Source organism: Streptomyces sp. NPDC002888 (assembly GCF_042888465.1).
Classification (GTDB): Bacteria; Actinomycetota; Actinomycetes; order Streptomycetales; family Streptomycetaceae; genus Streptomyces.
The window spans coordinates 1-115343 of the sequence record NZ_JBIAPU010000016.1 but is presented as its reverse complement, the minus strand read 5'-3'; the positions used below and the strand labels follow the sequence as shown (position 1 = coordinate 115343).

Below are 115343 nucleotides of genomic sequence, written 5' to 3'. Positions count from 1 at the left end.
CCGCGCCGGAGCTGACCCACGCCGAGGTGACCAACCTGATCTCCGTGCACATCGCCGCACGGCACCGCAGCGCGCTGGTCACCCAGCTCGATCCCCGTATCTACGTTCTCCTGCCCCAGCTGCCCCGCAGCATCGACACCGACACGCTGCGCGGCTGGGGCCAGGAGATCACCGATGCCGCCCGCCGCCACCTGGGCCTCCGGCTGCGCGGCTCGGTGGGCTGCGTGGTCTCCGGGCTCGGGCACGCCCCCGAGTCGCGCCGGGAGGCCGATCGCATCCTCGACGCCATGATGGGCGCCGGTCTTTCCACCGCGGTCGCCGCGCTGCCGGACATCCAGGCGGAGGTACTGGTCAGCGAGATGCTGACGCTGCTCTCGGCCCACCCCGAGATCCGGGATCCACGACTGACCACGCTGGTGGCGCACGACAGCCGGCACCAGGGCCGACTGGCCGAGTCCCTGCTGGCCTATCTGAATTCCTTCGGTGACGTTCGGGTGGCCGCCGCCCAGCTGCATGTGCACCCCAACACGCTGCGCTACCGCATTCGCCGGGCCGAGGAACTGACCGGTCTCGATCTGAGCCGTCCTGACCAGCGTCTGCTGGCCATGCTCCAGCTGCGACTGCCGCCGCCCACCACCTGACCCGACTCCACATTGGCCGGTCGGACAGGCATTGAGGGTGAGTTTGTCGCCCTTCACAAACACGTCGCCCCCCGGCCCCCCATACGCTGGCGCAAATCCATTTCCGCAAGTGACACGGCTCACCTCCCACCAGGAGGCGGAGCGAGGCACGGACCTGCGGTGACAACCACGTCACCAGCACCGCATCCGGACATCCGCTCCACGCCGTGAACGCTTTTCCCGGGCGCCCGCTCCCCACAAGGCCCCCCAACCACCCCATGGATGTCGACATGACTGCACGTCCCCTCGATTCCGCGCCCCCCGACGCCACGCCGCCCGCAGGTGGTCAGCCCCCGGAGCAGGCAGGTCTGCGGGCCGGTCTCAAGAACCGCCATCTGTCGATGATCGCCATCGGCGGGGTGATCGGCGCCGGTCTCTTCGTGGGCTCCGCCTCCGGTATCACCGCCGCCGGACCCGGCATCCTCGTGTCGTACGTACTGGTCGGCGCCCTTGTCGTCTTCGTCATGCGCATGCTCGGCGAGATGGCTGCGGCCAACCCGTCCTCCGGCTCCTTCTCCGCCTACGCGGACCGGGCGCTCGGTCGCTGGGCCGGGTTCTCGATCGGCTGGCTGTACTGGTTCTTCTGGGTCGTGGTGCTCGCCGTGGAGGCGACCGCGGGTGCCGTGATTCTGGAAGGGTGGGTGCCGGCCGTACCGCAGTGGGCCTGGGCGCTGATCGTGATGGTGGTGCTCACCGCCACGAACCTGGCCTCGGTCGGTTCCTTCGGCGAGTTCGAGTTCTGGTTCGCGGGCATCAAGGTCGTCGCCATCACGGGCTTCATCGTCCTCGGCGGCCTCGCGATCTTCGGTGTGCTGCCCGGCTCCGACCACACCGCCACGGGCTTCGGAAATCTCACCGAGCACGGCGGCTTCCTGCCCCACGGACCCGGCGCGATCCTCACCGGCATCCTGCTGGTCGTCTTCTCCTTCATGGGCAGCGAGATCGTCACCCTCGCCGCCGGTGAGTCCCCGGATGCGCGGCGGGCGGTCGCCAAGGCGACCAGGAGCGTGATCTGGAGGGTCGGGATCTTCTACGTCGGCTCGATCCTCGTCGTGCTCACGCTGCTGCCGTGGAACGACCCCTCGATCGCCAAGCACGGCTCGTACGTAGCGGCCCTCGACTCCATCGGCATCCCGCACGCCGGGCAGATCATGAACTTCATCGTGCTGACCGCCGTGCTCTCCTGTCTCAACTCCGGCCTCTACACCGCCTCCCGGATGGCCTTCTCCCTCGGGCAGCGCGGCGACGCCCCGCGCTCCTTCGTACGCACGAACTCCCGCGGTGTCCCGCAGCCCGCGATCCTGGCCTCGGTGGCCTTCGGCTTCGTCGCGGTCGCCTTCAACTACCTGTGGCCCGACACGGTCTTCCAGTTCCTGCTGAACTCCTCGGGCGCGGTCGCGCTCTTCGTGTGGCTGGTCATCTGCTTCTCGCAACTGCGGATGCGGGGGATCATCCTGCGCGAGAACCCGGAGAAGCTCGTCGTCCGGATGTGGCTGTTCCCGTATCTGACGTGGGCGACGATCGCGATGATCTCCTTCGTGCTCGTCTACATGCTCACCGACGACAGCGAGGGCGGTGGCCGCAGCCAGGTCCTGCTCTCCGTGCTCGTCGCCGCGCTGGTGATCGCGATCTCGCTGGTCCGGGAACGGGTCCGCCGCAACGACGCCAAGGAGGTCGCCGCGGTCCGGTAACCGCCGCGACCCGCCGTACCGCGTCTCTGGCTCCCCGCCGCTTTCGGCGGGGAGCCGTTCGCCGTCCTGGTGCGCGGCGAGGTATCGCGTGGAGCCCCACGGCAGGAGATCACTGGAAGCGCGGGCCCTAGAGTGGGGTCAAGTGGACAGTAGTCCGGTACTGGGAAACGTGGCCCCGAGGAGGGTGAGTGGAGCCGAAGAGCGATGCGCCTCAGCGCTCGGACGCGCAGCGCAACCGTGAGCGCATCCTGGAAGTGGCGCTGGCCGAGCTGACGCGTGCGCAGGACGTTCCGCTGAGCGCGATCGCCAAGAAGGCGGGGGTCGGGCAGGGCACGTTCTACCGCAACTTCCCGAGCCGCGAGGCGCTCGTCCTGGAGGTCCACCGCCACGAAGTGCGGCAACTCACCGACAGTGCGGCCGAGTTGCTGGAGACACGGGATCCTGCCCAGGCCCTGCGCGAGTGGATGGACCGCCTCGCCCGGTTCGCCATGGCCAAGACCGGTCTTGCCGACGCTCTGCGCCAGGCCACCAGCGCGACGGGGAACCCCGCGAGGCCCGGCTGCTCAATGGTGGTCGGCGCCATCGAACTCCTTCTCGACGCCAACCACGAAGCCGGCACCATCCGCCCGGGTGTGCACGCCGACGACTTCATCCTCGCCATCGCCGGCATCTGGCAGATCGACCCGAACGGCGACTGGCGGCCCCAGGTCACCCGTCTCCTGGACATCGTCATGGATGGCCTGCGCGCGGGTGCTCCCGGGCAGGTGTAGGGGCGCCCGCCGCCTCGGGCCCGGGGCCAGGTCGTGAGGTGTGCCTTGCTGACCGGACAGCTGTCCGCTACGTTTCAGGCGTAGTGGACAGGTGTCCGATTAGGTCTGTCGTCGAGGTGTGATGCGGCCTGCAACCTGCCTCCATCCCCTCCCCGCGCGGAAGGTCACCCCTGCCATGAAACTGCTCATCCTGGGCGCCACCGGTCCCACCGGCCGCCATGTAGTCGACCTGGCGCTGCGGTCCGGCGACTCGGTCACGGCCTTCGTGCGCAACCCGGCGGCCCTCGGGGACCTGGCGGACCGGGTTGCACCGGTCACCGGGGACGCCACTTCGACACGCGACGTCTCCGCCGCGGCGGTCGGGCAGGACGCCGTCATCTCAGCCCTCGGTGCGGGCACTTCGCTGCGCGCGAACGGTCTCTTCACGCGCGCCTCGGCGGCCGTGATCGGTGCCACCGCGGAAGCGGGGGTGTCCCGCCTGGTGTGGCTGTCGTCGTTCGGTGTCGGCCACACCTTCGACTGGTCGAGCGGCCGCCAGAAGCTGATCTACCGCACCTTGCTGCGGTCGCTCTACGCGGACAAGGTGATCGCTGACGAGCGCATCCGCTCCAGCGGGCTGGACTGGACCGTCGTCTACCCGACCCGCCTGACCCACGGCCCCGCCCGGGGCGCGTTCCGAGCGGACGACCGTCTGCCGATGAAGGGCAACCCGACGATCAGCCGTGCGGACGTGGCCGCCTTCATGCATCAGGCGGCTCACGGCGGCGAGTGGATCCACCGCAGCCCCGTGATCACCGACTGACGCGGCACGGTGCGGGCGCGTGCCGGGTCAGTCGGTGTCGGTCCGCGACCCGGCCACGTGCCTCGATTCGGGCGACGGCCGCGGCCCGGCGTTCTTCGTCGCGTCAGGCGGCTGCCTTCAGCGCGGCCGCCTTGCCCTTGGTGGCGGCGTCCTCGTGCGCCTTGGCCTTGGAGGCCTCGGCGAGCGGGATCAGCTCGGTCATGGCGGGGTTGGAGTGGGCCATGGTGAGTTCGGGGACGATGAAGTCGACCTCCATGCCGAGCATGTCGCCCAGGATCGCCTGGAGGTAGTTCTGCACGTACTCGTAACCCTCGCGGGGAGTGCCGGGGGCGTAAGAACCGCCACGACTGGCCACGACGTAGGCCGGGGTGCCCTTGATCGGTGACTCCTCGGCCATGGCGGTGCGGCCCATGAGGATCACCTGGTCGAGCCAGGTCTTCAGCGTGGACGGAACCGTGAAGTTGAGCATCGGGGCACCGATGAGCACGGCGTCCGCGCTCTCCAGCTGCTCGATCAGCTTCAGCCGCGGCGCGAAGGCCGCCGTCTGCTCGGGGGTGCGACTGGCCGGGTCGGCGAACCCGGCGGACGCGGTGAGGGCGTCCAGGTGCGGTACCGGGTCGGCGTCGAGGTCCCGGTAGATCACGGTGCCGTCAGGATGCTGTTCCTCCCAGGCCTTGCGGAAGGCGGCCGTGACCGACCGGGAGGCAGAGGCGGACTCGGGGAAGAGGGACGAGTCGAGGTGCAGCAGCGTTGCCATGGGAAATCTCCAAAAGGGCTGGGAACGGCACGGGTGATACGCGACAGAAGCGCTGCCGTTCCGTGTGTACCTATTGATAGCACAGCTACTTACTTTTTTTCATCAACGATGGTGGTTGCAGTACACTCCAGGTATGGCGGAAGAGGTCACTGAACCCTGCAAGAGGGTGGACGGCGCGATCGCGCGCGTCTTCGCGCTGCTGGGAAAGCGCTGGTCCGGCCTGATCGTGGCCGTGCTGATGGAGCGCCCCGTGCACTTCTCCGACCTGCGCCGCGCCATCCCGGGCATCAGCGAACGCATGCTGTCGGACCGGCTGACCGAACTGGGCGCGGCGGGCCTCGTCGTGCGTGAGGTGGACGAGGGCCCGCCACTGCGTGTCTCGTACCGGCTGACCGACGCCGGCGCAGCCCTGGAGCCGGCGCTGAAAGAGCTGCGGGGCTGGGCCGACGAGCATCTTCCGGAGGCGTGGGGCATCTCGCTGCCATGCCCCGGTGGGGCGACCGACGGGTCCGGGAGTTGAGCCCACCTTCTCAGGGTCAACCGGTGGAGGCCGCTCCTTGTGCGTCCGGGAACAAGGCGCGGGTGCGGTCGGGGCCGGGGGAGACGAAGACACCCTCCGCTGTGACCGCGGCGACCGACGGGTCCTCCTCCGCGCTGATCGAGCCGTCCACGAAGATCTTGCGGCCCTCGGTGCCCGTGACGCGGGCGAACACCCGCAGTGGCGTGTCCACGGGGACGGGCCGGTGGTACCGCACCTGAAGAGAGACCGTCATGCCGGGTGTCCCGGCCTCGGCGCAGGCCCAGCCCATCAGTTCGTCCAGCAACATGGCGCTCATGCCGCCGTGACCGTAGCCGGGCGGACCTTCGTGGGCGATGCCGAGGGTGCAGCGGCCGACGACGCCACCACCGTCCGGGGCCACCCGCATGGGCGGGGCGAGGGGGCTGCCGGCACCGGTGACGGGACTGTACATCCGTACGCCTCCGGGAAACTCGTCCACGGCCGGGATCTCCGCTCGTGCGCGCCGTCGGCCGGTCAACTGCCCGGTGAGCCGACGGACGCCGTCCGTCACACGGTGCAGGACGTCGGTCGGGGCCGCGGTGCGTACGGTGGCGTCCACCAGGGCCCTCAGTTCGTGGCCGAGTGCGGCGATCGCCACCCGCTGGTGGTCGAGCTGCTGCGCTGTCTGTCGTGCGGGATCGGTGTGCGTCATCAGGGTTTCGGTCCGTGGTGCGTTCATCGGGTTTCTCGGTCGGGGCGTGGTGAGCCGTGGACGGGACGCGGTCAGCCGTCGGCGCGGACGAAGACGGGCTTGAGGTGCTTCTCGGGGAGTGCGTTGGGGAGTTGCTCCCAGTCGAGGACGTGGGAGACGACCCGGGCGGGGTCGACGGCGCCGGAGCGGGCGAGGTCGAGGGCGTCGGGAATGTGGTCGCGGACGTTGTCCCGGGCGATGCGCAGGGTGACGCCGGTGAGGTACATGTCGAGCAGCGGCAGCTCGCCGGGGCGGAAGTGGTTGCCCGCGGACTCGCAGACACCTTCCGGTGCCAGGGACCTGACCGCGAGGGCGAGTTGGTCGACGCGCCCGGTGGCCTCGACGGCGATGTCGAAGCCGTGCCGGACGGGCTCGAGCGTCTCGGCGGTGGCGGCGCCGTAGCCACGGGCGATCTCCCGGTGTGCGGGGTCCGGATCGACGTACAGCACCTCGGAGGCGCCCAGTGCGCGGGCGATGTCGCAGACGTAGAGGCCGATGCTGCCGCGGGCGACGACCAGGACGCGGGCTCCGGGCCTGTTCTTCAGATGGGGGGCGACCAGCCGCCACGACAGGGACCAGTTGTCGGACGCCGAGGCCATGGCGACCGGGTCGAGGTCGGCGGGCAGGGGGACGAGCATGGCGTCGGCCCACGGCACGCGGACCAGGTCGGAGAAGAGGCCGCCCCAACTGCCGCCGATCGGCGCGCCGTACATGGCCATGTGCGGTACGGCCGTGCAGTGCGCGGTCAGTCCGGCGCGGCAGTGGTCGCAGGTGCCGCAGTTGACGGACCAGGGCACGACCACCAGGTCACCGGGGGTCACGGTGGTGACGGCGTCGCCGGTCTCGACGACCCGGGCCACGCATTCGTGACCGAGGGCGAACGGCGGGTCCACGCTGTGTTTGATGTGCGGCTGCCGCCGCGTGGCGTGCCCGGCGAGGATCGCCGAGTCGACGTCGCAGGAGGTGGCGGCGACCGGGGCGACGATCGCCTCCTGGTCGGACCGGAGCTCGGGGTCGGGCGCCTCGCGCCATTCGACGGTGTGCCGGGCGACGTAGGTCAGTTCACGCATCGGCCTGCTGCCCCTTCGCCGCGGCCACCAGGTCGGCGTAGCGGATGACCGATCCACCCGCGCCCCAGGTGCCGTCGGCCTGCTCGTGCACCAGCACCCACACCCGCAGGGCGTCGGCCCGGGAGAGCCCGGCGGCGTCGAGGACCGTCCTGGTCGCATCCTCGACCAGGCCGGCCTTGCGCCGCTCGGACAGCGCACCCTGAGGGACCGTCACCTCCACGAGGAAGCGGGGCACTTCGTCCTCGGCGGTGGTCTGCGCCCCCGCGGGCAGTTCGACGAGGTAACTCCATGCCTGGGCGCGGAAGAACGCGGTGTCGGGTGCGCCTTCCCAGCGAAGCAGCACGGTGGCCAGCTCGCGCTGGACGGTCCCCCGGCCTTCCTCGGTCAGCGCGTCGTGCGGGACGGTGAGCCGGATCATCGGCATGACGGGGTCTCCCTTCGGCTGCGCGCACAGCGGCCGTGCAGGACATGCACGGCGGCCGCTCGCGGACTATGGCAGTCGTTATAACGCCAGCTCACGCTAGACTATGACGAGCGTTATAGCCAGAGGGGGGTGGTGCGGGACGGCGAGAAGACGTGCGACGACAGGGCCGGCGGCAGCGGCGGCCCGCGCCTGATGCGGCGCTCCCGTTGGGGTGCCGTCGCAAGGCCCTACTGGACCAGTTCCCAGTCCTGTGAGCCGTCCGATACCGCGTTCTGCAGGGTCAGTTGGGCGCCGGCGGACGCACCGGTCAGGTACAGGTTCGTGTTCTTGACGGACTGCAGCTTGTAGAACCCGTCGCTGGTCTTGACGAGGTTCCAGCTGCCCGTCGTGCTGTTGTCCACCCACTGGCCGATCTTCTGGCCGACGGTCGCGTTCCCCGTCCAGATGGCCGCCGCGCGTCCCCCCGACTTGTTCAGCAGCGTCACGCCGCCGCCCGGCTCGGTCACCACGTGCCAGAACTGCGTGTCCGCGTTCGCCGCCGAGCCCGGGGCCTCCAGCCGGACGTCGGGAACGTCGCCGTTGCCGAGGTTCGCGTCGTTGGTCTTGTTCCCGGTGCCGATCACCTGATCCGTCTTACGGTTCACGAGCTGGTAGTAGGGGCCGTCGGAGTGGCCGAGATCGACCTCGGCGAAGGCGAGCGTCGACGTGCCCTGGTTGTTGAGTATCGCGATCCGGCCGGTGCCCTCGACGTACTGCAGGTTGCGGCTGTAGCCGGCCTGCGAGGTCGTCTGGTACTCCTTCCACACGCCGTCGCTGCGCCCGCTCTCGTTGACCCAGACGTTGCCGCTGCCGGCGGCGTTGTAGACCAGGCGCCCGCCGGGAAGCCTGATGAGCACCGGGCTGCCGTTGGCCGAGAGAACGTGTGAACCGGTGTCGACCGGCAGCGAGTTGACCCCCGTGCCGGTGGGTGAGCCGGTGTAGAACTTCAGCGGGTCGTCGGCGATCCGGTATCTGGTGTTGGCTCCGCCGCCCCAGTACTCGTAGGTGAGGAGCCACTTGCCGTCCGTCGTGCGGACGACGTTCGCCATACCTGGCCGCCCGCCTCCGATCTCCGACTTGCCGCCACCCATGTCCTCGGTCAGGCCGGCGATGTCGACGACCGGTGCGCTCCACTGCGCACTCCGGCCGTCCCAGGTCTTGTGCACGAGGATCTGGCCGAGCGAATCCCTGGCGGTGTCGTTCGCCGGGTCCAGGGTCGGCACGCCGGTGGCCGGATCAAAGCCGGTGTAGTCGTTCTCGTCGGAGTAGTAGCAGACGAGCCTGCCCTTGTAGACCATCAGGTACGGCTCCCAGAGGGGGTCCGCCTGCTTGTTCGTGTTCGCGCCCGCGATGTTCTGGCCGAGTGCGCCCGCGCTGCCGCCCTGCCAGCCGCCGGTCGCGACGACGTTGAGAATCTTCCACGTCGCACCTTCGTCGGTGCTGGAGTACAGCGCGATCGCCAGGTCCTTGCGGTCTCCGTCGTTGGACGGCGTCCAGTTCGGGTCGGCCGCCTTGTGCTCCTTGTAGTAGTAGTCGTCGCCCGAGACGACACTCGCGAGAAGCAGCGTGCCCTGCTTGAGGTTGCCGACGTCCTGCGGAAGCACGTAGAGATACGGGTTGGTCCAGTTGCTCGTGTACTTCGCGTACTGCGGGTCGCTGGAAATGTGCGCCGGAGCCTTCACCTCGGACAGCGGCTGCCACGTCGTTCCGCGGTCGTCGCTCTTGTAGACCGGGAGAGTCTGCTTGTCGGCACTCCCTGTCTCCGGCACCACAGTGGACTTCTCGAACGACGCCACCAGACGACCGCTGGGCAACTGCGCCGACTTCGGGTAGATCGCACAGTTGCCACGCCCCTTCAGGCACGGATCGCTACCGAGTTGGTAGAGAATCCCGCCCGTCGGGTTGTACGCCCGTGCCGTGGACGCGGGGATCGCCAGCATCGCGGACGCCGCGACGAAGGTTCCCATTGCTCGTCCGAGTCTTCTTCTCTGCATGGTCTCTCCCAGAGACGTGGCCTGCCTGCATGACTGCGCAGTCATGACAGCGCAGTCATGTCTACGCAGGCATGCGGGCCTCGTCAAGAGTTCGGAACGCATCCGTGACAGCGAATGCGAGGACGTCCTGGAGACCGAGGCGTCGCGGCCGTTGCGCAGCACACTCGTCACGCCCGGGCAGCCGCTGAGACAGCGCACCTCGCGTGGGCGCCCGAGGTTCCCGGGCGGCGTCGGACGGCGGGCGCCCTACGGTTCAGGGAACGTTCCGCCAGGACGCGTCGTCGAAGTCGGCCGCCAGGCCGCCGCCGGTCAGGTCCCAGGCCCACAGTCCGACGAACGCTCCGGTGAAGCCGAGGGCCCGGATCTGGCCGTCCTCGAACTCCTCGGCGTGCTCGTCGGACAGCACCGTGGCATCGAGGGCCTGGCCGATGGGATGCCAGTCGTGACCGGTGGCGGTGGCGGTGGTGGCGTAGCGGAAGCGCAGGACGGGTCCCCGGAGGTCCAGGCCGAGGCGGAGGCGGCGGGTGGCGCCGAGGGGGATCCCGTCGGCTTCCTCCACGGTCAGCGCGCCGCGGTCGCAGCGTGCCACTCGGAGGACCGCCTGCCCCTCGTCGTCCGCGGTGACGTGCAGGAAATACCAGTTGCGCGTGTTGTAGTACGCGGTGATCCCGGCCAGGTGCTGGAAGGATCGTGGGCTGTACTCGATCGTCGCCTCGAACGCGCCGTCGTGGGACGTCACCCGGCGGGCGACCAGGCTGGGGGCGATCAGGCTCTGCGGGGAGTGGCCACCGTGCAGCCGGAGGTGGGACGGGCGGGCCGTGAGGGTGACCCAGTCGGGTGTGGCGGGGCGGCGCAGTGTGGACCACTGCGGCCCGAGGGCCGGGTGGTCGAATCCGTCGACCTCGTCGATGTCGGCCAAGGACCTGTCGGATTCGTCGGCGGGCAGGTCGGGAGCAGGAACTTCCAGCCCGGGCAGACCAGTGGGGACACACGGCCACCCGTCGGGAGTCCAGGTGACCGGCGCCAGCGCGGTCTCGCGGCCGAGCACGCACGGGCCTTGGCGGCCCTGGGGCCGGGCCACGAGATAGGCGAGGTACCACTCGCCCTTCCCGGTCTCGACCAGGCTGCCGTGTCCGGCCTTCTGGAGAGGCAGGTCCTGGTGGTGGCGGGCGGTGATCAGCGGGCCGTGCGGGTTCCGTTCGTAGGGGCCGGTGAGGGTGCGGGAGCGGGCGACGGTGACCTGGTGGTCGTAGCCCGTGCCGCCGTCCGCGGTCAGCAGGTAGTACCAGTCGCCACGGCGGTAGAGGTTCGGGCCCTCGATCCAGCCGGCCTGCGGCGGCAGCGCGATCCGCACCGGGTCGCCGACCAGGCGGCACGCGCCGCGGTCGTAGCGGGTCGCCTCCAGGCCGGCCGAGCCACCGTGGCCCGGCCGCCAGTCGTGGACCAGGTTCAGCAGCCAGCTGTCGGGGCCGTCGTGGAAGAGGGACGCGTCGAAGCCCCGCGCGTGCAGGGGCACCGGGTCGGACCAGGGGCCATGGATCGAGGGGGCCGTCGTGAGGCGGTTGGGGCTGTCGGTGAAGCCGCCCGCGTACGTGGAGACGTTGCTGTGGACCAGGTGGAACAGGCCGTCCACGTGGGTGAGGTTGGGGGCCCACACGCCGCCCGAGTCGGGGCAGCCGGTGAGGTCCAGGAGACGTGTGGTGTCCAGGGCCCCACCGAGCGGTCGCCAGTTCACGAGGTCCCGGGAGTGGTGCAGTCGTACGCCGGGGTGCCACTCGAACGTCGAGGTCGCCAGGTAGAAGTCGTCGCCGACCCGCAGCACGGACGGGTCCGGGTGCGAACCGGCCAGGACCGGATTGTGAATGACCCGGTTGCTTCGCTGCCGCATACGCCTCGTCCGCCTCTCGAACCCCGAAGGCCCTGGCCGCGATGGCTCTACCAGCAAAGACCCTTGATCGCAGAGGACCGTACTGTCGAACACGTTCGCACGCAATGTGCAGGGTGCATCGCCGCGAGTCGCGCGGCGTCGACCGTCCGCGTACCACCCTTGGCCGGCCATTCATCTGTGCGCGAAGCATTGACAGCACCTGCCCGGCGGCAGAGGATCGCGCCTGCAAGCACGCGATTGAAACGATTCAATCATGGAAGGCCCCCCGATGCAGCACATCTCCCGGCGGTCCGCCCTGTGTTCCGCCATATGCGTGGCCCTCGTCCCACCCTGGGTTCTCTCGTCCTCCCCGGGCTGGCTTCCACGGCGTCCGTCGCGGTGCCTGGAGCGCGAAGTGGATCCGGGCTCCGTCCAGTACGTCGAACCAGTGGGTGGCGTTCCGTAGATCGTTCGCCCTGGCGTCGGCGCCGTCGAAGGCCGTGACGCGGATCGCGGCGGACTCCAAGTACTGGCTGTGGGTGAACGGCACGCTGGTCGTCTTCGACGGCCAGCTCAAGCGCGGTCCCAACCGCACGGACACCTACTACGACGAAGTCGACCTCGGCCCGTACCTCACCAGCGGCAACAACACGGTCGCGCTGCTGGTGTGGTACTTCGGCAAGCAGGGTTTCTCGCACAACGGCAGCGGCAAGGGCGGCCTGCTGTTCCAGTCGGACATCACCACAGGCTCGAACACCGCCCGGCTGGTCAGCGACACCAGTTGGAAGCACACCGTCCACCCGGGCTACTCCAACAACACCAGCGGTACGCAGGTCAACTCCCGGCTTCCCGAGTCCAACGTCTACTACGACGCCCGCAACGCCACCGCGATGACCGGCTGGGAGTCCTTAAGGCTTCGACGACAGCGCCTGGAGCGCGCCCACCGACTTCGGCGCCGTGGGCGTCGCGCCCTGGAACGCTCTGGTGGAGCGGCCGATCCCGCAGTTCCGCTACTCCGGCCTGAAGTCCTACACCAACGCCTCGTCGCTGCCGTCCACCGGCCGGGGCTCCACCGCCATCTCGGCAACCCTGCCGTCCAACATCCAGGTCACTCCGTACCTGAAGGTCGACGCTCCGGCCGGTGCGGTGACTTCGACCGTGTCCTGTGGAACGCCTCGAAGAACGAGTACCGCTCGCCCGGCTACACCAAGGACACCGACGACCGGGCCAACGCCCTCGCCGTGGTCGCGGGCCTGGCTCCCGCCTCCCGCCACCGGGCGGTGACCGAGGTGCTGCGCACGCACCTCAACGCCAGCCCCTACATGGAGTTCTACGTCCTGGAGGCGCTGTACCTCATGGGCGCGGCCACCGTCGCCGAGGAGCGGATGCGCAACCGCTTCGCCGCCCAGGTCGCCGACCCCACCTGCTACACGCTGTGGGAGCTGTGGGGCAAGGCCGCCGGCACCGACAACCACGCCTGGAACGGCGGCCCGCTGTACGCACTGTCCGCCTACGTCGCCGGTGTCCGCCCGACCAAGCCCGGCTGGACGACGTACGACGTCATCCCGCAGACGGGCACCCTCACGAAGGTCAACACCGTCACACCCACCGTCAGGGGCGACATCCGTTTCGGCATCGACCGGGCCGCCGACAAGGTGACCCTGACCCTCACCTCGCCGAGCGGCACGACGGCCCGCGTCGGCGTGCCCACCTACGGCGGATCCCAGCCCGTCATCCAGGTGAACGGCACCACCGTCTACACGGGCGGCTCTGCCACCGGAAACGTCAGCGGACTGACGTATGCGAGCAAGGACACCTCCTACGTCTACTTCACGCTCCAGCCGGGCACGTGGACTTTCACCGTCACCGGCGCGGGCCGTCTCGACAACCTGGCCCTGGGCAGGTCCGTCTCCAGCAACAACAGCCTGGAGAACAGCAACTGGGGCAGAAGCCGGCTCACCGACGGCAAGCTCACCAGCGTGACCGGTGCCAACCCAACGGCACCGCCCAGACCTACACCCTCACCTCGGCCACCGGCCGCCATCTGCGCCTGAAGGCCACCCGACTCGGCGCCCCCGCCTCCGACGAATCCACCCGCTACCGCCTGCAGTTGGCCGAGATCCGCATCCAGTGACGTGCTTGCCGTGGGCTCCTGATCCACACTTCAGGTGGATCAGGACGGCAACTGCACACAGAAGGCAGTCCTCCCCGCCAAGTCGGCGCCTTCGGCCACTCGAACACCGCGACCTGGTGAGTAGCCGACCGCGCCACCCATCGTCGAAGGGCATCAGCACACGGCATCGCCCGGGCCCACGGCACCTGGCAACACAATGCGGTGCTGTCCAGCCGTCCGAATGTCCGGGGCCGGGGCCGGTTCCGCGTCGGCCCGGCGGTCAGGAGGCGGCCGGAGCGTCGTCGTCGGGAACGGGTGACGTACCGGTGAGATTCGCCTCGATCCGGGCGAGCAGGTGCATCGCCTGGTCGTACTCCTCGCCGGTGAGGCCGAGTGCGGTGACCTGCTCCAGGTCGCGCCATGCCTGCAGCACCCGGTCGCGCAGGGCCTGACCCGCCCGCGTGGTGTTCACCACGACGGCCCGGCGATCGCGCGAGGAGGGTCTGCGGGTGACGAAGCCGGACTGTTCCAGGCGCTGAAGCATCTTGGTGACGGTGGACGGATCCAGGCCCAGGGTCTTGATCAGGTCCGCCTGGCGCTGTTCGCCGCGCTCCCACAGCTGCATCATGAGCAGCTCCTGGCCCGGATACAGCCCGGTCTCGCGCAGGAGGGTGCCGGCCATGATCCGGTGGACGCGAGCGGCGCGGAAGATGGCCTCGCTCATCGGGGCGTCGGCGACGGTGGGAACCACGTCTTCCTTGCCCTGCACCGGTTCGGATGTCGGCGGCATGTTCGGCTGTTCCTCCCGCGTTGCGTGGTGTCGTGTCACGCACGATCATCTCACCCTTCTTCCATTGGTCGGCCAATGGCTAAACCGGATCGTGCGGGCGTTGGCCTTGGTGCACCCGCCGGTCCCGCGCCCTGGCCGTCGGTGGACGAGGCGGCGTGACGAGACCGCCGGCGTCGTCGGCCGTACCGGAGGATGAACGCACACGGCGCGACTCGGGGTGAGTCGGGCCGCTGGGTGCGGGGGAGGAGGGCCGCTTACTGGGGAGGGACGGTCCACTCGCGCCTGGCCCAGGACTCCAGGGTGGTCAGCTCTGGGTGCTGGGCCCGCAGGGCGGGGAGGTCGGCCCGGAATCCCTGGTCGTTGAACCAGCCGAACATGAGGCCCATCTCCTCGCTGAACTGCTTCACCTGTTCGATGGGCAGCTCCTGGAAGCGGGTGGGCAGGCCCGAGACCTTCTCGAACACCTCGGCCATCTGCGGGCCGGTCAGTTCGTCCGCGGCCAGTTCCACCTGGCGGCCCACGTACTGCCGCGGATTCTCGAAGGCGTCCGCGGCGAACAGGCCGATGTCCTCGGCGGCGAACATCTGCAAGGTGACGTCGGGCTTGAGGCCCAGGGCGAGGACCAGCCCGTCGCCGACGCGCTGTGGGCCGGTGAAGGCGAAGTTGTTGATGAAGAAGACCGGGCGCAACACCGTGGCGGGCAGCTTGAGTTCGGCGAAGTACTGCTCGAGCCGGCCCTTGCTCTCGAAGTGGGGGACGCCGCTGCCGCGTTCGGCGCCGCCCACCGAGCCGTAGACGAAGTGCTCGACCCCGGCGCGCAGCGCCGCGTCCGCGACCGCCCGGCCCTGGCGCTCCTCGCTCTCGATGCCGCCCGGGCCCATGATCGTCTGGACGCTGTACACGCCGTGGACCCCGCTCAGCGCGGCGTCGAGCGACTGCGGGGCGTCGAGGTCTCCCGCCACCACCTCCGCGCCGGCTGTGGCCAGCGCCCGGGCCTTCGCCGACTGCGGATCACGCGTCAGCGCGCGCACGGGCCGGCCCCGGCGGAGCAGTTCCCGCGCCACCGAACCGCCCTGGTTGCCTGTCGCACCCAGCACGAGGATGGTCCCCCCGGAGTTGTCGGTGGGCATGGCACACGTCCTCTCGGTCGCTCCTGGTCACTCTTGGTCGGCCAATTAAATGCTACCATGCAGACGCCGAAGAGGGGCGGATCAGCTGAGGGGCGCGCCCCTGATCAGCACTCGTGGTCGGCCTCTGAGGTCGCGATCCGCTCCAGAAGGCCGCGCAGGCTGACGCGGTCATGCGCGGACAGCGCGGCGAACAGCCGGTCCTCGACCTCGCTCAGGGCGGTGTCCAGTGCGCCGAGCGTGATCGTGCCCTGAGCGGTGATCTGCACGATGTGGCGGCGCCGGTCGGCGGGGTCACGCCTGCGCTGGACCAGATCCGCGCCTTCCAGGTCCTTCAGGATGGCCACGAGCACGCTGGGGTCGACCTCGAGTTTGTCGATGAGTGCCTGTTGGCTCACCGGGCCGGAGCCGAGGTGCATCAGCGTCATCGCAGCGTCGAGGCGCGCGCCGAGGCGAGGAACACTGGGCCCAGCACTTCAAGGACAAGGCCGTCGGCCTTTCCCGCCCGGCTCTCGACTGCGCCCCCAACCTGCAGACGGAGCTGATCCACAATGGCTACCCCGGAGGGCCGATCGCCTATGCCCAGGTCTGCCGCGAGTGGCTTCAGGGGGGCGGGTTCGAGCGCGACCTGGTCATCGAGGGCGTGGCCCGAGCGACAGCGTGAACCGGGCCGACCACGTGGGTGCCCAGTTCAGTCGGACCGAGCCGTAGCGCGCACGAGGCTGTCCTCGATACGGGTCAGGACCTCGACGGCCTCGGCCTGCTGCTCGGGCGAGAGGCCACCGGCGACGCTGTTCTCCAGGTCGAGACAGATCCCTTCGACCTCCTGGCGCAGCGCGTTGCTGGCGGCCGTCGGCTCGACGAGGGTGGCCCGCTTGTCGGTGGGGGACTTGAGGCGTCGGACGAAGCCCGCGTTCTCCAGGCGCTGGATGGTCCGGGTCATGGTGGCGGCGTCGGAGCCCAGCAGACGGACGAGGTCGGTCTGGCGCTGGGGCCCGCGCTCCCACAGCTGCATCATGACCAGCTCCTGGCCGGGGTGGAGGCCGACCCGGCGCAGCAGGTGTCCGGCCAGCATCCGGTGCAGGCGGGCCACCCGCAGGATCGCGTGGCTGACCGGGCCCGCCATGACAGAGGCCGGAAGGGGCTCGCTCGCCGTCGCCGGCACGTCCCCTGTGGTCGGCCGGGCGTTGCCCTCGGCCTCCGGCCGGCTCATACGGTCCTCGCCACCCCTGAGTCGATTGAAGAGGTGAACCCTATCGCGCGCGTACCAGTCCGAGCAGCGACCGGCCGCGGCAGGGCCGAGCTCCTGCATCGTCGCACTCAGGCCGTCAGCACCGGCGTGACGTCTGTTCACCATGTATCAACGCATGGAGCACACAGGTGGCTCGGGGCGGCGAACCCTAGCGACGGCGTCTTCGCGCTGACCTCCACCCCGGACGGAGGGCCGCGCATCGACCCGCTGCCCTCCTCCGGCGGCGCCACCGAAATCCACCTCGGGCCATCCCGGCGCGGAGCCCTGCCGGCTCTACGACGCTCTCAGGCCGCCACCCTCGACAGCTGGGAGGACGCCTCCCGCCGGCTCCTCCGTTTCGCCGGGCGATGCACACACGGCAGCGGCCTCTGGAAGGCCATCCATGGCGCCCCACAGCACGCACCACTGCGCCTGCGCCGGCCCAAGGTCGTGGAGTGGACCCGGGAGGTCCGGGATGCCGCAGCCGGATGGTAGGTGACCGTCTCGGTGATCCTGCTGACCGTGAAGTGCGCACTCATCCACGTGGCAAGCGCGTCAGCCATGAGGTGGGCGGACCACCGCACTGCGACTCCACCATGTCCAAGCAGCGAAAACACCCCCGCGCCCACGCCGACGATCAGCGACGTCTCATCACCCCGACCGAAACGGCCGGGTTAGGCCTGTCCGGCGGATCATGCCGCAGACGCGGGGCTGGCACCCCATCTGCGGCGTTGTCGTCACTCGCCGACTCCCCCACGCTCGACTTCGCTCGCGCGGGGGACCCCCATCGCGTCGACTCCCTCCTCCGCCTTGCAGCTGGACGCACCAGGCCCCGCTCGCCGGCGCAGATGAGACCCCGTCGCTTTCCTGCGACCTGATCCGCCGGACAGGGCCCTAGTCCGCGTCGGCGGGCCGGCCTTCGCCGACCATGAACCTCCAGACCAGCCCGTGGCCCAGGACGACCAGCAGGATCAGCAGAATCGCCTCGGCCTGAATCGGCTTCAGGTCGACGACGTCGGCGAGTTCGGGCTCCGCGCCCACCACCGCGATCAAGGCGTAGAACAGGGCCGCCACTGCCTGCGCCAGGGTCAGGAACAAGGGCGAGCCGTCCCCGCGGCTGCGCCCGGTCAGGCGCAGCGTCGACACACAGCCGATCACGGCGAGCACCACGAAGCTGAACCGCCAGATCTCCGGGGTCTCGGTGCCGCCAACCTGTGCAAAAAGGCCCATGAGCGCGGGGAGCAGGAACGAGAGATAGATACCACCGACGATCCGGCGCAGCGCCGGATCGCGCAGCCAGTCCCGGTGCCGCTGCACCACGTTCCACCAGAGGCCGACCAGCGTGAAGCAGGTGGCCGAGAAGAGTGCGTAGAACGTGCTGACATCCACCGGGCCTCCCACGTCAGGATTCGCACGGCGCGTCCCCCGGGACCGCGTTGAACGGTCATGGTCCCGGCGGCGTGGACCCGTGCGGAGTGGTGCGAGCGTCCCACGACAATGCCGCTGCCCTGGTGGACCGACACCCGTCACGCAACCCGAACGGACGCCGCCGACTCGCTGTTCGTGTCCGCTGGCGCACGTATTGACCGAGCGATTGTCGAAGCGGCATCTTCCGCCGACCTCAAAGCTGCCCTCACCTTCTGACCCCGATCCACGGTCTGACCACAATCACACGAACGAGCGGGCCGGGTTCTTCGCGGCCCCGGGCCGCCGAGGCCACGATCAACCAGCTGCCGTCCGCGCCGGGAAACCAGCCGCCGGGGGTCGAGCGTGGCTCACCGCTCTTGCGGCCGACGGTCGTCAGGACCTGGCTCGGGTGGAGCCCGCCTCGTGCGGCAATCGGCGCGCTGCGGCGCCCGCGAGGCCGGTGGCCGGTGCGGGCGCCGCAGTGTGGCTACGTGCTGTGGCTCGTCAGTCGAGGGTGGGGTAGTCGGTGTAGCCGCGGTGGTCGCCGCCGAAGGAAGTGGCGCGGTCGGGGGTGTTGAAGGGGCCGTTCTGCTGCAGGCGGGTGGGGAGGTCGGGGTTGGCGAGGAAGAGGCCGCCGTAGGCGATGAGGTCGGCGATACCGTCCTCGATCAGCTTCAGCTCCTCGGGGCCGGTGGGCTCCGTGCCGGTGAAGGGATTGAGGATGAACGTGGTGGGCCAGGCTTTGCGCAGCCGGAGGGTGAGGTCGCGGACCTCGGGGGCCTCCATCTGGTGCAGGTAGGCCAGGTTCAGCGGGGCGAGCGCGTTGACGAGGGCGGTGTAGGTGGCCTCGACGTCGGTGCGGTCGCTCTCGTCGATGTCGTTGTAGGGGTTGGCGGGGGAGATGCGGAAGCCGACCTTGTCGGCCCCGATGGCCTGGGCGACGGCGTCGGCGGTCTCGACGGCGAAGCGGATGCGGTTTTCGGGGATGCCGCCCCAGGCGTCGGTGCGCTGGTTGGCGTTGGGGGCGAGGAACTGGTGGATGAGGTAGCCGTTGGCGCCGTGCAGTTCCACGCCGTCGAAGCCGGCCTCGATGGCGTTGCGGGCGGCCGTGGCGTAGTCGGCGATCGTCTGCTGGATCTCGTCCTCGGTCAGTTCCTTCGGCGTGACGAAGTCCTGCGGGCCCTGTTGGGTGTAGACCTGCCCCTGGGCGGCGACCGCGGAGGGGCCGGCCGGGGTCAGTCCCATCAGAGTGGGGTGACCGACCCGGCCGGTGTGCATCAGCTGAAGGTAGATCACACCGCCCTGGGCGTGCACGGCGTCGGTGACCGTGCGCCAGGCCGCGATCTGCTCCACTGAGTGGATGCCCGGGGTGTTCGGGTAGCCCTGGCCGATCACCGACGGCTGCGTGCCCTCCGTCACGATCAGGCCCGCACTCGCCCGCTGCGCGTAGTACTCGGCCATCAGCTCCGTGGCGGACTGCCCGGGGCCGTAGGCGCGGCTGCGGGTCATCGGAGCCATCACGATCCGGTTCGACAGGCTCGTGCCGGAGAGGTCGTAGGACTCAAAGGCCGTCGACATGATCACAATCCTTGCTTCACAGAGGAAGACCGCCGCACACGCAGCGGCCCAGACGGATCGGCACCTCTGGCGCCGTTTACTGTCCGAACAAGTAAATACGAAAATCGCGGCTGGTGTGAATGCGGTGGACCGACGTGTGGGATATGTAGCGCCTTTAGCTGCAGTGATGGCGGCACGCCGGGGCGGTGACCCTCCCTGAGGGGGTCGACCTTATCAAACAACTTGGTCGACCACTTGGAGCCTCGTGAGGCTCCGAGTGGCATGCAGGGGTAACCGAATCCCGGGTTCAGCCGGGCGGGGCGGTCGTTCCCCGGACGACGAGGCGGGGGGCGACGACGTGTTCCCCGGCCGGGGTCTTGTCGTCCTCCAGACGTGCGACGGCCCGGCCGACGGCGAGCCCGGCGAGGCGGGGGGATGTCCTGTCCGACGGTGGTGAGATCGATGTGGGCCAGGCGTGCCAGATGGCTGTCGTCGAAGCCGCCGACGGAGATGTCGCCGGGGACCGCGATGCCGGAGAGCAGGAAGACGCCGAGAACGCCGGTCGCGCAGCGGTCGTCGAAGGCCAGTACGGCTACGTCCCCGAGTTCAGCCGGGAGGTGACTTCGTCAGCCGAACTCCTCAGCCGAACTCCTCAGCCGAAGCCCTCAGCCGAACTCCTCGACGTACTCCTCCGGCGGCCCCAGCTCCGGGCGATCCCGCAACTCCAGGAATCCGCCGAGCCGTTCCAGTTCGAGGACCGTCACGGTGTTCTCACCGACGCGCAGCAGCGGTGCCGGGCAGTAGAGCGTGACCTGCGGCCCGATCTCCCCGTAGCGGCCCAGCAGGAACCCGTTGACCCAGACGAGACCACGGCTCGATCCCGGCAGCGCGAGGAAGGTGTCCGCGGGCGTGCCGACGTCGAACGTCGCGACGGCGAACCCGGTGTGCGTGGTCGCGGGACCGGCGCCGACCGCGCCGGTGAGCTCCGCAAAGGACCATTCCTGGAGCGCGACCGGGGTGCTGTCCCAGCCCTGCACGATGCGCCGGTCGACGAGGACGGGACCGAGCAGGCCCTTGTGCCGGCCGATGCCGGGTCCGTAGTTCACCCGGCCGAGGTTCTCGACCAGGACCTCCAGCCGTACGACGTCGCCGGTTCCGCGTAAAGGGAGTTCCGGGGAACCGGGATCGGCGGCGCCGAGGAGGGTGCCGTCGGCGAAGACCAGGGCCCGGTCGCGTACGTCGGTGAGGACCAGCCGGTGCTCGCCCGCCGGAATGCGCGGGTGGGCGGTGTGCAGGACCATGCCCGCATCCAGCCCGAGACGCTCGAACGAGGCGGGGCGCGGGGCGGTCGAGACGGGGGCCGGCACGGCTCGGAGGCCGGGGAGCAGGTCGGCGCGGTGGGCGAACGGGACGCGGGCCGGCGGGAGCGTCGGCATCCGGGCGGGCGACCGGAGCGGCCCACGGGCGCCGAGTGCCTCGCGCACGGCGAAGAACTTGGCGGTGAGGCTGCCGTCCTCGGCGATCGGCGCGTCGGAGTCGTAGCTCGTCACGACGGGCCGCAGCCGGCCCTCGTGCTCGTTGGCGCCCGCCCACAGCCCGAAGTTGGTGCCGCCGTGCGCCATGTAGATGCTGACGCTGCCGCCGTCGGCGACGATGCTGCGGAGCGTGCGGACCGCGCTGTCCACCCCGCGGACGTGGTGCCGCCCGCCCCAGTGGTCGAACCAGCCGTTCCAGAACTCGGCGACCAGGAACGGTTCGTCCGGTCGGCGTGCCGCGAGGAGCCGGCGGGCGGCCTCGGGATCGGAGCCCAGGGTGACGGCCGTCAGGGTCCCGGGCAGGGTGCCGCCGTCCAGCATGAGCTCGGTGGGCCCGTCGGCGGTGAACAGCAGCTCCCGGATACCACGTTCGGTCAGAGCACGTCGATTCCAGCGCAGGTAGGCCTGGTCGTCGCCGAAGCTGCCGAACTCGTTCTCCACCTGTACCGCCACGACCGGTCCGCCCTCGGACGCCTGGAGCGCGGCGACGCGTGGGACCAGCTCGTCGAACCAGCGGCCGACGGCGGAGGTGAACGCCGGATCCGAGCTGCGAACGCCGACGTCCTGGCCGGTGAGCCAGCTCGGCAGGCCGCCGTTGGACCACTCCGCGCAGATGTACGGGCCGGGCCGGACGATGACGTCGAGGCCCTCCTCGCCCACCGTGCGGATGAACCGCTCGACGTCCCGCCAGCCGTCGAAGCGTGGCGTCTCGTCCTCGCGGGGCTGGTGATAGTTCCAGGGCACATAGGTGTCGACCGTGTTGAGTCCGAGGTCGGCGAGACGACGGATCCGGTCCCGCCAGAGGTCGGGGTGGACCCGGAAGTAGTGCAGTGCCCCGGACAGGATGCGATGGGGGGCGCCGTGCCGGTACAGACGCCCCGCGCGCCAGGTGAGCGCGTGTGTCGTGCTCAGCTCAGTCACGGCATGAGCGTATGTTATCGATGCCATCCCTAACAAGAACGCTAGGATCTTTGGGAACACGGAATGGAGCGTCATGACCGAGGGCACCGCCAGGCCGAGGCAACCGAGCATGGCCGACGTGGCTCGGACCGCCGGGGTCTCCGCGCAGACCGTCTCGCGTGCGCTGCGCGGCTCGCCGAACGTCAACCCCGAGACCCGCAGGCTCGTGCTCGCCGCCGTGGAACAGATCGGCTACCGGTTCAACAGCGCCGCCAGGGCGCTCTCCTCCGGGCGCAGCCACACCATCGGACTCGTACTGCTGGCGTCCGGCGGGTACTACTCGCGCTCGGCGGTGACCGCCGGTGTCGAGGCGGCCGCCGGTGCGGCCGGGTACGCGGTGAGCATCGCGACCATCGCCGGACTCGACACCGCCCTGATGGAGCGATCCCTGTCCAAGCTCGCCGACCAGGGCGTCGACGGCCTCGTCATCGCCGTGCCGCTCATCTCCGTGACGCGAAAGATGGAGGACATCACCCGCGACATCCCCACCGTCACCCTCGACGGCTCGCGGACCGCGGGCGCCCGGGTGCTCGGGATCGACCAGCGCGAGGCGGGCCGGGTCGCCACACAGCACCTGCTCGACCTGGGACACCGTCAGGTCTGGCACGTCTCAGGACCGGACGAGTGGATCGAGGCACGCCAACGCCGGCAGGGCTGGCAGGAGTGCCTGGCCGAGGCCGGCATCGAGGCGCCGCCGCCCCTCGAAGGCGACTGGTCGCCCGACTCGGGACACCGGCAAGGACAGATCATCGCGATGATCCCGGAGGTCACCGCGGTCTTCGTCGCCGGCGACGAGATGGCCTTCGGGGTGATCCGCGCGCTGCGCGAGCGGGGCCGGTCGGTGCCCGACGACGTGTCCCTCGTGAGCGTCGACGACATCGCCCTCGCGGCCTACTGCTCTCCGCCGCTGACCACCGTCCGGCAGGACTTCTACCGCTACGGCGCGGCGGCCGTCCACCTGCTGCTCAAGGGCGACGACGCCGCCGTCGACGCATCCGTCGCCACCGCGCCCCTGTCGGTACGCGCCTCGACGGCTCCGCCGCGCCCCCTCTGAGGATCGCGGCGCCCGCGCACGGAAAAGCCTCGTGTGGGCCCCTTGCGCCCTCCTGTGGATCAGTGCCACCGTAAGCCTTCATGTTATCGGTGCCACCGTAGCAACGGCGGGGCCTGCCCTCTCGCGCTCTGACATCGATGTCCCGCCACAGACCTCGGTTCATCTCGCCCGGCTGCACCGCCCCCGCGGCATCAGCGGAAGGAAACCGACATGAAGGTATCGCCGTGCACGGCGCCGGCCGCGGTCCGGCCGAGCGACCGCCAACTCGCCTGGCAGGAAATGGAGTTCTACGGGTTCGTCCACTTCGGCATGAACACCATGACGGACCGGGAGTGGGGCGAGGGACACGACGACCCGGCCGCCTTCGACCCGGCCGGGCTCGACGCCGACCAGTGGGTCGTGGCACTCAAGAGCGCCGGGATGACCGGCGTGATCCTCACCTGCAAACATCACGACGGCTTCTGTCTGTGGCCCAGCGACGTCACGACCTACTCGGTCGCCGCGTCGCCGTGGCGAGGCGGCCGGGGCGACGTGGTCGCGGAGGTCGCCGACGCGGCCCGGCGCCACGGCCTGCGGTTCGGGATCTACCTCTCCCCGTGGGACCGCCACGACGTGTCCTACGGATCCGGGACCGCGTACGACGACTTCTACGTCGCCCAGCTCACCGAACTGCTCACCCGATACGGACCGGTGTTCTCCGTGTGGCTGGACGGCGCGAACGGCGAGGGCTCGAACGGCAGGCGCCAAGTCTACGACTGGGAGCGGTACTTCGCGGTGGTCCGCGAGCTGCAGCCGGACGCGGTCATCAGCGTGTGCGGGCCCGACGTCCGCTGGTGCGGCAACGAGGCCGGGGACACCCGCCCCGACGAGTGGAGCGTCGTACCACGCACCCTGCAGGATGCCGAGCGGACCGCGGACCGCTCACAGAAGGCGGACGACGGCACCTTCGCCCGGCTCGTGCGCAGCGACGATCGCGACCTCGGCAGCCGCGCCGCGCTGTCCGGGCACGAGGCCGACCTGGTCTGGTACCCGGCCGAGGTCAACACCTCGATCCGTCCCGGGTGGTTCCACCACCCGGCCGAGGACACCGCGGTCCGCTCCGTGGACGAGCTGTTCACCGTCTACCTGCGCGCTGTCGGCGGCAACTCCTGCTTCCTGCTCAACGTCCCGCCGGCCAGGGACGGACGCGTCAGCGGCACCGACGTGGCGGTCCTCGAGCGGCTCGGGCAGCGCATCAAGGACTTCCGGGCGCGCCGGATCGAGGCGACCGTGGCGGTCTCGTCCGGTACCCCGGGCGACATCGCGACCGCGTGGCCCGGCAGGGGACGTACGCCGTGGCGACCGGACGACTCGGACGACCTGCCCCGCGTGACACTCGCGTTCGCACGGCCGCGCCGGGTCGAGGCATTCGTCCTGGGCGAGGACATCAGGCAGGGCCAGCGCATCGAGCACATCGTCGTCCGGGGCCACCGGGAGGGCCGGTGGACGACGCTCGCCGAGGCGAACGCGGTGGGCCACCAGCGCATCCTGACGTTCCCGCCGACGGAGGTCGACGCCGTACGGGCCGAGCTGACCGAAACCAGGGACACGCCCGTCGTCGCCCGGGTGGCCGCGATCGGGGCGGCCTCATGAAGGGCACCTTGCCCAGACAGGGCACCTCACGCAAGCCGGGCACGGCGCGTAGGCCGAGCACCTCGCGCAAGCCGGGTGTCCCGCGCAAGGCGGCCACCGCACGCCGGCCACGTACGTCCCGCGGGCCGTCGCGCCGGGCCGTCGTCCTGTTCACCGGCGTGTGCCTCGCCCTCGCCGCGCTGGTGGTCACCGGGGTGACGATGCTCAGCCACCGCACCAACCCGGCCGAGGTCGCCTCCCTCGACGGGCACTCCGTGACCCGCGACGAACTGCTCTTCCACATGCGGCGACTCGCGCCGACCGTGCAGAACGAGCTGCGCAACACGTACCACCTGCGGGGCACGTTCGACTGGAAGGCGAAGGCCGGCGGAAAAACCGCGCTCCAGCGGCTCGAGACCCGGGCGCTCGACGAGATCCGGCGGGACAAGACCACGCTCGTCCTCGCGAAGGAACAGGGACTCGTCGACTCCGTGGACCACACGGACTTCCTCGCCGACCTGAGCAAGGAGAACCAGTCCCGTGCCGATGCCATCGCCGAGGGCCGGACGGTCTACGGCGTCGCGCACTTCTCCCCCGAGGAGTACTACACCCACCGGCTCACCGAGCTCACCACGAGCCTGAAGAAGCGGCTCGGCGCGAACGCCGACGGCCCGCTCCGGGTCACCGAAGCCGACGTCCGGCACGCGTTCGACGCCGACCGGGACGCCTGGAGCGCCAACGCGACCACGTACCGGTACACGCAGCTCGTCGTACCGTCGCCCGCCGACGCCGCCGGTCTTCAGCACCGGGTGACCGCCGCCGGGAGCCTCACGGCCGTCGCCGCCGAAGAACCCGGTGCCAAGCTCACGACCGGCACCTACCACGGCACCGGATCCAACGGGCTGAGTGCCCACGACCAGGACCTCGTCACGGTGCTCGGCGACCTCGCACCGGGCCGGATCTCCGCCCCGGTCCCGGGCACCGGCCAGATCACCTTCTACCAGCTCCAGAGCAGGACTGTCGACGAGGACAAGGCATTCGCTGACTACTCCCAGCGGATCCGGCAGTCCCTCGTCGAGAAGAAGTTCGACCAGTTGATCCAGCGCCGGGCCGACGACAGCGACCTCGATGTCGACACCTCGGCGTTGGACGCCATCAACGCAGAGGATGTGCAGCAATGAGACCCGTCGACACCGGACCACCCCTCACACGGACGCTGTACGTGGGCTTCGTCGCCCTGCTGGCCGCGCTGCTCGTCGGATCGTTCGTGCCCGCCGCGCACGCCGCCGCAGTCCCGGACCGCGCTCCCGCCCCCGCCGCCGCCCAGCCGTCCTGGCCGGGCAACTCGCCGAACAGGACCGGCGGCAAGGACTACTTCATCGACGCCACGCACGGTCGCGACAACGCGGCCGGCACCTCGTCGAAGACCGCCTGGCGCACCCTGGCCAAGGCGAACGCGACGACGTTCGCACCGGGCGACCGCATCCTGCTCAAGGCCGGTGAGCAGTGGCAGGACGAGCAGCTGTGGCCCAAGGGCTCGGGCAGCGCGGGCAGGCCGATCACCATCTCGGCGTACGGCGCCCCGAGCGCCGGCCGGCCGTACATCGCGACGAACGGCAAGGTGCCCAGCCCGTTCAACGCGGACGGCACGAAGAACCCCGCCACCGTCGGCCGGACCGGCGCCATCGTGCTGCGCAACCAGCAGTACTGGGAGATCAACAACGTCGAGCTGTCCAACGACGACGACTTCGCGACCAACATCACCAAAGGGACCTACGTCCGCGACGGAATCATGGTGTCGATCAACGCCGACCTCCTGCCGGGCGGCGCGGACAGCGTCATGGACCACTTCCGCATATCGGACGTGTTCGTCCACAACATCGACGGCCCGAGCTACTGGCAGAAGATCCACTACGGCGCCGTCGACTTCCAGGTCTTCGGCAGCCGCAGCTACAAGGACTACGGCACCGGCGGCTACCACTTCAAGGACGTCCGGATCGAGAACAACACCTTCGAGAACGTCGAACTGCACGCCGTCCAGTTCGCTTTCAACTGGTTCGCGGCCGACGGCGCGGACGCCGGCCAGTACGACGAGAACGGAAAGTGGCACGAGGGCTGGGAACAGCTGTGGGTGCGCACCCGCGACCTGTACAGCCGTGATGTCTACATCGGCCACAACTACGCCGAGAGCATCGGGCAGGGCGCGATCCAACTCGCCAACACCAAGAACATGACGGTCGAGTACAACGAGGTGAACGGGTATCTGAAGCGCTACGACGCGGTGTCCTGCGCCCTCTACCTGTGGGCCGGCGCCGACTCGGTCATGCAGTACAACGAGGTCTACGGCGGTCCCGACAACGAGTACGACGGCACTCCTTGGGACCTCGAATACACGAACTTCAACGTCACGTACCAGTTCAACTACTCGCACGACAACGCGGCGGGCTGGATGGCCTACATGGGCAACAGCTCCAACTCGGTGGCCCGTTACAACCTGAGCGTCAACGACAACGGCGTGCTCGTGAAGAACATGCTGTCGACGAACTACTCGCCGACCTATTTCACGAACAACACCTTCGTCTACGACGGCGCGGATCTCGACTACGTCCACGACGAGACGTTCCTGAGCCGCGTCTACTTCCTGAACAACATCTTCTACAACACCTCGAAGACGACCGAGACACCCTGGTACCGCCGGACCGGCGCGCTACGGCAGGCCGTGTTCTCCAACAACGACTACTACGAGGCGAGCGGCACCCACTCCACCCAGGAACCGGCCGACCCGAGGGGCTCCCGGGCCGACCCACGGTTCGTCGGCGACCCCGCCGACTACGTGACCGGGGCGGGCGTGAAGCAGATCCGGAAGGCCGCGGCGCACTTCGCGCTGCGCAAGGACTCGCCGCTCGTCGACGCCGGCCGGTACAACCCGCACCTGGGCACCCAGGACTTCCTCGGCACGCACCTCTACTACGGCGACGCACCGGACATCGGCATCGCCGAGTCGCGGATCGGCCCGCAGGTCACGGACCCGGTCGACGACGATCCCATCGAGGACGAGGTGGACAACCGGGTCGACCTCGCGCGCGGCAGACCGGTCACCGCGAGTTCGACCCACTCGGGGGCGAACGGGACGCTCACCGCGGACAAACTGACCGACGGCGACCTCACGACCCGCTGGGCCGCGGCCGACGACGCGACCTACCCGATCACGCTCGACATCGACTTCGGCGCGGACACCACCCTCGACGAGGTCTACCTGGACGAGTACACCGATTCGGGCACCAACCCGCGGGTGCAGTCCTTCGAGCTGCAGCGGTGGGACGCCGGAACCGGCCGGTGGGTGACCTTCGCGAGCCGCGACACCGGCATCGGGCACGACCTCACCGTGACCGGCTTCGGCAGCGTCACGACCTCCCGGCTCCGGGTGGCGCTCACCCAGCAGATCGCGACGGAGCAGTACACCCCGACACTGACCGAGATCGCCGTCTACCGCAGCGCCGAGTAGGGCCTGTCCTGGGCCGGCCCTAACCACGCGACGGCCACGGGTGGGCGGACGCCACGGCGTCCGCCCACCCGTGGCCGTGTGGGCGTCAGCCCTCGGGCTGGGTGATGACGCCCTTGCACCGGGCGACGTTGTCGGCGGTGCCGGGGGAGGCGGCGGCCTTCGCGGTGAAGTTGGCGACGTAGGCGTCGTGGGCGGCGGAGTCGTCGACCTTGAGCAGCGCCTCGTCGTTCTCCCACAGGGCCGGGCCGGTGTAGTTGTTCTGGTTGATGGACTTGCCCAACTCCGGTCGGCCCAGGCAGGGCTTGCCGACGGGGGCACAGGTCCACGAACTGCTGATGGCCCCTTCTTACGTCAGGCCGTCGCGGGTGGTCGGCGCCGTCGGCGCCGCGCTGCTGTGCGCGCCGGCCACGGCCTGCGGCCCAGACCTCGTATCCGGATGTGCTCCGGGTGCGCCGTCACCGCTGCGGGCGCAGACTGGCCAGGTGAGCCGTACGCACACGCAACGGAACGAGCGCTCGCTCGGTGCAGGACGCGCGGCCTCCCAGCCGCTGGCGCTCGCGGCGATGATGTTCGCGGTGGCGATGACGTTCATCGACCAGACGATCGTGTCGATCGCGGCGCCCGACATCGTCTCCGAGTTGGGACTGTCCACGTCGGGCATGCAGTGGGTGGTCAACGCCTACCTGCTGGCCCTGGCCGCGTTCTTCGCCGTCGGCGGGCGCCTGGCGGACCTGTGGGGACCACGCCGCGTCGTCGTGGCAGGCACCCTGATCTTCGTCATCTCCTCGGTACTTTGCGGCTGCGTACCCGCCGGGGACTATGCACTGACGTGGCTCGTCGTCTTCCGGGCGACCCAGGGACTCGGGGCCGCGTTGCTCTTCCCCGCCGCGCTCGCGGTCGTCGTGGCGGTGTTCCCGGTCGAGCGGCGGGGACGCGCCCTGGCCCTGTTCTTCGGCATCACCGGCGCCCTCACCGCCCTGGGACCGCTGCTGGGCGGCTGGTTGACCACCTGGACCTGGCGGGCGATCTTCTGGGTGAACGTTCCCGTCGCGATCGTGGCACTGATCCTCACCGCGCTCGCCCGCATCTCCGACCGGCGGCGCGACGAGCCGCTGGACGTCACGGGCGCGCTGCTGATCGCCGTCGGCATGGGCACGAGCGTGCTCGGCTTCCAGCAGGCGTCGGTCTGGGGGTGGGACAGCGCGGCGACCTGGGCCTGCATCGTCGGCGGCCTCGCGGTGCTGTACGTCTTCTGCCGCTACGAACTGCGCACGCACCACCCGCTGATCAACCTGTCGGTCTTCCGCGACCGTGCCTTCACGGTGGACGCGCTGGTGCTCTTCTTCGCCATGCTGGCGTTCGTCCCCGTGTTCTTCTTCGCCTCGGTCTACGCCCAGGTCTCCCTCAGCGCCTCGCCCAACCAGGCCGCCCTGTACCTGCTGTACTTCTTCGCGGGATTCGCCATCGCCTCCCAGTGGGGCGGCCGTATCCTCGACAAGCAGGGCGCCCGTCCGGCGCTGAAGCTCGGCTGCGTGGTCGGCGCCGTCGGGTTCGCGCTGTGGGCCGGCAAGTTGACCGACCTGTCCATGCACGACCAGTGGCCGTACGTCGCGCTCGCCGGCGCGGGCATCGGTTTCATCCTCGCCCCGGCCTCGACGGACGCCGTCAATCGCGCGATCGACGCGTCCTACGGCGAAGTCACCGGCATCACCCAGACCGTCCGCAACTACGCGGCGAGCGTGGGCCTGGCCGTCTTCGGCACCATGCTGACGCACACGATGACCGACCGCGTCGAGGACACCCTGCAGACGCGTGGGATTCCGCCGGACACAGCCCACTCCGTGGCGGGAGACGTGACCCAGGAGATCACGGGCCAGGCGGACGCCCGCACCCCCACCGGCGACGGACCGGTCTCGACGGCCATGCGCGATGCGATGTCCTCGATCCGCATGGATTTCGCGGAGGCCAACCAGTGGGTGTTCTACGGCATGGCCGTCGCCCTCGGCATCGGCTTCCTGTGCGCCCTGCGCCACCCGTCCGGCCGGGAACCGACCCGGGCCGACGAGAAGACCGCAACTCTGGAGAAGCACCGCGGAGATCTCTCTTCCTAGCGTGTGAGGCACGAGGGACGGCCTCGCAACGGAAAAGGAAGAGGACGACATGTCTGACGAGCGAGCTGCGACGGTGGACGGTACGGCCCTGCGGGTGGCCCTGTGGCGGGCCCTGCACGTCCGGGTCGACCCGCCGCCGCATGTGCTCGAGGACGAGATCGGGCTGGAGTTGGCGGCGCCGGACGACGGCTGGCTCCGTCGTCCGGACATGGACCAGGAGGCCACGAGCCGCATGCGGGCGTCCATCGTGGCCCGAGCTCGCTTCATCGAGGATCTGGTCGTGGAGCAGGCCCGCAGGGGCGTCAACCAGTACGTCGCCCTCGGGGCCGGTCTGGACACCTTCGCCCAGCGCAGGCCCGAGATCGCCTCCGGGCTGCGGGTGTTCGAGGTCGACCAGCCCGGCCCGCAGGCCTGGAAGCGGCAGCGCCTGATCGAGCTCGGCTTCGGCGTCCCCGAGTGGCTGCGGCTCGTGCCGGTCGACTTCGAAGAGGGCTGGTCCTGGTGGGAGCGGCTGATGGCGGCCGGCTTCGACGCGGACCGGCCGGCGGTCGTGGCCTCCACCGGCGTCACCATGTACCTCACCAAAGACGCGACCGCGGCCACACTGCGCCAGGTCGCCAAGCTCGCCCCCGGCTCCACGCTGGCCACGACGTTCATGGTGCCGCTCGACCTCGTCGCGGCGGAGGAGCGCCCACTGCTCCAGGCGACGGAGAAGTCCGCCCGAGCAGCCGGGACGCCCTTCGTCAGTTTCTTCTCCCCACCGGAGATGCTGGCACTGGCCCGCGAGTCCGGTTTCCGGCAGGCCCGGCACATCTCGGCGACGAGTCTCGCCCGGCGCTACTTCGCCGACAGGACGGACGGCCTGCGGCCGTCCAGCGCGGAGGAACTGTTGGTGGCCACGACCTAGGAGTCGCAGGATCCCGGGTAGTAGCTGTACTCGTCGAGGTGGAGGAGGTTGACGCCGATGACCCGTGGGTCACCACATCGCCCCCGGTGCACAGCCGCCCGCAAGAACGGATGAGGGAAGGCGGCACCGGGCATGGCGCCGGTGGGGTTCTCTTCAGCGAGCGGGTGGGTCGCGCTGCCTGCACGCCATCACGCGCGGACACCTGCAGGAGGTTCTTGCACCCCGGCGCTTTCACCCGACCGAGTGGCTCCGTGCAGGAGGTACAGGCATGCGCCGGCGCTGCGTGATGACGGACGAAAGAGGGCATCGATGATGGCCAAATGATGTATTCGAGGGCTTCAGTAACTCCCTGGCGTGGACCTAGCGTTGCGAGCACGGAAGCAGGGTGATGTGTTTGACGGCTTCGGATCCTCTCCGACACACACCGTGCGCTGCCGGTGCGGGAGGCCGCCGCGGCGGCGTACCGGACCGCCGCGGCGCTGCTGAAGTAAAGGCCGCAGGCCAACTGACCCTCACCAGCACCGGAGACATCACGAACATGCCACCTCAGCGAGTACTGGGCGTTGCCGTCGTCGGCACCGGCAAGATGGGCGCGGACCATGTGCGCAGACTGCATGACGTCGTCAGCGGGGCCCGGGTGACCGCCGTCGTCGACATCGACGCGGACCGCGCCAGGACACTCGCGGACGCCATCGAGGGCTGCAGGGCGTACACCGAACCCGCGGCGGCCATGGCGGCGCACGACGTGGACGCCGTCCTCATCGCCTCCCCGGGGCCCGCCCACGAGGCGGCCCTGCTCGAAGCCCTCGGCCGCGACCTGCCGGTGCTGTGCGAGAAGCCGCTCACCCCCGACGCGGCTTCCGCCCTCCGCGTCCTGGAGGCGGAGCAGCGGCTCGGGCACCGGCGTGTCCAGGTGGGCTTCATGCGGCGGTACGACACCGAGTACATGAAGCTGAAGCGGCTCCTCGACGGCGGTGAGCTGGGCAGGGCACTGATGCTGCACCACCGGCACCGCAACCTCGCCATGCCGCCGTGGTTCACCAACGAGATGCTCATCAACGACTCGGTGGTCCACGAGATGGACGTGACCCGCTGGCTCCTCGACCAGGAGATCACAGCGGTCACCGTGCACCAGCCGACCCCGTCGTCCCATGCGCCGGCCGGAATGAACGACCCTCAGTTCGTCCTCCTCGAAACCGAGTCGGGCGCGCTCGTCGACGTCGAGATCTTCGGCCACTGCGGCTACGGCTACCAGGTGCAGGCCGAAGCGGTCTGCGAGCGGGGCACCGTACGCATCGGTGACGAGCACGGGCCGCGGCTGAGCACCGACGGCCGCTGGGGCGGACGCATCACACCGGACTACGTCGAGCGCTTCGAGGACGCCTACGACCAAGAGGTCCAGGGCTGGGTGGACGCCACGCGACGCGGCGGGACCACCGGCCCGAGCGCCTGGGACGGCTACGCGGCCGCGGCCGTGTGCGAGGCGGGCGTGCTGTCCCAGCGGGAGGGGCGGCGTGTCGAGGTCGACCTGATCGGGCGGCCCGCTTTCTACCGGTAGGCCGCACGCACACGGCGGGAGAGGGCGGTACCGATCCGGTACCGCCCTCTCCCTTCGCTTCTCAGCCGACCCAGTCCACTGCCGGGAGCACCGTACGCGGCCGGACCGGGAACCCGGCCGCCCGGTAGCAGTCGTCGATGAGCCGCATGGTGGTCAGCGCGTCGAGCGGCATGGGAATCCTGTTTCTTTCAGCCCGGGGGCGGCTCAGTCCTGGCCGCCGAAGACGGTCTGGTCCCAGTCGATGACCGAGCCGGTCACCACGCCGCTGCGGTCGGAGAGCAGGAAGACGACGAAGTCGGCGATCTCGTCGACCTGCCCGAGCTTGCCCATGGGCTGTGCCTTGGCGGCCTCCTCCCGCCAGTCGTCGCCCGCGCCGTGGAAGGCGCGCTGCGTGGCGTCCTCGCCCTCGGTGTCCGTCCACCCGATGTTGAGGCCGTTGATCCGGATACGGTCCCAGCGGTGGGCGTGGGCGGCGTTGCGTGTCAGGCCGGCCAGACCGGCCTTGGCCGCGGAGTACGGCGCCAGGTGGGGCGGCCCGCCGTGGGCGCAGTTGGAGATGATGTTGACGATGGTGCCCGGCGCCTTGCGGGCCGTCATGTCGGCCACGGCCGCCTGCATCGCGAAGAACGGCGCGCGCAGATTGATCGCCATGTGCTGGTCGAACAGCTCCGGCGTGGTGTCAAGGAGCGAGCCGCGCGACGTCAGCCCGGCCGCGTTGACCAGGCAGTCGACGCGCCCATGAGCATTCACGGCCTGTACGGCGCTGTCGCGCGCCTGCGCCGGATCGGAGAGGTCCGCCCGCACGAAGCGCGCGCCCGTGTCCGCGGCGAGCTTCTCGCCCACCTCGGCCCGGCGCCCGGTGAAGACGACGGTCGCGCCTTCCCGTACGGCGGCCCGCACGACGCCCGCGCCGACGCCCTGGCTGCCGCCGTTGACGAGGACGACCAGGTCTTCAAGTAGCGGGGTCTCAAGCAGTCCCATGAGTGCTGTGTCCCTTTCGGCTTCAGCTCCGGCGGCGCTTGGCGCCCGCCTGCAGTTCCTGGCGCAGCCGTTCCGGGCTCCAGCCCTCGGTGACGGCCTGCCAGACGGTGTCCGCCTGGGAGGGCGGGGCGAGACCGTCGACCGGTGGGTCGAGGTCGAGGTTGGTGGGGAAGGGATAGCCCTCGGCGCCGGCGGCGATCACACGGCGTAGCCAGTCTTCCGGGGCGCCTTCGGACTTGCGCCGGAGCAGGACCGGGTAGAGGGCGTTGGTCATGGCCTGGCGGTCGACGCTTTCCATGGCGCGACCGAAGGCGGAGGAGATCTGCAGCAGGTTCGCCATGCGTCGGATGCCGGCCGAGCGGTTGTGTCCGGCGGCGTGGAAGAGCGCCGGGTTGAAGAAGACGGCGTCGCCCTTGTCCAGGGGGAGCTGGACGTGGTGGGCGTCGAAGTATGCGACGAACTGCGGCAGGCGCCAGGCCAGATACCCGGGTTCGTACTTCTGTGAGTGCGGCAGGTACAGCGTCGGGCCGGACTCGGTGGGCATGTCGCAGTGGGCCACCGCGCCCTGGAGGGTCAGCACGGGGGAGAGGCGGTGGACGTGCGCGGGGTAGGAGGCGGCGCGCTGTTGGGAGAGGAAGCCGAGGTGGTAGTCGCGGTGCACGCTCTGCGCGGCGCCGCCGGGGTTGACGACGTTGACCTGTGAGGTGACCTGGTGGGCGGGGCCGAGCCAGGCCTCGCAGACCAGCTCCAGCATGTCGTTGGCGTAGTAGTCGGCGAACACCTCCGGTGCCCGTACGGCGACCTTGTCCAGCGCGTTCCAGACCCGGTCGTTGGCGCCCGGCTTGGCGAAGTGGTCACCGCGGGCCGCACCGGAAGCACGCTCCTCCTCGATCAGGGCGAAAAAGGCCTCCGACATGCCGTCCACCACACCGGCGTCGGCGAAGGCACGCTTCAGCACGACGATGCCGGGCCCGTCCAGCAGTGTGCGGACCAACTCCTCCTGCACGGCTCGCCGGCCCTCGCCGGTGGCCGCCAGGGAGCGGAGCCGCTCGCTGTCGTAGAGCGGAACGTTCTGCTCCACCCGCTCCGCCGAAGGATGATCGGCGGGGTCGGTGCGCTGCTCCACGAGTGAGCGGAACGCATCGAGGTCGCAGTCCGCCTCGGTCAGCCAAGTACGCGCTCCCGCACCGGTGGGGGACATCGCAGGTCCTTTCGCAGTCCGTGCGTTTCTGCCAGTGTTGAGAACCCGAACCCATCATTCAATGCTTGGCGGTACATCAAAACTCCATCATCAGCGTGGGGGATCAGTCATGCGTCACCCCTACCCGATCAGGGAAATCGCCCGTCAGGCCGGACTGAGCACGGCCACGGTCGACCGCGTCCTCCACCAGCGGGGCAATGTGCGGGAGAGCACCATCAGAGAGGTGCGGGAAGCCATCAAGGACCTGGACCGCCAGCAGACCCAGGTCCGCATCGCCGGCCGCACCTTCATGATCGACATCGTGATGCAGGCCCCGGAGCGCTTCTCGACCGCGGTACGGGACGCGCTGGAGGCCGAACTGCCCTCCCTGCATCCGGCTCTCGTGCGGTCGCGCTTCCACTTCCGTGAGACCTGCCCTCCCGACGAGCTGGTGGGCACCCTGGACAAGATCGCCAAGCGTGGTTCTCAGGGCGTGATCCTCAAGGCCCCCGACGAGCCGGAGATCGCAGCCGCCGTCGGGCGACTGATCGCGGCCGGCGTCCCCGTCGTCACCCTGGTGACCGACGTGCCGCACAGCGCGCGTCTGGCGTACGTCGGCATCGACAACCGCGCGGCGGGCGCCACCGCCGCCTACCTGCTCGGACAGTGGCTCGGCAGCCGGCCCGGCAACGTGCTCACCACCATCAGCCGCGGCTCCTTCCGCGGCGAGGAGGAGCGTGAGATGGGCTTCCGCAGCGCGATGCGCCTCGCGGACCCGAAGCGTTCCCTGGTGGAGGTCACCGACAGCGACGGTCTGGACGCCACCCAGCACGATCTCGTGCTCGAGGCGCTCAAGCGCGACGAGGACATCATCGCCGTCTACTCCGTGGGCGGGGGCAACCTGGCGACCCTCGACGCCTTCGACGCGCTCGAGCGGGAGTGCGCGGTGTTCATCGCCCACGACCTCGACCACGACAACACCCGTCTCCTGCGCGAGCGCCGCCTGTCCGCGGTCCTCCATCACGACCTGCGCCAGGACATGCGCCGCGCCTGCCAGGTCATCATGCGCGCGCGCCAGGCACTGCCCGACGACGGCCCCTCACTGCCCTCGGTGATTCAGGTGGTCACGCCGTTCAACATGCCGCCGGGTGTCCCGTCCGTGCCGCTCGTCGGCTGAACCCGCGGCTCACCTGCGCTTGCGCAGTCGGTCGAGCAGGCGTTGCGCCTGAGCACGGCGGCGCGGGTCCGCTGCGGCTCGCCGTGCCGTGTCGATCGTGCGGCGTCCTTGCGGGCTCTTGGCGAACTGCTTGATGCGCTGGATGACTGTGGACATGAGTCCCCCCTTCCCTGGACTTCCAGGTAGTGATCACTTGCTTGTTCGTCTACCCCGGGCGCAGCCGTTTCAGGCCGCACATTGCAGCTGTTCTGCGAAGACGCGCGTGTGCGCACCGGCGGGGAGTTCGGGTGTTTTACGGTGGGCTGATGCGACTTGTGCCTAGGTGGGCGTTGCTCTCGTCGGGGTGTGCGCCCGTCCTGTGGGCCGGAGGCTGGACGATCGCGGGATTGCTCGAGGGTTCCGGATACGACCCTGTCACTCAGACGATCAGCGTGTTGGCGGCCTACGGCGCTCCGGGGTTCTGGGTGATGACGGGAGCGCTGGTCGCCCTCGGCGCCTGTCACCTGCTGACCGCTTGGGGGCTGCGCCCGGCAGCGCTCGCCGGACGCGTGGCGCTGGGGGCCGGGGGAGTGGCGGCGTTGGTGGTGGCGCTGCTCCCGGCACCGAGCAGCGGGGGCTCCCTGCGCCACGGTTCGGTCACGGTGACCGGGTTCACTCTTCTGGCGGTGTGGCCGGTCCTGGCCGCCGACCGCAGGGCAGCCACACCGTGGGGGCTGCGACCCGCACCCTCCCTCGTGGTGACCGCGCTGATGGGCGTGGGCGCAGCATGGTTCTGGGTCGAAATGCAGGGGCACGGTGCCGTCGGTGTCGCCGAACGCATCGTGACGTCCGTTCAGTCCCTGTGGCCCTTCGTGGTCGTGGCCTCCTGTGCCCGCCACCGAGATCACGAGGAACTCCCGACCTGACTGCGACCGACGTCCGCACCGGCGAGATGGACACCGCGCTAGGCTGTATACAGCGAAGTGTGCGGCGGGACGGTGAGGAGATCCATGGCTCGGGCGACTGGTAAGAGCGAAGCGGTCTACGAGCGGCTGAAGGGCGACATCGAGTCGCTGCGGCTGCGCCCGGGCGCCAAGCTCAGCGAGGTCCAGCTGGGCGAGGAGCTGGGCGCTTCGCGCACGCCCGTGCGGGAGGCCATTCGGCGGTTGGCCAGGGACGGTCTGGTCGACTTCGTGCCGGGCGAGGTGGCCCGGGTGGCCCCCATCTCGCTGGGCGGGGTGCGGGCCCTGTTCGAGTTCCGGATGCTGCTGGAGCCCCGTGCGGCCGCGTCGGTCGCGACGGCGGGCGCGGCCGACGAGCGGGTGCTGGTGCCGTTCCGTGAACTGCTGGAGCGGCTGGAGGAGTTCGACGCGTCCTTCCGTGCGCTGGACGCCGCCGCGCAGGTCCGCTCGTACCAGAAGTTCTACGACATCAGTGAGGGCTTCGATCAGGCGGTCATCGCCGCGTGCCGCAACCCGTACCTGGCCCGCACGATCCGCGACCTGCGCGGTCAGACCGTACGCCTGCGCCATCTCTCGCACAGTGGGCCGCGCCGCATGCTGACGTCGCTGGAGGAGCACCGCGCGATGCTGAAGGCGATCGCGCTGGGAGACGCTCAGGCGGCGGAGGCGGCCTGCCGGCACCACCTCGCGCAGACCCTCCAGGCGCTCATCGACAGCCTGACCAGCCAGGATCTGACACTTGGGGCGGACGTCCAGGTGGACGTCGCGGGCTGAGTCGCAGCGCGAGGGTTCCCCGGGGACCGTCCGTCCACGTCCGCTCAGGTCTGTGGTTTCCGTGGCTCGATTGCTGTATACAGGTCTGGATACAGAATGCAGGCACGAGTGGATGCACGAGTGAATGCATTCCCGTTCGATGCGAGGGGCCGTCCTATGCCGCACGCTCAACGCCGGTGAGCCTCACGCTATCGAGTGCAACAGCTGTCGCGCCATCGCTGGATCGAGCGATTCAGCGCAACAGTCCGGTGAGGACTAACTCTCGGGCACGGGACGGTCGTTGATGACGTTCTTTATGACAAGGGCGGAGTTCAGACGCTGGACTACCCCGGCAGTCGGGCGAGCTGCTGGTCGTACAGCTCCTGGAATGCGACCAGGTCGGTGGTCGCGACCCGCAGGAGGTAGTCGGGCTCGCTGACAGCCGCCGCTTCGTCCGCGGGCTGGACGCGACGGTGGCCGTGGCCTCTTCGAAGGCCGTGACGGTATCGGGGGTCTCCCAGCGCAGAGTGGCAAAGACGAGTGCCTCGAAGTTCAGGCCGACTGCGGCCGGGTCGACGACAGCGCGGTAGCAAGGAACTCCGCTCCGGCCCTGTCGTGGGAGTCCGTGCTGTGAGGGGTACTGACAGGGACCCCCACTGATCGCTTCGTTTTCCTACGCTGGGATCCATGGACAACCGGGCCGAGGTCAGCGCATTCCTCAAGTCCCGCCGCGCCAAGATCACGCCGGAGCAGGCGGGCATGCCGGTGTACGGGCAGCGGCGTGTGCCCGGGCTGCGCCGCGGTGAGGTCGCGATGCTCGCCGGGATGAGCGTCGAGTACTACACGCGCCTGGAGCGGGGCAACCTCTCCGGGGTCTCCGACAGCGTCCTGGACGCCCTCGCCCAGGCGCTGCGCCTGGACGACACCGAGCGGGATCACCTCTACGCCCTGGCCCGGGCGGCCAACACCAGTGCGGCCCGGCTCCGGCGCCGCCCGAAGAAGGCCATCGTGCGGCCCAGTGTGCTGCGCATCGTCGAGGCCCTGCACGACCAGCCGGCGTACGTGCGCAACAACCGCATGGACCTCCTGGCGGCCAATCCGCTCGCCCGCGCTCTGCTCAGCGAGGTCTTCGAGGTGGAGCCGGCCAACACCTGCCGGTTCGTCTTCCTCGACCCCCGCGCCACCCGGCTGTTCCCCGACTGGGAACGCGTGGCCCGCGACGGAGTCGGGGTGCTGCGTGTCGAGGCAGCCAACAACCCCTACGACCGGGAGCTGTCGAACCTGATCGGTGAGCTGTCCACCCGCAGCGACGCCTTCCGCACCATGTGGGGCGCGCACGACGTGCACGTCTTCACCGAGGGAACCAAGCGGTTCCACCACCCGGCGGTAGGCGAGATGGAGCTGGTTCACGAAAGTCTGGACCTGCCCGGTGAACAGGGGCTGTCCATCACCGTGTACAGCGCCGACCCCGGCACCCCGGCCGCGGACGCCCTGAAGCTGCTGGCCAGCTTGGCAGCGAGCCGGAACCGGGACGCGGCCTCCTCTCAGGCCCACACCGAGCGCTGACGCCAGCTGGCCCCTGCGGGACTCCCCGCCCCAGCACCGCCCTCAGGCCGTTCGGCCCGCTGCATCTCACGCCCGCCGCACCCGGCGTCACGTCAGCTCCGGCCATCGAGACCGCCCACCTCCCGTGCCGCGGCCGTTTACCCCGATTCGCCGTGTACACGCTCACCTTCTCGTCATGAGGGGGTCCCTGCTGTTACCCCTCACAAGCGTGACTGTCTGCCGGGCTCGGCTGCTGGTTTCGTGGATTGCGGCGGGCCTGAATTGCTCCGCTCGCACCACCTACGGCGCGCATGCCGATTTACCGGAACGCCTCCGGATGACCGGGGCCCGCGCCAGCTCTCTTGAAAGGATCGTCAGTGAGTTCCCCCTCTTCCACGAAGCCGGACACCTCGGCAGCCGCACCCCTCACGGGTGACGGCGGCACGGCAGCGCCTGCCGGGAAAGTCAAGCTGCCGCCGGTGGTGTGGCTGCTGGGTGCCATCGCCTTCATCATGGGCACCAGCGAGTTCGTCGTCTCCGGCCTGCTGCCGCAGATTTCCGGCACCCTCGGTGTCAGCATCTCCAGCGCCGGGATGCTGATCACCGCCTTCGCCGTCGGCATGATGATCGGCGCGCCCGTGATGTCCATAGCGACCCAGCGCCTGCCGCGTCGCTCGGCCCTGGTCGCCGCGCTGCTGGTCTTCGCCGCGGGTCACGTCGTCAGCGCGCTCAGCTCCAACCTGGGGCTCGCTCTCGTCGGCCGGGTCGCTGCCGCGCTGGGCAACGGAACCTTCTGGGCCGTGGGCGCGGTGGTGGCGACCGCCGCCGCGGGACCGGCCGCCAGCACCCGCGCCACGGGCGTCATGGTCGGCGGCATCACCCTCGCCAACATCGTCGGCGTCCCGCTCGGTACGGCAGCCGGCCAGCTGGGCGGCTGGCAGACCCCCTTCTGGATGCTCGCCGCTTTCGCCGTGGCTGCCGCCGTGGTGGTGGCCCGCAGGGTGCCCGCCGACACCACACGTGCCGACAGCTCCCTGCGCGCCGAGACGGCCGCGCTCAAGCATCCGCGCCTGTGGCTGGTCTACCTGGCCACCGCACTCATCCAGGCCGGCATCATGGGTGCCTACAGCTACGTCGCCCCGCTGCTGACCGAGCGGGCCCACCTCGCGACGGCCGTGGTGCCGCTGGCGATGCTCGGCTTCGGCATCGGCGCGCTGGCCGGCACCACGGTCGGCGGGCGCCTCGGCGACCGCCGCCCCTACACCACGCTGATCCCGGCCACCGCAGTCACGGCCGTGATCCTGGGCGCCATCACCCTGTGGGCGACCAACAGCGTCGTGGCCGTCGTCCTGGTCGTGCTGCTCGGCGCAGCCGGCTTCGCCAACAACCCCATCGTGGTCGGCGAGGTCGTCCACATCGCCGGAGCCGGCCGGTCCCTGCCCATGGCCCTGGCCACGTCCGCGTTCCAGGTCGGCATCGCCACGGGTTCCTGGATCGGCGGCATCGCCCTGACCTCCAGCCTGGGCCTCAAGGGCCCGTCGCTGGTCGGCTTCGCCTTCGCCCTCGCGGCCCTGCTGCCGCTGGGCCTACTGGCCGCCTCTCACCGCAAGACGGAATCAGCGCGGAGCTGACACCGCTTGGGGAGGCCGGGCCCTCCCTGTCCGGCGACCATCCCGCGGTCGTCTCGGTCCTCATCGGCCCGCGCACGCTCCAGCATCTGGAGACTCCGCTGCCCGCGGCCGACGTGGTCCTGGACTCCGTGGTCTTGGATTGCATCGCCGCCCCCGTCGCCCTGGCACGGTCATCACCCCGGCCGACAGCAGCTTCGCCAACCCCGCCCTGGAACCGGCGGCCCGCCGACGCTGACCAGGGGACTTGCACCGAACACCGAACCAGCAAGGAGCATCCATGCGGTACCGCACACTCGGCAGCTCGGACCTCCAGGTTTCGGAGATCTCCCTCGGCTCGTGGCTGACCTACGCCGGCGGCATCGAGGCCGACGCGACCCGTGCCTGCGTCGAAGCGGCCTTCGACGCCGGCATCAACTTCTTCGACACCGCCAACGTCTACGGGCGAGGAGCCGCCGAGACGGCATGGGGCGAGATCCTCTCCGCCCACCCCCGCGACTCCTACATCCTGGCCACCAAGGTCTGGGGCCCGATGTCCGACGACCCGGCCGACAAGGGCCTGTCTCCCGCCCAGATCGCCCAGCAGATCGACGCCTCCCTCACGCGCCTGAAGACCGACTACGTCGACCTGTACCAGGCGCACCGCTTCGACCCGTCCGTGCCGATCGAGGACACCATCGAGGCGTTCCAGAAGGTCGTCGAGCAGGGCAAGGTCCGCTACCTCGGCTTCAGCGAGTGGACCCCCGAGCAGGTCCAGGCCGCGATCGACATCGCCGGCCCTGACCTGTTCGTCTCCTCCCAGCCGCAGTACTCCATGCTCTGGCAGGCCCCCGAGGCCGAGGTGTTCGGCCTGTGCGCCGCGAACGGCATCTCCCAGATCGTCTGGTCCCCCCTCGCCCAGGGCGTCCTGACCGGCAAGTACAAGCCCGGCCAGCCCGTCCCCGAAGGGAGCCGGTTCGCCACCGAGACGATGGCGGTCTCCCAGGACCTCGTCTACAGCGACGCCATCCTGGAGGCGGTCCAGCGCCTCGCGCCCATCGCCGAGCAGGCCGGGATGAGCATGCCCACCCTGGCGCTGGCCTGGGTCCTGCGCCGCAGCGAAGTCGCCTCCGCCATCACCGGCGCCTCCCGCCCCGAACAGGTCCACGCCAACGCCGCCGCCTCCGGCGCGAAGCTGTCGGACGCCCTGCTGGCGACCGTCGACCAGGCCCTCGGCGACGTCCCCGTCACCGAACCCACCCTCGCCACTTCCGCCCAGGCCGGAGTCAAGCACCGCTGAGCAGACGGCTGCTGCCCGGCCGACGCCCCCCACAGCCAGAAAGCGAAGGTCTCAGCCATGACCAGCAAGATCCCCCACATTTCCCTCAACAACGGCGTGCAGATGCCGATTCTCGGCTTCGGCGTCTTCCAGATCCCCGAAGACCAGACCCAGCAGGCGGTGGAAGCCGCGCTCGAAGCCGGCTACCGCCTGCTCGACACCGCCTCGGCGTATGAGAACGAGCGCGCCGTGGGCCGGGCCATCGCCGCCAGCGGCATCCCCCGCGACGAACTGTTCATCACCACCAAGCTGTGGATCCAGGACTACGGCCAGGACAGCGCCATGCACGCCTTCGACCGCTCGCTCGACCGCCTCGGTCTCGACTACCTCGACCTCTACCTGACCCACCAGCCCTTCGGCGACTACTACGGCGCCTGGCGGGCCATGGAGGACCTCAACCGGGCCGGCCGCACCCGGGCGATCGGCGTCAGTAACTTCTACCCCGACCGGCTTGCCGACCTCATCACCCACAACGAGATCGTCCCCGCCGTCAACCAGATCGAGACGCACGTGTTCTTCCAGCGCACGGGCGACCAGAACCTGATGCGTCAGCACGGCGTCCGGCACGAGTCCTGGGGACCGCTCGCCGAAGGCGGCCAGGGCTTCTTCGACAACCCCGTGCTCGTCGACATCGCCCGCGCCCACGACAAGTCCGTCGCTCAGATCGCCCTTCGCTGGCTTGTCCAGCGCGAGATCGTCGTGATCCCGAAGTCGGTGCGGCCCGAACGCATGGCAGAGAACCTCGACGTCTTCGACTTCCAGCTCACCGACGACGAGATGGCACGCATCGCCGGCCTGGACACCGGCCGCAGCCACATCTTCGACCACCACGACCCCGAAAAGGTCACGTGGCTCGGCGGAGTGCGGTTCGACACCTGATGCCGCGCCGCGCCTCACTCCCGCAGTCACCCACCCCCAGTTACCTTCCCCGGCCACCAGGTGGTCGGCCGGGCACCGCCCGGCCCGGAGACGCAGGACACCGCTCCGTCGTCCTCCAGCCGCTTTCACAGGAAGCAACACCATGCGCATTCGCTTCGCTCACGTCGCAGCAATCCCCGCTCTCGCGGCTGTTCTCGTCTCGCCCCCGTCCGCGTCCGCGGCCGCCGGAGGAGACCGTACGCAGCCGGTCATCACCCGGGTGAAGACCGCGGCCGCGTTCGACTTCGCCTCCGGCGACTCACCCGAGAACATCACCGTCGACCCGGACGGCTCCCTGACCGTGTCCCTGCTGGGGGTCCCCGCGAACAAGCCGCCGAAGCTGATCCGCATCACCTCGTCCGGACAGCGCACCACCCTCGTCGGCGGGCACCTGGGCGATCAGATCACCGGCAACGCCCGCGGCAGCGACGGCACCGTCTACTACAACGTGGACTCCGACGACGCCTCCCGGAACGGGACCTGGAAACTGCCCCCGCATGGCCACCCCCAGCGTCTGGCAGCCCTGCCCGATGGCCTGCCCAACGGCCTGGCCATCGATCGGGCGGGCCGTACCCTCTACGCCGCTGACAGCTACAACGGCACGGTATGGGCCGTGCCCGCTACCGGTGGACCGGCGAAGATCTGGCTGAACGGCCCGGCGCTCGCAGCCGACCCCGACGGCTCCCTGCCGCTGGGCGTGAACGGCGTCCGCTTCCACGAGGGCGCCGTATGGGTGAGCAACTACAGCCAGGGAAAGCTGCTGAGGATCCCGGTCACCGCCCACGGGACCCCCGGCCGCATCCACACCGTCGCAGACAACCTCCCCGACTTCGACGACTTCTCCTTCCTCAACAATCACTCCGACACGGTCTTCGCCGCGCAGAACGACCCGACTGACCGGGTCAGCGTCGTGCACCCGAACGGGACCCACGAGACCGCCCTGACCGTCGACGACGGCCTCGCCTCACCCACCACCACCGCCGTACGCGGCAATGAACTGTTCATCGCCAATGCCGGATTCAACGCACCCCACGACGCGAAACTGCAGCGCGGAACCATCAACCTCGATGCCCTCACCGCGCACCCCCGGCACCACTGAGGCGGCCCGGGGAACCCCAAGGCCCGCCAAGCGGGCTGAAGTCGGCGCGGAGGCGATGACGTCCAGTCTGTTCGGGGGACGGTGACACCGCCGCCCCCTGACCCACAGAAGCCGGTCGCCGCCTCCGACCGATGCCACGAACCGTCCAGGTCGTCCCGAGCCCGCCGCAGCTCTCCCCCCACCGCGGCGTGAGCCGCACAACGACAAGGAGCACCATGGAGTACCGCAAGCTCGGCAACACCGGAACCGCCATCTCCCGCATCGCGTTCGGCACGATGTACTTCGGCGTCCATACCCCTGAAGACGAGGCGTTCGCGCTCCTGGACGCGTTCGTGGACGCCGGGGGCAACCTGGTCGACACCTCCAACGTCTACGGCGGCGGCAGCAGCGAAGAGATCATCGGCCGCTGGTTCGCCAGCCGCCCCAGCGACGTCACCGACCGCGTCGTCCTGGCCACCAAGGGCCGCTACGGCACCGGCACCGACGTCAACAGCCTCGGCTCCACACGGCGACGCCTGCGCCGATCACTGGACGGATCCCTGCGCCGCCTCGGACGCGACCACGTCGACCTGTACCAGATCCACGCCTGGGACCCCCTGACGCCGATCGAGGAGACGCTGTCCTTCCTCGACGACGCCGTCCACGCGGGAAAAATCAACTACCTGGGACTGTCCAACTTCACCGGCTGGCAGCTCCAGCTCACCCTCTCCACCGCACAGCAGATGGGCACCCACGTGCCCGTGACGCTCCAGCAGCAGTACAGCCTGCTCTCCCGGGAGAGCGAATACGAAGTCATCCCCGCCGCACTGCACAACAACGTCTCCCTGCTGCCCTGGTCCCCGCTCGCCGGCGGATTCCTCACCGGCAAGTACCAGCGCGGCAGCACCCCCGCCGCCGACACCCGCGCAGGCTCCGAAGACGAGCTCTACCAGTGGGTCTCCGCCGAGTACGCCGCCTCCGACCGCAACTGGCACACCATCGACGCGGTCGTCCGCATCGCCCGCGAGACCGGCGCGACGCCCAGCCAGGTCGCCCTGGCCTGGGCAGCCGACCAGCCCTCAGTGACCGCTCCCATCGTCGGCGCCCGCACCCTCACCCACCTCACCGAGAACCTCGGTGCGGCCGAACTGCACCTCGACGCCGATACCACCGCCGCCCTCAACACCGTCAACGCACCGCAGCACGGCGGTTACCCCTATGGAGGCTTCGGCACCGCGCAGCGCTCCCGCGACTTCCACGGCAGCAAAGCCCAGGCGAACCTCATCGACGGCGGAAGCGACGCACCTCTCGGTCACGCATAGCCGCGCCGAGCGGGTCCGCGTACGCACGGCTCGGTGTACGCCCATGTCGGCGAGCACTGCCGCCACATGCAAGTGGTCAGCCTCGGTGGTTTCCGCCGTCCTCACGCTGCAGGCGCAGGCTCTCCGACAGCAGGTTCATCGCCGTTACGTACGGCTGGACCGCGCTGCCGGGCCGCTTGCCCCGTCGGCGCGGCAGGTCGATCCTGATACCCGCCTCGGTGCGGGCCTGCAGCCCGTAGAGGATCTCCGCGACGACCCGGTCCGGCAGTCCCCGCAGACACAGCTCACGATCGGGATGGCCGAGGTCGTACGCCGCCATACTTCCTCGTCGCTCACCTCACCGCGTCTGCGGGCGGACTTCAGCCGCAGCGAGTGTGCCTGGCAGTAGCGCGAAGTGTCGTAGTCACGCAGCCGGTAGCAGACCTCCACCTCGCACTGCCCCGTGCTCGCCCGCGGGATGACCGCGGGGTGGGCGAGGAAGTCCTCCATGATCAGCTTTAGGGTGTCCACCCGCTGACGGTGGTGCGGATCGCACAGTGCCACCTGGGCCGACTTCGCCGGCCGTCCGCAGCGCGGTACCCGGCACATCTCCTGCCGCATGCCCACCATCCGCGGCTTGACGATCTGGACGAATTCCTCCAGGGACAGAACTGACTCTTTCGTAACAACCCGCCACAGAGCCATACCCCCCGAGAACGAGCCTCGAAGAACCAACGAAACCTTCCCGTGCCACGTCACACCACAGGCTCATCCGCCCCAGAAAACAACCCCGCCACCGGTGAGCCGCTGGCCACGTACGACGGCTGGGACGAGGCCCGCACGGAGGGCGCCGTGGCACGAGCCCATGCCGCCGCCCGCGCCTGGGCCCTCGCACCGGTCGGCGAACGGGCCGCCCGCGCCGCCCGACTGGCCCGTACCCTCCGCCAGCACAAGGACCGCCTCGCCGCTCTGGCCGTCACCGAGATGGGCAAGCCGATCACACCCAGGTGGGCCCGCTCGCCCGCGACGACCTGCGGGCGGCGATCCATCGACAGGTCGAGGAGTCCGTCGCTGCCGGGGCCCGCCTGCTGACCGGAGGCGCACCGCTCCCCGGCGACGGCTACTTCTACCGGCCGACCGTCCTGGCCGACACCGGACCGGGCATGCCCGCCTTCGACGAGGAGACCTTCGGGCCGCTCGCCGCCCTCGCCGTCGCTCGGGACGACAAGGACGCCGTACGACTCGCGAACGCCACCGTGTTCGGGCTCGGCCTGAGCGTCTGGACGGCCGACCCCGGCCGTGGCGTCGCCCTCGCCCGGCGTGTCACCAGCGGAGCGGCCTTCGTCAACGCGATCGTCGCCTCCGACCCACGCCTGCCCTTCGGCGGCACCAAGCGCAGCGGCTACGGCCGTGAACTGGCCGCCGCCGGCATCCGCGAGTTCACCAACACACGCACCTACTGGGTCACCGCCTGACAGGTCCGCGGAGCGGCGCCCCACGGAACACCCGCTGAGGGCGCCTGCCCGTTCAGCCCTGTCGGCGCTGATCAGGCCCGACGTACCAGCTGTGCCGCGCGCTCGGTTCGGGGCCAGGGGGAAATCGCCAAATGCGGGCCGGATTTCGTCGGGGCGTCTCCTCGGGTCTTGATCATGTGCGACCGGGTCTGCTTGGGTGCGATCGCATCAGCTTCACGTCCTTTCACATCCTTCGTGCGGAGCAGAGTCTTCATGGCCTTACGTCTGGCGACGACCGTCGAGGAGGGGCGCAGCCGATGACCACGTACGATCCGGACCCGCGCATGGCCGTCATCGGGATGGCCTTCCGGCTGCCCGGCGCCGACACCCCCGAGGAGTTCTGGCGCGTCATCCACGACGCCACGGACTGCGTCACCCGCTTCACCGAGGAGGAGCTCGCCTCCGCCGGTGTCCCCGCCGAGCAGTACCGGGCGCCGGACTTCGTCGGCGCCTCCGCCGTCCTGGACGACATCACCGGCTTCGACGCCCACCACTTCGCGATGAGCGCCCGCGAGGCCCAACTCACCGACCCCCAGCAGCGCATGTTCCTGGAATGCGCCCAGCACGCCCTGGAGAACGCCGGATACCCGGACGAGCGGGACGGCACCCGGGTCGGCGTCTACGCCAGTACGGGCTACCACCTGTACGCCCTGCAGAGCTACCTCCTCAACAACGTCCTGCCCGGCCGGTCCGTCGACGACTGGATGACCGGCATGCAGATCACGTTCGGCAACTACAGCGACTTCACGGCCACCCGCGTCGCCTACCGGCTCGGGCTCACCGGCCCCGCCGTCAGCGTCCAGACCGGCTGCTCCAGCTCCCTCGCCGCCGTGCAGTTCGCCGCGCAGTCGCTCCTCATGGGCGACTGCGACATCGCCCTCGCCGGCGCCACCGCCGTCCATGTGCCCCAAGTCCTGGGCTACCGCTACGTCAAGGGCTCGATCCTCTCCAAGTCCGGCCGAGTGCGGGCCTTCGACGCCGGAGCCGACGGCACCGTGGGAGGCACCGGCGTACTGGCCGTCGTACTGAAGCGGCTGGCCAGAGCCGTAGCCGACGGCGACACCATCCACGGGATCGTCCGTGGCTGGGGCATCAGCAACGACGGGTCCGGCAAGAAGGCGTACACCGCCCCCAGCGCACAGGGCCAACGCGCGGCCATCCGCCAGGCCCTGGAGCGTGCGGGCGTCGGCGCGGACACCATCGGCTACCTGGAGGCCCACGGCACCGGCACGCTCAAGGGCGACCCGATCGAGTTCGAGGGCGCCACCGCCGCGTACCGCGAGGACACCGACCGCACCGGCTACTGCGCCCTCGGCTCGACCAAGGCCAACATCGGTCACCTGGACGCGGCCTCCGGACTGGCCGGACTGGTCAAGACCCTGCTGGTCCTGAAGCACGGCGTCATCCCGCCGATGGCGAACTTCACCGAGCCCAACCCCGGCATCGACCTCGACCCCAGCCCCTTCTACATACCCCGCGCCGCCCGGCCCTGGCCCGAGGGCGACACACCCCGCCGCGCGGGCGTCACCTCCCTCGGCGTCGGCGGCACCAACGTCCACCTCGTCCTCGAACAGCCTCCCGAACCCGCGCCCCGGACCGCCACGGCCCCGCCGCCGGACGTACTCCTGGTCTCCGGAAGCAGCGAGGGCGCCCTCGTGGACAACGCCCGCGCCTTCCGCGACCGATTACGGCAGCGGCCCGGCACCCCCATGGCGGACCTCGTCACCACCGCCGCCCTCGGCCGCGCCCACGGCCGCCACCGGATCGCCGCCCGGGGCTCCACCCCGGCCGCCCTCGCCGGCGCCCTCGACACCTGGCTCGCGGGCACTGCCCAGGGGACGGTGACCACGGGAACGACACCCCGGGAAGGCGCCGCCCGCGTGGCGTTCCAGTTCACCGGGCAGGGCAGCCCGTACCCCGGAATGGCCGCCGCCCTCTACGAGCGGTTCCCCGCCGTCCGCGAGGTGCTCGACACCTGCGAAGACCACTACCGCGCCCTCACCGGGGGCTCGCTGCTCGCCGGGCTGCCCGCGGACGGCGTCCCCGGGGGCGGGCCGGGTCACGCACCTGGGGACGGGCCTCTGTGGGAAACGGACACCGCGCAGCCCGCGTTGTTCACCCTGCAGTGCGCCCTCGTCCGGCTGTGGCACGACACCGGCGTCGACCCGGACGCCGTGACCGGGCACAGCGTCGGCGAGTACGCCGCGCTGTACGCGGCCGGAGCCCTGTCGCTCGACGACGGTCTGCGCCTCACCGCCGCCCGCGGCCGGCTGATGCAGCAGCGCTGCGCGCCCGGCGCGATGGCCGCCGTGGCGCTCGACCGGGAGGCCGCCCTCGCCCTGGCCGCCGAGGTGCCCGGCCTGGAGCCGGCCGTGACGAACGGGGAGCGCGCCCAGGTGCTCGCCGGGCCCGTCACGGCCGTGGACCGGCTGTGCGCCCTGCTGGCCGAGCGCGGCATACCGGGTGAACGGCTGCCGGTGACACGCGCCTTCCACACCGCACTGATGGAACCGATGCTCGCGGAGTTCCGGACGGTTCTCGGCGAGGTGGCCCTGCGACCGGTGGTAATCCCGTTCGTCAGCGCGCTGGACGGCGTGACCCGCCCGCCCGGCTGGACCCCGGACGCCGACCACTTCGTCCGGCACACCCGTGAACCCGTCCGCTTCGACGAGGCATTGCGCGGCATCGGCGGACAACAGCCCGACGTACTGGTCGAGATCGGGCCGCACACCACGCTCAGCGGTCTGGCCCGGCGGGCGCTGCCCGACGTGCGGTCGCTTCCCTCCCTGCGGCGCGGCGCCGGGCTCGGCGCACTCTGGGGCGCCGCGGCGGGCCTGCACTGCGCGGGCGCGGACATCGGCTGGCGGGTACTCCTGGCGGGCTGCGGCGGCAGGCGCATTCCGCTGCCCGGATACCGATTCCAGCACCAGGACCACTGGACAGGGCCGGAACTGACGGCCCTGCGCACGGGAACACCAGCGAGAAATGGAGCCGAAGTGGTACTGGCACAGCAAGAGGCAGCGGTCGCGCGGGTACTCCGGAGCATCGCCGAGTCGACCGCCCGGCACCTCGGCGACGATCCGTCGAGGATCAGCGGCGACGTGTCCTTCTTCGACCTCGGCGCCGACTCGCTCCAGATGATCAGCGTGCTGCGTGAGCTGGAGCTGGAACATCAGGTCAAGGTGACGATGCGGCAGCTGTTCGAGGAGACGGGTACCCCGCGCCTGCTCGCGGAGTTCATCGTCGCCCGCATGCCGGGGGTCGAAGCGCCGATGCCGCAGCCGGAGCCGCCCCGGGAACCGGAACCGGTCCGGGCACCGGAGCCTGCGCCCGCCGTCACCGCCCCCGCGGCCACACCCGAGTACGCGACCCGGGAAGAGCTGGAGGACCTCGCCCACAAGCTCCACCAGATATCGCAGATACAGCTCCAGATGATGTCCCAGCTCTCCCAGCTGCTCTCGCTCCAGACCGCTTCGGCCACCCTCCAACTCAACGGCAAGGTGGCCAAGTGACGGGCCTGAACGGCGTCTCCGAGGCCCTGGGCCGGGACCTGGCGGCCATGGAGGAACTCTCGCGGCGCATCGCCGAGCAACTGGGTGGCGAAGCGCCGGCCACGGAACACCCCGCCGAACCACAGCGCGTACACGGCCCCCGGGTGACCGTAGCCCGCACCTCCGGCATGGTCCGGGACGCCTCCCCGCAGTCCCAGCAGCAGCACCTGGACGACCTCGTACGCCGCTACACCGCCAAGACCCCCACCTCGAAGCGGATCGCTCAGCGCCATCGCCGTGTCCTGGCCGACAGCCGTGCCGTCGTCGGCTTCCGCAGCGCGACCAAGGAGATGCTGTACCCCCTCGCGGGCCGCCGGGCGAGCGGGGCCCGGCTGGAGGACGTCGACGGCAACGAGTACGTCGACATCACCATGGGCTTCGGCGTCCTGCTCTTCGGCCACGACCCGGCCTTCGTCGCCGACGCCGTCCGAGAGCACCTGTCCCGGGGTATCCAGCTCGGCCCCCGCGCCGTGGAGACCGGTGAGGCGGCGGAACTGCTGGCCGAGCTGACCGGCCTGGAGCGGGTGGCCTTCGCCAACTCCGGTACGGAGGCCAACGCCGCGGCCATCCGCCTCGCCCGCGCCGCCACGGGCCGCGACAAGATCGTCAGCTTCCTGGGCGCGTACCACGGCCACGCCGACAACGTTCTCGGCCGCACCTCGGGCACCGGCGCCGACCAGATCACCGTGCCCGTCTCCCGCGGCATCCCGCACGGCGCCGTCTCCGATCTGCTGGTGCTCGACTACGGCAGCGACACCTCCCTGGAGACGATCGAGCGGCATGCCGACCGCATCGCCGCCGTCGTGGTGGAACCGGTGCAGAGCAGACATCCCTCCCTGCAGCCCGCCGAGTTCGTGCGGAAGCTGCGGGAGCTGACCCGCCGCCACGGCATCGTCCTGCTGTTCGACGAGATGCTGACCGGCTTCCGCCCGGCCCTGCGCGGCGCGCAGGAGCTGTACGGCGTCACACCGGACCTCGCCACCTACGGCAAGCTGCTCGGCGGCGGCTTCCCCATCGGTGCCATCGCGGGCCGCGCCGACATCATGGACGGCGTCGACGGCGGCCACTGGACGTACGGCGACGACAGCTACCCGCCCGCCGACACCACGTTCTTCGGCGGTACGTACATCCAGCACCCCGTGTCGATGGTCGCCGCGCGTGCGGTTCTGGCCCACCTCAAGGAGCACAGCCCGCGCCTTCAGGAACGCCTGAACGCGCGAACCGCCGAGCTGGCCGCCACGCTCAACGGCTTCTTCGAGGCCGAGGAGTACCCGCTGCGCATGAGCCACTTCGGCTCCCAGTTCCGCTTCGAGCACCACGCCGACATGGAACTCCTCTACCACCACCTGATGCTGCGCGGCGTGCACGTCTGGGAGTGGCGCAACTTCTTCCTGTCCACCGCCCACTCCGACAGCGACATCGAGTTCGTCGCGGACGCGGTGCGCGGCTCGCTGCGCGAGCTGCGGTCGGCGGGATTCTTCCCGGGCGGGCAGCCGGTGGCCCCCAGAGCAGCAGCACCAGAGCCGGTCGCGTCGGCCGAGGCTGTGCCTGCCCCCGTTGCCTCCATGGCCTGGAACGCCGCCGCCGTCAACGAATCCCGCACGGCAACAACACCCACGAGCGCGGCCGTCCCCCGCACCACCGACTTCGGCGTCTACTTCTTCGGCGACTACCCGCAGGACGCCTCGACGCCCAGGCACGGCCAGTACGAACTCCTCATGGAGGTCGCCCGGTTCGCCGACCGGAGCGGCTTCCACGCTCTCTGGATGCCGGAGCGCCACTTCCACTCCTTCGGCGGCCTCTTCCCCAACCCGGCGGTGCTCGCGGCCGCGCTGTCCCGCGAGACCGAGCGCATCCGGCTGAACGCCGGCTCCGTCGTGCTGCCGCTCCACGACCCCATCCGGGTCGCCGAGGAGTGGTCGATGGTCGACAACCTCTCCGGCGGCCGCGTCGGCATCGGCGTCGCCAGTGGCTGGAACGCCAACGACTTCGTCTTCTTCCCCGACCGCTTCGGCCGGCACAAGGAGCTGATGTACGAACAGCTGGAACAGGTGCGGAAGTTCTGGCGCGGGGACGCGCTGCGGCGCACCACCGGCGACGGCGAGGCGGAGGTGCGGCTGTTCCCACGGCCCGTACAGGACGCTCCGCCCCTGTACACCGCGGTGGTCGCCAACCCCGCCTCGTACGAGCTCGCCGCCCGCCACGACCTGGGCATCGTCACCAACCTGATGACCCAGAGCGTGGAACAGCTCCAGGAGAACATCACCCGCTACCGGCGCGCCCGGGCCCGGCACGGCCTGGACCCGGACGCGGGGCCCGTGGCCGTCCTGCTGCACACCTACCTCGCGGAAGACCGTGACAGGGCGCGCACCGAGGCGTACGAGCCGCTGTCCCGCTACATGCGCGCGTCCCTGTCGCTGTTCAGCGGTGTCACCAGCAGCCTCGGGCAGGGCGTCGACCTGTCCGACCTGAGCGAGGACGACCTGGACGTGGTGTTCCGCCGCGCCTACGGCCGTTACTGCGACCAGCGCGCCCTGATCGGCACGGTGGACAGCGTGGGTCCGGTGGTGGACGCGGTGACCGCGGCGGGCGCCGACGAGATCGTCGCCCTGGTGGACTTCGGTGTCGCGCCGGACGAGCTGCGCGCGGGCCTCCCACACCTCGACGCGCTGCGCCGCCGCCACCGGGAGAGAAACACCGCCGAACCGCTGCCTGTCGCGCCCGCGCCCGCCGTCCCCGCCACGGTAGTAGCCGCAGCACCCGCCGCCGATGACGCCCCGCTGTCCCCGGGCCAGCAACGGATCTGGTTCCTGGAGCGCCTGCTTCCGGGGCGTACCGCCTACAACGAGGTCAAGGCGATCCGCCTCGACGGCCCCCTCGACGTGCCCGCTCTGCGCACGGCACTGCAGGGCCTCGTCGCCCGCCACGAGGGACTGCGCACCGTCTTCCGCGAGACCCGGGGCGAACCGCGGCAGGTGGTACGGGAATCCGCCGAGCCCGACTTCGACGTCGTGGACGGCACCGGCAGCCCGCGGACCGCGCTCCGGGACGTCCTCGCGGCGGAGAGCGCGCGTCGCTTCGACCTGACGGACGGCCCGCTGTTCGTCACCCGACTGGTCAGGCTCGCCGACCAGGAGCACGTCCTCGTCCTCTCGCTGCACCACATCGTGGTCGACGCCGCCTCCGCCACCGTCCTGGCCCGCGACCTGTCCGCTCTCTACCGGGCCGAACGCGACGGCACGGCCCCCGCCCTGCCCCCGCTCACCTGGAGCTACGCCGACCACGCCCGCGACTGTGCGGTCTCCGCGGACAGCCCCGACGCCGAAGAGGACCTGGGCTACTGGCTGCGCACGCTCGGCGGCGAACTGCCCGTACTGGCCCTGCCCACCGACCGGCCGCGCCCCGCGACGATGACCTCCCACGGCCGGGCCCTCTTCAAAACCCTCGACCCGGAACTGTCCCGGCGGCTGCGCGAACTCAGCCGCACCCGCCGGAGCACCCTGTTCATGACCCTGCTCGCCGGGTACGCGACGATGCTGCACCGGGTCACCGGGCAGACGGACATCGTCGTCGGCACCCCGATCTCGGACCGGCCCGAGCGGGCCGAGCACCTGCTCGGGTTCTTCGTGAACACCCTCGCGCTGCGCTTCGACCTTTCCGGCGATCCCTCGTTCACCACACTCCTTGACCGGGTGCGCACGGTCGCCCTCGACGGGTACGACCACGCCCGGGTGCCGTTCGAGAGGGTGGTGCGCGAGCTCGCCCCGCCGAGGGCGGCCGACCGCACGCCGGTGTTCCAGGTACTCGCCGAGTTCCAGCGCACCGAACCGTTCCGGTTCGAACTGCCCGGCATCGAGGCCACACCGCTGGACGCCGGCCCGGACAAGGCCCTGACGGACCTGACCGTCTACTTCACCGACCAGCCGCAGGGCGTGCGCTGCCATCTGGAGTACAACACCGACCTCTTCGACCAGGACACCGTCGAGGGGTTCTTCGCCACCTTCCGGGACCTGCTCGTGGCGGCCGTCGACACACCGGAGACACCGCTGTCCCGGCTCGCCCCGGCGGCCACGGACGGACAGCCCGTGCCACCGTCCTGGCAGCGGGGACCGTCCCGCCCGCTCGCGGACACCGGCGTCCACGCACTGGTCGCCCGCCAGAGCGCCGAGCATCCGGACTGCACGGCTGTGATCAGCGGGGACACCCGGCTGACCTACCGTGACCTGGACGAGCGGGCCGAACGACTGGCCGCCGTCCTCAGGGAACGGCGCGCGCCGGAACGGACGCGCGGCGGCAGCGAGGTCGTCGCCCTGTGGCTGCCCCGTTCCGCCGACCTCGTCGTGGCCATGCTCGCGGTCCTCAAAGCGGGTTGCGCCTACGTGCCGCTCGACCCGTCCCTCGGCCGGGCACGCGCCGAGCAGGTGATCGCCGAGTGCGGCGCCCGGACCGTGGTGTCGACGCCGGCCGGGGCGGCCGCTCTGAAGCTGCCCGGGGGAGTCACCACCGTGTCACCCGACGCCACACCGCGGAACCCCGGGCACACCGTGACCACCCCCGGCGGCGGCGCTTCGGCGTGCTGTGTCGTCTACACCTCGGGCAGCACCGGCACCCCGAAGGGCGTCGTCCTGCCGCACCGCGCCGTCGTGGACCTGTGCCAGTGGCACCACCGGCGCTTCGCCCACGGCGCCGCCGACCGCAGCGCCGTCGTGTGCAGCCAGAGCTTCGACGCCTCGATCCTGGAGATCTGGCCGGCGCTGACCGCGGGCGCGTCGGTCACGATCGCGGACGAGGAGGTGCGCAGGGACCCGTTGGCCCTGGCGCGGTGGTACGCCGAGCAGTCGGTCACGTTCTCCATCCTGCCCACGGCCCTGGGCGAGCAGGTGCTGCGGCTGCCGCCGGGCGACCAGCCTCCGCTGCGTCACCTGCTGCTGGGTGGTGACGTACTGCGCACCCGGCCACGGCCCGAGGCACGGTACGAGACGGTGAACGTGTACGGGCCGACCGAGGTCACCGTGCTGTGCACCGTGGAAACCGTGACGCCCGAGGGCCCGGATCAGAGCCAGGACCCGGTCCGTCCGATCGCGCTGGGACGCCCGGTCGACAACGTACGGCTGAGCGTGGTCGACGAGTCCGGCCGCCCGGTGCCCGTCGGCACCGTGGGCGAGCTCCACGTCGGCGGTCCGGGGGTCGCCCTCGGCTATCTGCACAGGCAAGAGCTCACCGAGGAGCGCTTCGCGCCGGACCCGGAAGGCCAAGGAGGCGGTCAGGGCTCCCGTATGTACCGCACGGGGGACCGCGTGCGGTGGACCGTGGACGGAAAGCTGGAGTTCCACGGCCGGGCCGACGACCAGGTGAAGATCCGCGGCTTCCGGGTCGAGCCGGAGGAGGCGTCCCGCGCGCTCAACGGCCTGGACGGCGTGCGCGAGGCGGCCGTGCAGGCCCGCCGCAACGACCGGGGCGAGGCGTATCTGGCCGCCTACGTCGTCCCCGCCGACCCGGTCGGTGAATCTGCCGACGACCGGCAGGCGTTCGCCGACCTCATGGCCGAGGAACTGGCGGCCCGGCTGCCGGAGTACCTCGTGCCGCGCGCCTGGCGGATCCTGTCCACCCTGCCCGTGACGGGCAACGGAAAACTGGACCGCTCGGCGCTGCCGTCGCCCGACCTCGTCACCGCGGTACCGAGGCGGGAGCGGCAGGAAGCGCCACAGGAGGTGCGAGAAGCAGGCCGCCGCACGGACATCGAGCGGAGGGTCCGGGAGCTGTGGGCGGAGGAGTTCGCCGTCGACGCCGACGGCATCGGGGCCGACACCTCGTTCTACGACCTGGGCGGCGACTCGATCACCGCGATGCGACTGGTGAACCGGGTCCGTGAGGAGTTCGGCAGCGAGTACCCGATGGCGCGGTTCTACCAGGAGCCGACGCTGCGGGCCATGACGGCCCAACTGGCCGACACCGCAGGGGAGTCGGCCGGGCCCGGGCCGTCCGGGCACGATGGCGGGCCCGGCACCGTGGAGCGCCGGGCGCCCGCCACCGTCCAGCAGGCCCGCTTCGCCACGGTGCACGCCGACCACCTCCTTCCCCAGGTCTTCAACGTCGCCATGCGGATCACCTTCTCCGGGACGCTGGACGTGGCGGCACTGCGCACCGCCCTGACCCGGCTCGTCGAGCGGCACGAGGGCCTGCGCACCCGCCTGGTCCGCAACGGAGAGGGGTGGGAGCAGGAGGTGCTGCGGCCCCGGCCGGCGGAACTGGCCGTCGAGGACCTCACCGCGCGGCCGGCACCGGAGCGGCGGACCGCCCTGGAACGGGCCGCCGCCGAGGCCGCCGAGACACCGATCGATCCCACCGACGGGATCCCCATGGCCCTGCGCCTGCTGCGCACGGACGAGAGCACCTGGGTGCTGCTCCTCGTCCTGCACCACTCCGCCTGCGACGGATGGTCCGTCAGCCTGCTGCTGAAGGAACTCGCCGCGCTCTACGGCTCGGCCGTCACGGGTGAGCCCCCGGCCTCCCTGCCGGCCGTGCCGTACCAGCCCGTGGCGTACGCCCAATGGCAGCGCGAGCAGGTCGACAAGGCCGCCGACGAGCGGAAGCTGGAGTTCTGGCTGCGCGAACTGGACGGTCTGCCCTTCACGGTCGACCTGCCGCTGGACAGGCCCCGGCCGAAGAGCGCGAGCGGGCGCGGTGGCGCCGTGATGTTCACCGTGCCGGCTCGGACACGCGCCGCCGTGGAGCGACTGGCGAAGCAGCGCGGCACGACTCCCTTCGTCGTCACGGCGGCGGCCCTGGCCCGGATGCTCGCGCGAAGGTCCGGGCAGCCGGACGTCGTGTTCAACATCTCCCACGCCAACCGTGAGCGCCGCGCGTTCGAATCGCTCGTGGCCTGCACGATCACAGGGTTCGCGCTACCGGTGCGAGGCGGATCGACCGGTTCCTTCGCCGCTCTGACCGATCAGGTCGCCCGTACGGCGGTGGAGTGCATGGACCGGGCCGTGCCGGTGCGCCGTATCGCCCCCGCCATGCGGGAGCGGAAGGGCGTCGACCTGCCGGACCGGCTCGACGTCGGCTTCGCCTACCAGAACTCCCTGGAGACCGATGTCGAACTGCCCGGCCTGACCACGGCCGTCGAGGACCTAGCCCCCGCCGCCGCCCGGACGGAGCTCACCTTCGGGCTCGTCCCGGCCGGCGACGAACTGAACGGCTTCGTGGAGTACTCGGCCGACCTGTGGGACCGCACGACCGTCGAGGGCTGGGCCCGCGACTACGTCAGGCTGCTGCACGAGGGAGTCGACGAGGCTCTCGGAGACCCACGGGCTTGACCCGGCTACACCTGGCAGGGCCGGCGGCACCTGGCAGGGCGAGGCGCCCGAACCCGTCCCGGCGGCACCCTGCTTCCGCAGGAGGCCGCCGGGAGTTCGCTCATGGCGATGGGAAGCGATGAGGCTCAGGCTCTGCCCAGCAGCCTCCAGATCTGGTTCTTCTTGGTGCTGAGGGCGCTCGCCGGGTCGCAGGTCCACTGGTGGATCAGGGCCCGTGGCTGGGTGGAGACATCGGAGACGTCGACGCACTTGCCGCTGTGCACGGCGACGAGCTGGTAGTCGTGGCTGTTGCCCAGCGCGCTGACGGCATTGAGGGTGAACATCTGGTTGGTCTGGCCGTTGCAGGTGTACTGGCCGACGGCGGCGCCGTCGGCCGTCGACGCACCCGAGACGTCCAGACACTTGCCGCTGAGCTCGTCGACCACGGTGTAGGTGTTCGTCCGGCCGGCGACCGGCTTGAGGTCGAGCATCTGCTGGTAGCCGCCCTCGCAGTAGTACTGCTGGTACTGCGTGCCGTTGGCCGTGCTGAGGCCGGTGTCGTCCAGGCACTGGCCGCTGTTCTGGCTCACGGCGACGGTGGAGACGGTGGTGTTGGACGGCGGCAGCAGGGTGACGGTGTAGCCGTCCTTGGCGTTCGACCAGGGCAGGGTCAGCGAGGCGGAGTTGCCACTGACCGTCAGGGTGGTGTCGGAGATCGTCTCCGGGCCCGCCACCGCGGCCCCGTTGTTGTGCGGGAGGCGCTGTACGACGGCCCGGACCCTGCTGTTCTCCACCACCGACGTCGTGTTCAGACCGGTGAGGTTGACGGTGACGGTGCCGGTGTTGCCACTGATGCCGAGCAGGATCTTGGCGTTCTTGGCGGTGTTGTCCTTGGTGGCCAGACCGTCGGTGCCGGTGCCCGGGACGAGGTTGACGATGTTGCCCGTCTGGGAGCCGTAGTAGCGGTACATGAACCACTCGCCGAGCGGCACGTACTGGCCGGCGCTGTTCTTGGTGAGCAGGTTGGCCTCGTAGTCGTGCAGGTTGGTGCCCGAGGCCCAGTTGCCGCGCAGGCCGTCGGCGCCGGCCCGCTCCAGACGGCCGATGAACCAGGCGCCACCGCCCGGGGACTGCATGGACAGGGCGGCGTACTCGTTGATCTGGTACGGACGGGTGTTGGTCAGGCCCGCCGCGGCGAGCGTCGAGTTGGCGCGCCCGACGTCGGTGACCGGGTCACCCGGCTCGTCGTGCCAACTCCAGATGTCGGGCGCAACGTTGTTGGCCTTGACGTAGTTGAGGTAGGTCGTCCACCAGGTGTTGGAGGAGTTCGGCTGGCTCGCGGTGCTGGGCCCGACGATGAGCTGGCCCGGGAACGCGGCCCGGACGCGGGCGTAGAACCGTGACCACATCTGCAGGTACTGGCTCTGCGAAGGGCCCCAGAAGTTCCTGCCGTCCGGCTCGTTCCACAGGTCCCACTGGACGTTCATGTTGTTGGCACGGACGTCGTTGATGAGCTGGGTGACGAAGTTGTCGAACTGTGTCCAGTCCCCGTTGTCGCCGGGCCAGCCCTGGGTGGTGGTGGCGTCGGCGCCCCACAGGTCGTGCGGGAGCAGGACGAACGTGCCGCCGAGGGCGGCGGTCCGCTTGTACTGGGCCAGCGTGGAGTTCCAGCGGGTCTGGTATCCGGCGAGGCTGGTGCCGTAGCCGCCGTTGTTGAGCTGGGCACCGCCGGCCCGCATGAGGTGCCACTTGATGTCCTTGAAGAAGTGGTCCTGGGGCAGCGATCCGTCCGGGGTCATCCCGTAGATCATTCCCGAGGCGTGGTACGTGGGAGCTCCGCCGGCGGTGGCGAAGTCCACGGTGACGCTGGTGTCGGCGGCGTGCGAGGCGGTGGCGGGCAGCAGACTCGCCGCCAGGGCCGTCAGCAGGACGGCGGCTGTGGACAGCGGGCGTGGTGAACGGTGGTGCATGTGCGGCTCTCCGAGGTTTCCGAGGGGCGGGGTGTCAGCCGTCAGTGATGCGAACCGGTTCGATCGACGTAGAGCAGGGCAGCCCTTGCGGGAGAAGGGGTGTCTCGGGGGACATCGTGATCTCGAGCGGCCTTGTCGAACCGGTTCGCCGGAAGCTAGCACCACCTGAAACAAGCCAGCAATGCCTTCGACAGGGATCGGGCAGCAGATTTCCGGAATTGCGTGTGAGGCATTGACACCCGCTCCTGAGGCTCCTAGCTTCCAGTCACGCGAACCGGTTCGACAGCTGGTCCGCATTCGAACCGGTTCGATGAAGGAGCACTCCGTGAACATCGGTGAGATCGCCAAGCGGGCCGGTGTCTCGCGGAGCACCGTGTCGTACGCGCTGAGCGGCAAGCGTGCGGTGTCGGAGGAGACCCGCCGTAGGATCCAGGAGGTCATCGACGAGCTGGGTTACAGGCCCAACGCCAGCGCACGGGCGCTGGCCAACGGCCGGACCAGCACCATCGGCCTGGTCTTCCCGCCGGCGGGGAACCACTACACCGGAATGCAGCTGGACTTCATCGGCAGTGTGGTGGAGGCCGCGGCGGCCTACGACTACGACGTGCTGCTGTCGCCGAGCGGTGTGGACAGCGACCGTTCCTTCCAGCGGCTGCTGGGGGAGCGGCGTGTCGACGGCGCCATCCTGATGGAGATCAGGCTTCAGGACGACCGGGTCGACCACCTCCTCGCCGAGAACTTCCCCGCCGTCTGCATCGGTCGCACCGCGCAGCCGGAGGGCGACTGGTGGGTCGGCCTGGACCACACCGCGTTGGTGGAGGCCTGTGTGCACCATCTCGCCGACCTGGGACATCGCAGGATCGCGTTCGTGAACCGGCCCGAGCACCTGCTGCGGGCCGGGTACGAGTCGGCGCACCGAGGGCTGGAGGGCTTCACGAAAGCCGCGGCGGAGCGTGGGCTGACCGTCCGCACGTACTGCTGCGGCGATGACGCCCCCTCGGGTGAGGTGTGCCTGGAGCGGATCCTGCACGAGGATCCGGCCACCACGGCCCTCGTCACGCTGAACGAGGCCGCGCTCGGAGGCCTCTACCGGGGCCTGGCCATGGCGGGCCGCCATGTGCCGCGTGACTTCTCCGTCACCGGCGTGGTGGCGGGGCGGTGGGCGGAGACGGTGACCCCGCAGCTCACGGCGGCCGACGTACCGGCGGAGCAGATGGGGCGCCTCGCCGTCGACCTGCTCGTCGAGCGGCTCGACCATCCCAGCGCGGCGCCGCGCCACCACCTGCTCGCGCCGCCGATCTCCCTGCGCGCCAGCACCGGGCCCGGCCACCCGCACTCCGGTTCCGGCTCGAACGCCTGACACCTCCCCGGCACTCTCTCGCCGAGCATCGCTCCTTCACCGGCCCCGCTGAGCCGGTCGCCACCCTCACCCCTCTATCCGGCATGCCCAAATACAGGTCGTGCCGGGCATCGCGAAGGAACGCACCATGAACAGATCGACCGGACGGCGGCTCACGGCCGTGGCCCTGACCGTCGTCGCCGTAGCCACCGGCGCCACCGCCTGCTCGTCCGACGGCAGCACGTCCGCGAAGGGCGAGGACAGCGGCACCTACACCGTCTGGGACCCGTACCCGCAGTTCGCCAAGGACTCGGCGTGGGCGAAGCTGCTCGACGGCTGCGGCACCAAGGCCGGGGTGAAGGTCAAGCGGACCGCGTTCGACACCAGCGACCTGACGAACAAGGCTCTCCTCGCGGCCCAGCAGGACAACTCCCCGGACGTGCTCATCGTCGACAACCCCGTCGTCTCCACGCTGGCCGAGGCAGGCGTCCTCACCACCAGCGACGACAACAGGCTGGACACCTCGAAGGTCGACCCCAACCTCCTGGCGGCGGGCCAGTCGGGCGGGAAGACGTACGGCACGCCCATCGGTGCCAACACCCTTGCCCTCTACTACAACAAGGACGTGCTGAAGAAGGCCGGTGTCGATGTCGCCTCGGTCAAGGACTGGACGTCGCTGACGGCGGCGCTGGAGAAGGTGAAGAAGGCGGGCAAGAAGGGCGTCACGTTCTCCGCGATCGGTACCGAGGAGGGCAGCTTCCAGTTCCTGCCCTGGTTCTGGGGTTCGGGCGCGAAGCTCACCGAACTCGACTCCGCCCAGGGCGTCTCGGCGCTGTCGCTGTGGAGCGACTGGCTGAAGAAGGGCTACGCCCCCAACTCGGTGATCAACAACACCCAGACCACCAGCTGGCAGGAGTTCGCCAGCGGCGACTACGCCTTCGCCGAGAACGGTACCTGGCAGCTCGCGAACGCCGACAAGGCCGGCTTCGACTACGGCGTCCTGCCCATCCCCGCGTCCACCGGGGGCAATGCCGCGGCCCCGACCGGCGGCGAGTTCGTCACCGTCCCCGTCCAGGGCGACACCGGCCGCTACGCCACCACACAGAAGCTGGTGACATGCCTGACCAGCACCGAGAACCTCTACGCCACCGACACCACCCTGTCCTACGTGGCCCCCACCACCGAGGTCCAGAACAAGCAGGTGGCGTCCGACGCCAAGCTGAAGCCCTGGGTCGAGGCGGTCAAGGCGGCCAAGGGACGCACCAGCGACGACCTCGGCACCAAGTACCCCAAGATCTCCGAGCAGATGTGGAAGGCCGTCCAGTCCGCACTCAGCGGAGTTAAGTCCCCCAAGGACGCGCTCGGTTCGGCGCAGTCCGCGGTCAAGTGACGTGGAACCGATGAAGCAGACGACCCACCCGCCGGACCGCCGGCCCGTGGTCGACCGGAAAGGGGCGGCCACCGCCGCCCCGCTCCCGGCCCGTACCACTCCTCGCCGACGCCCCCGCTCGCAGCAGTGGGCGGCCTGGGCCTTCCTCACCCCGGTCACCCTCTACCTCACCCTTTTCTACGCCTACCCGCTCTACCGCAACATCGATCTGAGCCTGCGCAACTACACCGTCCGCTCCTTCGTCCGGGGCGACGCGCCGTTCACCGGCCTGAAGAACTTCGAAACGGTCTTCCAGGACCCGACCTTCGGCCCCGCACTGGTGCACACCGTGGTGTTCACGGCCGTGTGTCTGTTCTTCCAGTACGCCATCGGCCTGGCCCTCGCGGTCTTCTTCAACCAGCACTTCCGGCTCTCCGCGACGCTGCGTGCCCTGTTCCTGGTGCCGTGGCTGCTGCCGCTGATCGTGTCGGCGTCTACCTGGTCGTGGATGCTCAACAGCGACTCCGGCATCGTCAACGCCCTGTTGAGCGCCGTCGGTATCGATCCGGTGAACTGGCTGACCTCGCCGGAGTGGTCGCTGACGTCGGTGATCATCGCCAACATCTGGATCGGTGTCCCGTTCAACCTGGTCGTGCTCCACAGCGGTCTGCAGTCGATCCCGGGCAGCCTGTACGAGGCGGCCGCCCTGGACGGGGCGAGTGCCTGGCGGCGCTTTTGGAGCATCACCTTCCCGCTCCTGCGGCCGGTCTCCGCGATCACCCTGCTGCTGGGCCTGGTGTACACGCTCAAGGTCTTCGACATCATCTGGATCATGACCAAGGGCGGTCCGGCGGACTCGTCCACCACCTTCGCCACCTGGTCCTACCGGCTCGGCTTCGGCAATCTGCTGCCCGCCTTCGGCCCCGGCGCGGCCGTCGGAAACCTGCTCGTCGTCGCCGCGCTGGTCTTCGGCCTGGTGTATCTGAGGGTCCAGAGAAAGCAGGCACTGGCATGAACTCCCCGCACCGGCGCGGTCGTACGGGGTGGAAGACCGTCCTCGGCCTGGCGCTGACCGCCGTCATGCTCTTCCCGGTGTACTGGATGCTGAACGTGTCCTTCACCCGCGACCAGGACATGCGCAAGAGTCCGCCGGACCTGTTCCCCGTCCACGGCACGCTGGAGGGCTACCGGGCCGTCCTCGACCAGCAGTTGCCCTACCTCGGCACCAGCCTCGTCATCGGCCTGGGCACCGTCGTCCTCACCGTGGCCCTGGCCGCACCCGCCGGCTACGCGCTCGCGAAACTGCGCCCACGCGGCGGAGGAGTGCTCGGTTTCCTCTTCCTGGTCGCCCAGATGGTCCCCGGCATCATCATGGCGATGGGCTTCTACGCCGTCTACCTCCAGCTCGGACTGCTCCAGTCCGTCCCCGGCCTGATCGTCGCCGACTCCACGCTGGCCGTCCCCTTCGCGGTGCTGATCTTCACCGCGTTCATGTCCGGCATCCCCGGCGAACTGCTCCAGGCCGCGCAGATGGACGGAGCCGGGCCCCTGCGCACCTTCCGGGCGATCGTGCTGCCGATGAGCCGCAACGCCGTCGTGACGGTGTCGCTGTTCGCGTTCCTGTGGTCGTGGTCGGACTTCGTCTTCGCCAGCACCCTCGCGGGCGGCGGCGCGCACGAGCCCATCACGCTCGGCATCTACCACTACATCGGCAACAACAACCAGGAGTGGAACGCCATCATGGCCACCGCCGTCGTGGCCTCGCTGCCCGCCGCGGTGATCCTCGTCCTCGCCCAGCGTTACGTCGCCGCCGGTGTGACCGCCGGAGCCGTGAAGGACTGACCTCCCCCGGCATACCACTGGTGACCCCTGCTCAAGAAACGAGTGACCCTTCATGACCGCCGCCCCGTCCGGCCCGGCCTTCTCCCTCCACGACATCCCGTTCAGCACGCACGGATCCTGGTTCGACATCTCGCCGGTGCTGGCGGAGAAGACGTACGCCGACGACCTCCACCTGGTCTCCCACCAGAACGGCATGCACGCCGTCCTGCGCCTCGTCCCCCTCGACCCCACGACCGGCGAGCGGGCCGAGACCCGTAGCGCGGCGAGACCGAGCCTCCTCACCTGGACCCGCGAGAGCGGGCGCATCGACCTCGCCTACGAGGCACCGGACACCGTCCGCCTGCGCGGGGCGGGGCTCGGACTGCGGGTCACCGCGGCGGCGCGGACCCTGACGCCCTTCACGGGCACGTACGCCTTCCGTGACCCGGTGGACGGAGCGTACGTGTTCACCTCGTACGAGACCGGGCGCCGCTACCGGGTCACCGTGCTGTCGGGCACCGTGGTCGACGCCACCGGCGGGCAGGCCCTGGGCAGTGCCGACCGCGGGCTCACGATCACCGCGGACGCCGGCGGAACCTGGGAGGCCGCCGTCGAGGAGTTCGACAGCGCGCGCCGCCCCTACCGCACCCGGGCGACGTTCGCCGAGGTCGTGGCCGTGGCGGAGCAGACCTTCGCCGACTTCGTCGACACGGTGGCCCCCTGGCGCTCCTCCGGTACCCCGGCCGCCGAACTCGCCGCGTACGTCCTGTGGTCCGCGACGGTGAACCCGGCGGGGCTCGTCACCCGGCCCGCGGTGCTGATGTCCAAGCACTGGATGGACAAGGTCTGGAGCTGGGACCACTGCTTCAACGCCCTCGCCCTGGCGCCGGGAACACCCGCGCTGGCCTGGGACCAGTTCTCGCTGCCCTTCGACCACCTGGACGAGAGCGGGGCGCTGCCCGACTCGCTCACCCACTCGGAGGTCCTGCACAACTTCGTCAAGCCCCCCATCCACGGCTGGACCCTGTCCCACCTGCGCAGGCGTCTGCCCGCACCGCTCGACCGCGACGAACTCGCCGACGCCTACGACAGGTTGCGACGCTGGACGGACTTCTGGCTCACCGCACGCCGGGCGCCCGGCGCCGCGCTGCCCCACTACCAGCACGGCAACGACAGCGGCTGGGACAACGCCACGACCTTCGACCCCGAGCGCGTGGTGGTCACCGCCGACCTGGCCGCGTTCCTCGTCCTCCAACTGCACGAACTCGCCGCCCTGGCAACGGAACTCGGCCGTGGTGATGAGGCCCGCGGCTGGCTGGACACCGCGGAGGCGACCCAGGCGGCCATGCTCGACGAGCTGTGGACCGGGGAGCGGTTCGTCGCACGGGGCGCCGACAGCGGCGACACCTGGGGCAGCTCCAGCCTCCTCGACCTGATGCCCATTGCCCTGGGCGAGCACCTGCCGGAGAGCGTCGCCAAGACGCTGGCCACCCGGATCGAGGCCCACCTGACCCCGTACGGCCTGGCCACGGAACTGCCCACGTCACCGCACTACCGCCCCGACGGCTACTGGCGCGGTCCCATCTGGGCGCCGGCCACGGTTCTCGTCGAGGACGGCCTGCGCCGCGCCGGTCACCGTCGCCTGGCGGACGAGATCAGCGCCCGCTTCCGGCGCCTGTGCGAAACCCACGGCTTCGCGGAGAACTTCGACGCCCTCACCGGCACCGGCCTGCGCGACCGCGCCTACACCTGGACCGCGGCCGCGTATCTCCTGCTCGCCGAAGGCCAGGCACTGCGGACCGCCTCGCCCGCCTCCGGCACCGCGTAGCCGCGTTCAGTCGAGGCCGCGCTCGGTCACCACTTCTTCGTCCTGCGCGGCGCCGGCCTGGTCGAACAGCGCGACCAGGGGCCCGAACGGGTCAACCGCCTGCGCTGCGAGGAGTTCGACGCCCGCTTCCCCGGCCTTTTCGACCTGCTCCTCCGCGCCGACGACACCGCCTAGCGATCCTGCGAAAGCTCCAGGAGTTCGGCGAAGGTACCGCCGGCGTGGACCAGGTCGTCGTAGCGGCCCTGCTCGGTGATGCGGCCCTGCTCCATCACCACGATGTGGTCGGCGATTCTCGTGTTCTCCAGGCGGTGGGTGACGACGATCGTGATGCGGTCGGCGGCGATGGCCTTGATCCGCTCGAAGATCTGGTGCTCGCCACGCGGATCCATCTGGGAGGTCGGCTCGTCGAGGATCAGCAGGGACGGCCGGCGGTAGAGGGCCCGGGAGCAGGCCAGGCGCTGCCACTGCCCGCCCGAGAGCTCCGCACCGCCGAACACCTCGCGGGCGAGGAGGGTGTCGAGGCCGGCAGACAGGTCCTCGACGGCCTCGCGCATACCGACCGCGTCGACCGCCTCCCACACGGGTCCGTCGTCGTGGGCGCGGGGCTGTCCCAGCGTGACGTTCTCCCGTACGCGCAGCGGCCACTGGGCGAAGATCTGCGGGACCAGGCCGGTCTGCCGCCAGACGGTGGCCGGGTCGGCCTCGGCGAGGTTCACGCCGTTCCAGCTGACCCGCCCCTTGTCGGCGAGGTAGATCCCGGTGATCAGACGGGTCAGGGTCGACTTGCCCGACCCGTTGACGCCGACGATGGCGAGGATCTCCCCGCGGCGCAGGGTGAGGGAGACACCGTCGATGGCGGGCGTGTCCTTGCCCGGGTACTGGTAGACGACCTCCTCCAGTCGGATGTCGGCCACGGGTGCGCTCACCGCGAGCGGACCGCGCCGTGGCGCCCGTGCCTCCGCGTCGTCGAGGAACGCCTGCATGTCGGTGAGGTAGAGACTGGTGTGGAAGAGCGCGGCGCCGTTGATGATGACCTGGGAGAGGGCGGCCAGCGTGGTCTGCACGGCGACGACGGCGGTGGCGGCGAGGGCGAGCGCGATCCGGCCGGTCGTCGCCAGCCAGGCCAGCGCGCACCAGGTCGCCACGAGGAACACCCCTGCGACCAGGGAGGAGACCAGCGCGATCCGCAGGGTGCGCGGCGCCGCCGCGAGGGTGCGCCGGTCACAGCGGTCGGACAGCGACCGGTACCAGAACAGCAGGTAGTCGGTCATCGAGTTGGCGCGGACCTCGTCGCCGTACTTGGGTGTGGTGGACCACCAGCGCATCATGCCGCGGACGTTGCGGTCGGCGATGTTCGCGTAGTGGATCTCGTAGTCCACCCGCGCGGTGAGCACGGCGCCGACACCGGCCGGGAGCACGGCGAGCAGCAGCAGGGGCAGCATCAGCGGGTTGAGAACGGACAGTGCTCCGGCCGCCGTGACCATCCTGAGCAGGGCCGACAGGAACCGCTGGGCGTCGGTGACCATCACATGCGTACGGATCACCCCCATCTCCGCGGCTTCCTGCCGGTCGGAGAACCCGTCGACTGCGTACGCCGACGCTTCGACCCGGCACACCGCCGCCACGAGCGCGGTGTCGGTCTCGGTGGTCAGGCGCGGGGTGATGCGCCGCTCGGCGTAGCCGGCCACGGTGGTGGCGACGCGGGTCAGCCCGGCGGCGACGCCGACCACCAGGAGGGCCGGCAGAGCCTGGTGCAGCCGTTCGGTGGGCGTGCCGCCGCCGAGGATCGGGCGCATCGCGCGGGCGGTCGCCGCCAGCAGCACCGCCGCCGCGACGCCGGTGACCACCGGGCAGGCCAGGAGGAGGAGTACCGCTCGGCGGTCGATCCGCCAGGACATGCCGATGATGCGGTGCAGCACCCTCGGAACCTGGGCGCAGAGTTTCCGGAAGGAGGCTTCACCGAGCGGGTCGACGGAGTACTCCCCCCTGTACGTGATCTCGGCGGGTGGTGGGGGAGGGACTGGTCCCACCTGCTTCTCCCTGGCATCTGCTGCGGTCAACTGAGGACCTCCGTCGTGGACTTGGCCGCCTGCCGTGGCGACATCGAGGTCAACGAAGCGACCCCCGATATCGAACACACGTGTTTCGGACGAAGCCCGGACCCCGGGGTAGAGCGCCCGGCGCGACGTGTAGAGGCCACGGATCCTTGTCCCGCCCTGACCGTCCACCGGCCGAAGATGGCCGACACGCCGATGTGACTGCGTGCTTCAGTTGGCCTTACGTTCCAGGGACGGGTCGGTCGAGCCCTTCGTGTGGTTGGGCCGCCCAGGGGTGCCGAGTTCCTCGCCGTGGTGGGCAACGACACGGCGGACTTCACCAGACCGGACGGGCCCGCGGCGTTCGCCGGTCTGGCTCCGGCACCGCACGATTCCGGGAAGCGGAACGGCAACCTGCACCGGCCGCGCCACTATCACCGGGGTCTTCAGCGCGTCTTCCACATGTCCGCCCTGATGAGCGAGCGCTACGACCCCAACTCCCGGGCGTTTTACGACCGCAAGCGCCTGAGGGGAGACGCCATACCCAGGCCGTGATCGCCCTCGCCAGCCGCAGAGTCAACGTCCTGTGGGCCCTGATCCGCGACCGGCGGTGCTGCCAAGTCGCTGCGCCCGAGCCTGGCTAGTTCTTGCCCGCCCCATCATGTTTCTCAGGACGTCCTGGCAAGATCGGGTTCATGGTGGGTGACGACGTTCAGGCAATCTTTGACCGGGCGGGCTGCACGGGCACCCTGCTCGTCCAGTCGCTGGACACGGACACCGAGTTCGGGCTGCGCTCCGATGAACTTGTGGTTCCGGCCTCGGTCATCAAGGTGCTGGTCGCGTTGGAGGCGGAGACCTCGTTCGTCGATGGCCGCCTGGACCCGAGTGAGCAGGTGGTGCTGCGCGCAATCGACCGGACCCCCGGCCCGGTCGGGGTATCCCTGTTCGAGGACGACGCCGTCATCTCCTGGCGGGACATGGTCGTACTGATGCTGACCATCAGCGACAACCCCAGCACCGACGCATTGATACGTCGGCTTGGTACCGACGCCTTGAACACGACGGCCGCACGGCTCGGGCTGAGCAACACGGCGGTCGAGTCCGACCTGATGACCATGCTGGACTCCATCGGCCAGGACCTCGGCCGCGCCGGCTGGAAGGACCTGACCTCCTGGTCGGCCGGCGCATCGGCCGAAGATTCGGCACAGGCCGACGAACTCTTGCCAACTGCGCGCGCTCTGGATCCCGGGAAGGGAACCACCACCACGCCGCGCGACATGGTCACGCTGCTCCGGCTCATCTGGACCGGGCAGGCGGGACCAGCCGCTGCGTGCGAACGAGTGCGGTCCATCATGGCCCAGCAGCTGACCAGGCACCGGATTTCCAGCGCGTTCCAACCGCCCGTGCGCGTGGCAGCCAAGAGTGGGGGCCTCCTGGGCGTCGTACGTAACGAAATCGGCGTCGTCTCCTACCCGGACGGCCGCGAGTACGCCGCTGCCGTCTTCACCAGGTCCCGGCCCGGATCGGACGAACGCGCGATCAACACCGCCATCGGAACCGCGACCGCTCGCGCCATCGCCTCATTGCGCTACGACGCCGCCTGACGGTTCTGGCGCCGGGAGCGCGGTCAGTGGCTGCGGCGCCGGTTCGGTGTCATCGAGGAGGTCTCCGCCGACGAGCCCGTACCGCACGTGTGCTGGTACGAGGCCGACGCGTATGCCCGCTGGGCCGGACGGGGAGTACTCCGAGGTCTTCTTCGGCCCCGAGTACAAGGTGCTGCGTGGCGGCGCCTTCTCCGTCGACCCGGTCGCCGCCCGGGGCACCTCTCGCAACTGGGACTACTCCGCCGAAGCGGCCAACCGAACCACTCCGTCACAACGCGCCGCCGGTGCCGCCCCTCTGCCGGACATGCGGGGCATTCGGTCGGGTGTTGCAATGGCTGGAGGAACTGTTCGTCCCGTCCGGCTGCGCCCAGGGCGCCCCATGGGAGATGAGCGAGCATGCCAGGACTCCTTCGCGGTGTCGCCCGCACCGCAGTGATCTCGGGCACGGCCACCGCGGTGTCGAACCGGGTGTCGCGACGCCAGGCGGGCCGGTGGGCCCAGCAGGACTACGAGCGGCAGTCCGTGGCGCAGCAGGACGTCGGCACCGCGCCCGCCACGTCGCAGCCGCCCGCCGAGGAGATGACGGACAAGATCGATCAGCTGAAGCAACTCGCCGACCTCAAGGCGCAAGGCGTGCTCACCGACGAGGAGTTCGAGTCCCAGAAACGGCGAGTGCTCGGCTGAGCCGGGAAGACGGGGCCGTGACAGCACGGGGGCACGCCACGGCACACGGTGCCGGCGCGCAGCCGGAAGAGGCGGACCGGCTGCGCGAGCTGTTGCGCGACCGGGCCTACCAGAAGGCGCTCGTGTTCTCCGCGCTGATCGGCGTCCCCGTCTCCCTCGCCGCGTTCTGGTTCCTCGCCGGCCTTCACGAGCTGGAGCACCTGCTGTGGACCGACTGGCCGGAGCATCTGGGATGGGACCTCCCTCCCTGGTGGTGGCCACTGCCGCTCCTGACCGTCGCCGGTCTCGCCGTCGGCCTTGTGGTCCGGTACCTGCCGGGCGCAGGCGGCCATGTTCCCGCCCTGGGGCTGCACACGCCGGCGACGGCCCCGGCCGCCCTGCCGGGCGTGATCCTCGCGGCGGTGGCCAGTCTGACGCTGGGCGCCGCGCTCGGCCCGGAGGCACCGTTGATCGCGCTGGGAGGCGGCCTGGCGGCGTTCTTCGCGCGGCTGGCCCGCGCCCCGGCGACGCCGCAGAGCACGGTACTCCTCGGCGCGGCCGGTGCCGCGGCGGCCCTCTCCGCGATCTTCGGCAACCCGCTCGTCGGAGCCATCATCCTCATGGAGGTCGCCGGCATCGGCGGCCCGCAACTGTTCGCGGTCATGGTGCCCGCGCTCTTGTCCAGTGGCGTCGGATCCCTGGTCTTCACCGGGTTCGGCCGCTGGACCGGCCTCTCCACGGGCAGCCTGACGCTGACCTGGGGCGTCTCGTCTCCCCGGCTCGACGCCGGGGACGTGCTCTGGGCGGTGCTGATGGCCGTCGCCATCGGTGTGGCCGTCCACGTGTTCCTGTCCACGGGCCGCCTGGCCGCCGGCTTCGTCGCGAAGCGGCCCGTCATCCACACGGCGGTCTGCGCACTTGCCGCCGGGGCCTGCGCGGGCATCTACACGGCGGCCGTCGACCGGTCACCGGCGGACGTGGCGTCGTCCGGTCAGGCGACACTGGCCCAACTGGCCGAGGATCCCCACGCCTGGGGCGTCGGTGCCCTCGTCGCCGTGCTGGTGTGCAAGGGGGCGGCGTACGCGCTGTGTCTCGGCTCCCTCAGAGGTGGTCCCACCTTCCCCGCGCTGTTCCTGGGCGCCGCGGCGGGAGTCCTGCTCGCGCCGCTGCCCGGGCTGGGGGTCGTGCCCGGCGTGGCGGCGGGCATGGCCGCCGCGTCGGCGGCCGCACTGCGGCTGCCCGTCAGCAGCGTGGTGCTGATCGTCCTGGTGCTGGGCAGCGCCGCGATGATCCCCGTGGTGATCCTCGCGGCCGTGGCTGCCTTCGTGACGGTCGAGCTGCTGCCCTCCGGCCATCCGGCGCCACCGGAGGGAAAGCCCTCTGCGCCGCAGTGAAGAGGCCCGCGCCACCGAGGGTCGGCCCTGGCCCCGCGATGCGTACGGGCCGGGGGTGGCCCACACTGGAACGAGAGCCCGGCGTCGGCCGAGGAGCCCCCGTGACGGATGATGCGAAGAGGACCTTGACGGCACAGGCATCCATGTCCGAGTCGGACTTCCGGTCCCTGTACCGCGGGCTTCGAGATCGGGCGGCGGACGACGGGCGTCCCGAGCGCGGAACGCTGGGCCTGATCACGCCCGAGCGGTTGGTGGCCGCCGCCTCCCAGGTCCGGTACGGACGCACGGTGTCGCTGGCCGCCCCGATCGAGACCCGCCCCGGCCCGGACGACCCACAGCCCGCCTCCCACCGGATGATCGCCCCGGCGGAGGGACAACTGGACGCCCACGGAGAGCAGTTCGCCCGCGACCGGTTCGCCATGAACGTGCACGGGGACGCCGACAGCCACCTCGACGCCCTCTGCCACGTGGTGTTCGACGGGGAACTGTACGGCGGCGCCCCGGCGAGCACCGTGACACCGCAGGGCGCCGGCACGCTCACCCTGGACCTGGTCCGCGACGGCATCGTCGGTCGAGGCGTCCTCCTCGACATCCCCCGCCTGAGGGGCGTGCCCTGGCTCGACCCCGGCGACCACGTCACCGCCGACGACCTGAAGGCCGCCGAGGACGCACAGGGCGTCACGGTCGGACCGGGGGACCTGCTGTTCGTACGCGTCGGGCACCGACGGCGGCGGCAGCGCCTCGGCGCCTGGAACGCGGCGCGAGCCCGGGCGGGCCTGCACCCGACCGCGATGCGCTTCGTGGCCGAGCGGGGCGTGGCCGCCCTCGGGTCGGACGGCAACAACGACACGGCACCCAGCGCGGTGACCGAGATCCCCTTCCCCGTGCACGTCCTGGCCGTCAACGCCCTGGGCCTGCATCTCATGGACTACCTGGACTTCGAGGACCTGGTGCCGGAGTGCGAACGGTCGGCCCGCTGGCACTTCCTGTGTGTGGTCGCCCCGCTCCGGCTGCCCGCGGCCACCGGCTCCCCGGTGAATCCCATAGCCGTCCTGTGACCGCCGGGCGCGGGCCGCTCCGGGTGCCGCCCGGCCCCGCGGCGTATACGTTCGAAGAGGGGCGACAACCGCAGCAGGTCCCGCCAGGAGCTGGAGACCGCGAAGCGAGGACGGTGGTCGTCATGCGCGACTCCACCCAGTACGACGTCGTCGTCATCGGCACCGGTGCCGGCGGGGGAACGCTCGCCCACCGACTCGCCCCCTCGGGCAAACGGGTGCTCATCCTCGAACGCGGTGACTACCTGCCGCGCGAACGCGACAACTGGGACTCGACGGCCGTGTTCGTCAAGGGCAAGTACCGGGCCCCGGAGTTCTGGCTCGACCAGCACGGCAAGGAGTTCCCGCCCGAGGTCAACTACTACGTCGGCGGCAACACCAAGTTCTACGGCGCCGCGCTCTTCCGGCTGCGGCCGGAGGACTTCGGGGAACTGCGCCACCACGACGGCGTCTCCCCGGCGTGGCCGATCCGCTACGAGGACCTGGAGCCGTACTACACGCAGGCCGAACACCTCTACCGGGTCCACGGCCGGCACGGCGAGGACCCCTGGGAAGGGCCCTGCAGCGATCAGTACGCGTATCCGCCGGTCGAACACGAGCCGCGCATCCAGCAGTTGAGCGACGACCTGGAGAAACGGGGACTGCACCCCTTCCACCTGCCCATCGGCGTCGACCTCACCCAGGACGAGCGGGGCGGGGCGAGCCACTTCAGTGCCTGCATCCGCTGCGACCGGGTCGACGGATTCCCCTGCCTGGTGCGCGGCAAGTCCGACGCCCAGGTGATCTGTGTCGAACCGGCGCTGCGACACCCGAACGTCGAAATGATCACCAACGCCCGGGTGACCCGGCTCGAGACCGATCCGACGGGCCGCACCGTCACCGCCGTCGTCGCCCAGCTCCCGGGCGACGAGGAGACCCGATTCTCCGCGGAGGTCGTGGTGGTGGCCTGCGGTGCCGTCAACTCCGCGGCCCTGCTGCTCGCTTCGGCCAATGACCGGCACCCCGACGGTTTGGCCAACGGCTCGGGCGTGGTCGGCCGCCACTACATGCGTCACAACAACCTCGCGCTGATGGCCGTTTCGAAGGAACCCAACGACACCCGGTTCCAGAAGACGCTGGCCCTGCACGACTGGTATCTCGGCGCGGACGACTGGGACCACCCCCTCGGCGGAATCCAGATGCTCGGCAAGTCGGACGCCGATCAGATCCATGGTGAGGCGCCGCGGTGGGCCGGAACGGTCGCACCGGACATGCCCTTCGAAGTCCTGGCCCACCACGCCGTCGACTTCTGGCTGTGCGGCGAGGACCTGCCCCGGCCGGACAACCGGGTCACGCTGGACGGCGACGGCCGCATCCACCTCGCGCTCGACGAGACCAACAACATCGAGGGCCTCACACGGCTGCGGCACAAGCTCCAACAGATGCTCGGCCACCTGGGGATGCACGAACACCGTCTGCTGTCCCACAGCATCTACCTGCACAAGGGCATGCCCATCGGGGCCACCGCCCATCAGGCGGGCACGGTGAGGTTCGGCGCCGATCCCGCGACGTCCGCCCTGGACACCCACTGCAAGGCGCACGACATGGACAACCTGTACGTCGTCGACACCAGCTTCTTCCCGAGCATCGGCGCGGTGAACCCGTCCCTGACCGCCATCGCGAACGCCCTTCGCGTGGGCGACCACCTCGTGGAGCGGCTGAGCTGACGTACGGCGGACGGCATCCGACCGGGGGAAAATCTCCCACGGTCGGCGCAACCCGCGCGCTCCCCGGGTGGCACCACTCGTCCACGGTGATTGTGTGACCCGTGGAACTCCGGGCCAGAACCTGGCCGACCGGGCCGTGCAGGGGAGGAAAGAGTCATCGTGGGTGCCACCGAAGGCGCGTCCCAGGGCGTGATCCCTCCGCAACTGCTCAAGGGCCAGAAGGCTCTGGTGACCGGCGCGAACTCGGGAATCGGCAGGGCCACGGCCATCGCCCTCGGGCGGGCCGGGGCCGACGTGGTCGTGAACTACGTGGCGGGCCGGGAGGAAGCCGACAAGGTGGTCGGGGAGATCGCCTCCTTCGGCGTGCGGGCTGCGGCCTTCGAGGCGGACGTATCCGACGAGGACCAGGTCGTCGCCATGATGGACCGCATGGTCCAGGAGTTCGGCACGATCGACATCCTGGTCGCCAACGCCGGCATGCAGCGTGACGCGTCGTTCACCGAGATGACCCTCGCCCAGTGGCAGAAGGTCCTGGACGTGAACCTGACCGGCCAGTTCCTCTGTGCCCGTGAGGCGACCAAGGAGTTCCTGCGGCGCGGAGTCGTTCCCGAGGTCTCCCGCGCGGCCGGCAAGATCATCTGTATGAGCTCCGTGCACCAGATCATCCCGTGGGCCGGGCACGTCAACTACGCGGCCTCCAAGGGCGGCGTACAGATGATGATGGAGACGCTGGCGCAGGAACTGGCACCGCACAAGATCCGCGTGAACGCCATCGCCCCGGGCGCCATCAAGACCCCCATCAACCGTGACGCCTGGGAAACGCAGGAGGCCGAGAACGACCTCCTGCGGCTGATCCCCTACGACCGCGTCGGCGACCCCGAGGACATCGCGCACGCGGCCGTCGGCCTGGCCTCCGACCTCATGGACTACGTCGTGGGCACCACCCTCTACGTGGACGGCGGGATGACCCTGTTCCCCGGATTCGCCACCGGCGGCTGACTCACCCCACCCACGTCGCCGTCGGAGAGCCGCGCATGCACACCACGGTCCAGTTGCTGGCTCAGGCGCCGGCACAGATGCTTCCGGCCAGATCGTTGATGGCCTTCACCCTCGCCTCCCACATCATCCTGGTGCCCCTGGGCGTGGCGCTGCCGCTGATCACGCTCATCATGCACGGGTACGGTCTGCGCCGCGGGGACGCGACCGCCCTGCTGCTCGCCCGACGATGGTCGGCCGTGATGGCGGTCCAGTTCGCGATCGGGGTCGTCACCGGCACCGTGCTGTCCTTCGAGTTCGGGCTGCTGTGGCCGGGCCTCATGGGCAGATGGGGCGACGTCTTCGGCATCGGGTTCGGCGTCGAGGCGTGGGCCTTCTTCCTGGAGGCCGTCCTCATCGCCATCTATCTGTACGGATGGCGCAGGCTTCCCACCCGCGCCCACTTCCTGCTCGGACTGCCCCTGCCCGCCGCGGCCCTGCTCGGTGCCTTCGGGATCCTGGCCGCCAACTCCTGGATGAACACCCCGCGCGGCTTCAGCCTGGATTCCGCGGGCAACCCCGTCGACGTGAAGATCTGGAAGGCGATCTTCACGCCCATGTTCGGTCCGCAGTACTGGCACTTCGTCGTGGCGATGCTCGTGACGGCGGGCTACGTCGTGGCCGGCGTCTACGCCGTGGGCTGGCTGCGCGGCCGCCGCGACCGCTACCACCGGCTCGGCTTCACGATTCCCTTCACGGTCGCGGCGGTGTGCACACCGGTGCAGTTCATGCTGGGCGACTCCATCGCCCGGCAGGTGTTCCACAAGCAGCCGGTGAAGTTCGCGGCCATGGAGATCGTCTGGGACACCGACACCCACGTGCCGGAATACCTGTTCGGCCGACTGCATCCGGACGGCAGCATCTCCGGCGGCATCCGGATCCCGCAGCTCGACTCCATCCTCGCGGGCTTCCACCCGGACACGAAGGTGACCGGGCTGACCTCCGTCCCCGCGAGCGACCGGCCGACGGCCACTCAGGCGACCATCGCGCACTGGGCCTTCGACATCATGGTCGGCATCGGCTCCCTCCTGGTGCTGCTCGCCCTGTGGTACGCCCTGGTCCGGCTGCGCCGTCGCAGGCTCCCCGCCTCACCGTGGTTCTTCCGCAGCGCGGCCCTCGCCGGCATCGCCTCCGTCGTCGCCGTGGAGTGCGGCTGGATCACCACCGAGGTGGGCCGCCAGCCGTGGATCGTCTACGAGAACATGCGGGTCGCCGAAGCGGTGACGTCGACGCGTTCCACGAGTCTGTGGATCGTGTTCGGTCTGGTCGTCGTGATCTACGTCTTCGTCTTCGCCTCGTTCCTCGCGGTGCTGCTGAAGATGCGCACCCGCTGGAGGCTCGCCGACGCGGCCGTCGGGGGAGACGTACCCCCGGAGTCGCCGGAGACGGACACACCGTACGGTCCCAGGTCCACGGTGCCGTCCGCGCACGCACGCGGCGAGGGAACCCCTCCTCCCACGGGAGGCCGACCGTGATCGCCGATGTCATCGCCGTCGTGCTTCTCCTGGCCGTCGCCGCCTACGCCTGTGCCGGCGGCACCGACTACGGCGCGGGATTCTGGGACCTGACCGCGGGTGGCGCGGAGAGCGGAAAGCGCCCCCGATGGCTCATCGACCACGCGATGGCTCCCGTGTGGGAGGTGAACAACGTCTGGCTGATCTTCGTACTGGTCATCATGTGGACGGGTTTCCCCGTCTTCTTCCAGCAGGTGTTCACCGCGATGTGGCTGCCCCTGGTGCTGGCCGCCCTGGGCATCGTGTTGCGCGGTGCCGGATTCGCCCTGCGCAAGGCCGCCCGACGGCTGGCCGGTCGGCGCCTGTACGGCGCCGTGTTCGCCCTCTCCTCGCTGCTGACGCCGTTCTTCTTCGGTGCGGCGGTCGGGGGAGTGGCCTCGGGCCGGGTGGGACCGGGGACGAAGGCATCGGAGGACGCCTGGGCCAACCCCACCTCGGTCCTGTTCGGTCTGCTCGCCGTGGCGACCACGGCACTGCTCGGCGCGGTGTTCCTCGCCGCGGACGCCCGGCGCTTCACCGCACCGGACCTGGAGAACCACTTCCGGCGGCGGGCGTTGGGGGCCCTGGCCGTCGTCGCCGTTCTCGCCGTGACCACCCTCGGCGTCACCCACGAGGACGCGCCGCACGTGTGGCACGGGCTCACCCATGGTGTGGGACTCGTCTTCGTCGTCCTGGCGGCGCTGGGCACGCTCGCCACGGCCTGGCTGCTCGTCCGTTCCTCCGGAGCCTGGTCCCGGGTCAGCGCGGTCGGCGTGGTCGCGTCGGCCGTCATCGCGTGGGGCATGGCGCAGCGCCCCTACCTCATCCCGACATCGCTGACGGTGGCCGAGGGCGCGGGCGCGGCCACCACGCTGCGCTGGCTGGGGCTGGTCACCCTCGTCGCGGCCGTGCTGGTCTTCCCCGCGGTCGCCCTGCTCTACTGGCTGGACACCCGCGGCGAGCTGGAGTCCCTGAGCGACGCTGACCTGCGGCGCTGACCTGCGGCCATGACCTGCGGCGATGACTGAGGACGACATCCTGCTGGGCCTCGCCCTGACCGTGGCCCTGGCCGTCGGTTCGCAGATCCTCGCGAGCCGACTGCGCATCCCCGCCCTGATCGTGCTGCTGCCGGCCGGGTTCACCGCCGGCGCCCTCACCGACGTCGTCCATCCCGACCAGCTCGTCGGGCCGGACTTCTCCGTCCTGGTGTCGCTGTCGGTGGCGCTCATCCTGTACGACGCCGGGCTGGGACTGGACATGCGCCAGCTCAAGGGTGTCACCCGCAGGGTCGTCGTCAGGCTCCTGGTGCTCGGCGTGGTGCTCACCTGGGGGGCCGTCCTCTGCCTGGGACCCGGCCTGTTCGATGTGCCGGCGGCCGTGGCCTGCATGCTCGGGGTCATCCTCGTGGTGTCCGGGCCGACCGTCGTGGGCCCCCTGCTCGAGCACGTGAGGCCGTCGGACGCGGTGCGACGGGTCCTCATGTGGGAAGGCTCCCTGGTCGACCCCGTCGGCGCCATCCTGGGTGCCGTCGTCTTCCACTCGATTCTCTCCGGCGGGCTCCAGACCGGTCACTTCCACTTCGGGGCGTTTTTCGGCAGCGTCGCCGTCGGTCTCGTGGGCGGCGCGGTCGGTGCCGCGCTCCTCTGGTTCACCCTCCAGCGGCTGCGCCTCGGCGAGACGCTCGGCACGCTCGCCCAGCTGGCCACCGTCGTCGTGGTGGCCGCGGGCTGCGACATGGTCTACGACGACTCCGGGCTCATCGCCGCCATCGTCACCGGGCTGACCGCCGCCAACGTGCCCGGCTTCGACATGCCGGCCCGCCGGCCGTTCTTCGTGACCCTGGTCCAGCTGATCATCGGGCTGCTGTTCATCTCCATCTCGGCCACCGTCACGCCGAAGTCCCTCGTCCCGGTGCTGCTGCCCTGCGTCGCGCTCGTCGCCGCCCTCGTCCTGGTGGTCCGGCCGCTCGTCGCCCTGCTGTCCACCGCGCGGACGGACTTTGCCGCGCGCGAACGCGCCTTCATCGGCTGGATGGCACCGCGCGGCATCGTCGCCGCGTCCACCGCCACGACCTTCTCCGCCGCGCTTACCGACGCGGGACTGCGCGACGCCGACGAGATCCTCCCCATCACGTTCCTGGTGATCGTGGGAACGGTCCTGGTCTATGGGCTGACGGCACGCCCGGTGGCCGCGAGACTGGGCGTGGTGCACGTCGCGCGGGCCCGGCCGCTCCTGGTGGGCGGTGAGCCCTGGGTCGTCGACCTCGCCCGGTCACTGCGCACCGCCGGACTCGACGTGCTGATGTGGGCGGGCTCGGCACGGGAGCGGAACCGGATCGAGGAAGCCGGGATCGAACTGGCTGCCGGGGAGCTGATGGCCGCGGCCACCGCTCCGCAGGCCAGGTTGCACGGGGTCACATCGGTCTTCCTGCTCACGGACGACGACGACTTCAACGCACTCGCCACGATCGTCATGCAGGACAGCGTCGAAGGACTCGTCCACCGCGTCGGCCCGCCCCCCGACAGCCCGGGTGTGGTCGCCCCTTACACCGCCGGTGACACCGTCTTCGGCCCCGAACTCACCCGCCGCACCCTGGCGGCCTCCTATGAGCGGGGCGCCCGCTTCCACGTCCGGCCCGCGTCGGCCTCGGGGCCGTCGGGACAACGGCCCCTGTTCGTCGTACGGCGTGACGGCCGGCTGGAGCCGGTCGCCGACGCCCTTCGGGTGGCCGCGGTCGAGGGCGACACGCTCGTGCTCCTGGGGCCGGTGCCGGGGACGGACGAGTGGCCGACCGGCTGAGCCGGGTCCGGACTCACCTCCGCTCGAGAGCCGCGTCCAGGGTGATGGCCGCGTCGATCAGGGCGAGATGGGTGAACGCCTGGGGGAAGTTGCCCAGTTGACGGCCCGTGAGGTCGATCTCCTCCGAGTACAGGCCCAGATGGTTGGCGTACCCCATCATCTTCTCGAACACCAGCCTGGCCCGGTCGGGGCGACCCGCGCGTGCCAGGGCGTCGACGTACATGAACGTGCACAGCGAGAACGTTCCCTCCGAGCCGCGCAGTCCGTCGGGCGAGGCCTCGGGGTTGTACCGGTAGACCAGGCTGTCGCTGACCAGTTCCCGTTCCATCGAGTCGAGGGTCGACGACCACATCGGGTCCTGGGGCGTGATGAACCCGACCGTCGCCATGCGCAGCAGTGACGAGTCGAGCACGTCACTGCCGTAGTGCTGGACGAAGGCCTGGCGTCCCTCGCTCCAGCCCTTGGTCATGACCTGGTCGTAGACGTCGTCCCGTGCGGCGTGCCAGCGTGCGGCCGCGGCCGGTCGTCCGTTCGCCTCGGAGAGCCGCAGGGCACGGTCGAACGCGACCCACGACATCACCCGGCCGTAGGTGAAGTGCTTGCGGCCGCCGCGGGTCTCCCACAGGCCCTCGCCCGCCTGGTCCCAGTGGTCGACCAGCCAGTCGAGGTTCGTCAGGAGCGAGGACCATCCCCGGTGCCCCACCTGGATTCCGTGCCGGTGCGCGAAGTAGATGCTGTCCAGCGCCTCGCCGTAGATGTCCAACTGGAGCTGTGTGGCGGCGCCGTTGCCGATCCGCACCGGCGCGGAACGCGCATAGCCCTCCCAGTGGTCGAGGATCTGCTCGTCCAGGTCGGAGGAGCCGTCGACCTTGTACATGATGTTGAGCGGGCCGGTGTCGCCCTCGCTGCCGGCCCGCTCCTTGACCCGGTCGCTCAACCACTCGATGAACGCCCGGGCCTCCTCCGTGAAGCCCAGTCCCAGCAGGGCGTACACGGAGAAGGACGCGTCGCGGATCCAGGTGAACCGGTAGTCCCAGTTGCGTTCGCCGCCCAGTTGCTCCGGAAGTGCCGCCGTCGGAGCGGCCACCAGGGCGCCGCTGGGCGCGTAGGTCATGAGCTTCAGCGTGATCGCCGAGCGTTCCACCGTCTCCCGCCAGCGTCCCGAATACTGCGACTGCTTCAGCCAGGAGCGCCAGAACGCAACGTTGTGATCGAACAGTTTCTGGTATTCGGCGAGACGGATCTGCCTGGGCGGCCCGTCGGCGTCCGATTCGAGGACCAGCCCGCGTTGCTGGCCCGCCTGGAGGGTCAGCGTGAGGTACAGGTCGTTGTGCCGGTCCGTGAGCATGTTCAGCAGCCGTTCGTCCTCCGGCTCGCGTACGGGGTGCACGGTGAGTGTCGTGCCGTCGTCCGCTTCGAACACCACGCCCTGTTCGGCGAGGTGCAACCGGTGGGACCGGCGTCCGTAGTCGAACCGCGGGGCTATCGCGACCTCGAACGTCATGCTGCCGCGCACACAGCGGACCATACGGACCAGTTGATGTCTGGTCGTGACCGTCCTGCCCGTCACGGGCATGAAGTCGAGTACCTCCCCGGCGCCCGCCTCGGTCATGAAACGGGTGACCAGGATCGCCGTGTCCGGAAGGTACAACTGCTTGGTCGCATAGGTCGCGCCCCTCGGCCGGACCGTGCAGTGGCCGCCCCTGTCCTTGTCCAGCAGGGCGCCGAACACGCTGGGTGAGTCGAAGCGAGGGAAACAGAGCCAGTCGACGGTTCCGTCGGAGGTCACCAGTGCCGCGGTCTGCAGATCGCCGAGGAGGCCGTGGTTCTCGATGAGCGGGTAGTCATCCATGGACGCTCCCCTTACCAGCGTCTATTCACCTGAATGCACCAATCAATCCTAATTCGTCGGTTCGTGTTCGGCGCGACGAGTCGCCCGCCTCGGACTTGTAGACCCGCACTCCGTGCCACGGGGCGAAACCCAGAGTGACCATGATCGCCCCCACCCGGGCCGCTCAAGGGCCCGGCTGGGCCGCCGCCCGCAGCGCCGCCGCCACGACCTGTGCCGCACTGCCGGACGCGTCGATCGTGACGCCCGGCTCGTCGGCCTCCAGCGGTTCCAGGGTCGCGTACTGGGAGTCGAGCAGCTTCGGCGACATGAAGTGACCGCTCCTGCGTGCGATCCGCTCCGCGGCCACCTCACGATCGAGCATCAGACAGACGAACCACACGTTCGCTCCGGTACGCCGGAACTGATCCCGGTACGCGCGCTTGAGCGCGGAACACGCGACGACACCCCCGTGTCCCGTCGCCGCGGTGGCACGAATCCACTCCGTCAGAGCCGCGAGCCAAGGGCGCCGATCCTCGTCGTCGAGGGGATGCCCGGACGCCATCTTGGCGCGGTTGGACGCGGGATGGAGGTCGTCACCCTCCAGGAACGGCACGCCGAGCCGCCGCGCGAGTCGCGTTCCGACGGTGGACTTCCCGGACGCGGACGGGCCCATCACGATCACCACCCGCGAACCGCCGACCGTGCCGGCCAACGAGCCTCCCTGAGGTGAGGGGGACAGGTGAGGGGGACTACCGCTCCCCGTCCACTGTGGCCCGTCATGCCTCACCCCGCCCCACCGGGCGCGCTCGTCGATTCTGACGGATATTGGTGCTCGGACGACGTACCGGCCGGCGCCCGGCTGTGGCACAGGAGGCTCGATGTCCGTTTCACGGTCGTTGAGGGCCCTCAGCGGCATCGTCTTGCTCGGTGTCGCACTGACGGCCTGTGACGAGAGGCAGGCCCTGGGCACGATCGAGGCGCGCCACGAGAGCGAGCGCGTCGAGAAGATCTCGAACCCGGGGGTCGACGGGTGTCACCGGTTCATCGAGGGGGTGACCCATGTCGACAATTACACGCAGAACGACATCGTGCTCTACCCGACGGCCGACTGCACCGAGCCGCCGGGCGGGGAGAGCGTCTATCTGAGCACGCAGACGTCGGACGTCGCGGTCCCTTCCGAGGGACTGTGGCGCAGCTTCACCATCGTTCACTGAGTGGTCAGTTGGTAGATGCTCTTGCCGGTCAGCCACAGGCCGATCACGAGGCTGCCCACCACGATCGCCTGCTCCTGGTGGTCCTCCATCCAGGTGCGCAGTCCGAGCAGCCGACGCTGGGCCGCCTCGGGGGCGCACACCACGTACAGTTCCGCGGCGAGCAGACTCGCCGTGGCGAGCAGGCAGAAGGAGAACAGCACCAACCACGTCGCGAAGTGGGAGGTGTTCGCCTCCACGACGGTCACCGCGCCCGCGGCCACCAGTCCCCACGGCTGAAGCAGTACGGCGAGTACCGCCGCCGCGCCCACGGAGCCGCGATCCATCCGGGCGCCGAGCGACGAGGACGACCCCGACCGCGACGAGGCGCCGCCCGACGCGGACGGCTCTTGAGCCGCGTGCCTGCGGTCCCGGACGAGCCGTCGGCGTCGGTGCGCACCGTAGAGCACCAGCGACACACCGATGACGAGCTTGACCACGAGAGCCACCGTGGACGGCGACGATCTGGGCGCCGGCGGCCGGCCCCCCGTCACGGTCAGGACCAGGGCGATCACCGCGACGAAGCACGCCAGCCATCCCAGGATGAAGGCGAGCCCTTTCCACACGCCCCTGGCCGATGCCACCACCAGGACGAAAGCCATGAGGGGAAGAGGGTCGAGAACGATGGCCAGGGCGATGAGCAGCAGGTCGAGGACCATGTGTGTGATCCCATCGTGCACGGAACGAGTCGAGCCTATGCACGGCCGTGATCCGCCGCACCTCTTCGCAGGCGCCCGCGTGGCAGGCGGAACCCCCGGGTGCCACGGCGCCCGCCTGCGCGCACCCTGGACGTGGGAAGGAGCAGCTCGATGGAGCCCGAGGACGCGAGGCGCGAGGGCGGCGTGCGTCGCCGGATCCCCTCGGTGCTGCGCGCGTCCTGGTGGCGCGGCCGGACGCGTGAGCTGACTGCCTGGGCGAAGGCGTTCCACGCCCGGGTCGAAGCCCGGTTTCCGGTGATCACGCGGCTCGTGGACCGCATGGTGTCGGTGAACATCCTCGATTCCGCCACCCGCCTCGCGGCCCAGTGCTTCCTGACCGCGGTGCCGTTGGTCTTCGTCGTCGGTGCGTACGCCCCGACGGGGGTGCAGAAGCAGCTCGTCGCGTCGGTGAGTGCCGTCTTCGGTCTGTCCGGGGGCGCGAAGTCCCAGTTGGAGCAGGCGTTCCAGCCGTCGACCGACGATCTGCAGCAGGCCACCGGCCTGGTCGGCGGACTGATGGTGCTGCTGTCGGCCACCGCCGTGAGCCGTGCGATGCAGCGGCTGTGCAGACGGGCCTGGAAGACACCCCGGGCCGGGACGAGCCTCGCTCCGTGGCGGTGGCTGGCGTGGATCGTCGTCTGGCTCGGGGTGCTGGTCGTGCAGGGGCCACTGCGCGACGGGTTCGGCCTGGGTCTGTGGCTGGGTGTGCCGGTCACCGTGGTGACACAGACGGCTCTGTGGTGGTGGACGCAGCACCTCCTGCTGAACGGGATCGTCCGCTGGGCTCCCCTCCTTCCGGGTGCCGTCCTCACGGCGATCGCGGTCACCGGCCTCTCGGTGAGCGCGCACTTCTACATGCCACGGGCCATCAACCGCGCCCTGTCCGAGTACGGCTCCGCGGGTTCGGTCTTCGTCCTGCTCTCCTGGCTGATCGTGGTGTGTGTGGCCGTCGCGATTAGCATCAGCGTCGGCGCGGTCCTTTCCCAGGAACCGTTCCTGGCCCGTCGCCTCGGCAACCCGGTCTCCGCGCCCGACGACGCCGGGCACAAGTGACGTCAGAGGCCGCGCGTCCCGGTCGCGCGCACCGCGCGGGGGCTCGCGCCCAGTTCCCGACGGCAGGCCTTGTTGAAGGCCTGGAGGTCGGGGATGCCGACGGCGGCGGCGACGGCGGGGACGGGGAGGGTCGAGGCGAGGAGCAGGTGGCGGGCGCGTTCCAGGCGTCGGCGGCGGATGTAGGCGATGACCGTGAGACCGGTTTCGGTACGGAACATGCGGGTCAGGTGCGTGTGTGACGACCCGGCCGCGCGGGCGACGTCGGGTACGGACAGTGGGCCGGCGAGGCGCTCCTCGATGTACGCCTGGGCGGCGGCCACCTGGGGATGGCGGCTGCCGGCCCGTTCCGAACCCGTCAGGTGGGTGAGGCGCCAGAGCACCGCCCAGACCTCGGCGGCGGCCCGGGCCGGGTGGACCGGCATGGCGGTGACGGCCTGTCTGAGCAGGTCGGCGAGAAGCGCTCCCTCGGACCCGGCGTCCTGCATGAGGGGCACGGCGTGTGGGGTTCCGGCGTGCGACAGGCGCAGATGCGCGTACAGGTGCTCCGATCTGCCGCGGTAGTGGAAGTGGACCTCGGTGTCCGGTGGCACCAGGCTCACGTGACCGGGGCGGATCGCGTGGACGGTCCCGCCGACGGACAGCGCGCCCACGTAGTTGTACAGATGCAGCTGCCAGAGGTCGGGCAGCCGGAACACCTCGTGCGCGGTGGAGAGGCCGTGGACACCCACACCGGCGCTCACCACGTCCGGCGGTCCGTCGAGCTGAGGGGAAACGCTCTCCATGGCATCGGAAATTTACCAGTAGTCGGCGATTACGCCCCACGACGCCAAGGATCAGGCGTCCTACGTTGGTCGCATGCCAACCACCAAACAGCTGCTGAGCTCCGTGCAGGTGGCGCGCTTCGTGGCGCAGGGATATCTGTGTCTGGACGGGATCGTGCCGCAGGAGACGAACCAGAGAGCGATCGAGGCCCTTGCGAGCGGGATGCCCGCGGTGCCGTACGGGACACCGCCGGCCCAGGCGTTCCCGCCGGGCACCTTCGTCCATGACCTGCTCTCCCTGCCTGCCGTGGCCGGCGCGCTGGAGAGCCTGGTCGGACCGGAGCCGACCGTCGACCACCACGCGGTGCACGTGCGCGAGCCGCACGAGGGCAGGGCACAGCTGCTCCACGGGGACGCCATCATCGACGTACGGCCGGACGCGTTCGACGTCCAACTCATGTACTACCCCCACGAGGTGACCCCCGACATGGGTGGGACGCTCAGCGTGCCGGGGAGTCATCTGCGCCGGATCAACGAGACGGACATCGGGCGCGTCCAGAACCTGCGCGGGCAGACCCGGCTGGTCTGCCCGGCCGGCACGGTCGTGCTGGTGCATCACGGGATCTGGCACGGCGGTCGCCGCAACGACACGGGACGACGGCGCTACATGTACAAGATCCGCTTCAACCCGACGGTGCCGCAGGTCCGCCTCTGGGACACCTCCGACCTGGACGACCCCGCCGTGACGGCGGAGCTCAACACGTACTTCCCCTGGTACGAGCACGCCACCGCACGGCTGGAGATCCACAACCGGGTCCTGCTGTGGCGTGCGCTGACCGGTGACGACTCGTTCGACATCGAGTACTGGGTCACGCGTGTCAGCAACCGGCCGGCCCTGAGGAGCCACGTATGAAGCAGCAGGTCCTGGTCCTCTACCTCGCCTCGTCGGCCCTCGACGCCGACGTGGTGGGCTGGTCCCGCTACGACGGCACCGGACGCAGCCACCCGACCACCGGTGACAGCGACGAGCCGCCCTACGCGACGGGCTTGGCAGCACTGCAGGACGGCTGGCGCCTGTTCCAGGCCTCCCAGCTGCACCCGCCGTACCCCGGCCATGAGTACGACACGTCTTTCCTCAAACACGAGTTCTTCTTCGAGAAGTTCGAGGAAGGTCGCTGACGCTCATCCTGACGGGAGCGCGGTCACGCCGCGGTTCGGGAGCGGGTCCGGGCGATCAGCCACATCAGATACGGTGCCCCGATCGCGGCCGTGAGCACTCCCACCGGCAGTTCGACGGGGGAGAACAGACGCCGCGCCAGCAGATCCGCCAGGACCACGATCAAGGCGCCCGTCAGGGCGGAGCAGACGAGCGGGATCTGGGCCGTGCGCGTGAGGCGGCGGGCGATCTGCGGGGCCAGCAGGGCGACGAAGTCGACCGGCCCGGCCGCGCCGGTCGCCACGGACGCCAGCACCACGCCGATCGTGATGAGGCCGAGCCGGACCGCCCCGAGCCGTACGCCCAGAGCGGTCGCCGTGTCGTCGTCCAGGGCGACGACACGCTGGGCGTGGGCCGCCCACAGCAGCGCGGGCAGCAGGACGAGCAGGGTCAGCGCGAGGGGAGCGCAGTGGTCGTAGCCCCGCCCGTTGAGCGAACCGGTGAGCCACACCTTGGCCTGCTGGGCCACCAGATAGTCGCCCTTGGTGAGGAACAGCCGGGTGATCGAGCCCAGCGCGATCGACACACCGATGCCGATGAGGACGAACCGCGTGGCCTGCAGGCCGTGCCGCCAGGCGAAGAGGTACACGAGCGCGGCGGCGGCCAGCCCGCCGACGACGGAGACGTACGGCAGCACGGCGTACGACGTGACACCGAACGTCATCGCGGCCACCGTCGCCGCGCCCGCCCCATGGGTGACGCCGATGACGTCCGGGCTGGCCAGGGAGTTGCGGGCGACGGTCTGGACCAGTGCACCGGAGACACCGAAGGCGGCGCCGACCAGGAGCCCGGTCACCAGGCGCGGCAGGCGGAGCGTGCCCACGACCAGCTCGTCGGGGCTCGGCCGGCCGAGCAGGACCCGTACGACCGAGCCGGGGGAGACGAACGACTCACCGATGCACAAGGAGGCGACGACCGTCACCGCTAGGACGGCGGCGAGCAGGGCCGCGACGACGGCCGCCCGGCGGTGCAGCAGGAAGCTGCCGCCCCGGACGCGGACGACGGAGTAACCGAACGGGCCGATTGCCGTCGGAGCCGCCTCGCTCGGGCTGAGCCGTGTCACGCCGCCACCGTCGCCCTTCTGCGTACCAGCGCGATGAGGAACGGCACGCCGAGCAAGGCGGTCATCACGGCCACCGGCACCTCCGAGGGCGGGAAGACGACGCGACCGATCACGTCCGAGACCAGGACCACGGTGGGGCCCAGCAGGGCGGACAGGGGCAGCACCCACCGATGTTCGGCGCCGACCAGCGCCCGCGCGATGTGCGGGACGGCGAGCCCGGTGAAGGCGATGGGGCCGGCGGCGGCGACCGCGGCACCGGTCAGGACCGTCGCGGCCAGCGCGCCCAGGATGCGCAGGCGGACGACGTGGTGGCCCTGGCTCCTCGCCACGTCGTCGCCCAGCGCGAGCGCGTCCAGACCACGCGCCATCGCGGCGACCAGCAGCAGCCCCGCGACCAGGAACGGCCATGTCTGGGCCACGACCTGCCCGTCACGGCCGCTGATCGAACCGACGTCCCAGAAGCGGAACTCGTCCAGCGCCTCGGCGTCGGTCGTGACGATGCCGGAGACCAGCGAGGCGAGGAACGCGTTCATCGCGGCCCCGGCCAGGGCCAGTTTGACCGGAGACGCGCCGCCGCGCCCGCTGCCGGCGACGGCGTAGGCGGCCACCGCCGCGAGTCCCGCGCCGACGAAGGCGAACCAGACGTATCCGCTGAGGGTGTGCACACCGAGGAACGCGATCGCGCAGACCACGCCCAGCGAGGCGCCCTGGCTCACGCCGAGGACCCCGGGGTCGGCGATCGGATTGCGGGTCACGCCCTGCATCACCACCCCGGCGACCGCGAGGGCGGCCCCGACCAGCAGGCCGATGGCGGTGCGGGGCACCCGAAGGACCCGTACCACCTGCGCGTTGTCGCCGGTGCCGGCGTGCAGCAGGGCGTCGACGACCTCCGCCGGGGCGATCTGGCGGCTGCCGACCGCGAGACTGAGGAGCACGGCGAGGAGCAGCATGACCAGGCCCGCGACCAGCCAGCCGATGCGGCGCCGGGTGGTACGGGACATTCGGTTCCTCTTCGTGCGAGCTGAATTCTGTGCGAGCTGAATTCGTGCGAGCTGACGACCCGTCGGTCTGTTACTTGGTCAGGTACTTCTCGAGGTCCGCGACGACCTCGTCGGCCGCGGTGACGCCGAGTCCGAGGTACCAGGTCTCGTCGGGGACGTCGTGGGCGTGCCCGGACTTGACCGCCTTCAGGTTCTTCCACAGCGGGTTGCTCTGAGCGCGGGACTTGTCGGTGGCCTTCGGGTCGCCGTAGACGCCGGTGAAGACGTAGTCGGCGTCGGCCTGGTCGATGTTCTCGGCGCTGACCTCGGTGGCCAGGTCCTCGACGTCCTGGTTCTTGGGCCGGGGAATTCCCGCGTCCTTGAGGATGGTGCCGATGAACGACGCGTTCGCGTACAGGCGGATCACGCCGTCGGGGAGGTAACGCACCATCGAGACGGTCGGCTTGGCGGAGCCGAGCCTGGTGCCCAGTTCCTTGACCTCGGCGTCGTAGTCGGCGAGCTTCGCCTTGGCCTCGGCGGTCCTGTCGAGGGCCGCGGCGTTGAGAAGGTAGTTCTCCTTCCAGGTGAAGCCGGGGCGGATCGAGAAGACGGTGGGCGCGATCTTGGACAGCTCGTCGTACTTGTCCGCGGCGCGCAGCTGGCTGCCGAGGATCAGGTCCGGGTGCAGGGCGGCGATCGCCTCGAGGTTGAGGTTGTTGATGGTGCCGACGTTCTTCGGCGTGCCCGCGTCCTTCTTCAGGTAGGACGGCAGTTCGGGGGAGCCCTCGGTGGGGGCGAGTCCGACCGGCTTGACGCCGAGCGACACCACGTTGTCGAGCTCGCCGACGTCCAGGACCACCACGCGCTTGGGCCGGGCCTTGATCTCGGTCTCGCCCATGGCGTGGCGGACGGTGCGCGGCCACTGGCCCGGCTTGGCCTCGGTCCCCATGGCGGCGGTCTTCTGCGCGGCGGACGCGAAGTCCTCACCGCCCTGGGCCACCGCCTTCTTGCCGCCGGCCCCGGATCCCTTGTCCTTCCCGCTGTCGGACGAGCCACCGCAGGCCGCGAGGGACAGCGCGGCGGCGACAGCGAGAGCGACGGCGGTCTGGCCGCGACGCCGGAGAAGCATGGTGGGGGCTCCCTCGTAACAACATCGAGGTCAGCCTCACCTTATCTGGGGTCCTCCCTGGTCGAGCGCGTAGGCCATGTGGTTCCTGTCACCGTCCTGTGTACGCGCTGAGTGCGTGGGGGAGTTGGCGGAGGCAGCACCGGCCGGACCGGCCGCAGCGGCCGCAGCGGCCGCGCCCGCGGGCCGAGCGGCCGCTGCCGAGGATGCCCGTCAGTCCACCGGCCAGGTGTGGACCGGAGCGTTGAGGTGCATGTAGTCGATGTACTGCTGCGTCGTGCGACGCAGGGCCTCGTGGCGGCCGGCGTGGGTGGAGGCAGTCAGGTGGTGGAACATCTCCTTCTGCCAGACCGCTCCGTTGCGGCCGGTGACGCACCGCTGCTCGATGATGCCGAGCAGCGGCTCCCGCCAGGCCGCGTCCATGCCGGACTGCTCCAGCCCCCGGTGCGCCAGCGGCAGCAGACGCCGAAGGACGAGTTCGGGGACGGGGACCTCGCCCATCCCGGGCCAGTACAGGGGTGCCTCGATGCCGTGCCGCGCCGCCGTGTGCAGGTTCTCCTCGGCGGCCGAGAAGGACATCCGGGACCACACCGGTCGGTCCTCCTCCACCAGGGCGCGGGTGAGGCCGTAGTAGAAGGCCCCGTTGGCGAGCGTGTCGGCGACGGTCGGGCCGGCGGGCAGTACACGGTTCTCCACGCGCACATGCGGTGTGTCGTGGGCGACGGCGTAGACCGGGCGGTTCCAGCGGTAGATGGTGCCGTTGTGCAGGGTCAGTTCGGCCAGTTCGGGGATGTCGCCCCGGTCCAGTGTCTCCACGGGGTCCTGCTCGTCGCAGACGGGCAGCAGGGCCGGGAAGTAGCGCAGGTTCTCCTCGAAAAGGTCGAAGACGCTGGTGATCCACCGCTCCCCGAACCACACCCGGGGGCGTACGCCCTGCTCCTTGATTTCCTGCGGGCGGGTGTCGGTCGCCTGCTCGAACAGCGGGATACGGGTCTCGTGCCACAGTTCCTTGCCGAACAGGAAGGGCGAGTTGGCCGCCAGAGCGACCTGGACGCCGGCGATCGCCTGGGCCGCGTTCCAGTAGGCGGGGAACTCCTCCGGGGAGACCTGGAGGTGGAACTGGGTGCTGGTGCAGGCGGCTTCCGGCGTGATCGTGTCCGCGTAGGTCCGCAGCCGGTCCACGCCGTCCACCTCGATGCGCAGGTCCTCGCCGCGAGCCGCGAAGACCTGGTCGTTGAGCAGCCGGTAGCGCGGGTTCTCCGACAGTGCCGCCTCACCGATGTCCTCCTGCCGCAGCGAGGGCAGGACGCCGATCATGATCAGCCGCGCGCCGACCGATCTGGCGCGCTGGTCGGCGTGATTCAGCGCGGCGCGGATCTCGGACTCCCACGCGTCGGGGCCGCCCTCCGTGAGGCGGCGGGGCGGAACGTTGATCTCCAGGTTGAACCGGCCCAGCTCGGTGGACCAGGCGGGGTCCGCGATCGCCTCGAGCACGTCGATGTTGCGCATCGTCGGCTCGGCCTCGTCGTCGACCAGGTTCAGTTCGATCTCCAGCCCGACCTGCGGCCGCCCGGACTCGAACCGTGCCTCGCGCAGCATCTGCGCGAAGGCGTCGAGGCACTCCTGCATCTTGATCCGGTACCGGCGGCGGTCCTCACGGGTGAAGACCAGCGCCGGGACGTCCCGTCCCATCGGTCCTCCCGGGTGACCCTCCTCGGACGACACCTGTCCACTCCAGCGTCGCACCACCGGGCGAGGCCGACCAGGCGAGATCCGTCGGGGACCGCCGCGGCGGCCGGTCCGGTGTCAGTGCCAGCCGAAACGGCGGTCCACCACTGCAGCGAACTCCTCCAGGGTCAGTACGGCGTCCCCGTTCTGGTCGGCGGCGTCGAACAGGGCGGAGGAGGCATCGGCGTCTCCCAGACCCCAGAACGGCAGATCCCCCGAGGCGGCCAGATACGGGCCCTTCGTCCGCAAGGCGATGATCACCTCTTCGCGGCTCAGGGTCCCGTTCTGGTCGAGGTCGAGTGCCTCGAACAGCTTCCGGGCCTTGTCGCTCATCGTGTCGTCCTCGTTCCTTCCACCGGCGGGACGGGTGGGCCCGCCCCACTCCCACAGGTAAACGCCTCCGCTCCCGTCCTGGTTCCCGGGATTCCGTCGGAATTGGCGGAAGAACGCCGAAAGCAATGCGGCGCTATTTCCGTTGTTCGTCCTGGTCGGATGACGCGTCGAATTCCGTGATGAGTTCGAGGAACAGATCGTGCACGGCCAGGGCCGGTTCCGAAAGGGGTTGGTTGTCCGACGTCACCAAAGACAGTTTGACCTGGATCACGGGATCCACGACGCGGCGCACGGGCAGGGAGCGGACGTCGAGGATGGCGCGGGCGGCCGACCAGGGCAGGACGGTGGCGCCGAGATCGGCGTCGACGGCGTTGACGAGCGTCAGCGCGGACTCGACCTCGCCCACCACGTTCGGCCGGAGCGAGGCCTGCTGGAACGCGGCGTCGACCACCTGCCGGATGGTGTGGATGCGGCTGGGGAGCAGCAGCGGCACGTCCTCGAGCTCCTCCAGGCTCACCTCGCCCTCGCCGGGCGGGGCCGCCCCACCGGGTGCGCCGATCAGGAACAGGTCCTCCGTGCGCAGCGGCTCGAACTGCACGCCCCGCATCGGGCCGGCCCCGTAGATGAACGCCATGTCCATCCGGCCGGTCATGATCGCCTCGCTGATCACGCCGCCGAAGTTCTCGTTGATGTGCAGCAGGATGGCCGGACAGCGCTCGCGCACCCTCTTGAGCAGCGGCAGCGCGAGCGCCGCGCCCAGGCTGTACGGCGCGAGCCCGACCGACACACTGCCGGCCGGCGACCGGCCCGAGACGGCGACGGCGGCGTGGGCGAGGTCCACCTGTCTGAGGATCAGCTGGGCGTGCCGGTACAGCGCCCGGCCCGCCTCGGTCGGAGCGACCCCGCGTTTGCTGCGGATCAGCAACTGTTGCCCGAACTGCGCTTCCAGAGCGGACAGTTGCTGGCTGAGCGCCGGCTGCGCGATGTGCAGGATGTCGGCCGCGCGCGTGATGCTCCCCGCGTCGATGATCTTGATGAACGAGTACAGACGCCTGGTGTCCATGCGGGGCCTTCCACCTTGAGCAGAGCCTCATCGTAGGGAGCGGCCGCTGCGCAGCACAGTCCCGGCACCCTCCGCATGTGAGGTGGGTCATAGCGGTTCGCGATAACGCCAAACCAAACGCATATTGGCGGTCATGCGAGCGGGCGATTAAGTTGAGCGGAACATCCAGGCCCAAGCCCCCGGCGAAGTCGAGGTGAATTCGGGTCCCAGAGAATTCCGCACTGCGCTTTTTCTCCCGGAGGACGTCATGACCCACATGGTTGATCTCGTCGCCGATCTCGGCGAGGGATTCGGCGCCTACTCGATGGGCGACGACGCGTCCCTCCTGGAGTTGCTGACATCGGCGAACGTCGCCTGTGGGTTCCACGCCGGTGATCCGCGCATCATGGACGCCACGGTCCGGCAGTGTGTGGAGAAGCAGGTCGCCGTCGGCGCTCACCCGAGCTTCCCCGACCTGGTCGGCTTCGGCCGCCGCGCCATGGACCTCACGCCGGAGGAGGTCCGTACCGACGTGCTCTACCAGATCGGAGCCCTCCAGGCGTTCGCCACCGCGCACGGCACCCGGGTGCGTCACGTCGCCCCGCACGGACGTCTGGGCAACCTGGTCGCCGTACGCGCCGACTACGCCCGCGCCGTCGTGGACGCGGTCGCCTCCCTGGACGCGTCGCTGATCGTCCTCGCCCAGGACGGCGAACTCGCCGACGCCGCCCGCGCCCGCGGCCTGCGCGTGGGCATCGTCGGCATCGCCGACCGCGCGTACCGCGACGACGGGACCCTCGTCCCGCGCTCCGAACCCGGAGCGGTGATCCACGACCCGGACGAGATCGCCCGGCGCACCCTGCGGATGGTCACCGAGGGCGTCATCCGCAGCGCCGACGGCACGGACGTCCCGGTCACCTGCGACACCGTCCTGCTGCACGGAGACACCCCCGGAGCGATCGCGCTCGCGGGCCGCATCCGGGAACAACTCCTCGCCGCCGACGTCAAGATCACGTCACTCGACGCCGTACTGAGCTGTAAGGGCGTCTGACATGAACGACAACGTCACGATCACGGACTGCGGCGACTCCGCCCTGGTCGCCAAGGTTGTCGGCATGGACGCCGAGGACGGCTGGCGGTTCGTCCACTCCCTCGCCGACGCCCTGGACGCCGTCCGGCTCACCGGTGTCCACGGGGTGGTGCCCACCTACGACGCCCTGCTCGTCGAGTTCGACTGCACCGGCACCGACCACGCCACCCTCAAACGCGTCCTGCACCACGAGGCCGCACGCATCGGGCCCGACCCCGCACCGGCGACACCTCCCCGACGCTTCCGCGTCCCCGTCGTCTACGGCGGCCACCACGGCCCCGACCTGCCCGAGGTCGCCGCCCAACTCGGCCTGACCGAGGGCGAGGTCGTCGCCCTCCACTCCGGATCCGACCTCACCGTGCGCTGCCTCGGCGCGCCCGCGGGCGCGCCCATGATGGACGGGCCGGCCTTCCCGGGGCCGGTGCCGCGGCTGGCCTCGCCCCGGACCCGCGTCGATCCCGGCTCGGTCGCCGTCGCGGGCCGGCAGGCGGTCATCTGCCCGATGCCCTCGCCCGGCGGCTGGCCGCTCCTCGGGCGCACCCCCGTGCGCGTCCTCGACCCGCACAGCGACCCGATCACCGCCTACCGGCCCGGCGACACCTTCCGGTTCGTCCCCATCGCACCGCACCAGTGGGACGACTACGCCGACCTGCCCCTGGCGGCCTGCCGTGGCTGACACCCTGACCGTCCGCACCGCGGGCATCGCCACCGTGCAGGATCTCGGCCGAGTGGGCCGCTCCCGCTACGGCCTGCCCGCCAACGGAGCCGCCGACCAGCACTCGGCGCGCGTCGCGAACGTCCTGTGCGGAAACGACGAACGCGCCCCGCTGCTGGAGATCACGGCCCTCGACTTCGCCTGCAGACCCTCCACCGACATCCTCGTCGCCGTGACCGGGGCACCCGCCGACCTGACCGTCGACGGAGCGGTCCGCCCGCAGTGGGAACCGGTACCGGTGCGCGCCGGCGAGACTGTACGGGTCACCGGCATCCGGCGGGGGCTGCGCGTCTACCTGGCCGTACTCGGCTCGTTCGAGGCCGACTACCTCCAGGGCAGCTGCGCCCCCGACACCATCCTGGGGTTCGGCCCCGCCCTGCGCGACGGCGACGAACTCACCCTGCGCACCGCCTGCCCGCCCCTCGACCACCCCTTCTCCCGGATCCCGCTGTTCCGTCTGAACGCCCCCGTCCCCCCTTTCCCCACCAGCTGGACCATCGACGTCACCGACGGCCCCGACCGGGCCGAGTTCGGCGACACGGGGACCCGTCTGTACGACGCCCCGTTCACCGTCAGCCCGCAGAGCAACCACATCGGACTGCGCCTGCGCGGGGCGGTACCCCGCCGTGTCACCCAGGGAGAGGTGCTGTCCCGAGGCGTTCCCATCGGCGCGGTGGAGGTGCCAGCGGGGGACGAACTCCTCGTGCTGCACCGCGGCCGCGGTGTCACGGCCGGCTACCCCGTCCTCGCCGTCGTCACCGCCACCGGCCTGTCCGCCCTGGGACAGGTCCGCCCCGGCCAGACCATCCGCTTCCGCCACCGCACCCTCGACCAGGCGGTCACCGCCCACCGCGCGCAACGAGGCGCGGTCGACGCACTGCGAACCCGGGTGCGCACCGCCTTCGACGCCCTGCGCGTCCCCGTCCCCGCCCCCGTCGGCAGCTGACCTCTCCGTCCCCAGCCGCCCCCTTCGCCCGCCCGGAGCCGAACCCCTTCATCCCCGCCTGCTCAGACAGGAGACGCCATGAGCACCATGGCCGCTCAGTCCGCACCCCACACCGTCGACCCGAGAACAGCCCGAAAGGTCACCCTCGCAGGGTGCGTCGGCATCTTCGCCGAGCTCTACGACAACGGCATCTTCGGCTTCATGGCCGGAACGCTCGCCGCCGTCTTCTTCCCCGGCTCCGAGAACGCCGTCCAACTGGTCTTCCTCGGCTACGCCGTCTCCTTCTTCTTCCGCCCTCTCGGCGGCATCATCTGTGGCCACCTCGGTGACCGCATAGGCCGGCAGCGGATGCTGGTCTTCGTCATCCTGCTGATCAGCGTCGCCACCGCCGCCATCGGTGTCCTGCCGACCCACGCGAGCATCGGCGTCGCGGCGCCCGCCCTGCTGATCCTGCTGCGCGTCGCCCAGGGCTTCTCCGTCGGCGGTGAGGCGTCCGGTGCGATGAGCTTCCTCGCCGAACACGCCCCCGAGGGCAAGCGCGGCCTCTACACCAGCTACGCGCAGATCGCGTCGTTCCTCTCCCTGCTCACCGGCACCCTGATCGCCGCCGGCATGACCAGCGGCCTCGGCAGCGCGCGCATGGAGTCCTGGGGCTGGCGCATCCCGTTCCTGCTCGCCGTGCCGCTCGGCATCACCGGCATCTACATCCGCAGGCGCATCAGCGACACCCCCAACTTCACGCGCCTTCAGGAAAAGGGCGGCCTGGCCAAGAACCCGCTCAAGGAGGCCTTCACCTCCGCCGAACACCGCCGCGCCATGCTGCTGGCCCTGTTCATCCCCCTGATGAACGGCTCCGGCTACTACGTCCTCTTCGGCTACATGCCCACCTTCATGAGCACTGAGCTCAACTTCGGCACGGTCCAGGGCCTCCTCGTCACCGCCTCCAGCCTCGTCGCCATCTGCGTGGCCATCCCCTACATGGGCAAGCTGTCCGACCGGATCGGCCGCAAGAAGGTCATCGCCGGCGCCGCGATCGCCATGGCCGTCGTCGGTGTCCCCTGTTACCTCCTGATCGGCACCGGCAACGTCGCCCTCGCCGTCGTCGGCGCCTGCGTCATGGCCGTCGTCTTCGCCGGGCACACCGGCGTCATCCACATCCTGCTCGTCGAACTCTTCCCGACCCGCGTGCGCTACTCCGCCTACGGGCTGGGCTACAACGTCTCCGCCGCCCTCTTCGGCGGCACGGCCCCCCTGCTGATGACCTACCTCATCGACCGCACCGGCAACGTCAACATGCCGGCCTTCTACGCCGTGATCACCGCGCTCGGCACGCTCCTCGCGGTGTCCCGTGTGCAGGACCGCGCCCACCTGCCCCTGCGCGACGCCTGACCTACCCGCCCACCCCCACCCCCCACACCAAGGAGTCCATCAGCATGCCCATCTCCGACTACAGGACGGCCCTCGTCACCGGAGCGTCGACCGGCATCGGAGCCGTAGTGGTCGAGCGACTGGCCAAGCGCGGCCTGGAGGTGCACGCCGTGGCACGCAACGCCGAACGGCTCGACGCCCTCGCCCGCACCACCGGTTGCGTCCCGCACGCCGTCGACATCACCGACACCGACGCGCTCACCGCCACGCTGGACGGCCTGGAGATCGACGTTCTCGTCAACAACGCCGGCGTCTCACGCACCGGCAACATCCTCACCGCCGACGAGTTCGCCGTCGACGAGCAGGTCGCCGTCAACATCCAGGCCGTCCTGCACCTCGTACGGCTCCTGATGCCCGGCATGGTCGAGCGCGACCTCGGCCACATCGTCAACATCAGCTCCATCGCCGGCGTCTACAACTTCGGTGGCAACACCATCTACCACGCCACCAAGGCGGCGGTGCACACCCTCTCCCGACAGTTGCGCGTCGACGGCTACGGTCGCCGCGTCCGCGTCACCGAGATCTGCCCGGGCCGCGTGGAGACGGAGATCTTCGGCCGCCTCCTCGGCGACATGGAGGAGGCCCAGCGGCAGTTCTACGACGGTTACGAGTCCCTCAAGCCCGAGGACATCGCCGACTCCATCGAGTTCGCCGTCGACGCTCCCCGGCACGTCAACATCGGCCATGTCGAGATCCTGCCCACCTTCCAGGTCCCCGGCGGCCTGAACTTCGAACGCCGCGAGGGCTGACCCATGAACCCGTCCCGCACCAGCGCGGCACGCGTGCGCCGGATCAACCCCTCGCCCAGCACGGCGGCGGCCCAGCGCGTGCGCGAACTGAAGAGCCAGGGGCTCACCATCCTCGACCTGACCGTCGGTGAGCCCGACTTCGACACCCCCGACCACGTCAAGGCCGCCGCGATCGAGGCCATCGAGGCGGGCGAGACCAAGTACACCCCCGTCAACGGCACCCCGCGGCTGCGCGCCGCGATCACCGAGAAGCTCCGCCGACGCCACGGGCTGGACTGCACCGACCGGCAGATCGCGGTCGGCGGCGGAGCCAAGCAGGTCATCTTCCTCGCCCTGATGGCCACCCTCGACGAAGGGGACGAGGTCGTGGTCCCCGCTCCGTACTGGGTGTCCTATCCCGACATGGTCCTCGCCAACGACGGCACCCCCGTCGTCGTCGACTGTCCCGAGGCGGACGGCTTCAAGCTGACCCCGGGGCGGCTGAGCGCGGCGCTCACCGAACGCACGCGCTGGATCGTCCTCAACACCCCGGGCAACCCGACCGGCGCCGCCTACACCGCCGACGAACTGCGCGCGCTCGCCGAGGTGTTGCTGGAGCACCCGCACGTGCGTGTCCTGACCGACGAGATCTACGACGAGATCTGGTACGGCGACGGGGACGCCCTCTCCCTCGCAGCCGTCGAACCCCGCCTGGCCGACCGGGTGTTCCTGACCAACGGCGTGTCCAAGACGTACGCGATGACCGGGTGGCGCATCGGTTACGGAGTGGGCCCGGCGGAGCTGGTCACCGCGATCAACACCCTGCAGTCGCAGATCTCCTCCTGCCCCTCCTCGGTCAGCCAGGCCGCCGCTGCCGCCGCGCTCACGGGACCGCAGGACTTCGTCCGGGAAACCGTGCGCGTCTACCGGGCCCGCCGCGACGCGACCGTCAAGCTCCTCAACGACGTCCCTCGGCTGAGCTGCACCATCCCGGACGGCGGCTTCTACCTCCTGGTGAACTGTCATGACGCTCTCGGTCGGTTCACACCCTCGGGTACCCGGATCGAGAGCGACGAGGACTTCGCCCGCCACCTCCTCGACACCCAGCAGGTGGCCGTGATCCACGGAGCCGCGTACGGCGCCCCCGGATACTTCCGCATCTCCTTCGCCACGTCGACGGACGTCCTCACCGAGGCGTGCGCGCGCATCGCGACGGCCTGCGCCGAACTGTCCTTCGCTCCTCCCTCCGCCTGAAAGGCCACCATGATTCGCGTCAGTACGAAGTTCGAGCGGCCGGACGCCGCCGTGGTCGAGCGACTCAGCGCCTTCTCATCGGCCACCATCCACGAGGCACAGGGCCGACTCGGTGCCCTGGACTCCACCATCAAGCCCGTCGACCACCGCATGTCCCTGTGCGGCCCCGCGTTCACGGTCCAGTGCGCGCCACGCGACAACCTGATGCTGCAGACCGCCATCGCCTACGCCCACCCCGGGGACGTCATCGTCGTCTCCGCCGGCGCCTACGAGGAGGCGGGCTCCTTCGGAGACGTCCTCGCCAACGCCTGCCAGTCCAAGGGCCTCGGCGGCCTGGTCACCGACACGGGCGTCCGGGACACCGCGGACCTGCGCGCCCTGGGCTTCCCGGTCTTCTCCCGCAGCGTCTCCATCAAGGGCACCGTCAAGGAGACCGTCGGACCGATGTGCGAACCGGTCACCGTCGGCGGCGTCCTCGTCCGCCCCGGCGACGTGGTGCGGGCCGACGCCGACGGCGTGGTCGTCGTCCGCCGCGAGGACGCGGCAGAGGTGGTCACCGCGTCGCAGGAGCGGGTCGACGCCGAGGCCGGCTACATCGCGGCGTACCGGGCGGGCAAGAGCGTGATCGAGATGTGCAACCTCACGCCGCTGCTCGGGGCCAAGGGGCTGGTGATCGAGGAGTAGCAGTGCGGGCCTCATCCGCTAACATAGAATAATTAGATAGATAAATATTCTAGTGCTGGCGAGGAGTGGCCGTGGATTTCGGGCTGACCGACGAGCAGGACCTGTTGCGCGCGACGGCACGGCAGTTCGTCGCCGACGTGTGCCCGGCCGAGAAGGCCAAGCAGTGGGACGAGGAGGGCGTCGTACCGCCCGAGCTCTTCCGGGGCATGGCCGAGCTGGGCTGGTTCTCCCTCCCGTTCGGTGAGGACGAGGGCGGTGACGGCGGCGGGCCGCTCGAACTCATCCTGATCGCCGAGGAACTGGGGCGGGCCAGCTTCGACGTGGCCATGTGCTACATCGGAGTGCTCATCCCCGGGATCACGGTCTTCCGGTGGGGCGACGAGGCGCAGCGCGACTTCATCCGCGAACAGGTCATGACCGGGCGCCACCGGCTCGCCGTGGGCCTCAGCGAGCCGGACAGCGGGTCCGACGCCGCCGCGCTGCGCACCACCGCCGAGGACCACGGGGACCACTTCCTCGTCCGCGGCCAGAAGGCGTGGTGCACCGGCGGCGGGCTGCCCGACACGACCATCGCGACCTATGTGCGCACCGGGCCCCGCGAACCCAAGCACGGCGGCATCAGCCTGCTGCTCGTCGACCCGGCGACGGACGGCGTCGAGGTGCGCCGGACGCCGACGCTGGCCCGGCACATCCTGGGCACCAACGAGGTCTTCTTCAACGACGCACTGGTGCCGAAGGACAACCTCGTCGGTCCGCGCGACGACGGCTGGAAGGTCATGCTCTCCAACATCGAGCTGGAGAAGGTGATCATCAGCGGTGGCTATCTCGGTGCCGCCCAGGCCACCCTCGACGAAATGCTCCAGTACGCGCGCACCCGGCACGCCTTCGGCCGTCCGATCGGCACCTTCCAGACGCTCGCCCACGCCATGGCCGACCTGCAGACCGAGATCGACTCCGCCCGGCTGCTCGCCTACCGAGCCGCCTGGCTGCTCGCGCAGGGCAAGCCGTGCACACGCGAGGGCTCGATGGCGAAGCTGAAGGGCTCGGAGACCTATGTGGCGGCCGCCCGGCTCGGGATGCAGGTCTGCGCGGGGCACGGCTTCTCGACGGAGAGCGTGATGAGCTTCCGCTACCGGGAGTCGATCGTGGCCACCATCTCCGGGGGCACGAGCCAGATCCAGCGCAACGGCATCGCCCGCAGCATGGGCCTGCGGTCCTACTGAGCCTCGCCCCTGGCCTCCTGCTCGGCCAGCCACGCGGCGTGCCGGGCGAAGTGGCCCTGGTCGCGCGTCACCCAGATCCCGGAGGCCCGGGCCAGCACGGCCCGGGCCGGCAGCAGCACCATCTCGCCCGCGATGTACCAGCGTGAGCCCTCGCGCCGCTCGACCCAGGCCCGGACCTCCAGCGGCCGCTGCACCGGCACCGGTTTGACGAAGCTCACGCTCAGTTCCGCCGTCACGCTCAACACCCGGTGCAGCAGCGGAAGATGACCGAGGCAGTCGTCCAGCACGGCCGCCGTCCAGCCGCCGTGCGCGACATCGGGGCCGCCCTCCTGGTCGCGCGGGCAGGCGAGTTCGAACCATGCCACGCCGTCCTCGTCGAGGCGTTCGCGCTCCACCCCGAGGCGGCAGGACTTGGCGCCGCGGCACGCGCCGCACAGCGCCACCCCGCCCGGGGTGCGGGGCGGCTCCTGGAAGTCCGCGCCCGCCCAGTGTCCGGTCGTGCTCGCCATGGTGCTGCTCCCATTCTCGGACACACGGCTCTCGTCAGACATCGGCCAGCAACGGACACAGCTTCCCGGCGATGAGCTGAACCTGCCGCGCGACCATCTCCTCGGGCATCCCTGCCAGCGAGGCCCACAGGAACACCCCTTCCACCGGCAACCCCGCCACGTACGCCCTGATGGCCTCGGCGACGTTCTGCGGGGTGCCGTAGAGGAACTGACCGACACCCGTCGCGCGCAGCCCCGTCTCCCGCCACTTCTCCGGATCGATGGGGCGCGGGGCGGGCTGGTCGGTCCCCTCCACCATGTACCGGCGGTAGCTGTCCCACTGGTACGCCAGATGTCTGCGCACCACCGGCCAGTCGCCGTCGGGGTCCTCGGTGACGAACGTGGTGAACGAGCCCTGCATCCGAGCGGTCGACACGTCGTGGCCGCCCTCGGTGAGCCCTTCCCGGTACGGGGTCAGCAGAGCCGGGTTGAGCGACAGCAGACCCGTGCCGAGCCGGCCGGCCCGGCGGGCGCCCTGCGGGCCCTGGTAGCCGAGCCAGATGGGCAGCGGGTCCTGGACCGGGCCGGGGGTGACCAGGGACTCGGCCCACAGGCTGCGGATCTCCCGTACGCGCTGATCGGTCGTGCCGTAGCGCTTGGCGAGGTCGGCTCCGTACAGGCGGTACTCGGGCACCCGGTAGCCGGTGCCGAGCCCGAGGTCCAGGCGGCCGTCACTGATGATGTCGACGAGCGCGGCCTGTTCGGCGATCTCGGGGGCCGCGTGCAGCGGTGCCGGGATGACGGCGGTGCCCAGGCGCACCCGGCGGGTGCGGGCGGCGGCCGCGGCCGCCATGGTGAGCGGCTGCGGGAGGTAGCCGTCCTCGAAGCCGTGGTGTTCGGAGAACCAGACCGAGTCGATGCCCAGCCGGTCCGCCTCCTCGCACATCTCCAGGGCGAAGCCGTAGACCCGGGACCAACTCTGCCGCCACGGCGGCGGGTTGCGCAGGTCGAAGTAGATGCCCACCTTCATGAGGGGCCCCCTCCTGTCGTGTTGTCCGCGAGCCGGATCGTCGCGTGGGTGACGGCCACTCCCTCCCCGGACGGCCGCAGCCGTAGGGGACGAAGCTCCAGAGCCTCGATCTCCGGGAGGTCGTCGACCAACGCGGAGATCCGCAGGACGGTCTCCTCCAGCGCCGCGAGATCCACGCCCCGGCGCTCCAGCAGGGGAGACGCCCGCAGCGAGCGGACCATCTCCCGGGCGTCGCGGTCGGTGAGAGGCGTGACCCGGTGGGCGACGTCCGCCATCAGGTCGGCGTAGTCCCCGGTGAGGCCGAAGGCGATCACGGGGCCGAAGACGGGGTCGGCTCCGACGGAGAGGAACGCGTCCGGTCCGGGGCCCGGTCCGGTGTCCCGGACGGCGATTCCGTACGAGTCGAGCAAGCCGGTGGCGATCCCCGCGGGGACGGAACCGGGAGCGCGCCCCGCGATCAGCGCGCGGGCCCGCTCGGCGTCGACTCCCGCGAGATCAGGTACGACGCCGGCGGGGGTGCTCCGCCAGGCCTGGTAGGCCGCCGCATGACCGAGAGAGGTGGCCGCCGCTTCGGGGAACGTGTAGGTCGGTACGACGAGTTCGCCCCGGTGCAGGAGGTCGGCGACGCCCGCGCCACCCAGGAAACTCGTCACCACCGGCTTCGAGGGCACCGCGGCCGCCGCGTCGAGGATCGCCGACGCGACCTCGTCGGGCTTGTCCGCGAGCGGGGGCATGAACAGCACGACGGCCGCGTCGATGCCGTCGTCGGTCAGGACCGCGTCCAGGGCCTGCCGGTAGTGCGCGGCGGTGGCCGTGGGGGTGAGGTCGATCGGGTTGGCGACCTCAGCGCGGGGCGATAGTGCCGTACGCAACGTCTGCCGGGTGTGCTCCCCGAGCGCGGGCACGCGCAGTCCGTTCGCCTCGCACGCCCCGACGGTCAGTGCCGCGGGACCGCCCGCGTTGGTGATCACGGCGACCCGGTCGCCGGGCGGGGGAGGCTGGTGGGCGAGCAGCAGGGCCACGTCGAACAGTTCCTGGAGGCTGCGGGTACGGATCACCCCCGACTGGGCGAACAGCGAACTGACCGCCGAGTCCGCGTGACCCGGGTGGACGGCGATGATCGGCTTGCGCGGAGCGATGCGGCGCGCGACGCGGGCGAACCGGCGCGGATTGCCGAAGGTCTCCACGTGCAGCAGGATCACCGAGGTCGCGGGGTCCTCCTCCCACCACTGGAGGAGGTCGTTGGTGGACACGTCCACGGCGTGGCCCACCGACACGAAGCCGGAGAAGCCGAGCCGCAGCCGCCGGGCGAAGTCGAGCACCGCGAGCCCCAGCGGCCCGGACTGGCTGGACATGGCGACCCGGCCGGGCGTCGGCAGGGCGGGCGAGAAGGTCGCGGCCAGCCGCGCGGCGGGCGTCGTGTTGACGACCCCCATGCAGTTGGGGCCCACCAGCCGCATCCCGGAGGCGCGGGCGAACCGCGCCAGCTCCAGTTCGGTGGCCCGCCCCCGCGCGCCGCTCTCCCCGAAGCCGGTGGAGACGACGACCACGGCTTTGGCACCGGCCTGCGCACACTCCCGTACGGCCTCGGGAACGGCCTCGGCCCGTACGGCCACCAGCGCCAGGTCCGGTGGCTCGGGAAGGTCCCCGACGCTCGGGTAGGCCCGCACCCCGGCGACCTGCTCGGCCCGCGGGTTGACCGGGAACACGCTGCCGCCGAAGCCGCCCCGCAGCAGGTTCGCCACGATCTCGTGACCGATGGTCAGTGGGCTGCGGTTGGCGCCGACGACGGCGACCGACCGCGGTTCGAGCAACGGCTTCAGCGAACGCCGTACGGCCGTGTGCTCGCGGCGCTCGGCCCGTGCCACGGCCTGGGCCTGCGGGTCGAGGGCGATCTCGAAGTGGATGATCTGGCCGGGCGGCCCGGTCTCGACCCGGTGGCCGGAGCCGAGGAACACGTTGATCATCCGGGTGTTGTCGGCGAGGACATCGGCCTCCAGCACCCGGATTCCCCGGGCGCGGGCGGCGGCCGCGATGTGCTCCAGGAGCAGCCGGCCGAACCCCTCGCTCTGGTGGTCGTCCCTGATGGTGAACGTGACCTCGGCGTGCTCCGGTTCCTCCGGATCGCGGACGTAGCGCACCAGGCCCGCGATCTCGTCGCCGGCCAGGGCGACGAGGGCCAGCTCGTTGAGGTAGTCCACGTGCGCGCCGCGCCGGATGACGTCGTCGCGGGCGCGGACCACCGGCCCCAGGGAGCGGTAGGCGAGCGTGGCCCGGGACAGGCCGCCGACGAAGGCGACCAGGCGGTCGGCGTCCTCGGGCCGGATGGGCCGGACGAACGTCGACCGCCCGGTGCGCACCAGGCCGGGTCGCTCCAGGTCCTCGGGGTACGGGGGAGTGGTCACAGGTCTGTCGCCGTCGGTCCCGGTCAGACGGCCGCCTCCTGGGGAGTCTGCTCCGGCAGCCGGAAGAGCTCGTTGAAGGTGCCGCGCGTGACGCGTTCGCGCAGCTCGTCGGACACACCGTCGAACAGTTCGTGCAGCGTGGACTGGGTGTGGCCGTAGGTGCCCTCCAGGTGAGGGTAGTCGTCGCCCCACATCACGTTGCGGTAGCCGGTCGACTCGACGATCTCCACCGAACTCTTGTCGTGCTGGAAGGAGGCGTACACCTGCTGCCGGATGATCTCGCTGGGCAGCCGGCTCAGTTTCGGCCGGACGAACATGCCGTGCTGGCGGTAGGCCTCGTCCATCCGGTCGCCGATGGCGGGCACCCAGCCCGCGCCGCCCTCCGCGATGAGGATCTTCAGGTCCGGGTGGCGGTCCAGGGCACCGCCCGCGACCATGTGGGACACCACGCGCATGCCCGGGTAGGTCGTCTCCATGTAGTTGACGACCGCGCCGCCGGGTCCGCGGAAGACGACGTTCTCGCCGCCGGTGCCGATGTGGAAGCCGAGGACCAGACCGGCCCGTTCGGCCGCCGCCCACAGTGGTTCCCAGCGGTCGAGGGCGTACTCCTCGCCGGGCCGGGTGGCGCACGGCAGGAAGACGGACTGGAAGCCCAGCTCCGCCACCCGCTCGACCTCGGCGACCGCGTCCTCGATGTTCGCCGTCGACACGCAGGCCGGCGTGATCACGCGCTTGTTCTTGCCGAGGATCTCGGAGTGTGCCCAGTCGTTCCAGGCCCGTACGGTCTCCCGGGAGAGCTCCCGGTCGGTGATCGACACCAGCCAGAACCCCATGGAGGGGAAGGCCAGTTGCCCCCAGACGCCCTCCTGGTCCAGGTCCTTGAGGCGGGTGTCGAGGTCCCGGGCGCCCGGCGGCCGCATGGCGTCCATGAAGTCGTTGAGCTGGCGGTCGATGCGCTCGCCGTCGATGTAGAGCACCTCGTACTTCTCGCCGCGCTCACTGCGCGGCGCCCGGTCGGCCAGGCGCGGCGGCAGCGCCTCGGTCCACAGGTCGTCCGGCTCCATCACGTGGGAATCCCCCGAGTTGACCCAGATCTTCGTCATGGCGCTCCTTCGGGTCAATAGATGCAATCAGTTAACCATTTTAGCGACGTTGTTCGATCTCCGCCACCAGCTGCGGCAGCACCTGGAAGAGATCCCCCACCACTCCGTAGTCGGCGAGCTCGAAGATGGGCGCGTCGGCGTCCTTGTTGACGGCGACGATGGTCTTGGACGTCTGCATGCCGGCCCGGTGCTGGATCGCGCCGGAGATGCCGGCGGCGAGGTAGAGCTGCGGGGAGACCTGGGTACCCGTCTGGCCGACCTGGTGGCTGTGCGGGTACCAGCCCGCGTCCACGGCCGCCCGGGACGCCCCGACGGCCGCGCCGAGAGCGTCGGCGACCCGCTCGATGAGGGCGAAGTTCTCGGCACCGTTCACACCGCGACCCCCGGAGACCACGATGTCGGCCTCGGTCAGCACGGGACGATCACCGCGTTCTCGCGCCGCGCGGGACAGGATCCTGACGGTGGCGGAGGGCGGGCTGAAGGCGATGTCCTGCTTCTCGACGACCGGGACGGTCGGGGCCGGTTCGGGGGCGGTGGCGTTCGGCTTGACCGTGATGACCGGCACGCCCTGCGTGACGTGTGCCGTGACCTGGTGCGTCGCCGCGAACGCCGACTGCTCGGTGACCGGGCCGTCCGGGCCGGCGGTGACGTCGACGGCGTCGGTGACGAGCCCGGAGCCGAGCCGGAGCGCGACCCGCGCGGCGGTTTCCTTGTCGTCCGGCCCCGACGGCAGCAGGATTGCCGCCGGGCTGGTGTGCTCGGCGATCTGCGTGAGCGCGTCGACGGCCGGCGTGACGAGGTACGCGTCGACTTCGGGGGCGTCCACGACGTAGACCTTGTGTGCCCCGTACCGGCCGAGGACCTCGGTCGCGGTGTCCGCTCCCGGCCCCAGGAAGACGGCTGAGGGCTCGCCCAGCCGGCGGGCCAGGGTGAGCAGTTCGAGGGTGGGCTTGCGTACGACGCCGTCGGCGTGGTCGACGAGGACGAGGATCTCGGCCACGGTGATGCACTCCTCTTGCCTGGGACGAGTTCTTGCCTGGGACGGGTCAGATGAACTTCTTCGTGGTGAGGAACGCGGCCAGTCCCGTGCCGCCCGCACCGTCGTCGGGGACGATCTCCCCCTTGGCGCGCGGCGCGCGCCTGGTCGCGGTGTCCACGGCCGATCGCGCGCCGGCCCGGCCGACCTGCTCGACGTCGATCCCGAGGTCGGCGAGGTCCAGCGTCTCCAGCGGCTTCTTCTTCGCGGCCATGATCCCCTTGAAGGAGGGATAGCGGGCGTCCCCGGAGCGGTCGGTCACCGAAACGACGGCCGGAAGGGCGCCCCGGACGTGCACGGTCGCGCCGTCGCCCTCGCGACGGCCCATGACTGCTCCGTCCTCGATCGCCAGATCCTCGAGGTGGGTGACGGCCGGGACGCCGAGCCGCTCGGCCAGCAGTGCCGGCACGACGCCCATGGTGCCGTCCGTCGAGGCCATCCCGCACAGGACGAGATCAAAGCCTTGCCGCTCGATGGCCCGGGCCAGGACGAGTGACGTACCGAAGGCGTCGCTGCCCTCGATGTCGTCGTCGCTCACATGGACCGCCGCATCACCGCCCATGGCCAGCGCCTTGCGCAGCGCGTCGCGTGCGTCGTCGGGTCCGACGGTGAGGTAGCTGATCTCGGCGTCGACGCCCGACTCGACGATCCGCAGGGCCTGCTCGACCGCGTACTCGTCGAGTTCCGACAGCAGTGAGTCGACCGACTCCCGGTCGGTGGTGCCGTCCTCGGTGAACGTGCGGTCCGCGGTGGCGTCGGGCACGTGCTTCACGCAGACAACGATCTTCACAGTGCACACTCCCGGGTACTCAAGAAGGCGAATGAGTGCTAATAGTTAACTATATTGATCGACGGGAAGCGAGCCCTGTGGGGACCTCACCTTGAATCCGTCGAATTGGTTGACTGATTACGCTGATAGCTGGAAGATCTGGGCACTGAGCCGCGAGGAGGCGCCATGGTGGGTGACAGGCACACCGGTGACAGGTACTTCGAGCCACAGGTGGAGACCATGTCCCGCGAGCGGCTGCGGGCGCACCAGGAGGAACGCGTCCTGGAGCTCGTCGAGTACGCCTATACCAACTCCGCCTTCTACCGGGAGCTCTGGGACGCGCACGGCGCACACCCGCGGGACATCCGCTCGCTGGAGGACTTCCGGGCGCGGATCCCCTTCATCACCAAGGACATGATCCGGTCCCACCGGGCCCGCACCGGCGACCCCTTCGGCGGTCTGCTCTGCGTCCCGGTCGACGAGCTGACCTCGGTCTCCTCCAGCTCGGGCACCACCGGCGACCCGGAGTTCTTCGCCGAGATCTGGCAGGACGCGCCGCCCCTCGTGACCGCGCAGGTGCGTGACCTGTGGGAGCTGGGCCTCAGGCCGGGCGACCGGGTGCTCAGCCCGCCCGGCACCTTCCGCAACCTCATGGACCCCGGCTACCAGGCCCTCGGCGCGGTGGTGATCGAGGTGGACACCTGGCTGGGAAAGATGCACGAGGTCGTCGAGGCCCTGCGCACCTACCGGCCCGCCTACCTCCAGATGATGTATCCGCAGATGGTCGAGCTCGAGCACCTGGCCGAGAAGGTCGACCTCAAGGAGGCCTTCTCCTCCCTCAAGGGCGCCTCCTGCGCCGGGCAGCCCCTCAGCCGGAAGATGCGCGAGCGGATCCGCGACGACTGGGGCATCGACGTCTACGAGTACACCAGCGCCGCCGACACCGGCACCGCCTGGGAGTGCCGCGAGCACGACGGCTTCCACCTCTGGGAGGACACCGTCTTCGCCGAGTGCGTCGAGGTCGGGGAGGACGGCGCCTGGCGGGACGTGGAGGAGAGCGACCTCGGCGAACTCGTCGCCACCGACCTGGACAACCGGGCCGCCCCACTGATCCGTTACCGCAGTGAGGACCTGGTCCGCCTCGCCCGCGACCGCTGCGGCTGCGGACGCACCCACGCCCGGATGTGGGTGGCCGGACGGCGCGGCGACGAGACCCTGGTCCAGGGACGCTCCGTGGTCCTGCGGGACATCTGGCAGGCGGTGGAGGACCAGCCTGAGACGGTGGCCGGGGTCTTCCAGATCGTCCGGGACCGCCGCGAGGTCGACGAACTGCGCCTGCGCGTCGGCTACGACCCCGCACTCACCGGTGACGTGGACGCCCTGGCCGGCCGGCTGGGCGAGGCCGTGCGCGAGCGGACCGGAGTCAAGCCGGTGCTCGACATGCGCACCGAGGAGGACCTGTTGAAGACCATGACCAGCGTCGCCAAGTTCCCCCGGGTGGTGAGAAACTGATGGCCCGCGCCGACACCCTCGCCCGGGCCCGCACCCTCGACCGGCCCGCGCTCGCCTACCTCGCACGCTTCCCCACCGCCGCCGGCACCCAGGACATGGAGCTCACCTGGGCCGAACTCGCCCGCGACACCGCCTGGGTCACCGAGCGGCTGCGCGGGCACGGCCTGGGCGCCGGACAGCGGGCCCTGCTGACCACGTCCGGATACGAGGGCTTCTGGGGGCACGCGGTGATCGGCGCCCTGCGGACGCTGAAGGTGACGTACGGCATCGCCGAGGCGATGGGCTGGGACCACCGCCGTACCGCGGTCTTCCACCGCGAACTGCGCCCGCAGGCCGTGATCGGGCTGTCCGCCGAAACCCTGGAAGGGCTCGCGGGCAGCGCCGACATCGGCGAGATGTTCCGGCCGACGTCGGTCGTCCTGGCCAGACCCGCCGCCCTGCCCCTGCTGCGCGGGGTGGGTGTGTCCGCCTGTCTGTTCACGGCTGTCGGCCCGGCCCTCGCCCTGGAGTGCCCCGAGCGCACCGGCGCGCACGTCAACGCCGCCGAGTGGCGGGTCGGCGAGCGGGACGGGGATCTGTTCGTGGCCGCGGGGGAGCAGCGCACGTCACTGCTCGCCGAGACACCGCTCGGCATCCGGGGCCGTGTCGTGACCGACCGGTGCGCCTGCGGCAGCGAGGACCCCCGGGTGCTGCTCGCCGAGGCCGACCAGCCACTGTGCACGAGGAGTTGAGGATGTCCGAACGAGTGGTCGACGGCCGGGTCGTGGTCGTCACCGGCGCCGGCAACGGCATCGGCAGGGCGCACGCCCTGGCGTTCGCCGCGCACGGAGCGAAGGTCGTGGTCAACGACCTGGGCGGCTCGCGCGACGGGGCGGGCGCCTCGGCCGGACCCGCCCAGGCCGTGGTGGACGAGATCGTCGCGGCCGGCGGCGAGGCCGTCGCCAACACGGACGACATCTCCGCCTGGGACGGCGCCGGCCGCCTCGTCCGGCAGGCCGTGGACAGCTACGGCGGCCTGGACGTGCTGGTCAACAACGCCGGCATCCTGCGTGACCGGATGATCGTGTCGATGACCGAGCGGGACTGGGACAGCGTCCTCGCCGTCCACCTCAAGGGCGGCTTCGCCACCCTGCACCACGCCGCCGCGTACTGGCGCGAGCGCGCCAAGGCCGGTCACGACAACGACGCCCGGGTCATCAACACGACCTCCCCGTCCGGCATCTTCGGCAACCCGGGCCAGTCCAACTACGGCTCCGCCAAGGCCGGCATCGCGAGCCTCACCCTCATCGCCGCCGCCGAACTCGCCCGCTACGGCGTGACGGTGAACGCGATCGCGCCGACCGCGCTCACCCGGCTGACCGAGGACATCGCGATGATGAAGCGGGCCGCCGAGGCCCAGGACCTCACCCCCGAGGCCATCTCGCCGCTCGTGGTGTGGCTGGGCTCGGCCGCCTCGCGTGAGGTCACCGGCCGCGTCTTCGGCGTCGTCGGAAACCGCATCACCGTCCTGGAGGGCTGGGTCAACGGCCCGGGCGCGAGCGCCGAGTCCCGATGGACACCGGAGGAGCTGTCCTCGGTCGTGCCGAACCTGGTGGCCAAGGCGGCGCCGAACGCCGACGCGCTGGGCAACCGGAACGGAGCATGAGATGACGACGACCATGCGACGGCCGGTCGCCGAGGGCCTGTTCACCTGGCCCCTTTCCGACTCCGTGCCGCCCCGGCTCATCGGCTCCGAGTGCACGGCCTGCGGCCTGGTGAGCTTCCCGGCCGCCCCGGTCTGCGTCCGCTGCGCGAGCGCCGAGCCGAAGGAACGGCTGCTCGCGAACCGCGGCACGCTGTGGACGTACACGACACAGAACTTCCGCCCGCCGTCCCCGCCGTACGACGGCCCCGAGACCTTCGAGCCGTACGCGGTCGGCTACATCGAGCTCCCCGGCGAACTCCTGGTCGAGGCCCGCTTGACCGAACCCGACCCCGACAAGCTCAGGATCGGACAGGACATGCGGCTCACGCTCGTGCCCTACACCGTGCAGGACGACGGCACCGAGGTCCTGACGTTCGCGTTCGCGCCGGTCGAGGAGGAGACACCGTGACCGAGGCCGTCATCATCGGGGTGGGACTCCACCCGTTCGGCCGGTTCCCCGGCAAGCCGGCCCTGGACATGGGCGCGGACGCGGTGCGACTGGCGCTCGCCGACGCGGGCGTCACCTGGCCACAGATCCAGGGCGGGTACATCGGCAGTTACGAGGTCGCCAACCCGGACGCGATCGTCGGGCACCTCGGCCTGACCGGAGTGCCCCTGCGCGGGGTGTTCAACGGCTGCGCCACGGCCGGTACCGCGGTGGCGCTGGCCGCCCGCGCGATCGAGACCGGCGAGCACGATCTGACCGTCGCCATCGGCCTGGACAAGCACCCGCGCGGCGCGTTCGCCGCCGATCCGTCCGTGGCGGGCATCCCCTCCTGGTACGGGCAGACCGGTCTCTTCCTCACCACCCACTTCTTCGGCATGAAGATCAACCGCTACATGCACGACCACGGCATCTCTCACGAGACACTCGCGCGCGTCGCGTCGAAGAACTTCCGCAACGCGGCGGGCAACGAGAAGGCGTGGCGCCGACAGCCCTTGTCGGTGGAGGAGATCCTCGCCTCCCCGGTCCTCAATTATCCCCTGCGCCAGTTCATGTACTGCGGGCCGAACGAAGGCGCTGCCGCCCTCGTGCTGTGCCGCGCCGACCAGGCCCACAAGTACACCGGGAAGCCCGTACGCGTCCGGTCCACCGCCCTGCGCAGCCGCCGGCTCGGCGCCTTCGAGGTGCAGAGCCCGTCGTTCCCCGTCGGGGAGCCGGTCGAGAGCCCGACGGTGGACGCCTCCCGGGAGGCGTACGAGCGGGCGGGCATCGGTCCCGAGGACGTCGACGTCGCCCAGCTCCAGGACACCGACGCCGGGTCGGAGGTCATCCACATGGCCGAGAACGGCCTCTGCAAGGACGGCGAGCAGGAACGCCTCATCGCCGAGGGCGCCACCGAGATCGGCGGCCGGCTCCCGGTCAACACGGACGGCGGACTGCTCGGCAACGGCGAGCCGATCGGCGCGTCCGGACTGCGCCAGATCCACGAGATCGTCCTCCAGCTGCGCGGCACGGCCGGGCCCCGGCAGATTCCGGGCACGCCTCGCGTCGGCTACACCCACCTGTACGGCGCGCCGGGCGCGTCGGCGGTGACGATCCTCTCGACCTGAGCATCTGAGAGCGCAGGAACCCCGCTATGAAACAGGACCCGCAGGACTTCGCCGCCGAGGCGCGCCGCTTCCTCGACGCGCATGCGGCGAAGGCCCCCGACCGCACCGCCTTCACCTGGGGCGAGGGCGACGACTCGATGGCCTACTTCAGCAGCCTCCCGCCCGAGGAGGAACAGGAACAGGTGCGCCGGGCACGCGCGTGGCAGCGTGTCCGCCACGAAAACGGCTTCGGCTGGATCACCGGCCCGCCCGAGTACGGCGGACGCGGCCTGACCCCCGTCCACGACCTGCTCTACGACGCCGTCGAGTCCGAGTACGACGTCCCCGACACCGGCGTGCTGAGCGTGGTCGGCCTGGGCATGATCGGACCGACGATCCTCGCCCACGCCCAGCCCGGGATGAAGGACCGCTGGCTGCCCGCCATGTACCGCGGGGACGCCGTCGCCTGCCAGCTGTTCAGCGAACCCGGCGCCGGATCCGACCTGGCGAGCGTGGCGACCCGCGCCGTCCGTGAGGGCGAGGAGTGGGTGCTGAACGGGCAGAAGGTGTGGACCTCGGTCGCCCAGCACAGCCAGCTCGGCCTCGCGCTCACCCGTACGAACCCCGACGCTCCCAAGCACCGCGGTATCACGGCCTTCCTGGTCCCCATGGACACCCCCGGCGTCGAGGTCCGGCCCCTGCGGCAGATGACGGGCGGCGCCGACTTCAACGAGGTCTTCCTCACCGACGTCCGCATCCCCGACGACCACCGCCTCGGCGAGGTCGACGGCGGCTGGACCGTCGCCCTGACGACCCTGATGAACGAGCGGGCGACCGTCGGCAGTGAGGGCGCGGGCCCGGTCGCCGCCGCCCTTTCCCCGGACCGGCTCTCGGCGCTGATGCGCGCCACCTGGACCTGGGACGACCGCGCCCTGCGCGCCCGCCTCGCCGAACTCCTCGTGGACGCCATGGCCACCGAACACCTCAACGCCCGTGCCCTGCGGAAACTGCGCGGCGGGATCGCGCCCGGCCCCGAGATGTCCGTCTCGAAGCTGATGTACGGCCAGAATCTCACCCGCGCCGCACACTTCGTGTCCGACGTCCTCGGTCCCCGGATCATCGCCGACACCGGCCAGTGGGGCACCTATGCCTGGTCCGAACTGTTCCTGGCCACCCCAGCGCTCAGGATCCTCGGCGGCACCGAGGAAATCATGAAGAACATCCTCGCGGAACGCGTCCTCGGCCTGCCCAAGGAACCGTCGACCGCTGCTGTCAAGGAGGTGCGCCCGTGACCGCCGACGAGAGCGAACTGCGCGAACTCCGCGCATCCGTACGGGACTTCCTGGAGGCGAAGTCGTCGGAGGAGGCGGTCCGCAAGCTCATGGAGAGCGAACCGCGCTACGATCCGGCGGTCTACGCCCAACTCACCGAGCAGCTGCGCCTTCCGGGCCTGGCCCTCCCCGAGGAGTACGGCGGCGACGGCTTCGGCCCGGTCGAAGTGGGCGTCGTCCTGGAGGAGATGGGCCGCGCCCTGCTGTGCGCGCCGTTCTTCGCCACGGTCGTCCTGGCCGCCCAGGCACTGCTGGCCTCCGGCGACAAGGAGGCCTGCGCGCGCCACCTCCCCGGCATCGCCACCGGACGGACCACGGCCACCCTCGCCGTCGCCGAGGACAGCGGCTCCTGGGACCCCGTCCTGATCTCCGCGCGCGCCGTGCCGGACGGGGGCGGCGGCTGGAAGCTGAGCGGCCGCAAGAGCTTCGTCATCGACGGTACGACGGCCGACCTGCTGCTCGTCGTCGCCCGCACCGTCGCCGGACCCTCGCTCTTCGCCGTCGACCGTGCGGCTGTGGGGCTCGCGGCCGACCCGATGAAGACCCTGGACGCCACCCGGGCGATGGCCCGGCTGACGTTCGACGCCGTGCCCGCGACTCTCGTCGGCACGGACGGGGCGGGCGGGCGCATCATGGCCAAGGTCCTCGACATCGCCTCGGTCGGGCTCGCCGCGGAGCAGGCGGGCGGGGCACGCCGGTGCCTGGAGGCGAGCGCGGAATACGCCCGCGTCCGTCACCAGTTCGGCCGGCCCATCGGCTCCTTCCAGGCGGTCAAGCACAAGTGCGCCGACATGCTCGTCCAGGTGGAACTCGCCGAGGCCTCCGCCAGGGAGGCGGCCCGGCTCGCCGCCGAGGACGCGCCGGACTTCCCGGTCGCCGCCGCCGTGGCGCACGCCTGCTGCTCACGGGCGTACATGGTCGCCGCCATGGAGAACATCCAGGTCCACGGCGGCATCGGCTTCACCTGGGAGCACCCCGCCCACCTGTACTTCCGCCGGGCCAAGTCCTCACAGCTGCTGTTCGGGGGGCCGGCGGTGTACCACGAGCGGTTGCTGGACCGGCTCGGTATCTGACGGCCGCAGACAGGCGAGGGCCCCCGGGGAAACCCCGGGGGCCCGCGCCCCCGGGTTGCTCAGCCCCGCGCCCCCACGCCCAGCAGTGCCGTAGCGGTGATGTCCAGCTGGTTCAGGCTGGTGCC

General features: G+C 70.5%; 97 protein-coding genes and 3 pseudogenes (1 of these 100 running past the window's edge). 62 read left to right on the top strand and 38 right to left on the bottom strand.

Features of this window, described 5'->3' with window-relative positions; genetic code table 11:
* The 4 genes from ACFYWX_RS25615 to ACFYWX_RS25600 all read left to right on the top strand — a co-directional run.
* Nucleotides 1-641 carry the end of a PucR family transcriptional regulator gene (locus ACFYWX_RS25615; RefSeq protein WP_389426431.1) on the top strand. It extends 1018 nt beyond the left edge of the window, so only the last 641 of its 1659 coding nucleotides appear in the window; its start codon lies off the left edge, out of view; it ends in the stop codon at nt 639-641.
* Nucleotides 642-910: 269 nt separating this feature from the next.
* On the top strand, nt 911-2371 hold the full coding sequence (locus ACFYWX_RS25610; RefSeq protein WP_389426430.1) for an amino acid permease: 1461 nt from the start codon (nt 911-913) through the stop codon (nt 2369-2371).
* A gap of 188 nt (nt 2372-2559) precedes the next feature.
* Complete coding sequence (locus tag ACFYWX_RS25605; protein WP_389426429.1) at nt 2560-3141, top strand: TetR/AcrR family transcriptional regulator; 582 nt, start codon at nt 2560-2562, stop codon at nt 3139-3141.
* Nucleotides 3142-3316: 175 nt separating this feature from the next.
* Nucleotides 3317-3943, top strand: a complete 627-nt coding sequence (locus ACFYWX_RS25600) for an NAD(P)-dependent oxidoreductase (RefSeq protein ID WP_389426428.1) — start codon at nt 3317-3319, stop codon at nt 3941-3943.
* A 103-nt stretch (nt 3944-4046) separates the two neighbouring features.
* Here ACFYWX_RS25600 and ACFYWX_RS25595 read toward each other — a convergent pair whose 3' ends face one another.
* The gene (locus tag ACFYWX_RS25595; RefSeq protein ID WP_389426427.1) at nt 4047-4700 is read right to left on the bottom strand and encodes an FMN-dependent NADH-azoreductase; all 654 of its coding nucleotides are present in this window, start codon (nt 4698-4700) and stop codon (nt 4047-4049) included.
* A gap of 133 nt (nt 4701-4833) precedes the next feature.
* On the opposite strand from ACFYWX_RS25595, the gene ACFYWX_RS25590 reads away from it, so the two are divergent.
* Nucleotides 4834-5220 (top strand): winged helix-turn-helix transcriptional regulator, encoded by a 387-nt coding sequence (locus ACFYWX_RS25590; protein ID WP_389426426.1) that lies wholly within the window; start codon nt 4834-4836, stop codon nt 5218-5220.
* A 16-nt stretch (nt 5221-5236) separates the two neighbouring features.
* Here ACFYWX_RS25590 and ACFYWX_RS25585 read toward each other — a convergent pair whose 3' ends face one another.
* The 5 genes from ACFYWX_RS25585 to ACFYWX_RS25565 form a co-directional block, all read right to left on the bottom strand.
* Nucleotides 5237-5911, bottom strand: a complete 675-nt coding sequence (locus tag ACFYWX_RS25585) for a PaaI family thioesterase (RefSeq protein ID WP_389426425.1) — start codon at nt 5909-5911, stop codon at nt 5237-5239.
* A 71-nt stretch (nt 5912-5982) separates the two neighbouring features.
* Nucleotides 5983-7020, bottom strand: a complete 1038-nt coding sequence (locus tag ACFYWX_RS25580) for a zinc-binding dehydrogenase (RefSeq protein WP_389426424.1) — start codon at nt 7018-7020, stop codon at nt 5983-5985.
* Complete coding sequence (locus ACFYWX_RS25575) at nt 7013-7444, bottom strand: 4-oxalocrotonate tautomerase family protein (RefSeq protein ID WP_389426423.1); 432 nt, start codon at nt 7442-7444, stop codon at nt 7013-7015. Before ACFYWX_RS25575 ends, ACFYWX_RS25580 begins: the two co-directional genes overlap by 8 nt.
* Nucleotides 7445-7671: 227 nt before the next feature.
* The gene (locus ACFYWX_RS25570; RefSeq protein ID WP_389426422.1) at nt 7672-9450 is read right to left on the bottom strand and encodes an RICIN domain-containing protein; all 1779 of its coding nucleotides are present in this window, start codon (nt 9448-9450) and stop codon (nt 7672-7674) included.
* 280 nt (nt 9451-9730) lie between these two features.
* A complete protein-coding gene (locus ACFYWX_RS25565; RefSeq protein ID WP_389426421.1) occupies nt 9731-11365 on the bottom strand; it encodes a family 43 glycosylhydrolase in 1635 nt (544 codons plus the stop codon).
* 431 nt (nt 11366-11796) lie between these two features.
* Between ACFYWX_RS25565 and ACFYWX_RS25560 the strand changes: the two genes are divergently transcribed.
* The gene (locus tag ACFYWX_RS25560) at nt 11797-13398 is read left to right on the top strand and encodes an alpha-L-rhamnosidase C-terminal domain-containing protein (RefSeq protein ID WP_389426420.1); all 1602 of its coding nucleotides are present in this window, start codon (nt 11797-11799) and stop codon (nt 13396-13398) included.
* Nucleotides 13399-13737: 339 nt separating this feature from the next.
* Here the strand turns inward: ACFYWX_RS25560 and ACFYWX_RS25555 are convergent, their stop codons facing one another.
* The 9 genes from ACFYWX_RS25555 to ACFYWX_RS25515 form a co-directional block, all read right to left on the bottom strand.
* Nucleotides 13738-14247, bottom strand: a complete 510-nt coding sequence (locus ACFYWX_RS25555) for a MarR family winged helix-turn-helix transcriptional regulator (RefSeq protein ID WP_389426419.1) — start codon at nt 14245-14247, stop codon at nt 13738-13740.
* Nucleotides 14248-14501: 254 nt separating this feature from the next.
* Entirely contained in the window at nt 14502-15377 is an 876-nt protein-coding gene (locus tag ACFYWX_RS25550; protein WP_389426418.1) for an NmrA/HSCARG family protein, read from the bottom strand.
* Between the two features lie 104 nt (nt 15378-15481).
* Nucleotides 15482-15802, bottom strand: a complete 321-nt coding sequence (locus tag ACFYWX_RS25545; protein ID WP_389426417.1) for a MarR family winged helix-turn-helix transcriptional regulator — start codon at nt 15800-15802, stop codon at nt 15482-15484.
* 263 nt (nt 15803-16065) lie between these two features.
* Nucleotides 16066-16587 carry a MarR family winged helix-turn-helix transcriptional regulator gene (locus tag ACFYWX_RS25540; protein WP_389426416.1) on the bottom strand — a complete coding sequence of 174 codons (522 nt, stop codon included), beginning with the start codon at nt 16585-16587 and terminating at the stop codon, nt 16066-16068.
* 912 nt (nt 16588-17499) lie between these two features.
* Nucleotides 17500-17994 carry a hypothetical protein gene (locus tag ACFYWX_RS25535; RefSeq protein ID WP_389426415.1) on the bottom strand — a complete coding sequence of 165 codons (495 nt, stop codon included), beginning with the start codon at nt 17992-17994 and terminating at the stop codon, nt 17500-17502.
* 244 nt (nt 17995-18238) lie between these two features.
* Nucleotides 18239-18409, bottom strand: coding sequence for a hypothetical protein (locus tag ACFYWX_RS25530; RefSeq protein ID WP_389426544.1), 171 nt, complete (start codon nt 18407-18409; stop codon nt 18239-18241).
* A 107-nt stretch (nt 18410-18516) separates the two neighbouring features.
* Nucleotides 18517-19590, bottom strand: coding sequence for an alkene reductase (locus tag ACFYWX_RS25525; RefSeq protein WP_389426414.1), 1074 nt, complete (start codon nt 19588-19590; stop codon nt 18517-18519).
* Nucleotides 19591-19592: 2 nt separating this feature from the next.
* Nucleotides 19593-20111, bottom strand: coding sequence for a hypothetical protein (locus ACFYWX_RS25520; protein WP_389426543.1), 519 nt, complete (start codon nt 20109-20111; stop codon nt 19593-19595).
* A 123-nt stretch (nt 20112-20234) separates the two neighbouring features.
* Nucleotides 20235-22052, bottom strand: coding sequence for a beta-galactosidase (locus tag ACFYWX_RS25515; protein ID WP_389426413.1), 1818 nt, complete (start codon nt 22050-22052; stop codon nt 20235-20237).
* 46 nt (nt 22053-22098) lie between these two features.
* Between ACFYWX_RS25515 and ACFYWX_RS25510 the strand changes: the two genes are divergently transcribed.
* From ACFYWX_RS25510 to ACFYWX_RS25495, 4 genes are all read left to right on the top strand, one after another.
* A complete protein-coding gene (locus ACFYWX_RS25510; protein ID WP_389426412.1) occupies nt 22099-23118 on the top strand; it encodes a LacI family DNA-binding transcriptional regulator in 1020 nt (339 codons plus the stop codon).
* Between the two features lie 210 nt (nt 23119-23328).
* Nucleotides 23329-24750 carry an alpha-L-fucosidase gene (locus ACFYWX_RS25505; protein ID WP_389426411.1) on the top strand — a complete coding sequence of 474 codons (1422 nt, stop codon included), beginning with the start codon at nt 23329-23331 and terminating at the stop codon, nt 24748-24750.
* Nucleotides 24747-25910 (top strand): peptidyl-prolyl cis-trans isomerase, encoded by a 1164-nt coding sequence (locus ACFYWX_RS25500; protein WP_389426410.1) that lies wholly within the window; start codon nt 24747-24749, stop codon nt 25908-25910. Before ACFYWX_RS25505 ends, ACFYWX_RS25500 begins: the two co-directional genes overlap by 4 nt.
* Nucleotides 25907-28234, top strand: coding sequence for a discoidin domain-containing protein (locus tag ACFYWX_RS25495; protein WP_389426409.1), 2328 nt, complete (start codon nt 25907-25909; stop codon nt 28232-28234). Before ACFYWX_RS25500 ends, ACFYWX_RS25495 begins: the two co-directional genes overlap by 4 nt.
* Before the next feature lie 85 nt (nt 28235-28319).
* On the opposite strand, the gene ACFYWX_RS25490 is transcribed toward ACFYWX_RS25495, so the two are convergent.
* Nucleotides 28320-28514: a hypothetical protein gene (locus ACFYWX_RS25490; protein WP_389426408.1), complete on the bottom strand. Its 195-nt coding sequence runs from the start codon at nt 28512-28514 to the stop codon at nt 28320-28322.
* A 283-nt stretch (nt 28515-28797) separates the two neighbouring features.
* Between ACFYWX_RS25490 and ACFYWX_RS25485 the strand changes: the two genes are divergently transcribed.
* The 3 genes from ACFYWX_RS25485 (at nt 28798) to ACFYWX_RS25475 (ending at nt 32810) form a co-directional block, all read left to right on the top strand.
* Entirely contained in the window at nt 28798-30345 is a 1548-nt protein-coding gene (locus ACFYWX_RS25485; RefSeq protein ID WP_389426542.1) for an MFS transporter, read from the top strand.
* 49 nt (nt 30346-30394) lie between these two features.
* Complete coding sequence (locus tag ACFYWX_RS25480) at nt 30395-31252, top strand: class I SAM-dependent methyltransferase (protein ID WP_389426407.1); 858 nt, start codon at nt 30395-30397, stop codon at nt 31250-31252.
* A gap of 538 nt (nt 31253-31790) precedes the next feature.
* Nucleotides 31791-32810, top strand: coding sequence for a Gfo/Idh/MocA family protein (locus tag ACFYWX_RS25475; RefSeq protein WP_389426406.1), 1020 nt, complete (start codon nt 31791-31793; stop codon nt 32808-32810).
* Between the two features lie 204 nt (nt 32811-33014).
* Here ACFYWX_RS25475 and ACFYWX_RS25470 read toward each other — a convergent pair whose 3' ends face one another.
* Nucleotides 33015-33791, bottom strand: coding sequence for an SDR family oxidoreductase (locus ACFYWX_RS25470; protein ID WP_389426405.1), 777 nt, complete (start codon nt 33789-33791; stop codon nt 33015-33017).
* 22 nt (nt 33792-33813) lie between these two features.
* Nucleotides 33814-34992 (bottom strand): phytanoyl-CoA dioxygenase family protein, encoded by a 1179-nt coding sequence (locus ACFYWX_RS25465; protein ID WP_389426404.1) that lies wholly within the window; start codon nt 34990-34992, stop codon nt 33814-33816.
* Between the two features lie 109 nt (nt 34993-35101).
* Here ACFYWX_RS25465 and ACFYWX_RS25460 point away from each other — a divergent pair, with 109 nt between their 5' ends.
* On the top strand, nt 35102-36148 hold the full coding sequence (locus ACFYWX_RS25460; RefSeq protein WP_389426403.1) for a LacI family DNA-binding transcriptional regulator: 1047 nt from the start codon (nt 35102-35104) through the stop codon (nt 36146-36148).
* Between the two features lie 9 nt (nt 36149-36157).
* Here ACFYWX_RS25460 and ACFYWX_RS25455 read toward each other — a convergent pair whose 3' ends face one another.
* Entirely contained in the window at nt 36158-36304 is a 147-nt protein-coding gene (locus tag ACFYWX_RS25455) for a hypothetical protein (protein ID WP_389426402.1), read from the bottom strand.
* A gap of 149 nt (nt 36305-36453) precedes the next feature.
* Between ACFYWX_RS25455 and ACFYWX_RS25450 the strand changes: the two genes are divergently transcribed.
* From ACFYWX_RS25450 to ACFYWX_RS25415, 8 genes are all read left to right on the top strand, one after another.
* On the top strand, nt 36454-37053 hold the full coding sequence (locus ACFYWX_RS25450; RefSeq protein WP_389426401.1) for a DUF998 domain-containing protein: 600 nt from the start codon (nt 36454-36456) through the stop codon (nt 37051-37053).
* 84 nt (nt 37054-37137) lie between these two features.
* Entirely contained in the window at nt 37138-37863 is a 726-nt protein-coding gene (locus ACFYWX_RS25445; RefSeq protein WP_389426400.1) for a GntR family transcriptional regulator, read from the top strand.
* 666 nt (nt 37864-38529) lie between these two features.
* Complete coding sequence (locus ACFYWX_RS25440; RefSeq protein ID WP_389426399.1) at nt 38530-39408, top strand: helix-turn-helix transcriptional regulator; 879 nt, start codon at nt 38530-38532, stop codon at nt 39406-39408.
* A 356-nt stretch (nt 39409-39764) separates the two neighbouring features.
* Entirely contained in the window at nt 39765-41018 is a 1254-nt protein-coding gene (locus tag ACFYWX_RS25435; RefSeq protein WP_389426398.1) for an MFS transporter, read from the top strand.
* Nucleotides 41019-41295: 277 nt separating this feature from the next.
* Nucleotides 41296-42294, top strand: a complete 999-nt coding sequence (locus tag ACFYWX_RS25430) for an aldo/keto reductase family protein (RefSeq protein WP_389426397.1) — start codon at nt 41296-41298, stop codon at nt 42292-42294.
* Between the two features lie 57 nt (nt 42295-42351).
* The gene (locus ACFYWX_RS25425) at nt 42352-43212 is read left to right on the top strand and encodes an aldo/keto reductase (protein ID WP_389426396.1); all 861 of its coding nucleotides are present in this window, start codon (nt 42352-42354) and stop codon (nt 43210-43212) included.
* 142 nt (nt 43213-43354) lie between these two features.
* A complete protein-coding gene (locus tag ACFYWX_RS25420) occupies nt 43355-44350 on the top strand; it encodes an SMP-30/gluconolactonase/LRE family protein (RefSeq protein WP_389426395.1) in 996 nt (331 codons plus the stop codon).
* Between the two features lie 215 nt (nt 44351-44565).
* A complete protein-coding gene (locus ACFYWX_RS25415; RefSeq protein WP_389426394.1) occupies nt 44566-45651 on the top strand; it encodes an aldo/keto reductase in 1086 nt (361 codons plus the stop codon).
* A gap of 76 nt (nt 45652-45727) precedes the next feature.
* Here the strand turns inward: ACFYWX_RS25415 and ACFYWX_RS25410 are convergent, their stop codons facing one another.
* Nucleotides 45728-45970 carry a hypothetical protein gene (locus tag ACFYWX_RS25410; RefSeq protein ID WP_389426393.1) on the bottom strand — a complete coding sequence of 81 codons (243 nt, stop codon included), beginning with the start codon at nt 45968-45970 and terminating at the stop codon, nt 45728-45730.
* A 407-nt stretch (nt 45971-46377) separates the two neighbouring features.
* Here ACFYWX_RS25410 and ACFYWX_RS25405 point away from each other — a divergent pair, with 407 nt between their 5' ends.
* The 4 genes from ACFYWX_RS25405 (at nt 46378) to ACFYWX_RS25390 (ending at nt 58014) form a co-directional block, all read left to right on the top strand.
* The gene (locus ACFYWX_RS25405; protein ID WP_389426392.1) at nt 46378-46722 is read left to right on the top strand and encodes an aldehyde dehydrogenase family protein; all 345 of its coding nucleotides are present in this window, start codon (nt 46378-46380) and stop codon (nt 46720-46722) included.
* Nucleotides 46638-47105: an aldehyde dehydrogenase family protein gene (locus ACFYWX_RS25400; RefSeq protein ID WP_389426391.1), complete on the top strand. Its 468-nt coding sequence runs from the start codon at nt 46638-46640 to the stop codon at nt 47103-47105. Before ACFYWX_RS25405 ends, ACFYWX_RS25400 begins: the two co-directional genes overlap by 85 nt.
* 296 nt (nt 47106-47401) lie before the next feature.
* Complete coding sequence (locus ACFYWX_RS25395) at nt 47402-50656, top strand: type I polyketide synthase (RefSeq protein ID WP_389426390.1); 3255 nt, start codon at nt 47402-47404, stop codon at nt 50654-50656.
* Entirely contained in the window at nt 50653-58014 is a 7362-nt protein-coding gene (locus ACFYWX_RS25390; protein WP_389426389.1) for a MupA/Atu3671 family FMN-dependent luciferase-like monooxygenase, read from the top strand. The genes ACFYWX_RS25395 and ACFYWX_RS25390 overlap by 4 nt, the downstream gene beginning before the upstream one ends.
* A 125-nt stretch (nt 58015-58139) precedes the next feature.
* Here the strand turns inward: ACFYWX_RS25390 and ACFYWX_RS25385 are convergent, their stop codons facing one another.
* On the bottom strand, nt 58140-59963 hold the full coding sequence (locus ACFYWX_RS25385) for an RICIN domain-containing protein (protein ID WP_389426388.1): 1824 nt from the start codon (nt 59961-59963) through the stop codon (nt 58140-58142).
* Between the two features lie 325 nt (nt 59964-60288).
* Between ACFYWX_RS25385 and ACFYWX_RS25380 the strand changes: the two genes are divergently transcribed.
* The 6 genes and pseudogenes from ACFYWX_RS25380 to ACFYWX_RS25355 form a co-directional block, all read left to right on the top strand.
* Nucleotides 60289-61323 carry a LacI family DNA-binding transcriptional regulator gene (locus tag ACFYWX_RS25380; protein WP_389426387.1) on the top strand — a complete coding sequence of 345 codons (1035 nt, stop codon included), beginning with the start codon at nt 60289-60291 and terminating at the stop codon, nt 61321-61323.
* Between the two features lie 127 nt (nt 61324-61450).
* Nucleotides 61451-62692, top strand: a complete 1242-nt coding sequence (locus ACFYWX_RS25375; RefSeq protein WP_389426386.1) for an extracellular solute-binding protein — start codon at nt 61451-61453, stop codon at nt 62690-62692.
* Between the two features lie 10 nt (nt 62693-62702).
* Nucleotides 62703-63686, top strand: coding sequence for a carbohydrate ABC transporter permease (locus ACFYWX_RS25370; RefSeq protein WP_389426385.1), 984 nt, complete (start codon nt 62703-62705; stop codon nt 63684-63686).
* Nucleotides 63683-64513: a carbohydrate ABC transporter permease gene (locus ACFYWX_RS25365; RefSeq protein ID WP_389426384.1), complete on the top strand. Its 831-nt coding sequence runs from the start codon at nt 63683-63685 to the stop codon at nt 64511-64513. The genes ACFYWX_RS25370 and ACFYWX_RS25365 overlap by 4 nt, the downstream gene beginning before the upstream one ends.
* A 52-nt stretch (nt 64514-64565) precedes the next feature.
* Entirely contained in the window at nt 64566-66320 is a 1755-nt protein-coding gene (locus ACFYWX_RS25360; protein ID WP_389426383.1) for an amylo-alpha-1,6-glucosidase, read from the top strand.
* Between the two features lie 12 nt (nt 66321-66332).
* A pseudogene (locus tag ACFYWX_RS25355) lies at nt 66333-66494 on the top strand (transcriptional regulator); the annotation flags it as partial.
* Here ACFYWX_RS25355 and ACFYWX_RS25350 read toward each other — a convergent pair.
* Entirely contained in the window at nt 66491-68380 is a 1890-nt protein-coding gene (locus ACFYWX_RS25350) for an ATP-binding cassette domain-containing protein (RefSeq protein ID WP_389426382.1), read from the bottom strand. The pseudogene ACFYWX_RS25355 and the gene ACFYWX_RS25350 overlap by 4 nt on opposite strands.
* 270 nt (nt 68381-68650) lie before the next feature.
* On the opposite strand from ACFYWX_RS25350, the pseudogene ACFYWX_RS25345 reads away from it, so the two are divergent.
* The 11 genes and pseudogenes from ACFYWX_RS25345 to ACFYWX_RS25295 form a co-directional block, all read left to right on the top strand.
* A pseudogene (locus ACFYWX_RS25345) lies at nt 68651-69000 on the top strand (transposase); the annotation flags it as partial.
* 51 nt (nt 69001-69051) lie between these two features.
* On the top strand, nt 69052-69960 hold the full coding sequence (locus tag ACFYWX_RS25340; protein ID WP_389426381.1) for a serine hydrolase: 909 nt from the start codon (nt 69052-69054) through the stop codon (nt 69958-69960).
* 3 nt (nt 69961-69963) lie between these two features.
* Nucleotides 69964-70198 (top strand): annotated as a pseudogene (locus ACFYWX_RS25335) (SUMF1/EgtB/PvdO family nonheme iron enzyme); the annotation flags it as partial.
* 158 nt (nt 70199-70356) lie between these two features.
* Nucleotides 70357-70644: an SHOCT domain-containing protein gene (locus ACFYWX_RS25330; RefSeq protein ID WP_389426380.1), complete on the top strand. Its 288-nt coding sequence runs from the start codon at nt 70357-70359 to the stop codon at nt 70642-70644.
* A gap of 17 nt (nt 70645-70661) precedes the next feature.
* On the top strand, nt 70662-72017 hold the full coding sequence (locus ACFYWX_RS25325; RefSeq protein ID WP_389426379.1) for a chloride channel protein: 1356 nt from the start codon (nt 70662-70664) through the stop codon (nt 72015-72017).
* Between the two features lie 143 nt (nt 72018-72160).
* Complete coding sequence (locus tag ACFYWX_RS25320) at nt 72161-73075, top strand: cyclase family protein (protein ID WP_389426541.1); 915 nt, start codon at nt 72161-72163, stop codon at nt 73073-73075.
* 122 nt (nt 73076-73197) lie between these two features.
* Nucleotides 73198-74778 (top strand): GMC oxidoreductase, encoded by a 1581-nt coding sequence (locus ACFYWX_RS25315; protein WP_389426378.1) that lies wholly within the window; start codon nt 73198-73200, stop codon nt 74776-74778.
* Nucleotides 74779-74937: 159 nt separating this feature from the next.
* Nucleotides 74938-75777, top strand: a complete 840-nt coding sequence (locus ACFYWX_RS25310; protein WP_389426377.1) for an SDR family oxidoreductase — start codon at nt 74938-74940, stop codon at nt 75775-75777.
* A 35-nt stretch (nt 75778-75812) separates the two neighbouring features.
* The gene (locus tag ACFYWX_RS25305) at nt 75813-77288 is read left to right on the top strand and encodes a cytochrome ubiquinol oxidase subunit I (protein WP_389426376.1); all 1476 of its coding nucleotides are present in this window, start codon (nt 75813-75815) and stop codon (nt 77286-77288) included.
* Complete coding sequence (locus tag ACFYWX_RS25300; RefSeq protein WP_389426375.1) at nt 77285-78304, top strand: cytochrome d ubiquinol oxidase subunit II; 1020 nt, start codon at nt 77285-77287, stop codon at nt 78302-78304. Before ACFYWX_RS25305 ends, ACFYWX_RS25300 begins: the two co-directional genes overlap by 4 nt.
* A gap of 22 nt (nt 78305-78326) precedes the next feature.
* Nucleotides 78327-80105, top strand: coding sequence for a cation:proton antiporter (locus ACFYWX_RS25295; protein WP_389426374.1), 1779 nt, complete (start codon nt 78327-78329; stop codon nt 80103-80105).
* A gap of 13 nt (nt 80106-80118) precedes the next feature.
* Here the strand turns inward: ACFYWX_RS25295 and ACFYWX_RS25290 are convergent, their stop codons facing one another.
* Entirely contained in the window at nt 80119-81957 is a 1839-nt protein-coding gene (locus ACFYWX_RS25290) for a glycoside hydrolase family 15 protein (RefSeq protein WP_389426373.1), read from the bottom strand.
* A 163-nt stretch (nt 81958-82120) separates the two neighbouring features.
* A complete protein-coding gene (locus ACFYWX_RS25285; RefSeq protein WP_389426540.1) occupies nt 82121-82609 on the bottom strand; it encodes a gluconokinase in 489 nt (162 codons plus the stop codon).
* 205 nt (nt 82610-82814) lie between these two features.
* Here ACFYWX_RS25285 and ACFYWX_RS25280 point away from each other — a divergent pair, with 205 nt between their 5' ends.
* The gene (locus ACFYWX_RS25280) at nt 82815-83150 is read left to right on the top strand and encodes a hypothetical protein (RefSeq protein WP_389426372.1); all 336 of its coding nucleotides are present in this window, start codon (nt 82815-82817) and stop codon (nt 83148-83150) included.
* Here ACFYWX_RS25280 and ACFYWX_RS25275 read toward each other — a convergent pair.
* Nucleotides 83144-83845 carry a GAP family protein gene (locus ACFYWX_RS25275; RefSeq protein ID WP_389426539.1) on the bottom strand — a complete coding sequence of 234 codons (702 nt, stop codon included), beginning with the start codon at nt 83843-83845 and terminating at the stop codon, nt 83144-83146. The two genes, ACFYWX_RS25280 and ACFYWX_RS25275, sit on opposite strands and share 7 nt — an antisense overlap.
* A 150-nt stretch (nt 83846-83995) precedes the next feature.
* On the opposite strand from ACFYWX_RS25275, the gene ACFYWX_RS25270 reads away from it, so the two are divergent.
* A complete protein-coding gene (locus tag ACFYWX_RS25270; protein ID WP_389426371.1) occupies nt 83996-84937 on the top strand; it encodes a YhjD/YihY/BrkB family envelope integrity protein in 942 nt (313 codons plus the stop codon).
* Nucleotides 84938-84939: 2 nt separating this feature from the next.
* Here the strand turns inward: ACFYWX_RS25270 and ACFYWX_RS25265 are convergent, their stop codons facing one another.
* Nucleotides 84940-85719, bottom strand: a complete 780-nt coding sequence (locus ACFYWX_RS25265; protein WP_389426370.1) for a helix-turn-helix domain-containing protein — start codon at nt 85717-85719, stop codon at nt 84940-84942.
* A gap of 73 nt (nt 85720-85792) precedes the next feature.
* On the opposite strand from ACFYWX_RS25265, the gene ACFYWX_RS25260 reads away from it, so the two are divergent.
* A complete protein-coding gene (locus tag ACFYWX_RS25260) occupies nt 85793-86611 on the top strand; it encodes a phytanoyl-CoA dioxygenase family protein (RefSeq protein WP_389426369.1) in 819 nt (272 codons plus the stop codon).
* The gene (locus tag ACFYWX_RS25255) at nt 86608-86877 is read left to right on the top strand and encodes a hypothetical protein (RefSeq protein ID WP_389426368.1); all 270 of its coding nucleotides are present in this window, start codon (nt 86608-86610) and stop codon (nt 86875-86877) included. The genes ACFYWX_RS25260 and ACFYWX_RS25255 overlap by 4 nt, the downstream gene beginning before the upstream one ends.
* Nucleotides 86878-86900: 23 nt before the next feature.
* Here ACFYWX_RS25255 and ACFYWX_RS25250 read toward each other — a convergent pair whose 3' ends face one another.
* The 6 genes from ACFYWX_RS25250 to nac form a co-directional block, all read right to left on the bottom strand.
* On the bottom strand, nt 86901-87977 hold the full coding sequence (locus ACFYWX_RS25250) for a FecCD family ABC transporter permease (RefSeq protein WP_389426367.1): 1077 nt from the start codon (nt 87975-87977) through the stop codon (nt 86901-86903).
* A complete protein-coding gene (locus ACFYWX_RS25245; RefSeq protein WP_389426366.1) occupies nt 87974-88978 on the bottom strand; it encodes a FecCD family ABC transporter permease in 1005 nt (334 codons plus the stop codon). The genes ACFYWX_RS25250 and ACFYWX_RS25245 overlap by 4 nt, the downstream gene beginning before the upstream one ends.
* A 70-nt stretch (nt 88979-89048) precedes the next feature.
* The gene (locus tag ACFYWX_RS25240) at nt 89049-90086 is read right to left on the bottom strand and encodes an ABC transporter substrate-binding protein (protein WP_389426365.1); all 1038 of its coding nucleotides are present in this window, start codon (nt 90084-90086) and stop codon (nt 89049-89051) included.
* Between the two features lie 210 nt (nt 90087-90296).
* Complete coding sequence (locus tag ACFYWX_RS25235) at nt 90297-91775, bottom strand: glutamate-cysteine ligase family protein (protein WP_389426364.1); 1479 nt, start codon at nt 91773-91775, stop codon at nt 90297-90299.
* A gap of 114 nt (nt 91776-91889) precedes the next feature.
* Entirely contained in the window at nt 91890-92144 is a 255-nt protein-coding gene (locus ACFYWX_RS25230) for an EF-hand domain-containing protein (protein ID WP_389426363.1), read from the bottom strand.
* 133 nt (nt 92145-92277) lie between these two features.
* Nucleotides 92278-93207, bottom strand: a complete 930-nt coding sequence (gene nac / locus ACFYWX_RS25225; protein ID WP_389426362.1) for a nitrogen assimilation transcriptional regulator NAC — start codon at nt 93205-93207, stop codon at nt 92278-92280.
* A gap of 247 nt (nt 93208-93454) precedes the next feature.
* Between nac and ACFYWX_RS25220 the strand changes: the two genes are divergently transcribed.
* The 8 genes from ACFYWX_RS25220 to ACFYWX_RS25185 all read left to right on the top strand — a co-directional run bounded on the left by ACFYWX_RS25220 (nt 93455) and on the right by ACFYWX_RS25185 (nt 101254).
* The gene (locus tag ACFYWX_RS25220) at nt 93455-94237 is read left to right on the top strand and encodes a LamB/YcsF family protein (protein WP_389426361.1); all 783 of its coding nucleotides are present in this window, start codon (nt 93455-93457) and stop codon (nt 94235-94237) included.
* A 1-nt stretch (nt 94238) separates the two neighbouring features.
* A complete protein-coding gene (locus ACFYWX_RS25215) occupies nt 94239-94952 on the top strand; it encodes an allophanate hydrolase subunit 1 (protein WP_389426360.1) in 714 nt (237 codons plus the stop codon).
* Nucleotides 94945-95937: a biotin-dependent carboxyltransferase family protein gene (locus ACFYWX_RS25210; protein ID WP_389426359.1), complete on the top strand. Its 993-nt coding sequence runs from the start codon at nt 94945-94947 to the stop codon at nt 95935-95937. The genes ACFYWX_RS25215 and ACFYWX_RS25210 overlap by 8 nt, the downstream gene beginning before the upstream one ends.
* A 78-nt stretch (nt 95938-96015) precedes the next feature.
* Nucleotides 96016-97326, top strand: coding sequence for an MFS transporter (locus tag ACFYWX_RS25205; RefSeq protein ID WP_389426358.1), 1311 nt, complete (start codon nt 96016-96018; stop codon nt 97324-97326).
* A gap of 44 nt (nt 97327-97370) precedes the next feature.
* Nucleotides 97371-98114 (top strand): SDR family oxidoreductase, encoded by a 744-nt coding sequence (locus ACFYWX_RS25200; protein WP_389426357.1) that lies wholly within the window; start codon nt 97371-97373, stop codon nt 98112-98114.
* A gap of 3 nt (nt 98115-98117) precedes the next feature.
* Entirely contained in the window at nt 98118-99347 is a 1230-nt protein-coding gene (locus ACFYWX_RS25195) for an aspartate transaminase (protein ID WP_389426356.1), read from the top strand.
* 9 nt (nt 99348-99356) lie between these two features.
* Nucleotides 99357-100031 (top strand): 4-carboxy-4-hydroxy-2-oxoadipate aldolase/oxaloacetate decarboxylase, encoded by a 675-nt coding sequence (locus ACFYWX_RS25190; RefSeq protein ID WP_389426355.1) that lies wholly within the window; start codon nt 99357-99359, stop codon nt 100029-100031.
* A 71-nt stretch (nt 100032-100102) separates the two neighbouring features.
* On the top strand, nt 100103-101254 hold the full coding sequence (locus ACFYWX_RS25185; protein WP_389426354.1) for an acyl-CoA dehydrogenase family protein: 1152 nt from the start codon (nt 100103-100105) through the stop codon (nt 101252-101254).
* Here the strand turns inward: ACFYWX_RS25185 and ACFYWX_RS25180 are convergent.
* Genes ACFYWX_RS25180 through ACFYWX_RS25155 form a run of 6 tightly spaced genes read right to left on the bottom strand, consistent with a single transcriptional unit; the run spans nt 101248 to nt 108088 of the window.
* Nucleotides 101248-101763 (bottom strand): PaaI family thioesterase, encoded by a 516-nt coding sequence (locus ACFYWX_RS25180; protein ID WP_389426353.1) that lies wholly within the window; start codon nt 101761-101763, stop codon nt 101248-101250. The two genes, ACFYWX_RS25185 and ACFYWX_RS25180, sit on opposite strands and share 7 nt — an antisense overlap.
* Nucleotides 101764-101797: 34 nt before the next feature.
* Nucleotides 101798-102772, bottom strand: coding sequence for an LLM class flavin-dependent oxidoreductase (locus ACFYWX_RS25175; protein ID WP_389426352.1), 975 nt, complete (start codon nt 102770-102772; stop codon nt 101798-101800).
* Nucleotides 102769-105177, bottom strand: a complete 2409-nt coding sequence (locus ACFYWX_RS25170; protein ID WP_389426351.1) for a GNAT family N-acetyltransferase — start codon at nt 105175-105177, stop codon at nt 102769-102771. Before ACFYWX_RS25170 ends, ACFYWX_RS25175 begins: the two co-directional genes overlap by 4 nt.
* Nucleotides 105178-105200: 23 nt before the next feature.
* Nucleotides 105201-106280, bottom strand: a complete 1080-nt coding sequence (locus ACFYWX_RS25165) for an amidohydrolase family protein (protein ID WP_389426350.1) — start codon at nt 106278-106280, stop codon at nt 105201-105203.
* 40 nt (nt 106281-106320) lie between these two features.
* On the bottom strand, nt 106321-107280 hold the full coding sequence (locus ACFYWX_RS25160; protein WP_389426349.1) for an electron transfer flavoprotein subunit alpha/FixB family protein: 960 nt from the start codon (nt 107278-107280) through the stop codon (nt 106321-106323).
* Between the two features lie 46 nt (nt 107281-107326).
* Nucleotides 107327-108088 (bottom strand): electron transfer flavoprotein subunit beta/FixA family protein, encoded by a 762-nt coding sequence (locus ACFYWX_RS25155; protein WP_389426348.1) that lies wholly within the window; start codon nt 108086-108088, stop codon nt 107327-107329.
* 183 nt (nt 108089-108271) lie between these two features.
* Between ACFYWX_RS25155 and ACFYWX_RS25150 the strand changes: the two genes are divergently transcribed.
* From ACFYWX_RS25150 to ACFYWX_RS25120, 7 genes are read left to right on the top strand one after another with little or no spacing between them, the layout of a single operon-like run.
* On the top strand, nt 108272-109597 hold the full coding sequence (locus ACFYWX_RS25150; RefSeq protein WP_389426347.1) for a phenylacetate--CoA ligase family protein: 1326 nt from the start codon (nt 108272-108274) through the stop codon (nt 109595-109597).
* Nucleotides 109597-110328 (top strand): hypothetical protein, encoded by a 732-nt coding sequence (locus ACFYWX_RS25145; protein WP_389426346.1) that lies wholly within the window; start codon nt 109597-109599, stop codon nt 110326-110328. Before ACFYWX_RS25150 ends, ACFYWX_RS25145 begins: the two co-directional genes overlap by 1 nt.
* 2 nt (nt 110329-110330) lie before the next feature.
* Nucleotides 110331-111242, top strand: a complete 912-nt coding sequence (locus tag ACFYWX_RS25140; RefSeq protein ID WP_389426345.1) for an SDR family oxidoreductase — start codon at nt 110331-110333, stop codon at nt 111240-111242.
* A 1-nt stretch (nt 111243) separates the two neighbouring features.
* Nucleotides 111244-111690: a Zn-ribbon domain-containing OB-fold protein gene (locus ACFYWX_RS25135; RefSeq protein WP_389426344.1), complete on the top strand. Its 447-nt coding sequence runs from the start codon at nt 111244-111246 to the stop codon at nt 111688-111690.
* Nucleotides 111687-112835, top strand: coding sequence for a thiolase family protein (locus ACFYWX_RS25130; protein WP_389426343.1), 1149 nt, complete (start codon nt 111687-111689; stop codon nt 112833-112835). The genes ACFYWX_RS25135 and ACFYWX_RS25130 overlap by 4 nt, the downstream gene beginning before the upstream one ends.
* A gap of 26 nt (nt 112836-112861) precedes the next feature.
* Nucleotides 112862-114106: an acyl-CoA dehydrogenase family protein gene (locus tag ACFYWX_RS25125; RefSeq protein WP_389426342.1), complete on the top strand. Its 1245-nt coding sequence runs from the start codon at nt 112862-112864 to the stop codon at nt 114104-114106.
* A complete protein-coding gene (locus ACFYWX_RS25120; protein ID WP_389426341.1) occupies nt 114103-115218 on the top strand; it encodes an acyl-CoA dehydrogenase family protein in 1116 nt (371 codons plus the stop codon). The genes ACFYWX_RS25125 and ACFYWX_RS25120 overlap by 4 nt, the downstream gene beginning before the upstream one ends.
* The last annotated feature ends 125 nt before the right edge of the window (nt 115219-115343 follow it).

Coding starts and splice junctions, on each gene's coding strand:
- ACFYWX_RS25610 (WP_389426430.1), top strand. CDS start 911: ATGACTGCACGTCCCCTCGATTCCGCGCCCCCCGACGCCACGCCGCCC.
- ACFYWX_RS25600 (WP_389426428.1), top strand. CDS start 3,317: ATGAAACTGCTCATCCTGGGCGCCACCGGTCCCACCGGCCGCCATGTA.
- ACFYWX_RS25595 (WP_389426427.1), bottom strand. CDS start 4,700: ATGGCAACGCTGCTGCACCTCGACTCGTCCCTCTTCCCCGAGTCCGCC.
- ACFYWX_RS25590 (WP_389426426.1), top strand. CDS start 4,834: ATGGCGGAAGAGGTCACTGAACCCTGCAAGAGGGTGGACGGCGCGATC.
- ACFYWX_RS25585 (WP_389426425.1), bottom strand. CDS start 5,911: ATGACGCACACCGATCCCGCACGACAGACAGCGCAGCAGCTCGACCAC.
- ACFYWX_RS25580 (WP_389426424.1), bottom strand. CDS start 7,020: ATGCGTGAACTGACCTACGTCGCCCGGCACACCGTCGAATGGCGCGAG.
- ACFYWX_RS25575 (WP_389426423.1), bottom strand. CDS start 7,444: ATGCCGATGATCCGGCTCACCGTCCCGCACGACGCGCTGACCGAGGAA.
- ACFYWX_RS25570 (WP_389426422.1), bottom strand. CDS start 9,450: ATGGGAACCTTCGTCGCGGCGTCCGCGATGCTGGCGATCCCCGCGTCC.
- ACFYWX_RS25565 (WP_389426421.1), bottom strand. CDS start 11,365: ATGCGGCAGCGAAGCAACCGGGTCATTCACAATCCGGTCCTGGCCGGT.
- ACFYWX_RS25555 (WP_389426419.1), bottom strand. CDS start 14,247: ATGCCGCCGACATCCGAACCGGTGCAGGGCAAGGAAGACGTGGTTCCC.
- ACFYWX_RS25550 (WP_389426418.1), bottom strand. CDS start 15,377: ATGCCCACCGACAACTCCGGGGGGACCATCCTCGTGCTGGGTGCGACA.
- ACFYWX_RS25545 (WP_389426417.1), bottom strand. CDS start 15,802: ATGACGCTGATGCACCTCGGCTCCGGCCCGGTGAGCCAACAGGCACTC.
- ACFYWX_RS25540 (WP_389426416.1), bottom strand. CDS start 16,587: ATGAGCCGGCCGGAGGCCGAGGGCAACGCCCGGCCGACCACAGGGGAC.
- ACFYWX_RS25525 (WP_389426414.1), bottom strand. CDS start 19,590: ATGTCGACGGCCTTTGAGTCCTACGACCTCTCCGGCACGAGCCTGTCG.
- ACFYWX_RS25515 (WP_389426413.1), bottom strand. CDS start 22,052: ATGGCATCGATAACATACGCTCATGCCGTGACTGAGCTGAGCACGACA.
- ACFYWX_RS25510 (WP_389426412.1), top strand. CDS start 22,099: ATGACCGAGGGCACCGCCAGGCCGAGGCAACCGAGCATGGCCGACGTG.
- ACFYWX_RS25505 (WP_389426411.1), top strand. CDS start 23,329: ATGAAGGTATCGCCGTGCACGGCGCCGGCCGCGGTCCGGCCGAGCGAC.
- ACFYWX_RS25500 (WP_389426410.1), top strand. CDS start 24,747: ATGAAGGGCACCTTGCCCAGACAGGGCACCTCACGCAAGCCGGGCACG.
- ACFYWX_RS25495 (WP_389426409.1), top strand. CDS start 25,907: ATGAGACCCGTCGACACCGGACCACCCCTCACACGGACGCTGTACGTG.
- ACFYWX_RS25485 (WP_389426542.1), top strand. CDS start 28,798: ATGATGTTCGCGGTGGCGATGACGTTCATCGACCAGACGATCGTGTCG.
- ACFYWX_RS25480 (WP_389426407.1), top strand. CDS start 30,395: ATGTCTGACGAGCGAGCTGCGACGGTGGACGGTACGGCCCTGCGGGTG.
- ACFYWX_RS25475 (WP_389426406.1), top strand. CDS start 31,791: ATGCCACCTCAGCGAGTACTGGGCGTTGCCGTCGTCGGCACCGGCAAG.
- ACFYWX_RS25470 (WP_389426405.1), bottom strand. CDS start 33,791: ATGGGACTGCTTGAGACCCCGCTACTTGAAGACCTGGTCGTCCTCGTC.
- ACFYWX_RS25465 (WP_389426404.1), bottom strand. CDS start 34,992: ATGTCCCCCACCGGTGCGGGAGCGCGTACTTGGCTGACCGAGGCGGAC.
- ACFYWX_RS25460 (WP_389426403.1), top strand. CDS start 35,102: ATGCGTCACCCCTACCCGATCAGGGAAATCGCCCGTCAGGCCGGACTG.
- ACFYWX_RS25455 (WP_389426402.1), bottom strand. CDS start 36,304: ATGTCCACAGTCATCCAGCGCATCAAGCAGTTCGCCAAGAGCCCGCAA.
- ACFYWX_RS25450 (WP_389426401.1), top strand. CDS start 36,454: ATGCGACTTGTGCCTAGGTGGGCGTTGCTCTCGTCGGGGTGTGCGCCC.
- ACFYWX_RS25445 (WP_389426400.1), top strand. CDS start 37,138: ATGGCTCGGGCGACTGGTAAGAGCGAAGCGGTCTACGAGCGGCTGAAG.
- ACFYWX_RS25440 (WP_389426399.1), top strand. CDS start 38,530: ATGGACAACCGGGCCGAGGTCAGCGCATTCCTCAAGTCCCGCCGCGCC.
- ACFYWX_RS25430 (WP_389426397.1), top strand. CDS start 41,296: ATGCGGTACCGCACACTCGGCAGCTCGGACCTCCAGGTTTCGGAGATC.
- ACFYWX_RS25425 (WP_389426396.1), top strand. CDS start 42,352: ATGACCAGCAAGATCCCCCACATTTCCCTCAACAACGGCGTGCAGATG.
- ACFYWX_RS25420 (WP_389426395.1), top strand. CDS start 43,355: ATGCGCATTCGCTTCGCTCACGTCGCAGCAATCCCCGCTCTCGCGGCT.
- ACFYWX_RS25415 (WP_389426394.1), top strand. CDS start 44,566: ATGGAGTACCGCAAGCTCGGCAACACCGGAACCGCCATCTCCCGCATC.
- ACFYWX_RS25410 (WP_389426393.1), bottom strand. CDS start 45,970: ATGGCGGCGTACGACCTCGGCCATCCCGATCGTGAGCTGTGTCTGCGG.
- ACFYWX_RS25395 (WP_389426390.1), top strand. CDS start 47,402: ATGACCACGTACGATCCGGACCCGCGCATGGCCGTCATCGGGATGGCC.
- ACFYWX_RS25385 (WP_389426388.1), bottom strand. CDS start 59,963: ATGCACCACCGTTCACCACGCCCGCTGTCCACAGCCGCCGTCCTGCTG.
- ACFYWX_RS25375 (WP_389426386.1), top strand. CDS start 61,451: ATGAACAGATCGACCGGACGGCGGCTCACGGCCGTGGCCCTGACCGTC.
- ACFYWX_RS25370 (WP_389426385.1), top strand. CDS start 62,703: ATGAAGCAGACGACCCACCCGCCGGACCGCCGGCCCGTGGTCGACCGG.
- ACFYWX_RS25365 (WP_389426384.1), top strand. CDS start 63,683: ATGAACTCCCCGCACCGGCGCGGTCGTACGGGGTGGAAGACCGTCCTC.
- ACFYWX_RS25360 (WP_389426383.1), top strand. CDS start 64,566: ATGACCGCCGCCCCGTCCGGCCCGGCCTTCTCCCTCCACGACATCCCG.
- ACFYWX_RS25340 (WP_389426381.1), top strand. CDS start 69,052: ATGGTGGGTGACGACGTTCAGGCAATCTTTGACCGGGCGGGCTGCACG.
- ACFYWX_RS25330 (WP_389426380.1), top strand. CDS start 70,357: ATGCCAGGACTCCTTCGCGGTGTCGCCCGCACCGCAGTGATCTCGGGC.
- ACFYWX_RS25320 (WP_389426541.1), top strand. CDS start 72,161: ATGTCCGAGTCGGACTTCCGGTCCCTGTACCGCGGGCTTCGAGATCGG.
- ACFYWX_RS25315 (WP_389426378.1), top strand. CDS start 73,198: ATGCGCGACTCCACCCAGTACGACGTCGTCGTCATCGGCACCGGTGCC.
- ACFYWX_RS25305 (WP_389426376.1), top strand. CDS start 75,813: ATGCACACCACGGTCCAGTTGCTGGCTCAGGCGCCGGCACAGATGCTT.
- ACFYWX_RS25295 (WP_389426374.1), top strand. CDS start 78,327: ATGACTGAGGACGACATCCTGCTGGGCCTCGCCCTGACCGTGGCCCTG.
- ACFYWX_RS25290 (WP_389426373.1), bottom strand. CDS start 81,957: ATGGATGACTACCCGCTCATCGAGAACCACGGCCTCCTCGGCGATCTG.
- ACFYWX_RS25285 (WP_389426540.1), bottom strand. CDS start 82,609: ATGGGCCCGTCCGCGTCCGGGAAGTCCACCGTCGGAACGCGACTCGCG.
- ACFYWX_RS25280 (WP_389426372.1), top strand. CDS start 82,815: ATGTCCGTTTCACGGTCGTTGAGGGCCCTCAGCGGCATCGTCTTGCTC.
- ACFYWX_RS25275 (WP_389426539.1), bottom strand. CDS start 83,845: ATGGTCCTCGACCTGCTGCTCATCGCCCTGGCCATCGTTCTCGACCCT.
- ACFYWX_RS25270 (WP_389426371.1), top strand. CDS start 83,996: ATGGAGCCCGAGGACGCGAGGCGCGAGGGCGGCGTGCGTCGCCGGATC.
- ACFYWX_RS25265 (WP_389426370.1), bottom strand. CDS start 85,719: ATGGAGAGCGTTTCCCCTCAGCTCGACGGACCGCCGGACGTGGTGAGC.
- ACFYWX_RS25260 (WP_389426369.1), top strand. CDS start 85,793: ATGCCAACCACCAAACAGCTGCTGAGCTCCGTGCAGGTGGCGCGCTTC.
- ACFYWX_RS25255 (WP_389426368.1), top strand. CDS start 86,608: ATGAAGCAGCAGGTCCTGGTCCTCTACCTCGCCTCGTCGGCCCTCGAC.
- ACFYWX_RS25245 (WP_389426366.1), bottom strand. CDS start 88,978: ATGTCCCGTACCACCCGGCGCCGCATCGGCTGGCTGGTCGCGGGCCTG.
- ACFYWX_RS25240 (WP_389426365.1), bottom strand. CDS start 90,086: ATGCTTCTCCGGCGTCGCGGCCAGACCGCCGTCGCTCTCGCTGTCGCC.
- ACFYWX_RS25235 (WP_389426364.1), bottom strand. CDS start 91,775: ATGGGACGGGACGTCCCGGCGCTGGTCTTCACCCGTGAGGACCGCCGC.
- ACFYWX_RS25230 (WP_389426363.1), bottom strand. CDS start 92,144: ATGAGCGACAAGGCCCGGAAGCTGTTCGAGGCACTCGACCTCGACCAG.
- nac (WP_389426362.1), bottom strand. CDS start 93,207: ATGGACACCAGGCGTCTGTACTCGTTCATCAAGATCATCGACGCGGGG.
- ACFYWX_RS25220 (WP_389426361.1), top strand. CDS start 93,455: ATGACCCACATGGTTGATCTCGTCGCCGATCTCGGCGAGGGATTCGGC.
- ACFYWX_RS25215 (WP_389426360.1), top strand. CDS start 94,239: ATGAACGACAACGTCACGATCACGGACTGCGGCGACTCCGCCCTGGTC.
- ACFYWX_RS25205 (WP_389426358.1), top strand. CDS start 96,016: ATGAGCACCATGGCCGCTCAGTCCGCACCCCACACCGTCGACCCGAGA.
- ACFYWX_RS25200 (WP_389426357.1), top strand. CDS start 97,371: ATGCCCATCTCCGACTACAGGACGGCCCTCGTCACCGGAGCGTCGACC.
- ACFYWX_RS25195 (WP_389426356.1), top strand. CDS start 98,118: ATGAACCCGTCCCGCACCAGCGCGGCACGCGTGCGCCGGATCAACCCC.
- ACFYWX_RS25190 (WP_389426355.1), top strand. CDS start 99,357: ATGATTCGCGTCAGTACGAAGTTCGAGCGGCCGGACGCCGCCGTGGTC.
- ACFYWX_RS25180 (WP_389426353.1), bottom strand. CDS start 101,763: ATGGCGAGCACGACCGGACACTGGGCGGGCGCGGACTTCCAGGAGCCG.
- ACFYWX_RS25175 (WP_389426352.1), bottom strand. CDS start 102,772: ATGAAGGTGGGCATCTACTTCGACCTGCGCAACCCGCCGCCGTGGCGG.
- ACFYWX_RS25165 (WP_389426350.1), bottom strand. CDS start 106,280: ATGACGAAGATCTGGGTCAACTCGGGGGATTCCCACGTGATGGAGCCG.
- ACFYWX_RS25150 (WP_389426347.1), top strand. CDS start 108,272: ATGGTGGGTGACAGGCACACCGGTGACAGGTACTTCGAGCCACAGGTG.
- ACFYWX_RS25145 (WP_389426346.1), top strand. CDS start 109,597: ATGGCCCGCGCCGACACCCTCGCCCGGGCCCGCACCCTCGACCGGCCC.
- ACFYWX_RS25140 (WP_389426345.1), top strand. CDS start 110,331: ATGTCCGAACGAGTGGTCGACGGCCGGGTCGTGGTCGTCACCGGCGCC.
- ACFYWX_RS25135 (WP_389426344.1), top strand. CDS start 111,244: ATGACGACGACCATGCGACGGCCGGTCGCCGAGGGCCTGTTCACCTGG.
- ACFYWX_RS25125 (WP_389426342.1), top strand. CDS start 112,862: ATGAAACAGGACCCGCAGGACTTCGCCGCCGAGGCGCGCCGCTTCCTC.